The 115343-nt window shown below is 47.6% G+C and carries 94 protein-coding genes, 1 tRNA gene and 1 pseudogene (1 of these 96 running past the window's edge); 50 read left to right on the top strand and 46 right to left on the bottom strand.

The annotated features are described in order from the left end of the window. Positions 1-705, bottom strand: partial view of an NACHT domain-containing NTPase gene (locus FMR86_RS15865; protein ID WP_163352384.1) — the 5' end (the start) only. Its footprint begins 3810 nt before the window's first position; 705 of the gene's 4515 nt are visible here — the first part of the coding sequence; it begins with the start codon at positions 703-705; its stop codon lies beyond the left edge, outside the window. A 201-nt stretch (positions 706-906) separates the two neighbouring features. Here FMR86_RS15865 and FMR86_RS15860 point away from each other — a divergent pair, with 201 nt between their 5' ends. Both FMR86_RS15860 and FMR86_RS15855 read left to right on the top strand, forming a co-directional pair. Further along, positions 907-1416: a hypothetical protein gene (locus FMR86_RS15860; RefSeq protein ID WP_163352383.1), complete on the top strand. Its 510-nt coding sequence runs from the start codon at positions 907-909 to the stop codon at positions 1414-1416. A 67-nt stretch (positions 1417-1483) separates the two neighbouring features. Beyond that, positions 1484-2062, top strand: coding sequence for a hypothetical protein (locus FMR86_RS15855; protein WP_163352382.1), 579 nt, complete (start codon positions 1484-1486; stop codon positions 2060-2062). 62 nt (positions 2063-2124) lie between these two features. Here FMR86_RS15855 and FMR86_RS15850 read toward each other — a convergent pair whose 3' ends face one another. The 4 genes from FMR86_RS15850 to FMR86_RS15835 form a co-directional block, all read right to left on the bottom strand. Further along, a complete protein-coding gene (locus tag FMR86_RS15850; RefSeq protein ID WP_163352381.1) occupies positions 2125-3069 on the bottom strand; it encodes a nucleotidyl transferase AbiEii/AbiGii toxin family protein in 945 nt (314 codons plus the stop codon). Continuing rightward, on the bottom strand, positions 3066-3797 hold the full coding sequence (locus tag FMR86_RS15845) for a DUF6088 family protein (RefSeq protein ID WP_163352380.1): 732 nt from the start codon (positions 3795-3797) through the stop codon (positions 3066-3068). The genes FMR86_RS15850 and FMR86_RS15845 overlap by 4 nt, the downstream gene beginning before the upstream one ends. A 101-nt stretch (positions 3798-3898) precedes the next feature. Beyond that, the gene (locus tag FMR86_RS15840; protein ID WP_163352379.1) at positions 3899-5038 is read right to left on the bottom strand and encodes a site-specific integrase; all 1140 of its coding nucleotides are present in this window, start codon (positions 5036-5038) and stop codon (positions 3899-3901) included. Positions 5039-5429: 391 nt separating this feature from the next. Beyond that, a complete protein-coding gene (locus FMR86_RS15835; RefSeq protein WP_163352378.1) occupies positions 5430-6095 on the bottom strand; it encodes a DUF3431 domain-containing protein in 666 nt (221 codons plus the stop codon). Positions 6096-6299: 204 nt separating this feature from the next. Between FMR86_RS15835 and FMR86_RS15830 the strand changes: the two genes are divergently transcribed. After that, positions 6300-6626 (top strand): helix-turn-helix domain-containing protein, encoded by a 327-nt coding sequence (locus FMR86_RS15830; protein WP_163352377.1) that lies wholly within the window; start codon positions 6300-6302, stop codon positions 6624-6626. 121 nt (positions 6627-6747) lie between these two features. Here FMR86_RS15830 and FMR86_RS15825 read toward each other — a convergent pair whose 3' ends face one another. From FMR86_RS15825 to FMR86_RS15810, 4 genes are all read right to left on the bottom strand, one after another. Continuing rightward, positions 6748-7533: a DUF169 domain-containing protein gene (locus tag FMR86_RS15825; protein WP_163352376.1), complete on the bottom strand. Its 786-nt coding sequence runs from the start codon at positions 7531-7533 to the stop codon at positions 6748-6750. Positions 7534-7654: 121 nt separating this feature from the next. Further along, positions 7655-8224, bottom strand: a complete 570-nt coding sequence (locus tag FMR86_RS15820; RefSeq protein ID WP_163352375.1) for a peroxidase-related enzyme — start codon at positions 8222-8224, stop codon at positions 7655-7657. 88 nt (positions 8225-8312) lie between these two features. Next, positions 8313-9185: a radical SAM protein gene (locus tag FMR86_RS15815; protein ID WP_163352374.1), complete on the bottom strand. Its 873-nt coding sequence runs from the start codon at positions 9183-9185 to the stop codon at positions 8313-8315. A 17-nt stretch (positions 9186-9202) separates the two neighbouring features. Beyond that, positions 9203-10036 (bottom strand): SDR family NAD(P)-dependent oxidoreductase, encoded by an 834-nt coding sequence (locus tag FMR86_RS15810; protein WP_203544933.1) that lies wholly within the window; start codon positions 10034-10036, stop codon positions 9203-9205. Between the two features lie 393 nt (positions 10037-10429). On the opposite strand from FMR86_RS15810, the gene FMR86_RS15805 reads away from it, so the two are divergent. From FMR86_RS15805 to FMR86_RS15750, 12 genes are all read left to right on the top strand, one after another. Further along, positions 10430-11257 (top strand): nitroreductase family protein, encoded by an 828-nt coding sequence (locus tag FMR86_RS15805; protein ID WP_163352373.1) that lies wholly within the window; start codon positions 10430-10432, stop codon positions 11255-11257. A gap of 141 nt (positions 11258-11398) precedes the next feature. After that, positions 11399-12301 carry a phosphatidylserine decarboxylase gene (locus FMR86_RS15800; protein ID WP_163352372.1) on the top strand — a complete coding sequence of 301 codons (903 nt, stop codon included), beginning with the start codon at positions 11399-11401 and terminating at the stop codon, positions 12299-12301. Between the two features lie 742 nt (positions 12302-13043). Beyond that, on the top strand, positions 13044-14129 hold the full coding sequence (locus tag FMR86_RS15795; protein WP_163352371.1) for a hypothetical protein: 1086 nt from the start codon (positions 13044-13046) through the stop codon (positions 14127-14129). Between the two features lie 73 nt (positions 14130-14202). Beyond that, on the top strand, positions 14203-15705 hold the full coding sequence (locus tag FMR86_RS15790; protein ID WP_373682491.1) for a TolC family protein: 1503 nt from the start codon (positions 14203-14205) through the stop codon (positions 15703-15705). A 2-nt stretch (positions 15706-15707) separates the two neighbouring features. After that, the gene (locus FMR86_RS15785; protein ID WP_163352369.1) at positions 15708-23837 is read left to right on the top strand and encodes an Ig-like domain-containing protein; all 8130 of its coding nucleotides are present in this window, start codon (positions 15708-15710) and stop codon (positions 23835-23837) included. A 32-nt stretch (positions 23838-23869) separates the two neighbouring features. Continuing rightward, complete coding sequence (locus FMR86_RS15780) at positions 23870-24817, top strand: hypothetical protein (protein WP_163352368.1); 948 nt, start codon at positions 23870-23872, stop codon at positions 24815-24817. Between the two features lie 10 nt (positions 24818-24827). Next, positions 24828-27062: an ATP-binding cassette domain-containing protein gene (locus FMR86_RS15775; protein WP_239057262.1), complete on the top strand. Its 2235-nt coding sequence runs from the start codon at positions 24828-24830 to the stop codon at positions 27060-27062. A 2-nt stretch (positions 27063-27064) separates the two neighbouring features. Next, the gene (locus FMR86_RS15770; protein ID WP_163352366.1) at positions 27065-28357 is read left to right on the top strand and encodes an HlyD family type I secretion periplasmic adaptor subunit; all 1293 of its coding nucleotides are present in this window, start codon (positions 27065-27067) and stop codon (positions 28355-28357) included. A 9-nt stretch (positions 28358-28366) separates the two neighbouring features. Further along, the gene (locus tag FMR86_RS15765) at positions 28367-30367 is read left to right on the top strand and encodes an HD domain-containing phosphohydrolase (protein ID WP_163352365.1); all 2001 of its coding nucleotides are present in this window, start codon (positions 28367-28369) and stop codon (positions 30365-30367) included. Between the two features lie 175 nt (positions 30368-30542). Further along, on the top strand, positions 30543-32243 hold the full coding sequence (locus tag FMR86_RS15760; RefSeq protein ID WP_239057261.1) for a hypothetical protein: 1701 nt from the start codon (positions 30543-30545) through the stop codon (positions 32241-32243). A gap of 75 nt (positions 32244-32318) precedes the next feature. Further along, on the top strand, positions 32319-33110 hold the full coding sequence (locus FMR86_RS15755) for a LytTR family DNA-binding domain-containing protein (RefSeq protein ID WP_163352364.1): 792 nt from the start codon (positions 32319-32321) through the stop codon (positions 33108-33110). Position 33111: 1 nt separating this feature from the next. Beyond that, on the top strand, positions 33112-34848 hold the full coding sequence (locus FMR86_RS15750; RefSeq protein WP_163352363.1) for a LytS/YhcK type 5TM receptor domain-containing protein: 1737 nt from the start codon (positions 33112-33114) through the stop codon (positions 34846-34848). 65 nt (positions 34849-34913) lie between these two features. On the opposite strand, the gene FMR86_RS15745 is transcribed toward FMR86_RS15750, so the two are convergent. The 3 genes from FMR86_RS15745 to FMR86_RS15735 form a co-directional block, all read right to left on the bottom strand. Then, entirely contained in the window at positions 34914-39122 is a 4209-nt protein-coding gene (locus FMR86_RS15745; protein WP_163352362.1) for a hypothetical protein, read from the bottom strand. A 620-nt stretch (positions 39123-39742) separates the two neighbouring features. After that, positions 39743-40276 carry a hypothetical protein gene (locus tag FMR86_RS15740; protein WP_163352361.1) on the bottom strand — a complete coding sequence of 178 codons (534 nt, stop codon included), beginning with the start codon at positions 40274-40276 and terminating at the stop codon, positions 39743-39745. Between the two features lie 666 nt (positions 40277-40942). Beyond that, positions 40943-41266 (bottom strand): DUF805 domain-containing protein, encoded by a 324-nt coding sequence (locus tag FMR86_RS15735; protein WP_163352360.1) that lies wholly within the window; start codon positions 41264-41266, stop codon positions 40943-40945. A 449-nt stretch (positions 41267-41715) separates the two neighbouring features. Between FMR86_RS15735 and hmcA the strand changes: the two genes are divergently transcribed. From hmcA to FMR86_RS15655, 16 genes are all read left to right on the top strand, one after another. Then, on the top strand, positions 41716-43353 hold the full coding sequence (gene hmcA, locus FMR86_RS15730; protein ID WP_163352359.1) for a sulfate respiration complex hexadecaheme cytochrome HmcA: 1638 nt from the start codon (positions 41716-41718) through the stop codon (positions 43351-43353). A gap of 29 nt (positions 43354-43382) precedes the next feature. Next, entirely contained in the window at positions 43383-44459 is a 1077-nt protein-coding gene (hmcB, locus tag FMR86_RS15725; protein WP_163352358.1) for a sulfate respiration complex iron-sulfur protein HmcB, read from the top strand. Continuing rightward, complete coding sequence (hmcC, locus tag FMR86_RS15720; RefSeq protein WP_163352357.1) at positions 44460-45632, top strand: sulfate respiration complex protein HmcC; 1173 nt, start codon at positions 44460-44462, stop codon at positions 45630-45632. Between the two features lie 93 nt (positions 45633-45725). Then, entirely contained in the window at positions 45726-45887 is a 162-nt protein-coding gene (gene hmcD, locus FMR86_RS15715; RefSeq protein WP_163352356.1) for a sulfate respiration complex protein HmcD, read from the top strand. Between the two features lie 23 nt (positions 45888-45910). Then, on the top strand, positions 45911-46588 hold the full coding sequence (gene hmcE, locus FMR86_RS15710) for a sulfate respiration complex protein HmcE (protein ID WP_163352355.1): 678 nt from the start codon (positions 45911-45913) through the stop codon (positions 46586-46588). Between the two features lie 33 nt (positions 46589-46621). Beyond that, positions 46622-48010: a sulfate respiration complex iron-sulfur protein HmcF gene (hmcF, locus tag FMR86_RS15705; protein WP_163352354.1), complete on the top strand. Its 1389-nt coding sequence runs from the start codon at positions 46622-46624 to the stop codon at positions 48008-48010. Between the two features lie 57 nt (positions 48011-48067). Beyond that, positions 48068-48961: a universal stress protein gene (locus FMR86_RS15700; protein ID WP_163352353.1), complete on the top strand. Its 894-nt coding sequence runs from the start codon at positions 48068-48070 to the stop codon at positions 48959-48961. A gap of 21 nt (positions 48962-48982) precedes the next feature. Beyond that, the gene (gene divK, locus FMR86_RS15695) at positions 48983-49336 is read left to right on the top strand and encodes a DVU0259 family response regulator domain-containing protein (protein ID WP_163352352.1); all 354 of its coding nucleotides are present in this window, start codon (positions 48983-48985) and stop codon (positions 49334-49336) included. 141 nt (positions 49337-49477) lie between these two features. Then, positions 49478-49849, top strand: a complete 372-nt coding sequence (divK, locus tag FMR86_RS15690; RefSeq protein WP_163352351.1) for a DVU0259 family response regulator domain-containing protein — start codon at positions 49478-49480, stop codon at positions 49847-49849. A 51-nt stretch (positions 49850-49900) separates the two neighbouring features. Next, entirely contained in the window at positions 49901-51850 is a 1950-nt protein-coding gene (locus FMR86_RS15685) for a response regulator (RefSeq protein WP_163352350.1), read from the top strand. A 100-nt stretch (positions 51851-51950) separates the two neighbouring features. Then, positions 51951-52382: an Rrf2 family transcriptional regulator gene (locus tag FMR86_RS15680; RefSeq protein WP_163352349.1), complete on the top strand. Its 432-nt coding sequence runs from the start codon at positions 51951-51953 to the stop codon at positions 52380-52382. Between the two features lie 24 nt (positions 52383-52406). Next, positions 52407-54674 carry a PAS domain S-box protein gene (locus FMR86_RS15675; RefSeq protein WP_163352348.1) on the top strand — a complete coding sequence of 756 codons (2268 nt, stop codon included), beginning with the start codon at positions 52407-52409 and terminating at the stop codon, positions 54672-54674. A gap of 123 nt (positions 54675-54797) precedes the next feature. Beyond that, positions 54798-56012 (top strand): response regulator, encoded by a 1215-nt coding sequence (locus tag FMR86_RS15670; protein WP_163352347.1) that lies wholly within the window; start codon positions 54798-54800, stop codon positions 56010-56012. Further along, a complete protein-coding gene (locus FMR86_RS15665; RefSeq protein ID WP_163352346.1) occupies positions 55999-57126 on the top strand; it encodes an HD domain-containing phosphohydrolase in 1128 nt (375 codons plus the stop codon). The genes FMR86_RS15670 and FMR86_RS15665 overlap by 14 nt, the downstream gene beginning before the upstream one ends. Before the next feature lie 45 nt (positions 57127-57171). Then, a complete protein-coding gene (locus tag FMR86_RS15660; protein WP_163352345.1) occupies positions 57172-58059 on the top strand; it encodes a transporter substrate-binding domain-containing protein in 888 nt (295 codons plus the stop codon). Between the two features lie 25 nt (positions 58060-58084). Next, positions 58085-60817 carry an ATP-binding protein gene (locus FMR86_RS15655; RefSeq protein WP_163352344.1) on the top strand — a complete coding sequence of 911 codons (2733 nt, stop codon included), beginning with the start codon at positions 58085-58087 and terminating at the stop codon, positions 60815-60817. Positions 60818-60829: 12 nt separating this feature from the next. On the opposite strand, the gene FMR86_RS15650 is transcribed toward FMR86_RS15655, so the two are convergent. From FMR86_RS15650 to FMR86_RS15590, 13 genes are all read right to left on the bottom strand, one after another. Beyond that, on the bottom strand, positions 60830-61102 hold the full coding sequence (locus FMR86_RS15650; protein ID WP_163352343.1) for a Nif11-like leader peptide family natural product precursor: 273 nt from the start codon (positions 61100-61102) through the stop codon (positions 60830-60832). Positions 61103-61268: 166 nt separating this feature from the next. Beyond that, positions 61269-61601, bottom strand: a complete 333-nt coding sequence (locus FMR86_RS15645) for a ferredoxin-thioredoxin reductase catalytic domain-containing protein (protein ID WP_163352342.1) — start codon at positions 61599-61601, stop codon at positions 61269-61271. Further along, the gene (locus FMR86_RS15640) at positions 61601-61990 is read right to left on the bottom strand and encodes a glutaredoxin family protein (protein ID WP_163352341.1); all 390 of its coding nucleotides are present in this window, start codon (positions 61988-61990) and stop codon (positions 61601-61603) included. Before FMR86_RS15640 ends, FMR86_RS15645 begins: the two co-directional genes overlap by 1 nt. A 175-nt stretch (positions 61991-62165) precedes the next feature. Continuing rightward, positions 62166-62990: a hypothetical protein gene (locus FMR86_RS15635; protein WP_163352340.1), complete on the bottom strand. Its 825-nt coding sequence runs from the start codon at positions 62988-62990 to the stop codon at positions 62166-62168. After that, the gene (locus FMR86_RS15630; protein WP_163352339.1) at positions 62987-65245 is read right to left on the bottom strand and encodes a tubulin-like doman-containing protein; all 2259 of its coding nucleotides are present in this window, start codon (positions 65243-65245) and stop codon (positions 62987-62989) included. Before FMR86_RS15630 ends, FMR86_RS15635 begins: the two co-directional genes overlap by 4 nt. Continuing rightward, on the bottom strand, positions 65232-67037 hold the full coding sequence (locus FMR86_RS15625; protein WP_163352338.1) for a hypothetical protein: 1806 nt from the start codon (positions 67035-67037) through the stop codon (positions 65232-65234). The genes FMR86_RS15630 and FMR86_RS15625 overlap by 14 nt, the downstream gene beginning before the upstream one ends. Beyond that, positions 67037-71674, bottom strand: coding sequence for a tubulin-like doman-containing protein (locus tag FMR86_RS15620; protein WP_163352337.1), 4638 nt, complete (start codon positions 71672-71674; stop codon positions 67037-67039). The genes FMR86_RS15625 and FMR86_RS15620 overlap by 1 nt, the downstream gene beginning before the upstream one ends. A gap of 17 nt (positions 71675-71691) precedes the next feature. Further along, entirely contained in the window at positions 71692-73515 is a 1824-nt protein-coding gene (locus FMR86_RS15615; RefSeq protein WP_163352336.1) for a hypothetical protein, read from the bottom strand. A 130-nt stretch (positions 73516-73645) separates the two neighbouring features. Next, complete coding sequence (locus tag FMR86_RS15610) at positions 73646-74635, bottom strand: sigma 54-interacting transcriptional regulator (protein ID WP_163352390.1); 990 nt, start codon at positions 74633-74635, stop codon at positions 73646-73648. A gap of 103 nt (positions 74636-74738) precedes the next feature. Continuing rightward, positions 74739-76319: a hypothetical protein gene (locus FMR86_RS15605; RefSeq protein ID WP_163352335.1), complete on the bottom strand. Its 1581-nt coding sequence runs from the start codon at positions 76317-76319 to the stop codon at positions 74739-74741. Positions 76320-76334: 15 nt separating this feature from the next. Next, positions 76335-78248: a hypothetical protein gene (locus FMR86_RS15600; protein ID WP_163352334.1), complete on the bottom strand. Its 1914-nt coding sequence runs from the start codon at positions 78246-78248 to the stop codon at positions 76335-76337. 38 nt (positions 78249-78286) lie between these two features. Next, on the bottom strand, positions 78287-78850 hold the full coding sequence (locus tag FMR86_RS15595; RefSeq protein WP_163352333.1) for a hypothetical protein: 564 nt from the start codon (positions 78848-78850) through the stop codon (positions 78287-78289). Between the two features lie 268 nt (positions 78851-79118). Continuing rightward, positions 79119-79436 (bottom strand): DUF6573 family protein, encoded by a 318-nt coding sequence (locus FMR86_RS15590; RefSeq protein ID WP_163352332.1) that lies wholly within the window; start codon positions 79434-79436, stop codon positions 79119-79121. 317 nt (positions 79437-79753) lie between these two features. Here FMR86_RS15590 and FMR86_RS20445 point away from each other — a divergent pair, with 317 nt between their 5' ends. Then, entirely contained in the window at positions 79754-80440 is a 687-nt protein-coding gene (locus FMR86_RS20445; protein ID WP_203544931.1) for a hypothetical protein, read from the top strand. Positions 80441-80531: 91 nt separating this feature from the next. Continuing rightward, a pseudogene (locus FMR86_RS15580) lies at positions 80532-80798 on the top strand (integrase core domain-containing protein); the annotation flags it as partial. Between the two features lie 282 nt (positions 80799-81080). Here the strand turns inward: FMR86_RS15580 and FMR86_RS15575 are convergent. The 3 genes from FMR86_RS15575 to FMR86_RS15565 form a co-directional block, all read right to left on the bottom strand. Then, a complete protein-coding gene (locus tag FMR86_RS15575) occupies positions 81081-81803 on the bottom strand; it encodes a hypothetical protein (RefSeq protein WP_163352331.1) in 723 nt (240 codons plus the stop codon). 28 nt (positions 81804-81831) lie between these two features. Next, complete coding sequence (locus tag FMR86_RS15570) at positions 81832-84126, bottom strand: type IV secretory system conjugative DNA transfer family protein (protein WP_163352330.1); 2295 nt, start codon at positions 84124-84126, stop codon at positions 81832-81834. A gap of 349 nt (positions 84127-84475) precedes the next feature. After that, positions 84476-84552 (bottom strand) — tRNA-Arg (locus FMR86_RS15565). 268 nt (positions 84553-84820) lie between these two features. Between FMR86_RS15565 and FMR86_RS15560 the strand changes: the two genes are divergently transcribed. From FMR86_RS15560 to pheT, 13 genes are all read left to right on the top strand, one after another. Further along, a complete protein-coding gene (locus FMR86_RS15560; RefSeq protein WP_163352329.1) occupies positions 84821-85429 on the top strand; it encodes a TetR/AcrR family transcriptional regulator in 609 nt (202 codons plus the stop codon). Positions 85430-85500: 71 nt separating this feature from the next. Next, entirely contained in the window at positions 85501-87618 is a 2118-nt protein-coding gene (shc, locus tag FMR86_RS15555) for a squalene--hopene cyclase (RefSeq protein WP_163352328.1), read from the top strand. Between the two features lies 1 nt (position 87619). Beyond that, positions 87620-88345, top strand: coding sequence for an acyl-ACP thioesterase domain-containing protein (locus tag FMR86_RS15550; RefSeq protein ID WP_163352327.1), 726 nt, complete (start codon positions 87620-87622; stop codon positions 88343-88345). Between the two features lie 187 nt (positions 88346-88532). Then, complete coding sequence (locus tag FMR86_RS15545) at positions 88533-89060, top strand: DUF2059 domain-containing protein (protein WP_163352326.1); 528 nt, start codon at positions 88533-88535, stop codon at positions 89058-89060. Positions 89061-89131: 71 nt separating this feature from the next. Continuing rightward, positions 89132-89680, top strand: a complete 549-nt coding sequence (locus FMR86_RS15540) for a hypothetical protein (RefSeq protein ID WP_163352325.1) — start codon at positions 89132-89134, stop codon at positions 89678-89680. A 92-nt stretch (positions 89681-89772) separates the two neighbouring features. Beyond that, positions 89773-90987 (top strand): anaerobic sulfatase maturase, encoded by a 1215-nt coding sequence (locus tag FMR86_RS15535; protein ID WP_163352324.1) that lies wholly within the window; start codon positions 89773-89775, stop codon positions 90985-90987. Between the two features lie 68 nt (positions 90988-91055). Continuing rightward, complete coding sequence (locus tag FMR86_RS15530; RefSeq protein ID WP_163352323.1) at positions 91056-92774, top strand: sulfatase-like hydrolase/transferase; 1719 nt, start codon at positions 91056-91058, stop codon at positions 92772-92774. A gap of 370 nt (positions 92775-93144) precedes the next feature. Next, positions 93145-95073 carry a threonine--tRNA ligase gene (gene thrS, locus FMR86_RS15525; protein ID WP_163352322.1) on the top strand — a complete coding sequence of 643 codons (1929 nt, stop codon included), beginning with the start codon at positions 93145-93147 and terminating at the stop codon, positions 95071-95073. Further along, positions 95060-95605 (top strand): translation initiation factor IF-3, encoded by a 546-nt coding sequence (infC, locus tag FMR86_RS15520; RefSeq protein WP_163352389.1) that lies wholly within the window; start codon positions 95060-95062, stop codon positions 95603-95605. The genes thrS and infC overlap by 14 nt, the downstream gene beginning before the upstream one ends. Positions 95606-95648: 43 nt before the next feature. Continuing rightward, positions 95649-95846, top strand: a complete 198-nt coding sequence (rpmI, locus tag FMR86_RS15515) for a 50S ribosomal protein L35 (RefSeq protein WP_163352321.1) — start codon at positions 95649-95651, stop codon at positions 95844-95846. Between the two features lie 106 nt (positions 95847-95952). Continuing rightward, positions 95953-96306, top strand: coding sequence for a 50S ribosomal protein L20 (gene rplT, locus FMR86_RS15510; RefSeq protein WP_163352320.1), 354 nt, complete (start codon positions 95953-95955; stop codon positions 96304-96306). Position 96307: 1 nt separating this feature from the next. Further along, positions 96308-97357: a phenylalanine--tRNA ligase subunit alpha gene (gene pheS, locus FMR86_RS15505; protein ID WP_163352319.1), complete on the top strand. Its 1050-nt coding sequence runs from the start codon at positions 96308-96310 to the stop codon at positions 97355-97357. 32 nt (positions 97358-97389) lie between these two features. After that, positions 97390-99789, top strand: a complete 2400-nt coding sequence (gene pheT / locus FMR86_RS15500) for a phenylalanine--tRNA ligase subunit beta (protein ID WP_163352318.1) — start codon at positions 97390-97392, stop codon at positions 99787-99789. Between the two features lie 73 nt (positions 99790-99862). Here the strand turns inward: pheT and FMR86_RS15495 are convergent, their stop codons facing one another. The 3 genes from FMR86_RS15495 to FMR86_RS15485 are packed head-to-tail and all read right to left on the bottom strand — an operon-like array spanning position 99863 to position 102878. Next, complete coding sequence (locus FMR86_RS15495) at positions 99863-101545, bottom strand: pentapeptide repeat-containing protein (RefSeq protein ID WP_163352317.1); 1683 nt, start codon at positions 101543-101545, stop codon at positions 99863-99865. 20 nt (positions 101546-101565) lie between these two features. Beyond that, on the bottom strand, positions 101566-102090 hold the full coding sequence (locus FMR86_RS15490) for a hypothetical protein (protein WP_163352316.1): 525 nt from the start codon (positions 102088-102090) through the stop codon (positions 101566-101568). Beyond that, a complete protein-coding gene (locus tag FMR86_RS15485) occupies positions 102090-102878 on the bottom strand; it encodes a NifB/NifX family molybdenum-iron cluster-binding protein (RefSeq protein ID WP_163352315.1) in 789 nt (262 codons plus the stop codon). Before FMR86_RS15485 ends, FMR86_RS15490 begins: the two co-directional genes overlap by 1 nt. Positions 102879-103040: 162 nt before the next feature. Between FMR86_RS15485 and FMR86_RS15480 the strand changes: the two genes are divergently transcribed. The 4 genes from FMR86_RS15480 (at position 103041) to FMR86_RS15465 (ending at position 105918) form a co-directional block, all read left to right on the top strand. Then, positions 103041-103658 carry a TetR family transcriptional regulator gene (locus FMR86_RS15480; RefSeq protein ID WP_163352314.1) on the top strand — a complete coding sequence of 206 codons (618 nt, stop codon included), beginning with the start codon at positions 103041-103043 and terminating at the stop codon, positions 103656-103658. Next, positions 103640-104440, top strand: a complete 801-nt coding sequence (locus FMR86_RS15475) for a hypothetical protein (RefSeq protein ID WP_163352313.1) — start codon at positions 103640-103642, stop codon at positions 104438-104440. Before FMR86_RS15480 ends, FMR86_RS15475 begins: the two co-directional genes overlap by 19 nt. Before the next feature lie 221 nt (positions 104441-104661). Continuing rightward, positions 104662-105441: a DUF4198 domain-containing protein gene (locus tag FMR86_RS15470; RefSeq protein ID WP_163352312.1), complete on the top strand. Its 780-nt coding sequence runs from the start codon at positions 104662-104664 to the stop codon at positions 105439-105441. Continuing rightward, the gene (locus FMR86_RS15465; RefSeq protein WP_163352311.1) at positions 105442-105918 is read left to right on the top strand and encodes a DUF4198 domain-containing protein; all 477 of its coding nucleotides are present in this window, start codon (positions 105442-105444) and stop codon (positions 105916-105918) included. It abuts the gene before it with no gap. Positions 105919-105928: 10 nt separating this feature from the next. Here the strand turns inward: FMR86_RS15465 and FMR86_RS15460 are convergent, their stop codons facing one another. The 15 genes from FMR86_RS15460 to FMR86_RS15390 form a co-directional block, all read right to left on the bottom strand. Further along, positions 105929-106615: a hypothetical protein gene (locus tag FMR86_RS15460; RefSeq protein WP_163352310.1), complete on the bottom strand. Its 687-nt coding sequence runs from the start codon at positions 106613-106615 to the stop codon at positions 105929-105931. A gap of 179 nt (positions 106616-106794) precedes the next feature. Further along, positions 106795-108462 (bottom strand): portal protein, encoded by a 1668-nt coding sequence (locus FMR86_RS15455; protein ID WP_163352309.1) that lies wholly within the window; start codon positions 108460-108462, stop codon positions 106795-106797. A gap of 86 nt (positions 108463-108548) precedes the next feature. Continuing rightward, on the bottom strand, positions 108549-108662 hold the full coding sequence (locus FMR86_RS20875; RefSeq protein ID WP_163352308.1) for a Com family DNA-binding transcriptional regulator: 114 nt from the start codon (positions 108660-108662) through the stop codon (positions 108549-108551). Continuing rightward, a complete protein-coding gene (locus FMR86_RS15445) occupies positions 108659-109138 on the bottom strand; it encodes an aminobutyrate aminotransferase (protein ID WP_163352307.1) in 480 nt (159 codons plus the stop codon). Before FMR86_RS15445 ends, FMR86_RS20875 begins: the two co-directional genes overlap by 4 nt. Positions 109139-109146: 8 nt before the next feature. Beyond that, positions 109147-109320 (bottom strand): hypothetical protein, encoded by a 174-nt coding sequence (locus FMR86_RS15440; RefSeq protein ID WP_239057259.1) that lies wholly within the window; start codon positions 109318-109320, stop codon positions 109147-109149. Between the two features lie 92 nt (positions 109321-109412). Beyond that, positions 109413-110003 carry a GNAT family N-acetyltransferase gene (locus FMR86_RS15435; protein WP_163352305.1) on the bottom strand — a complete coding sequence of 197 codons (591 nt, stop codon included), beginning with the start codon at positions 110001-110003 and terminating at the stop codon, positions 109413-109415. Further along, a complete protein-coding gene (locus FMR86_RS15430; protein ID WP_163352304.1) occupies positions 110003-111544 on the bottom strand; it encodes a hypothetical protein in 1542 nt (513 codons plus the stop codon). The genes FMR86_RS15435 and FMR86_RS15430 overlap by 1 nt, the downstream gene beginning before the upstream one ends. Beyond that, positions 111513-111947 (bottom strand): hypothetical protein, encoded by a 435-nt coding sequence (locus FMR86_RS20605; protein ID WP_239057258.1) that lies wholly within the window; start codon positions 111945-111947, stop codon positions 111513-111515. Before FMR86_RS20605 ends, FMR86_RS15430 begins: the two co-directional genes overlap by 32 nt. A 2-nt stretch (positions 111948-111949) precedes the next feature. Next, positions 111950-112189, bottom strand: a complete 240-nt coding sequence (locus tag FMR86_RS15420; RefSeq protein ID WP_163352303.1) for a hypothetical protein — start codon at positions 112187-112189, stop codon at positions 111950-111952. Continuing rightward, a complete protein-coding gene (locus tag FMR86_RS15415) occupies positions 112186-112395 on the bottom strand; it encodes a hypothetical protein (protein ID WP_163352302.1) in 210 nt (69 codons plus the stop codon). Before FMR86_RS15415 ends, FMR86_RS15420 begins: the two co-directional genes overlap by 4 nt. After that, positions 112388-112777, bottom strand: a complete 390-nt coding sequence (locus FMR86_RS15410) for a holin family protein (protein WP_163352301.1) — start codon at positions 112775-112777, stop codon at positions 112388-112390. Before FMR86_RS15410 ends, FMR86_RS15415 begins: the two co-directional genes overlap by 8 nt. Further along, a complete protein-coding gene (locus FMR86_RS15405; protein WP_163352300.1) occupies positions 112774-112977 on the bottom strand; it encodes a hypothetical protein in 204 nt (67 codons plus the stop codon). The genes FMR86_RS15410 and FMR86_RS15405 overlap by 4 nt, the downstream gene beginning before the upstream one ends. Positions 112978-113140: 163 nt before the next feature. Continuing rightward, positions 113141-113896 carry a sulfite exporter TauE/SafE family protein gene (locus tag FMR86_RS15400; RefSeq protein ID WP_163352299.1) on the bottom strand — a complete coding sequence of 252 codons (756 nt, stop codon included), beginning with the start codon at positions 113894-113896 and terminating at the stop codon, positions 113141-113143. Positions 113897-113898: 2 nt separating this feature from the next. Beyond that, positions 113899-114279 (bottom strand): rhodanese-like domain-containing protein, encoded by a 381-nt coding sequence (locus FMR86_RS15395; protein ID WP_163352298.1) that lies wholly within the window; start codon positions 114277-114279, stop codon positions 113899-113901. 161 nt (positions 114280-114440) lie between these two features. Then, entirely contained in the window at positions 114441-115019 is a 579-nt protein-coding gene (locus FMR86_RS15390; protein WP_163352297.1) for a pentapeptide repeat-containing protein, read from the bottom strand. Positions 115020-115343 lie beyond the last annotated feature (324 nt).

Genomic DNA, 115343 nt, shown 5'->3' with positions numbered 1-115343 from the left:
TCGTTTGGGGGTAGGCTCAATCCCTCTCTCAGCCAATTTCTGTAATATATCTTTACGGTTGATAGCAACTTTTGAATTTCTAAGCCCAGCTTCATGGTTACCGATCATCCTCTCCAAAGCATCTCTGGCAACCAACTTATTAGGAACAACATTATCAATATCTTGAAGGTTAAGGCGATCCCATTCCGTAAAAGTATGACAAGGTCCGAACTCCAATTTACTGACAATTTCAAAAGCCTCACTAGCTGAAACACCTAGAATCTTAGCAAGGTTAGCTAAGGGATTTTTAAGAGTGCCGGGAGCTGAGTCATCGAAAGATTTATATGAAAGATACTGAGGTCTTTTTTCAGACAACTTAGCGAGATCGCCAAAAGGGGTTTGAGAATAAAAACAAACCTTCGATTCAGGCTCACTTTCAAGCTGGCTTTTAGCTTTTATTAGCTCCGGCACAAGCTTTGGGTCATTTATCTTCCATTTCGCATGGTCAGTTTGATTCTTTTTAGCTTGGATAAACAGCTTCTTGCCATCATTATAGCTCACTACGACATCATCAACATCAACCGGATTATCTGAGCCTGGAATACCTGTTGATTCTGCCTGAATGTAATCAATAGTATCATCACTTATCATCTTGATAAGCCAATGAAGAGCAACCCGAAGCTGATACTCATCCCCCTGAAAAGAGGGAACTGCGTTGTGACTCATTATAAACCTGCCTAACCATGACTGATATTTTAAAAACAAATTTATATTTCTTTTCGCGAGAAAGAGTCAAGAATGGCGAATAAGCCACTATTTATTTTAAACCTCTTTAGTAGGCTTTTAATATTTATGAATGCATTAAGTAGCTAGCTATTGACCAACAAGAACGTGCATATTATCCGAAACATCAGAAGGAGCATAATTATGAAAAAATTAACGTTGTTGCTGATCTTTTTAACTTTAACCATCATAAGTGGTTGCGTAAAATCAAAAAGCATTAATTACTATAGCAATCAAAAAATTCAGGCTCCCAAAATCATAGCACTTGAAAACCCAAGAACTCCTTGGGTTGCCCCAATCATTCATGAATTGCGAAAACGGGGATTCAAAGTCCTTCGCTGGGGCAGTCAGCACCAAGCAGTACAACGCACCAAAATGGATAAGGTTAATATTTATAACGAAGCTTCGACTAGATATATTCTTTATATTGATGGCGATGCGTACTTAGACCAGATGAATCGCTGCTTTGGGGGTGGGTTTAAATTCATCTACATCAACGCAGATCTAGTTGATGTTGAAACAAACGAAACCATCGCAAACTTTTCCGATGGTGGATACTCAGAAAATTGTCCCCCGTTATCAGGAACAATATTCAATGACCTTGCTGATACTGTTGCAGGGGCTTGGGCTACCGCTACAGACATAAAGAAATAGATCAAATCATCAAACAACAAAAAATTAAATAATGACGACCATATTAGCAATCATCAGTTGTTTTGCAGTGATCATAACCACAATCATCGCTTGTCTGAAATACTCTACAGACTATGGTAGGAATAAGAAATTTCAAGATGAGTACACCCTGTCTAAGGAAATACTAAAAGACGACAGATGGAGGAATTGCGGCAATGCAGAGCTTAATATGTGGTATAGAGCCATAACAAGAGTAATGCTTGATTCCAGAATAATCAAACACATGTTCAAAAGCGACAACCCACTATTAATACTAACAAGCTATGCTGAAGGCATACAATATATTCAAGAAAAAACAACTGAAGACAATCAAATAGAAATATCATTCAATAAAAAGTGGATGATTTTTTGGCAAAAGGATTGGGAATGGCACATGCGATATAACACTCTTTTGTACTGCACCTTTACAATACTAGGCTTATCAATGTTCATTTTGATGAACTATGGTGCGTCGTCTCTATTAGAAGCTGCTTTATATTTCATCGCTGCAATATTTCCATTCTCAATAGCCTTCATATACCCATTAAATGAAATCTGGAAATTAAGGGCTGCCAAAAGAGCACTCGACTTTTTTAAAGAAAACCCCATTAAAAACAACGAAACCTAAACGAGGCTTGTAACTATCCGTATGTACAAAATCAAAACATATTGAGAACGAGAAAAATTTAGCTATAAGACTTTACCCAGCTCCACCAGACTCTGCAAAACATCATCCGCAGCAGGCAGTTCACCATAGACAATAGCCCCCAGACCATCACGATATGCAGGCAACAGAGATTTCCATACAGCCTCCGTATCAGAAAAAATGGGACACTCGGCAATATTCATATCTACCCACTTTGCATCACCGACTGGAGCTTCCTGATCAAATTTGCGAACAACCTCAAGAAGTTGTTGGAAATCATCAGAGTTGACAAACTTCTGAATCTCTCCCCGCTGCATGAGCTGATGGATGTCGTAAATATGCCTGATCTTCTGGCGCAAGAATTCCGTTGGATTATCGCTGCAAGATGCTTTTACGATTGCCATCACTTTTTCTGTAAATGTCCGCTCAAGACACAGAACCTGAAATGGAAATGGTTCAAGGCCGAACTCTTTGATAAGCGCATCCTCTCCCCTGCTTTTCAGGAAGTCATAAATATACGTAGAGATCGGCAGTGGCTGGTATGGCGAAGGGTGGGCAAAAGCATTCACTTCCAGCAGAATCTTGTTGGAGATAGGCCCGAAAGCACCTTCAAAAGTTTGCGGGTAGGAATAATAAATCTTGCGGATCATGGAGCCTTTGCTGCTTCCCGCTAACTCTTCGGTCAAATCCGTGCTGGCTACCGCAGTTATCTGCTTGAGCAATTTCTTAATTTGGTTGGATGCTATGTCCTGCTCAGTGATGACTGCAAGGTCTACGTCTTCTGAAAAGCGTTCAATGCAACCGTATGCCTTAGACAAAGAAGTGCCACCCTTAAAAACCGTAACGTCTGCAAGCTCAGTCTGGTAAATCCGGTATAGTGCGAGGGTCAGCCAGTAGTCCTTTTCAATGAAGATGCTCTGTAACCGCAGATGTTCCGCAGTTGCTTGAATGGCATCCCGGAAAAGCTCTTTTGATTCATGAAGTCTCACATTATCCCCCATGCTTTCTTATTCTTCAAAACCGTATCCGAAACCATAACCTTGTACTTAGTGTAAGGATTCAGACTACCCTTTAAGGAGCCAATATCTGGGGTTTTAACCATCCCTTCGCAAAGGCATCCGCAAATAGCGCGAACCATTGGAGGATAGGATTCAGTCAACTCCACAAGCCTTTCCAGATCAGACTGCGGTAGTACCGTCATCCTTGTCTTGATCGCTTCAACCACATCATCAGGGGTGCAGTCCTGCGCCTTCTTGATGAAGCGTAAAGCCTCAAGCAATTGCAGCAGCGAAATATCTGCCTCTTGAATTTCTGACACGTAGCTACGCACGTACTGGACTTGAATCTTACCGATAGTCTGCTTTCTACGAGGGGCTACACTGGCAATAGTCAGTACCCCCGGAACCTGAGTAGCAATCTGAAGCTGTAAGTATACAGACTGCCCGGTCAGAATTCCGGTTATATCATCCCCTTTGCGGGTCAGATAAGAAATCAACTCTTCATCTGTAGGGCTGACCGACCCGAAAAGAGTTGTCTTTGGACGATAGAAAGTCCCCTTAGCTTGCCGAACAAGGACCTGCTTCTTCACCAGACGTTCTAAAGCCTTTGCCAGAGCCTGTGGCTTGGTTTCCTGTAAATCCTTAAAGTCACCATAGGTAATGATCTTTCCCGGCGGGACGGATTCAATATAGTTGTTAATCTGTGCTGCTACCTGCATGGATGTATCCTCTTCTTAATCAAGAGATATTCCTTTATGGCAAAATGTCAAGTTTTTGCATGTAAAAACTTGACAATAAAATTTAAAGTAAGCCTTAAAATCTACTCCCCACCACTAAGCACATCGTCAGCAACAGAAGCAGCCCTAAGCAATGCCTCATCTGCTAAGCGAGCATAACGCTGGGTCATTTGGGGACTTCCATGAGTGAGAAGCTTCTGAAGTGTATAAAGATCTACCTTTCCACTTGAAGCCAAACGAGAAGCGAAGGTATGGCGCAGTCCGTGAAGAGGCCTGAAGTCTTTAGCAAGGCCAGCCTTATCCCGAACTCTGCGAGCAATTCTGACAAACTCCTTGCGCATCCCGCCATCCTGACCGGGAAATACAAATTCACTGTCCTGACGCTCAATTCGCTGTAAAATCTCAACAGCGACTGAAGACATGGGAATACTTTCGGTTTGTCCATTCTTAGCTGCTTCTCCTCTAAGAGTGATGAACCGCTCTCCAAAGTCGACATCACTCCACTTCAAGGCAAACAAAGCCCCCCGCCTCATACCAGTGGTCAATGCCAGCCTTAGAAATGAAGCAGCATTTTGATCTTCCTCTTCATCAAGAGCCTGCCAGTATGCCTTAAGCTGGTCAGCATTCATGCACTCATGTTGCTTGCGATCAACGCGCGGCATCTCAAAATAAAGCTGACGAGGGTCAGGAGAGGCACACAAACCTTTCTTAACGCTAAAATTAACAATACGCTTAAGGAGCGCAAGGACATGCTTGGTCGATTGCGGGGACAGCTTTTCCAACAGCTCAGTACGAAGATCATCAACTTCTGTGGTCCGCAGCTCTATGGTCTCTTTCTTACCGAACTGATCTTTCAGGTACTTATTATAGCGGTTGATGTCGCTTCTCAGACTGGTAGTCACTTCACCGCGTTGCCTGACATACTCATTCCAGAGTCTATCAATAGTCCACTTGGTCTTTTCAGCTTCTTTGGCTTTCCTGTCAGCAGTCCGGGACTCATCATTAGTAGGTGCTTCCCCTTCAATTTTATGAGCCCGTATCTTTGAGGCTGTACGTGCGTCCATGTTGTCGAGGTGTTGCCGTCCAACCTTTTCCTCAATCAACTTTCCATGCTTGCGATAGCGTATATAGTAGACCTTCTCGGTCTTCTTGGTGACTTTATGTAAGCTTTTGATGTAAAATACGCCGGGATATTTCGTCTTAAACCTTGTAACTACTGCCATAATTCCTCCAATTCTTCCCCACACTATTCCCCACAAACGGGCAGAAAACAGGTGCTAAAGTATGCAAAAGGAGGTATAACAAATTTACGCTAATCATGCAAAAAATAAGGGCTAAGCAACTATATGCAAATCAGTGCAAATCTATCATCACGGCCTTCTAAGCCGTTGGCCGAGGGTTCGAATCCTTCCTGCCCCGCCATGATATTTCAAGGACTTACAGCTAATATGTTGTGAGTCCTTTTCTTTTATCTTCATTCTTCCCCACAACTGGGCAAAAAACCGACTCATCGAAAAATCTCCTGCTTGAATTCGAAGAGCTGGGAATACACCGCAAGTGCGACGAGTTCAAGAAGCAAATCCCACGACTATAACTCCATTAGGAAGATTTAAACTATTCAGGCGGATTAATATGAGTTGAACCGTTAAAAATGACCTGCCAGAGACGCTCAAAGGCATGCCCGGTGTTGTTCTCGTCATCAGGGTCGGCCAGAATCAGTTCCAGCGCATTTTCATAGAAGGATTTAGGGCGGGTCAGAATCCGCTCCCGTGCGACTAGGAAATTACCAGTAGGAGCACTGGCGATAAATTGTTCCGGCGATGGACGTTTGAACAGCTTTTCAAAGACTTCACCCACAGGGATATCCTTGCCCCACCCTTTCCATTTACCCTTTGATTTCGGGTCATCCATATCATGGGGACGACCAAGGCGGTCGCAGCGCAATTTGAACCACGCGAACCCGAAAAACTTTGCATTCTTGGCAATCTTCTGCGCAGCCTGTTCAAACACCTCGTGAGCGGTTATCTTTTCCGTATGAAAAAAAGGATCACCCTGCAAAAAAATAGTGTAGTCTGGAAAGACTGGGTAATTTTCGATGATATGCGTGAAATATGTATGACCTTCGCGTCCGATATTAGGCAATGATTTTAAGCACTTACCTCCGACAGCAACAAGGTCTCCGCCCTTATCATAAATGATTGCGGGATAATCGGTCTCTGCAAGCCAGGAAACATCTTCCTTATACCTTGCCACCACTATTTCCACACTTGCTCTGTTCATGAAATTTCCTTTTAAAATTTTCTACACTAAAGCTGCTATCCACTAGCCGATTAGCTGTCAAGTTTTCGCATTATAATCCCCGAAAACAGCCGCTTAAGTATTGACCTGCACACCTGCAAGGAGATACTATAGAGTACATACACTCAATAGGTATTAACAACCTATTTAGAGTAGTATCAAAAAACATACTATTGAAGGAAATCAATGCGTCACGACAGATATAATTGCAATCAAGGCTGCCCGGTAGAAGCCACATTGGAAGTAATCGGCGGAAAATGGAAAGGAGCCATCCTCTATCACCTGCTGGAAAAATCTTACCGGTTCGGTGAACTGAAGAGAACCATGCCTTCCATCACCCAGCACATGCTCACCAAGCAGCTGCGGGAACTGGAAAAAGAAGGAATTGTAAACCGCAAGGTATACGCACAGGTTCCCCCGAAAGTGGAGTATTCCGTTACCGAATACGGCGAGACCCTGCGTCCGCTGATCATGATGATGCGCGACTGGGGAAAAAAACACTTCGGGCTTTAGGATTTGATTCAACCGGATGAAACCGAGATTTCCACCCGGTTTTATAGAAAAAAAATACGCCTGTTGCCGAACAGCAACAGGCGTATTTTAATTCAATCAATCAAACTTATCCGGACGATAACTAGTCCTGAATCGGATACCAGGCGGTAAACAGAGGAGTAACGTCCATTCCGGCTTCAAGCTGGGCCGGAGGATAGGCAAGTCCGGTCTTTTTCAGGGCCTTGAGGCCGTCCACGGTACGCTGCAATCTGTCTGCGGGCAGAGCGATAACCATTTCATCGTTATTCACCAGACCGAATCCGCGCTCACCCACGCAAGGCAGGCAAAGGGAAGGCTTTCCGGTTTCAACACAACGGGGCAGCGCATCCGCACAGGAACCTTCACCTGTGAAGTAGGACTGGATCTGTTCGTATTCAAAATACTGCAGACCGTTCATAAGCAGGGTCATCTGAGCTCCGTTACCGTAAACCAACAGGTATTCAGGTTCGTACTTTTCATCTTCCAGCGGGCTGAGTGCCAGACCTTCAATAGGGGAAGGCTTGGGATAAGCCTTCATGGATTCACGGGCGGTTTCAATGTCATTGAACCAGAATCCGGCAAAACCTTTTGCTTCGTGCTCAAGCTGCTTATCATCAGCCGGGGCAAGACCCTGCACTCTGAGGCAGCGATAACGGAGTTGCATCTTTTCTGCCAGAGGGGTTGCATCATCTTTGGTAATGCCGATGGTCTTGCCCTGCTTGCGCACAAGATAAGGCAGCTGGCAGTAAGTAAAAGGACCGGCAGGCTTTTCAATACCCGCGATATTCTTGAGACCTTCCTTATCTTCCAGACGTTTTACAGATACGATGCTGGAATCAAGATCCAAAAGTTCCTTCATTTCCTTTGCGAGTCCATTCCAAGTTCCCATTGTGTAACTCCTCTAAATTTAAAATTAATTATATCAATCAAAACTATTAAAAGTTTTTGGGATTCTTAAACCCTTTTTACAAAAAGGGTTTAAGGCCCCCGGCAGGGTCCCCGAAAGGAAACTATCTGCCCATTGCGTAAAACTGGCTGTCAGGGTGCACAGCCAGAAAACTCATCATGCGGTTGGAAAGGTTGAAAAAGGATACTATTCCCGCGATATCCCAGATATCGTCATCAGACAGACCGTGGCCGCGCAGCACTTCAAAATCAGCTTCGTTTACAGCTTTGGAATCAGTGGTCAGCTTCATGGCGAAATCACACATGGCAACCTGACGATCAGTAAGCCCCGCTTCACGGTAGTTGATGGCAACCTTTTCTGAAATGGTTGGATCTCCGGTTTCAAGACGCATGACCGCACCGTGGGAAGCCACGCAGTAGACGCAGCCGTTGTGAGCGGAATGGGCGATGATCAGCATTTCTTTTTCAGCTGCGCTCAATCCGCTTTCCTTACCCATGACCGCATTGTTGTAAGCGATGAATGCCCGGAACTCTTCAGGACGATGCGCCAGAGCGGTGAGCACGTTGGGGATGAAGCCCAGTTTCTCCTGAAAAGCGAGGATGGTTTCTTTTACATCTTCGGGCATTTCACTCAGTTCGGGCACGGGATAACGGCTGATTTTTACTTCACTCATGATATTTTCCTTTTTAATGATAGTTATTTTTACTGGTCAAATGTTTCTAAATACCTATATGAAAAACAGGACTGAATTTTCCTGATTGTTACCAGGCGTAGTTGTGGAGCACGTCCATTTTACAAACCGGGTTGCTGAGCATGGCACTCTCTACTTTTCTGAGAGATTCTTCTTTGATGTCCGGAAACATTCCCTTGGACGAAACAATGTTGTTTCCGTGGTCGCCCCAATAGAAAGTAGGAAAGTTCATATTTTCCAGCAGGTATTTTTCCTCTTCCAGCATCTGAAGCGGTGTGGCCTGAATGAATCGGCCGGACCGGATCTCTTCCTCCAGTTCGGTACCGGGCTGTACAGTCAAAGCCATGGGGGCAATTTCTTCAGGCTTGAGAATGTTGAGCAGTTCAACTGTTTTCTCGATATGCTCCTGAGAGCGGTCTTTTCCACCCATGCCGAAGATAAATGATGCCAATACCTCGATGCCCGCTTCCTTGGCTTTAGTCATGCCTTCGATGGCCTGCTCCGGGGTCAGCCCTTTTTTGACCCGCTCAAGGATGACCGGATCGCCTGATTCCAAACCTGTGTAGGCCTTGGTCAGACCTGCGGCCTTCAACGCCTTGAGATCTTCAATGGACTTGCGTCTGAAATCATTCAGCCCGGCATACAGGGAGACCTTCTCACATTCAGGAAAAGTCTCCTTAACCTTGGTGATGATCTTGAGCAGCAAGTCGGTTTTCAAGGCCAGCACATTGCCGTCAACGAGAAAAACAGACTTAACATTGCGGTAGAAACGTCTTGATTCTTCAATATCCTGAAAAATGTCCTCAATAGACCTGATGCTGAACCGTTTATCGCGGAACATGTTGCAGAAGGTGCATTTATTATGGGTACATCCGAGGGTGGTCTGAATCAGCAGACTGTCCCACTCTATCCACGGACGGTATACTTTTCCTTCAAAACGCATTTTACTAACCTCTATTTTTAGTTGGAAAACCGGGCCAGCAGGTCTTCAATCACATCCACCACTTCAGCACATTTCCGGGCATTCATGGCATCGGGATGGGGCGAAGAAAATCGGCCTGAATCATTATCAAAGTATTTACCGGAAGCATCTGCAAACTCATCAGAGAGCGCGGCCCGGCAGAGAATATCCGCACCGATACGCAGATCACCGCCGTTTACTCCGTAAGCTTCCTTGACCATCTTGCTGCCCAGCATGGAAGCAGGATTCACCGCCACAACCACCGGGCCTTCAGAGCCGAGGGTTTCGGCGGCCATGGCTGCGGACCACATGGTGATTGCGAGCTTGGACTGGGCATAAACAATACCATCGGGCTGGCTGCTGACGGAGGCCAGATCATGTGCAACCAGCGGAGCCTGTGCCGCAGAAGAAAGGTTGACCACCCGGCCGGAAGTTCTGAGCAGCGGCAGCAGCTTTTTAGTCAGCAGGTAAGGGGCGATGGTATTAACCACGAAACGTACATCAAGGCTGTCCGGGGAAGCTGTTGCGGAAACACGATAAACCCCGGCATTGTTGATCAGCGCGTCCAGCTTGTCGTGTTTGGCAGCAACTTCATCAGCCAGCCTTCCCGCTTCTGCGATAATTGAGAGATCAGCAACATAGCTTTCGATATTCCCGCTTCCGGCAATGGAAGAAAGATCGCTGACGACCTTTGCCAGTTTTGTCTTATTGCGCCCATGCAGCAGAACCTTATGCCCCTGCTCAAGAAGCATCCTTGCTGTTACGAGGCCGATGCCGTCAGTTGAACCTGTTATGAGGATAGTTTTCTGCATGGTTTCATTTTCATACTTCACTACAAAATCTCCCTTAAAACTTTGCTTAGTTGCAAGACACGGGCGGTGAAATAATGTTAGCCTGTGTACCCGCCATGCCTGATAGTTCGTTCTTTGTTGGTAAGTGCTTCAAGCACTGTATGGAGAAGATATGGCGTACCCACAAAACACACAAGTAGGCAAAAAATAATTACGTAGTATGAAAAAGTAGACAATTGTGGCAGATTAGGGAGTTATAAGCTAATATTTTTTTTTACAGCTAAAAGACAGACACCAAAAACAGATTTATCCAGACAATCTAAAACATTTGTCTGATGCGGCCCGGACCGGAATTCTCTATTTTAATTAATCTTATTTTTAATTCCACATGGGGCGTGTCCGCTTCAGCAAAATATAACCAACGAGGTAAAAAACATGCTTAATTTCAAAGTAAACGAAGAACTCTGCATCCGCTGCGGCAAATGCATCACCGATTGTCCGCCCATGTGCATTTCCATGCAGGAAGGCGACTTTCCGGTAATTCAGGACGAAGGGAAATGTATGCGCTGCCAGCACTGTCTGGCTATCTGTCCCACCGGGGCCATTTCCATTATGGGTGCGGCCCCGTCAGACTCCATTGAACTGCAGTACGAGCTGCCCACCGCCCATTCCATGGAAGCACTTATCAAAGGCCGCCGCTCCATCCGCAAGTACAAAAAGAAAGCCCTTGACGACAAAACCATCACCAAACTGCTGGAAACAGCATTTCATGCTCCCACCGGGGTTAATGCACAAGGCGTGTTCTTCACCGCCACAGCTACCGCCGAAGCAACCGAAGAGCTGCGCAAGGAAATTTACACCAAACTCGATGCAATGCTTGCCAAGGGCGGATATGATGAAAAAGACCTGCGCTATATTTATATGAACATGGCCAACAAAGCCTTCAAAGAACATGATATGGACATCATCCTGCGCGGTGCCCCGCATATCCTCATTGCCAGTGCGCCCAAAACCGTTCCCCTGCCCAAAGAAGATTGCATTATCGCCCTGACCACCTTCGACCTGCTGGCCCAGACCATGGGCGTCGGCACCCTCTGGGACGGCATGCTCAAATGGTGCGTGAATGACTTCTTCCCGGAACTGGCCGCAAAGCTCGGCGTACCCGAAGATCACGAAATCGGCTACACCATGGTATTCGGCCGTCCTGCAGTACAATACCATCGTACTGTTCAGCGCACCCCGAAAATTAATCTTGTCAAATAACCTGATTTCAAAGCCAATTAATCAGAAAAGCGAAGGATTCCCCGTAATCCTTCGCTTTTTTATTAATGAAAGCCCTCTTGCAGCACCACCGTTCCAGTGCTATCAAACGCACCAAGCGAGCACCCAAAACAAGAGGCAAATATGGATTATATAGAATATATTGACCGCAAAACCGGAAACCTTCTTCGAGAGACCGTGCCGGGAGAACAATGGCTCAAATGGCTTTATCACAACCCATTGGGCAAACTGGCCCTGCACTCCGTTGTTAAGAAGAAACTTATCTCCGAATGGTACGGCCGAAAAATGGACAGCCCGGAATCATGCGCAAAAATCACCGGATTCGTTAAAGATCTGGGGATCGATATGAGTGAAGCCATCCGCCCGATGGAAGACTATGCTTCATTCAACGATTTTTTCATCCGTGAACTGAAAGCGGAAGCAAGACCGATTGACAACACTCCCGGCTCCGTAGTTTCCCCTGCGGACGGTAAAGTACTGGCCTTCAAAAATATGGAGAGACTGGACTCGTTCTTTGTAAAAGGACAATCCTTCTCCCTTGATGATTTTTTACAAAACCGACACCTCAGCGAAAAATACAATGGCGGTTCACTGCTTATTTTCCGTCTGGCCCCGGTGGATTACCATCGATTTCATTTCCCTGCGGACGGACAGATCTCCGCCTCCACTCAGATCAACGGTGAATACTACTCTGTTTCCCCTTATGCGGTCAGAAATATGCTCCGCGTGTACTGGGAGAACAAACGGGAATACAGCACTCTGAAAACAGACACAGCCGGCGACATCCTGCTTTGCGAAGTGGGCGCAACCATGGTCGGTTCCATTATCCAGAGCTACACACCAGACAGCATGATCCATAAAGGTCAGGAAAAAGGTTTGTTCAAATTCGGCGGATCAACAGTTATCATGCTGCTTGAAAAGGGAAAAACGAAGATTGACGAAGACATCCTGCAGAACACTGCGAACGGATTTGAGACCAGTATAAAAATGGGGCAACCAATAGCTGCATCCTGCATCGAGCTCTGATAACCAAAAGTGAAGAATTGTTTTACAGAGAACATTTCTTCACTTTTTTGAAACGTTAAAACATACATACATTCATGTTTTATAAGTTTATTACAATCAGCAGTAGAATTTAATAAATACTTCACTTTCAGTTTGATATATTATAACTATATACACATCAAACAGGGTGTTTACACCCAACCGACTGTAATACTATAAAAAAACAACATATAGCTTTTAATTTTATTTCACTGATCCGGGGAGGGAGTCTGTGAAACGTATCTTTGCCAAAATCTACGGGGTGTTATGCTCCCTATTCTTTTTCTTCTCATATAAAATGAGACCCGCTGCCGTCCCGCATCCCATCTGCAATTGCCGGGAGAATATCGCCTGTCCTACCCCGCTTAAGGGCGAAAACAGTTTTACGGTGCGCGACATGTCCTTTTCCCTCCACCAATGCCGCATGTGCGGGGGGATTTCCGGGTGCCCGCAAAATGAATTCAGAAAATTCCTTTCCACAGCCTCGCAAGAGGAAATGGAAATGATTCTGGGGTCATTTTATAGCCGAATGCAAAGCCCCGTTTAGGTCTATGAAAATTCAACTATCGAGTGTTACGCAATTCCCCAAAAAACAAGACCGAAACTAAAAAAATCGTTTTATAAACTTTTTTTAGAACTTTTCTTTTAATTATATTTCTTTTATGTATGTAGTGCCGATCCGGCATTATTTCGCAGATAAAAGAACTGAAGGACATCGACAAACATGGCTTACAACAGCAATAAATATAAACTTTACTTAACCTTATCCATACTCGTACTTCTCGCGGTCATTACCAGCGTGGTGATCAGTTTTGCTTTTCTGAAGACCCTTTTTGCCACTTCGGAAATAATCAACTCAATCATCCTTGCCGTATTTATCGGCAGCATGATCACGGCTTTCCGCTACATTCTTTCAGTGCGCAAAGACATGCAGCTTTTCGCCGAATTCACCGACTGGTGCGAACACCCGGAAGAAAGCTCCTTTGAACTGGAAGACCTGAACAAAGGCCTGCTCGGAAACGTGCTTGTTTCCATCGGCTGTTCCATCAAGGAAAACGGCATCCTGATCGTTAAATCGTCCAGTGACAGCCGTTCCATTATAGAAAGCCTTGAACAAAATTTTTCTTCCCGCTCATCGCTGATCTCATTTCTGGGTGGATTCCTTGTATTACTGGGACTTATGGGAACCTTCCTCGGTCTTACCCTGACCCTGCAATCCATGGGTGAAATCCTTTCCACCCTTGCCGGAGGGCTGACAGATTCCAGCGACACCTCCATCATGCAGGTCATGATTCAGCTTATTGTCGAGCTTAAAAACCCCATGGCCGGAATGGGTACCGCATTCTCCACATCATTGTTCGGTCTTGCAGGCAGTGCGGTTGTCGGAGTCCTGTCCATTTTATTGAGCCGCATGCATGACCAGCTCAAGCAAAGAGTTGAGAACTGGCTCAATGAAAAGACCGAATACTCCGCAGGCAAATCCGGTACCTCCGGAGCTGCTGTTTCCGCTGACCAAGATCTGGGCAGCCAGATGGCTGCAATTTCCGCACAGCTGGAGAAGAACAACGAAGCTTTGCTTGAGTCCCTTGAAAACACGAACAAATTCCTACTGAAACTGACCCTGCTCCAGCAACGTTCAGCAGAGGCGATTAATACTGTTCAGGACCAGTCCCTTGAAACCACCAAGGAAATCGGCCTTGGTAACGAATTGACAGGAAGACTGATCAAAGAATCGCGCCAGATGGTCACTGCTTTGGAAAAAAGCATTGAAACCATGAATTCCGTGAATGGAAAACAGCTTAAGAATTAATTCAGGCTGTTATTATTATAGGTTGGGTGAAAATATGTCAGGGCAGATGATTAAAAGATTCGGAAAAGTTTGCGTGCTATGTGCACTGCTGACATTTCAAGGTAATGTATGTTTCGCGGAACCCTCCACAGAAGGCACTCCTCCCCAGCCTAACGTGGAAAAATCCGCAGAGACAGTCAATCTTTCCGGTCTGGAAAATGAAGAGCAAAAGTATAAGAGTGCGGAAGATATTGAAAACTTCAAACCCAGAGTCATTGAGATCGACGATCCGGGCGAGAAAGGTTCTTCACTGCAGAAAAGCACTCCAGGTGAGAGCAACAGCACAGCCCTGACTCTTTACCATGCCTGTGAGCTGGCCATCAGCGGACATCCGCTGGTTGCGTCTTCGCGCTACTCCATGCTTGAGAAAAACGCTGAATACGGTATGTCCCGCAGTGTATATATGCCACGCATAGACTTCACCGCGCAGGCCGGACCCTCGCATAACTTGGATACCGACACCACAAGCTACGGCCAGTCCGCAGTTGAAATGACCCAGACCCTGTACAACTTCGGCGGGCTGGATGCCAGTGTGGACAGCGCCAAGCTTAAAGCTGAAGGCGCAAAATACCGTCTGGCCAGAACTCAGGAAGACATCGCCGCCCTGACCATCAACTCCTACCTGAGTGTCATGCAGGCTCAGGAAACCCTTGAGGTCTACAACAACACTCTGGATTTTTACCAGAAACTACTGACAACTTTCTGGGAACGCTACAACGCGGGAATCTCCTCCAAGGCCGATGCCCGCAAGGTGGAAGTTTCCCTGCGCTCAACAGAATCGCAGGTAACGGTTCAGCAGCAGCAGCTGAAAACCGCACGACTGATGCTTGAAAACATCATCAAGCAGCCGGTCAATAGAGTGGATACGGATATTCCCATGAATAAGATGACAATATCCGATACGCTTGAAGGTGCCTACGAAATCGCCAAGGTCAACAACGTCAATCTCAAAGCCTACGATGCTGAAATTCAATCCCAGCAACAGGCTGTTGCAACTGTTGAGTCAGACTACTACCCCTCTTTCGGGTACCGGTTGCAGGCCAAAAGCGAATTTAAAGAATATGACGGCTACGAGAATGCCCTCGACGGCCAGTTGACCGTCAACTGGAACCTCTTCAACGGTTACGCCACTGATGAAAGCGTAAAGAAGGAAGAAGCGGTTCTCAAACGGCTGATCGCCACCAAGGAAGCAACGGAACTGGAAGTACAGAACATCCTTTCCGACGCTTTCAATGCCTATAAATCCTCAGAAAAAGAGTTTGAACTTGCCCGGGACGCTTATGACGCCAGTATCAATCTCATGAGCCTCTACCTGAGTGAATTCGATCTTGGTATCCGCACCCTGCTGGACCTGATTACCGCAAGGGAAGGCCAGACCAGTGCGGCTGTGCGTGAAGTAAACGCCCGCTATTCCAGAATACGGGCATCTCTTAATATTTTTCTCGAACAGGGACGACTGCCCGAAGTACTGGGTCTGCCCCTTGACGAAACTCCTTTTGAAACCAGCAATCCCCTCTACTCCGCTAAAGGTAACTAATTATGGCTGACGCAACAAAAGTTTCCCCATCGACAGTATATAGCGTTCAGGGCTCCCCGGACGATTACCGTTATGTTCTCAAAGGCGCAGACCTTGTTCTGGTCCACAAAGAGACCAATGAAGAACAGACCTTCCTCTTTGTGGGTAACATCATGAGCCTTGACGGAAAGGTCAACATGGAGTTCTCCGATGGAAACGCCCTTGAATCACAGGACATCTTCAATCGCTCCGAAATGCTGGACATGGACAAGCAGGATGAAGAAGCCCCCGAATGGGAAGCCGTTACCGATGAGGGCACCCCTTCCGAAACGGAAGGCAACTCTGAAGAAGGAAACCTCGTAGAAGGACAGCTTGAGCCTATCCAGACCGCTCAGGCCGCGCTCATGACTGACCCCACTGATGATATTCTCAAAAGCCAGCAGCGCATGTTCGATGATATTGAAAAATTCGCCGAACAGAACAGCCTTTCCAGTACTCCTGATCAGACTGAACCAATCGCAACGAAAGAGATTGATCAGCCAGAACCAGATGATCCGGAGCCGGATCCAGATCCAGTTGAACCAGAACCGGAACCGGAACCGACCGACCCAGCCAACACCGCCAATGCCAACAACGAAAATAGCGGCAAGGTGACGATTGCCCTTTCACAGGAATCTGAATCCGGCATTGAAACAGCTGAAAGCACTGCTGCCGACCCTGTATATGAAGATGACGGCATCACCAATAAAACCGACCTCAAAATCGTCGGTACTGCTGATCCCGGAACTGTGCTAAACATTTATACAGTCGGTTCCGACTCTCCTATCGGACAGGCCACCGCTGATGCTGACGGCAATTATGAAATAACCGTTACTGGAGCTGCCGAAGGCGAACACGAATATTTTGCCCAGATAGCTGAGGGCAATGCAGATACTGCTCCCAAATCAAGCACTTTAAAAGTTGAAGTAGATACTACTAATCCGACACTTAACGGTGATGCAACAGTAGACTCAACTTCTAAAACCCTTTTTGCGCAGGACGCAGGAAAAATTTATACCAATGATGACCGCCCCCTGCTGGAAGGTTCCGGTGAAAAAGACACCATTCTGACCATCACCTATACGGGAACGGACAGTGCCGGTAATGCTGTAAGCGGCACCCTTGATCCAGTTACAGTAAACAGCTCCGGCAACTGGAGTGTACGTTTTCCTGAAGACAATGAAGGCAACGGCCTAAATGACGGGACCTACAACTTCACCATTACCGGGGAAGATGACGCAGGTAACGATCTCGCTACTAGTGAAACTATTCAGAATGTAGTGGTCAAAACCGGCTTTTCAACAGGTGCGACCATTACCATGAATGATGAGTCCAACAGCAGAGGTATCGGTGTAGACCCGCTGAACGAAGACCACATCACTAATGCAGAAGAACTGAACCTGACTATCGACAATATCAGTGGTGAAGCCCGGGAAGTCGTCGTCATGCTGGCAACAGCCAACGGCGGGACTGTTGACCTTGGCCCGGCTACATATGATGCAGCCAACGATGTCTGGACCTACACCGTAGCCAACTCAGACATTCCGAATAATATCGATTACAAATTCATGGTCAAAGCCACTGACATGGCTGGCAATGAGACATCAACCAGTGCCAGCCTGACCGTATCCATCGACCGCGAAGCCCCCACAAACGGGCTGACCATTGATCTTGATGCGGACAGCGATTCCACAGCCGACGGCGCACGTCTCGGAACCACCGAAGACAACTACACCCACGGCGCCGAAGCCGGCAACGCATCCGGTATTGATGAAGGTAATTTAAAGATTACAGGGACAAACGCAGGCAATCAGGGACTTGTTAACCTCTACCTTGTCAATGCGGACGGGAAATATATTGATGAGAACGGAGTTGTTACGGACAATCCCGTTCCCATCAACGCCACCCCTATTGCTGCCGAAACCGACGGCAGCTGGTCCTATGATGAGTTCGATGCCAGCAGCTACGGTACCAACGGTGCGGAAAAAGTTTATTTTCGTGCGGAAATCACTGATACAGCAGGCAACATCGAACACGCCAACCTGACTGTCACAGTAGACAACGAAGACCCGGACAAATCCACTATTACTGCCGAAAACGCTTATGTAGGCAGCCATGAAACAGTGGTCGCGGGTGAAAGTGTCACCCTCACAGGTGTCATCAAGGAAGGTGGCGATGATGTAATCGTAACTCTTTACCAGTGCGATGAACTGGGCAATATTCTAAAAGATGCCCAAGGCAATGAGATTGGTGAAATAAGCCACAGCAAACTGGGCAGCAGCGGTGTTCAGATAGTGGACAACCATGACGGCACATACACATGGACTTATGCTGTGTCCGGCCTGACCCACGAAGAGGTGCGCTCTTACTACGTTAAAGTGGAGGACGCCGCAGGCAACACCTCAGAGTCAAAGGTATTCACTTTTGAATCAGATTTGCAGACAGCCAAGCCAGTCATCACTCTGGACAGCACTACAGATACCGGAACCGACGGTGATTACATCACTGATTTCGAGGATACCGAAGGACAGGTGGTAAACCTGAAAATCAGCGGTGATGTCGATGCAACTTTCAAGGTTTACATGGTCTCAAACGACGGGACTATCTTAAAGGAAATCGTTCTTGCCAATGGTGATGCGATAAAAGACGGAAGCGTTGTTCCTGTTGCCGCCAGTGATTACTTCAATGATGGCACAGAAAACGCGATCCAGTTCATTGCCGTAGCCACAGATAATGCAGGGAACACTGCAACCTCCGATATTTACACAGTGCTTCTTGATGACGAAGCTCCGGAAATGCCTACAGACGGTGCCATTGAACTCATTACCGATACCAATGACACAATAATTTCAACTACAGCGACCACGGATTATCGCGACAAAACATTTACCAATGCCAAAACCCTGACCCTGAGCGGTTCTTTTGATGACGGCATTGACCTTAGCGGCTTCACCAATGCACCTACTGTCAGTGCTCCCGTGGTGCGTATCTATGACAGTGCTTCCGGAACCAAGACTCTGGTGGACACCGTTACCGCAACCAAGACAGCCAATGGGTTCGACTGGGAATACACCATCGGTAACACTGCAAACGCTAACAACTACATTTCAGACGGCGACCACAAATTCAGCATTGAAGTTGAAGATGCCGCTGGAAACATCACTGTTTTTCCTGCAAATGATGACACTGTGGATATTCATGTCGACCGTACCGCGCCGGAAATCACAGCCGTCCTTGCCGATGACGCAGGTGGTGACAGCATGGACACCGGCCTCTCCGGTGATGACTGGATTACCAATGTTGATAACGGTCTCAAAATTGATGTCACAATCACTGAAGATGACCCTAAAAGCATCAGCATTGTCTTGAATGGACAGACATACACTCGCCCCCTCACCACGCAGGAAATCAATGACGGGAAGGCTACCATTGATCTTGCCAATCCCGACGGAAACAGCTCTACGACCCTAAATATCGGAGCCGATACTTCCAACACAATCAAAATAACTGTGGAAGATGAAGCGGGCAACGTAAGTAACACAATATCCGAGTCACTCGTCATCGACACCACGGATCCCACCGGGGACATTAAACTCAATGACGATGATAATGCCGGTGATAAAAACGATACCATCACCACTATCCTCAACCCCACTCTGGAGGGTAAAACCGAATCCGGAGCGAAAGTGGAACTCAAGATTCTCGAATATGATGCCAACGACAACCTGATATCTACCATTAATGCAGATGGGACGATAACTGAGAATGGCGGTGTAACATATTCGGCAACAGTTTACGCTGATGCAAATACCGGCGACTGGGAGGTAACCCCGCCCAACCTTTCCCCCGGAAACTACAAAGTAGTGGCCATAGTCACTGACGTAGCAGGAAATACGCAACTGATTGAAATGAGCCCGAATACGGATCTGGTCATTGCGCCCAGACCGGACGCGCCAACCGTTTCACTGGTCAATGACAGTACCCCTCTGTTCTTCGATGCAGCGGACACAACAGACGATGGCACCACAAAATTTGATGACGCCAGTTTCACGGTCCATAAAAGTACCGGAACATACATTACCATGACCTACTGGAAGCTTGACAGTAACGGTCAGAAAGAAGGTAGCGGAACCACCCTTGTTTTCAACGATCAGGCAGATATTAACGCAACACAATTCAATACCGACTCACTGATTGCAAATGGCAACGGCCTTCCCGACGGAACCTATACTTTTGAGTTTACTGCTACAGATGAAGCTTCCGATATATCCAGTACGACGACTATATCGCAGCCCATTACCATCGATCAAACCGATCCTGATGTTACAATAAGCAAGATTCAAAACGGCGAAACAGACATCACTGCAGACAACGGCGTCTACCTGACAAATACTGACGACCCGAAAATCACCATCACGACTGAAGCCGACAGCAAAGTCCAGATGATCGTCTTCAAGGAAGGGGATGCCGGATACAACGTTGCTGACCTCAGCGATTCGAACAATCTGGAAAGTTTCGTCACGGCCAATCTTGCAACCCTCAAGGCCAACTCTGCGAGCTTCAACGATGGGACATGGACAGCCTATCCGTCCTTTGACTCAAATCCGGAAGAGACCAACTATAAGGTAGTCATTGTTGCTGAAGATAAAGCCGGAAACCTTTCCGCGCAGGTTGTTGAATTTCATCATGACAATCAACCGCCGGCAACTCCGGAAATCGAAATATACAAAGACAATGGGTCAAGATTGACTGACGGACATACTTATGAAGATGGTACAACCTTACAAAGTACAAACGACCTGACTCCGCTGCTGAAAGGTAAGCTGGATGATGCCGCAGGTGTAACCACCAGAATCACCATCGTTGATACCGATGGGAATTCCAAAGTGCTGGAAGCCTCGGATTTAGCTATCGATAGTCAGGGTTACTGGTCATACGATATCGGTTCTGATCCGGAATACTCGCACATTCGCGGCGGAACCTACACCGCCACTATCACCAGCACGGATGAAGCGGGCAACAGCGTCAGCGACTCAACCAAGTTTTACATTGAGCAGGACCTGGTTTCAAAGCCCACTCTCGGACTGGACACCGACCAGTATACCGGGGAAACAGACGAAGCCACCAACACAACCTACGTCAGTGTCCCGGTTCTCGCTGCCAGAGATGATACTCCGGACAATCCCATGCTGACTCTGGAAGGAACCGCCATTGCCTACAGCACTGTCGATCTCTACGATATTGACGGTACCAAGATTAATGTGAACCCTATCGCCGTTCTCGCAGACGGCAGCTGGAGCTATACATTTACCACCAACCCGGATGATACTGAACCGCACCAGTATTATGTAAAGTGCGAGGAAAAACAGTCCACAACCTTCACTCTGGTAGTTGATAACGGCATAGAAGACCCCAAAATCAATCTTGGCAACGATACCAGTGAAAATGAAAATGTAACCAATAATGACTGGGTTACTTCAGATCCGACACTGACCGGAGATGTTGAAAAAGGTTCCGAAGTCAGCATTGAGGCTACCCGTGTTTACGAACTGACAGCCGATGGAGACGACTATACTTATGTAAAAGACGGTGCCACCGTTCGAATTGCGAAAACCAGCGTCACTGACGACAACAGCACAACCAAGGACAGCAAAACCTATCTTGTATCCGATGATCCCGCTGATGTTGAGACCTACACAGTCTCGGGCGATAACACCTCGGACGGCAGTTACAGTACCAACATCATCAACCTCAGTGATAACAGCAAGCTTGAAGACGGCCAGTACCTGATTAACGTAACCACGAAAGATAAGGCCGGAAACGTAAGTTCCGCTGAAGCTGACCATGTTCTTGAGCTGGATACTTCAACCGATGTCCCCACTCTGGAACTGGATTCGGGCAGTGACTCATTCTTTGCCCAGACCACACAGCTTGATGGAATAAATGTATATGCAGACCTGCCGTCTGACTATCAGGCTAAACTGGCAACTTTCCAGACAGACGCACTGACCAGCGACTCCACCCCGACCTTGAAAGGTACAGCAGAACCCGGAGCGTCCATAAAAATAACCATTATTTCCGGTGGCAGTCCCAATACATTCACCACCACGGCGGATGAGACTACCGGAGAGTGGGACTATACCTTAAAGAGCGGCGAAGCTCTGGATGACGGCACGCACACCATAACAGTTACCGCCACAGACGCAGCAGGAAACGACGCAAGTAATATCGCCAATGAAACAATAGAGCTGAAGGTAGACAGCAGCCTTACCACAAACGCGGACATTGCCGTTGCCAACGGAACTGTCGGCCACGACGGAGGAGACAGCCAGCCGGACACTTTCTATACTAATGAAACAGACGCAACACTTGTCCTGCGAGGAGAAAGCGGCGCAGCTTACGTTCTCTACTGCTACGACGAGGATGAGGACAAGTACGTCAAGGTTGACTCGGGTACAATGGCTTCCAACACCACGTATACCGTTCAGTCAACAGACTACCCCGACAATACCCTTGTCACTGAAAACGGTACGGTTCGCATTAATGACGGAGCTCATCAGCTTGAATACAAGCTGGTAACAGTTGACGAAGCAGGCAATGCCCAGACTTCCGACTACACTGTCGACGTTGATACTGCCGACCCATTGCCGGGCACACAACTCACTTATCATACCGATGGAGAGTATAAAACTGTCAATATCGACTACGATCCTAACGACTCGGACTCCCGGACACTCGATATTTCAACCAACGACAATAAAACAGGTTTCACAATTCAGACAGCGGCCGACACTTCAAGGGTACAGCTGATTCGTCCTGACGGAAGCAGCAGATTCTTCGATGTAAACAGTGCCGGACTTGCAACTATTGTTCTCATTGATTCACTGGATAAAGGACTGGATGACGGAGACTTGAGCTACACCCTTAAGTTCTACGATGATGTAAATAACCAGTCTGACGAACACAATGTAACAGTTAACCTGAATGTTGACACCGACCCCGCAACTGTTGACATCGACCTCGACGGTGATTCTGACCGCGGTTTTAATGCAAGTGATGATCTCACCAGCGGAGAAGTGTTCAGGTTCACGGGTGAATTTGCAGGCGAATTCAACGAAGATGGAGACCCTGATTTTAGCAACATCGGCTACAAAATCACTATTTCGGGTCCGGACGGGACATATGAGTACACTCATACTGCCGGTGCAGATGGGGCAGATGATCCATCCAACACTTCCTACATTAAAAACATAAGCGTCATTGGAACCGATGATGACAGCGGGAACAAGGCTGGAGAGTACTCTTTTGAAATCCATGACCCTGAGCACAATCTGGCCAACGGGAACTATACTGTATCCATAGAAGCCACTGACGAAGCAGGAAACACCTCTCTTGCTTCATCAACTGAATTTGAGCTTTACAATGACGACAATATGAAAGCCCCGAGCATCACAGCCAGCTACATAGGTAACAACCTCACTGAATACAAAATGCAAAACTTCGGTGATTATGATGATGGCGACAAATATGAAATAATAGTTCACCATACTGACGGAGGCAGCAGTGATCCTAAGAGTTCTCCTCTGGACTCGACCAGACCGGAGTTTTATCACAAAGCTGCAACTGATGATGAATATATTGAAGTAAAGGTTGTTGATGAGGCAGGAAACGAATCAAAATCCTACTTCCATGACCTTGATGACACAGATCTGGACTACACTGCTGATTTTGATGACAAGCTGGATATTGATTCGTACACAGTTGAACTGACTAATACTACCGATAACAGCTCATACACACTCAATACTGATAGCTGGCAGTCCAGCTTTGCCCAATCTTTGACAGACGGCAATTACACCTTAAAAATCACTGGTCAAAATGATGTAACCGGTGCTGTTGCCGAAGCTGAAAAAACTTTCAATTTCACATTAGGTGATATCACAACAACGACTAACCAGACTGAAATCTTCACTGCTGCAAGTGATAGTGATCAGGATTTCAATGGGATAAAAGAAGGCTCCGGTGGAGACTCCACCGAAAACTCCACAGGAGAAGGTATCAGCGTTCACATTGAACAGAACGAAATTACCTTTGAAGTTTTTGACCCTGCATAAACAGATCCAAGTTTTACGAGGAAAGAATATAAATGTCTGCTGATAGCGGCCCTCCGTGGCCGGGTTTTGTTGATGCGCTTTCTACCGTGCTAATGATGATGGTGTTCTTCACCCTGCTCATGGTGCTGGTAACAGGTACGCTCTCATACATTGTCGCGCTTAAGGAAGTTACTCCCGGTGCCGCCACATCCACCGAACAGGTGGAGACCAAGGTGGCTGCGGCGCAGGACCTTTCTTTTATGGAAAAACCTTCTTCCATGGACCAGCTGGCAGCAGCCATGTCCCAGAGCGCAGCACTGGAAAAAGAAGACCTTGTATCATCTCCTCCTCCGCAGCGTTTTGACATCAAAGAATTTGAGCGTGAAAAAGAGATGCTTCAAAAGCGGGTCGCCCTTGCGGAAAGTGCTGCATGGACCGCTCATTTGGAACTCCAGAAATTAAAGGAAGAACAGCAGAAAATTCAATCTGAACAGGACCCCAAACTGGCTGAAAAGCTTAAGGATGCCCTTGAAAAAATCAAGCGTCTTGAAGCTTCCGGTGCGGAGGAAAAGAAAGTTCAGACAGAAGATGAGTACGTTCCGCCGCCGTTCATTACCAAACTGGTGAAAGGCATGAACAACAGGCACCGGGTAATCATTCTCTACAACAAGCTTACCAGCACCCTTGAAGAAAAAACCCAGTCCGAACTGCTGGCATGGATCAAACAAAATGAATCCGTCGTCATGCAGAAAGGTCTGCTGCTTACTGCTACTCTCAACCACGAGAGCGTTTCATCCAGCATGGCCAACTCCGTATCCTTTAAAAGACTTTACGGGTTGATCAAGTTTGTGAACGAACAGGCCAACATTCCCAAGAGCAAAATTAAGTTCCGGGCCTTGAATGAAGGCGTGCCCGGTACAAACCAGGTTGTGGTCAGCATCGGAAGCAGCTTCACAAAATCGGCTAAAAGTACGGATTTGAATATTTCCGTTAAGAAATAAGGGGTTGGATTTGGATACTAATAAAAAAGCCCCTGCCGCCCCGGCCGAAAATCAGGATTCGGCCAAAACAGATACCATTGACACCAGAGGTGCACGCAATTCAAAGAAGAACGGTTCCGAAAAAGAAAACTTCGAACCGCAGGATAATATCGGCCTTTTCACTCCTGATGAGGGAGAAAAAGGAGCTTCCATAACCTCCTGCCTAAAAAAAATAGCCGATAAGTACGGAATCGTTGTAACCGGAAGCTCGCTGCAACTGGGTAGTTCATCCCCCATTAATGAATACCTGCGTCTGCAGGCGGATAACATGGGTATGGAGCTGGCACTTAAACCGCTTCCGCTCCGCATTGAAGATGATATGCTTCCGCTCGTAGTACAATACACTGACGGAAGTTTCGCCATTCTGGAAGAAAAAGTCGGCAGACGGCTGACCCTCTGGAACGGGAATCAGGAAATCATCCGCAACAAAAAGTCCGATTTTTCCGAATTCAAAGACTGGTCCTGCTCTCTTAAACCTATCTTTGAAACCGACAGGGTTCCTTTCTTAAGCTCCATGTGGTTTATGGGCCAGATCGGCAAGATGTGGCCCATGTATTCACAGGTTATTCTGGCCACAGTGCTCATTCACTGCTTTACTCTGGTCATTCCCCTGCTGATGGGTATTTTTTATGACCGCATCCTGCCCAACCTTGCGGAAAACTCGCTGCGGGTGCTGGTCACCGGGGCTATCATAGTACTGGCCTTTGACTACATCCTAAAAAACGTACGCACCTCCCTTGTGGAAAAAGCCGCCCTGCGTGTGGAACAGGACGCTGAACCGCAACTGCTTTCGCTGTTTCTGGATACAACCTACGCCAAGCTGCCTATTTCTGCCGGACATCTGGCCCATGCTGTACAGGAATTCTCGCGTATCAAATCCCTGTTCACCACCCAACTGGTGGTCGGTTCCATTGACTTTTTCTTTTTATTTTTCTTCCTGTTCATCATCTATCTGAACAGCGGGATGCTCTTTATGGTCCCGGCGGTCACATCATTTCTTGTACTCATTGTGGCCATTGTCTACGGATTTTTCATTGATACCAACGTATCAGCCCAAAGTAAGCTGCAATCACGTAAGACTTCGTTTTTAAATGAAATTTTTAACGGCGTTGAATCCATAAAAATCACCAATGCCGCAAGACTGTTTGTTTCCCGCTGGGCATCAGAGATTGAAAAATCCGGTGAAATGGCCTCAAAATACCGCATTGCCCAGTCCCGCTGCTCCATGACCACGGGTTTTCTGGGGCAGCTCAATTCAGCCGGGCTGCTTATCGTAGCGTTTTTCCTGATTAAAAACGGTGACATGAGCAGCGGCGGACTGTTGGCGACCATGGTCCTTTCCGGACGCTGTATTGCTGTTTCAGCCAGCATGTCCAACCTGATCACCTCCTATCTTTTCGCACGCCGCTCCTACAAGGACCTGTGCAAAATCCTGATGCTGGAAAAAGAAAGTAACGAAACCCGCCAGTTCAAAATACAGCAACTGGGCGGCGGGGTCCGCTTCGATAGTGTTTCCTTCCGCTACCAGCCGGAATCACCATACGCCCTTGAAAACGTATCTTTCGAAACCAGAGCAGGCGAAAAAGTCGGCATCATCGGTCCCATGGGCAGCGGTAAATCCACCCTGCTCAAACTGCTGGCCGGACTGGCCGAACCCGGTGAAGGCCTGATCATGCTGGACGGCCACAACATGGCTCATCTGAATATCGAAAAAGTCCGCGAATTTGTGGGCGTGGTTCCGCAATCCCCGGTTCTTTTCCACGGGACCCTTGAGCTTAACCTGCTCATGGGTTCACGTACTGCCACCCAGAAATCACTGCAGCAGGCCCTGACGATTTCAGGCATCAATAAATTCGTTTCCAAACACCCGCTGGGACTGAAAATGCCCATCCTCGAAGGCGGCAAAAACCTCTCCAGAGGACAACGGCAGGCAATTGCCGTGGCCCGTGCTTTGATAAGCAACCCTCCTCTGCTGCTATTGGATGAACCGACCAGCTCCATGGACTCCACTCAGGAAAGAATGCTCATCAACCAGATCAAGAGCACCATGGCCGATAAATCCATTTTCGTGGTCACCCACCGCCCGCAGATACTTGAGGTGGTGGACCGCATTTTAGTTGTAGATCAGGGACGCATAGTCGCAGACGGACCGCGTGACGAGATCATCCGCAAACTTTCCGGCCCGGCTCCGGCAAAACAGGGGTAGTCATGGGCAAAAACTGGAAAAGCAACCTGCTCTGGTCCTTGGAAAAAAGTCTCGGCAACTTCATTGTGCTGCTGCTCATTCTTGCTTTCATGGCAGTATTTTTAATCTGGGCCCACTCCAGCAAGATAGAAAAGACCGTTCGCGCACAGGGGGTTGTTGAAACAAACCTCACTGATAAAATCGTCGGCCACTTTGAAGGCGGGGTTGTTGAGAAAGTTTTCGTTGAGGAAGGCGATACCGTCCGCAAGGGACAGGAAATTGTAGCCATCGCCAACACCAACATCACTGAAAAGCGCAACAAATCGCTGATCAAAATGAAAAGGCTGCAGGCCAAGCTGAACCGCCTGATTGCAGAAAGCAATGATGATACTGATGAATTTTCTGAGAAAACGACCAGCCCGGAAGAAATGAGCGAAATCCAGTTCGCCCGCATCCGCCGTGACGCCCTTGATGAGAAAATAAACATCCTCAAAACCCAGATTCAGCAATCCAAGGCAGCCCTTTCCGCCAGTGAAAAGCATGTAAAAAACCTGCTTGATGAACAAAAAGTGCTCAAAGAACAGCACGACATGCTGGAACCCATGGTCAAAAAAGGGATCGGCTCGCGGCAGCTGCTGCTGCAGCGCAAGACTGAGCTGGCGAAGATCACTACTGCCATTGCTGAAATTTATAACAAACGGGATGAGTATTCCCTTGAAATCAGGGAACTTGAGCAGCGCATCAATCAGGAAGAGCTTGATTTTTATCGTGACATCCGTGAGGAAATTAACCTTGCCAGCTCCGAACTGAAGGCTGTCCGTGAAGAGCTGAACGCCGCCAATGAGCAGATTGTGCGCAGTGTGATCCGCTCCCCCATTGACGGTACTATCTACAAGCTCAGCGCAAACACAGTGGGCGGTATTGTCCGCTCCGGTGAAGCATTGGCCGAAATCGTGCCTCTTGATGCCACCATCCGCATCGAAGGCAAGGTCCAGCCCAGCGACCGGACCAAAATCTGGAACGGAATGATGGCCAAAATCCGGCCTTCATCATACGAATTTTCCGACCAGACCATGCTCAAAGCCAAGATCGTCAACATCTCGGCCAAGACCTATTTCGATGACCTGACCCGCACCTGGTACTACCGGGTAATTTTCAATACGGTCAAAGAAGACGCGGAAAAAGTTAAAGAATTTCTGCCGGGTATGATCGTTGAAGTAAACATCCTCTCCGGCGAGGAAAGCGTACTCGAATACCTGCTCTCACCGATTACAAGGGGCATGCGCGGAGCCCTCTCTGAACATAACACCCGTTAGGAAACACCAATGCCGAATAAAACAACTAAAACATTGAAACACATATTCTCCATAAAAAATCTGCTGCTTGCCCTGCTGGTAATCGCGCTGGTCGGCGGTGCCTACGAAACGCTGACCTATCTCTGGAAAACCAAAAAAGAAAACATCCATACAGACCTTAAGCAATACCAGCAGGCGGTTGTGGAGAATGAATCCGAACTGCTTTCTTCCCAGCTGGTAAATTACGTTATGCGCGGAAAAGAAATGGCCCGCTCAAGGATTTTCAGAATCGCCATAGACGGCCTTAACGCACCGGACAAAGAAGAGGTTGCCAAGGCACAGGAAGACCTGAAAAACTTTATAAAGGTCTGCGGTTTCTCGGCCGGGCTCCTTTTTGATCCGGACGGAAAAATATTTGCATCCACCGAAGGACCTGAAGAAATTCTTGTTCTTGATTATAAAGAAGCTGTCCAAAGCACCCTGCACAGCCGCACACCTATGTTTTCACCGCTGCGCGGCAAAAACAACGGACTGGTGACCGACCTGTTCATTCCGGTTTATGATGCCTACGCCACCAGCACATCCGAACCTCCGTCCCGCATACTGATGCTTGAAGTGCCCATGACTTCCATTCTGAAAGCATTTTTAGGATCGGAAAGGACTTTCAAATACAAAAGCACCATCCACCTGATCCAGCAGAACGGAAAGACCACTGAAGAAACCGTACTCAGCTACCCGGACAACCTGAAACTTCAGGCCATGAAGGTATCATTCGACGGGGTCAGCGAAGTCCTTTTCGGTGAAAGAACCGCCCTTTCCACGGCCGGAACGGTATACTCTTCAGCCCAGTTCATCCCCGTGGTTAACTGGTGGGTTATGATTGAAACCGACACCGCTGTCACCAACAGGCTTTTCACGGTCTACCAGCAGGAATCCATTATTTACGCAACTTTGACCCTTGCGGCCATGGTCTTCTTCATCCTGACCATCCGCTTTATTGCTTCCACCCGGAAATACCACCGCAAAAGTTCAAGGCTGGAAGAAAAAATCCCTGTTCTGCAAAATGAACTTTCCCTGCTGCGCATTGTAAACAATGCCCTGCCGGAACCGGTCAGCCTGAAAAAAAGTGACAACGGTGCTTTCCTGCACGTCAACAAATCCTTTACGGACTTTACCGGACTGAAAAAGACCGAGGCCCTGAATCTCACCGACAATCAGGTTTTCGACCACAATGAAGCCGAAGCCCTTTCACACGGCGATGAAATGGTCAGCATGTCCAACTCTGCCTACAGCGAAGAGCTTACCCTGTCCCGCGGCGCATCAACCTCCACCCTGCAGGTTACTTTTGTTCCCTGTTCCGTTGAAGAGGACGGTGACTCGATCCTCACCGTCTACCGCGATGTAACATCAGAAAAAAACATCGCAGAACGGGGCATTGAAGTCCGTCAGCAGATCATCAACGCACTTATCAGGGCTGTGGAAAGCGTACCGTTTCTGGACGGGCACACTTCACTCATGCGTAAGCTGGCCCTTGAAATAGCTGAAACCCTGCTGCTCAGTGATGCCGACTGCGCCACAGTGGAAGCGGCAGCCATTCTTTCACAGGTGGGCAAGACCTTTGTTCCCCGCGAAATCATGGAAAAAGAAGGCAAGCTGACCCCGGAAGAAATCAAGGAAACCCAACGATACATCGAACACACCTGCAAAATCATGGAAGGCGTGGAATTCGACCTGCCCATCATCCAGACCATCTGGCAAATGCAGGAAACCCTAGACGGCACGGGCTATCCCAACGGCCTTAAAGGAAAGAGCATTTCCACGCTGGCAAGAATTCTCGGCGTAACCAACACATTCAGCGCGCTGGTCCAGAAACGTTCCTACAGAAAGGCTAAAACCGCCCGTCAGGCTGTGGATATCCTGCAAAGCATGGCTGATAAAAAATACGACAGCACTGTAATTGAAGCTCTCGGTGCGGTTATTGATACGCAGGCCGGTAAAGCTATTCTGCAGGAAAGCCAGGTTGAATTTTAATCCGCAATTTTGATACAGGACCCTATAAGGCATGGAGAAATTCTTCATGCCTTTTTTTATCCAGCCTACAGTTTGTACACACTCATCAATTAATACTTGATCGGTACGTACAATTTTCGCTAAAATAAACGGTCTATCATTGAATTATAATTCTATAACCAGTCAGGATATTTTTATGACCTCAATGCACCTTCGCGCCACTGCCATCATAATTGCGCTGTTTACTTTTTTTCTTGTCTCTCCGGTCATAAGCTCTGCCCAGACCGATTCCAATCCAGCCCCCTCAGCTGAAGCAGCACAGGAAACCACTGAACAGGACAGCACACAGGCTGACACTCTCATCAACCTGCTGCAATACAAAACCGAGCTGGAAAAACAAATAGCGGAAACTAAAAAGCAGATCAAAAAGACCTCCCATCAGGTGGACAAGGATACTCTTTCCGCAAAACTGACCGACCTGAAACTGCAACTCCAGAAGGTTCGCCAGAATTTCGTTAAAGTAGCCACCGGGCTTGATCTGGCCCTGTTCAACGAAGATGCGCAGCAGGATTTTGTCTGGCAGGAAGAAGTGGAAACACTGGTCCGCCCCCTGCTTCAGGAACTGAAGGAAATGACCAAGCGTCCGCGCCAGATCGAACGTCTGAAAAGCCGGGTCGCATACTTTGAAAGCAGACTTCCAAGATCGGAAGAAGCTGTTAAAAATATTGACACCCTGATTGAGGCATCCAAGTCCCAAGTCCTTAAATGGGAACTTGGATTACTGAAAACGGACTTTGAAAAGAGGCGCACCAACATTGAAAACCAGCTTGATGTTGCCCGTTTTGAACTGGGAGAATTGACCAAGGACAAACAGTCCTTTTACGAATCCACCAAAAAAGTCATGGCCGTATTCTTCAAGAGCCGTGGAAAAAATATTCTTTTCGCCATACTGGCCTTTGCCGGGGTGTTCTTCTTTTTCCGCCTTGTGGACCGGATATTCAAGAAAAGCTATCCGGCTTTCAAAAGCAAGGAGCGGCCTTTTTACGTCCGCTTGATCGAAGTAATGCTGCTGATCTTCACGGTCATTGCCGCCACATCAGCCTCACTTTTCACCCTGTACATCTCCGGCGACTGGTTCCTGCTCAGCATTGCCATCATCTTTATTCTCGGTGCGCTCTGGACCGCCCGTGAAGGTTTCACCCGTTACTACGAGCAGGTCAAGCTCATTCTCAACCTCGGTTCAGTGCGAGAAAATGAACGGATTATCTACAACGGTGTGCCATGGAAGGTGGACAGGCTGGCTCTTTTCGCCAAGCTGCAAAACCCGGCCCTGAGCCCCAGCCGGATCAGGCTGCCCATCGGCGAGCTGGAAAATGTTATTTCCCGTCCGGTAGGGAGGAACGAACCGTGGTTCCCCTGCATGATTGATGACTGGGTAATCCTCTCCGACGGAACTCGCGGCAAGGTCATCAGCCAGTCCCCGGATATGGTCGAGCTGGTCCAGCGCGGCGGGGCCTATGTGACCTACCAGACCTCGGATTTTCTGGGCCTCAATCCCAAGAACCTGTCCCGCAATTTCCGCCTGAAATCCGTATTCGGCATCGACTACGCCCATCAGGCCGACTGCACTTCCACCATCCTCGCGCAGGCCAAGGAATTCATTGCCGCCAGACTGGAAGAAGACGGCTACACCAAACACGTTCTCAACCTGAACGTGGAATTCGAATCCGCCGCAGCGTCATCGCTTAATCTGGTCATCATTGCCGATTTCCACAGCGATATCGCCGCACTCTACGGAAGACTGAACCGCGCCCTGCAACGCTACAGCGTGGATGCCTGCACCCATTTCGGATGGAATATTCCTTTTGACCAATTGGTTATCCACAAAGCTGAATAATAAACAAGGGGTGTCGTTTGCAACGGCACCCCTTTCCATTTGCCTTTCTCAAATTTTATCTTTAAGGACCACCTCATGTCCAGCCCGCAAAACATTCGCTGCATACTCATAGACGATGAGAGTCCGGCCCTTGATGAGCTGAATTTTCTGCTTTCCGATTTCAATGATATTGATATTATCGGAACGGCAACCTCAGCCAGCAAAGGCATTAAACTTATTGCGGAAAAAAAACCGGATCTTGTTTTCCTCGACATCCAGATGCCCGGCAAAAACGGGTTCCACGTGCTGCATGAACTGATGCAGTTCCCTGATCCGCCATTGGTGGTCTTTGCGACCGCCTATGATGAATACGCTTTGCAGGCATTTGAAGAAAATGCCGTGGATTACATCCTCAAACCCCTTTCCAGTGAAAGACTGGCAAAAAGCATCGAGCGGATTCGCTGTCTGGTCCATGCCAATTGCGAGGAGAAGATGGAGCAGCCGGATATGAACGGCCTGCTCGGCTCCATGGGTATAGGCAGCAGTGTGCTGCGGATTTCAGTGGAAGCAAACGGGCGTATCCTGCTTCTTGAGCCGTCAGATGTGATCCTCTGCCGGGTGGAGGATCGCAAGATCATGATTTACACCCCGAAAGGCATTTTCCCCTGCTATGGAGATAAAACCCTCGATAAACTTGAGGAACGTTTGCAGGGACAACCCTTTTTCCGCACCAACCGGGGCGAAATGGTCAACCTGACCCATGTACGTGATTTTGCGCCGTGGTTTAACGGCAAATATGTGGTAACAATGAAGCATATTGATGAGCAGGAAATAATTATAAGCAAAGGGCGGGTCAAAGATTTCCGCCAGCGTTTAGGATTGGCATGATATGAACCCAGAGACCTTAATTATTACTTTGGCAGAACGTTTCGGCCTTATTGTGGCCGGGGCATTTCTGCTTTTGACCATTACCCCGATCCATAAAATCGGGTTCCGGCAGAGTTCCCCCAAAACCAATATTGCCCTGCAGATTCTTATCTTCGGAATTTGCGGAATACTGGGCACCTACGGCGGCAACTTCGTCTTTCAATCCGTAGCCAACCTGCGCGCCATGGCCGTCATTACCGGGGGGCTGTTCGGCGGACCGCTGGTCGGTCTCGGAGCGGGACTTATCGCCGGAGGACACCGCATCCTTATCGACCTTGGCGGCTTCAGTGCCATTCCCTGCGGCACGGCGACCATGATCGAAGGTTTGGCTGCCGGGATTGTCTCCCTGTATCTGGCAAAAAAAATGGACTGGCGGGCCGCTGCCGGACTGGCATTCGTGGGTGAGATAGTCCATATGATCATGGTCCTCTATCTTTCACATCCTTACGATGAAGCTTTGCAGCTGGTAAAAATAATCGCCATGCCCATGATCGTGCTGAACACCTTCGGCGCGGCACTCTTTGCACAGGTCATCAATATTGTTTTCCGCCACGGAACCAAGCAGGATTCAGTAAAGGCCCAGCACATTCTGGACATTGCCAACCTTACGGTCAGCCATTTGCGCTCAGGACTCACTCTGGAATCGGCTCAGGAAACCGCAAAGATCATCCACGCCCATCTCAGCGCGGCAGCAGTTGCCATTACCGACAACGTCAATGTGCTGGCCCACGTGGGGGCCGGGGCGGATCATCATCTTCCGGGTAAGAAAATACGCACCGAGTCAACGCTGGAAGTACTTGCCGAAGGGGAACCCCTTTTTCTGGAAAGCAGCAGCAAAATCGGTTGTACCCACAAAGGCTGCCCCTTTACCTCAGCTGCGATAATTCCGTTGCACAAAAACGGCGAAGTAGTCGGCACACTCAAACTTTACGGAACCCGCAATAACCAGCTGGACCAGCTCTCATTCGAAATGGCCAAAGGTCTGGCCAACCTCTGCTCCACCCAGTTGGAACTGGAGGAAATCCAGATCAAAGAACAAATGCTGGCCCATGCGGAAATCCGCCGTTTACAGGCCCAGATCAATCCCCATTTCCTGTTCAATTCACTGAATACGGTAACATCATTCTGCCGCACCAATCCGGACCGCGCCCGTGACTTGCTTCTGGAGCTTTCCAAATACCTGCGCAAAAACCTCGACAGCAGCCGCGGCTACGTCCCCCTGCGCGAAGAACTGGCCCAGTTAAACAGTTATCTGGCCATTGAACAGGCCCGCTTCGGAGAACGGGTCAAGCTGGACCTCAATGTGGAAGATGCATGTCAGGAATGGCCCATCCCGCCGCTGATTATCCAGCCGCTGGTGGAAAACAGCGTAAAACATGGACTCATGGGCCGCGAGGAAGGCGGAACCATTACCATCGACATTTATTGCGACAACGAAGAGATGCACGTTTCAATTGACGATGACGGCATAGGCATGAGTCAGGATCAAATTGAAGCTATCTATGCCAAAAAGAAAATCGATTCCCGTGAAGAAGGGATAGGAGTCCGCAACTGTATCCAGCGTATGGAACAGATTTACGGCCCGCAGTACAAGATGGTCATCATCAGTGTGGAAGGCAAAGGAACAACCATAAGTTTCCGGGTTCCCAAGCTGAAAACAGCTGTACAGATGCGTGAGTTTGCCGGGAATGCGGGGTAAAAAATAAAACGGGGCGGTATGGAAAAACATACCGCCCCGCTTTCATAACAAATTAAAAACTGAACCTATACCTGCTTAACAGGTCCATCAAATAACAGATAAGTATTGCTTGATTCAATCCAGTCCAGATGGTTCAACTCAGATTCTCCAGCCCTCTTCGGCACTTCTTTAAGACCAACCAGCTTACAATATTCATCATAAGCCCCTTCTTTTGCCGGATCAATTCTTACTGCCATATCCTCACGACCGGGGATACTGAAGATTTCAGAATCAGGTGCGATCTCTTTAATCCTACCGAAAATTCTATCATAAGAGACTGACATCAATCTATTGGGCTTGAGTCTGATATAGACATGAGCCCCATCAACACAAGTCTTATCCTTAAAAAAATGTTCCAAAACTTTATCTGAGTTAGCTATAGTCAGTTCTGCACGTTCAGTTAAAATATCATCATAAAAACACTTTGCTATCTGGAGAATACTATCTAGTCTGTCAGCCCCTCCATTAAAAACAATAAGCATGTCGTGTTTACCATCACTTAAATAGAATTCATCTTCTTTCGTAAAAAGATTTACACAATCTTCGATAAATTCCTGCTTTCCTTCTTTCAGCCTGGCAATAGTTACATTGCAATCAGAAATACGCTCAGAATCACTTAATTTTATATCGTGGTGTTCTTTAAAGACCATTTTCAAACGGTGAAGCATATCAAGTCTAGTACCGATTCTATTAAGGGAGACATACAAAAATGCAATGGCCTTAGATTTGGGAGCATCTAAAGACTGACTACAATTTCCTCTAGTAGGAACATGATTATTATCAAACAATCCTTTGAGTTTGAAACCCAATTCCCATCTCGGATGGTAGGCCATCATGCGTTTAGCATCTGAATTCGAAGAAATAATCTTGATGCGTTCAAGCGGAACACCTTCATTACTTACAATACAATCATACCTTCCTAAGGTAGTAACACAATGATCCATAGGTAATTTTGGTTCTGCTTCGCGAAATGGAGTTCTATTCCACAAAAAGCACTTACTATCTATTTGCCCTCTATGCATAGCCTTACCGCCAATTTTCAAACGACCAATAACATAGTTTTGCAATTCACTTGCACACCCACAATCTTTAGAAGCTCCGTACGCCTCAACGATATTATCATAGAAATCATTCATCTCCATATATTCACTATCTGCAGGAGAGTCTTTGTATTTAGACTTTAAAATACTATAAATTGGCAAGAAATCATTTTGCAGCCTATTACCGTTAACATCTTTTACTTTTGAAAAAATTTTATACAACTCATAAAGTTTAAAAAGAATAATTCTATCTAAATAACGCCTAACACATTCACTGGAAGACATAATAAACAACTGACACAACAACACAGCAGGAAAATGTCGAATAAAAGACTTTTTAGGATCTACAGGATACTGAAAATACAGCTTAATTTTATCTAATACTTCCTTTGGATAAAAAGATGAATTCACCGACTGTGAGTAATTGAAATAATCTGTAAGATTATCAGCTTGAGGATTGTACTCATCTTTATTAATCATATTTGCAAAAATCTTATTTGGAGGCATCTTCAAAAAATTATCAGCACAAGAAATATATAATTCATTAAGACACTTATCTGCTACATCGTTGTCCACATATTCTTTTAGCGATGGAAACAAAACCTTTTTCCATTTAGAGTCAACTGAATCTTTTGCTGGATCGCCACCCTTATCAAACCCCATAAATTCAGCAACATAATTAGGATCAACATAATGCTTAACATCATCCATACTACGGAGTCCGCTATCTAAAGACCTCCAATACTTTGTTTCTTGTTTTGAGCCAACAAAAGCCCCCAACAACCAAGTACGTAAATCTGCATAAAGAGGGTCTTTCACAAGTTCTTCTTTGTCAATACAATTGCGCAGCAGTGCGCCACAAATAATACCGAGATGATGACTTTTACTCTCGGTCTGGTTTACATGAAAATCAACAGCAATCTGATGTAACGTCCGACCAAGAGCCCATTTTTTATGAATTACTTTATATCTATATTCTAATAACAAATTATTGTTATCATCTTTTGCTTCTCTACCAATTAAACTTACGGACTTAGACAATTTAGAATCTCGATCAACACGCAAGGGACTATTGGGAGCGACTAAATCAAGTGCCCTAAAAACTGAACACGTCCAAGGAATATCTTCTAAGTATGAGAATAAAACTGGGTTACAACAAAGGTAACAATACTTACCAGCTTCAACGCTTTCAGAAGACTCTGCACTAGAGGAGCCCTTATCATACACTTCTGTATCAAGCCCCACTTTTTTATTACTGCAACGACAAGTTCTATACTTTACATCAGAAATACCATAAACATCTTTCAACTCATCAATTTCATATTTCGTAAAAACAACTTCATCAGCAGAATTGATATTCGTTTTATTCTTTGTATGAATCTTTTTTAAATGTGAAATTTTTTCTTTAAAAAATGAAGCTTGCAAAAAATCTCTAACAGACCCATGCAATCCTCTAGTGTGACGCGGAAGCTCCATATCACCGTGCTTCCACCCAGAACCAGAACCGTCTTTATGCGTGTAATTTGATTCAAGGTCACAACTCCAATAATCACTGTAATGCAATTCCCGCCAACGCTTGAAATCTTCTGCTAGTTTTTTTTCTACTTTAAAAATCTTTAAATCATCCTGAAAAGCTTTCCAAAAAATATCTACACTTTCAAATGTAGACAGTTCGTCTTTTTTTCTAGCAGAACTCATATCTTCTTCAGGAACTTCATTACGGATGGACTGACAAATATCCCTTATTCCAGCGACAAGTTGCTTCTCCAAGGGGAATTTTGCATCATTCTCTTCACCTTCCCCAAAAAAAACATCGCTTAACTCACACAACGACATTAAACGGAAAAACCAATTCCAATCATGGAGTTGAAAAAATTGAAGATTATTTTTAATGTCTAACCTATGAATTTTATCCAATTTTACAGGCGTATGCCCATCACGCAAAAGCGTTTCTGCGCCATAGCAGATATACTCCAGAAAAAAAGCAAAGAGATACGCCCCGGATTTAGAAACCAATGCAAGTAAATCTACAGGGATTTCAAGAAAACCTTTAGTTACATGGGGATTTGACGGATTTATCCGCTTTGCTGTTCCATAAATATAGCTGATAAACTCATCAAAAACATTCATATCAGCAGAATGATCAATCTTCTCACCATACCCTCCCCATACCTCAAGTGCTACAGCATGAGAGACCTCGTGAGCAATAATACTCTGTAAATCCGGACGGTTAGGGGTCCAATAAGAGCTACTTACCGCATATGTCGGCTTACTGTTCCCAGTGGGACTGTTACTGTCATTGATGACTCGAAAACTAGATATGTTTTTATGCGCCCACTCATGATGAACAATATTCGAACCGGGCTTCAATTTGTCTTTATTCTTTGCATCAAGAGCATATTTACTCGTAATATCTAAAAAGGTATGAATTTCTTTATAAGCATCCTTACAGCTATCAACAAGAAACTGGCTGAAAAAATTGTGCTCCCGGTACCACGATGTAAGGTACGGGGGGTCTTCATTCATGGTTCTTTCAGAATTGCGCCCAAAATTATTCTTGATTGCGCCGACTCTTTCTACAATATCACCAAGAGTATGCATTACTCCGCGACGCAATATCAAAAACTGTATTATCGCAGGCCAATCACATTCATAAGGAGTACCATTTTGCTGATCAGCACCAAAATTATAGGGGAAAGCCTCTTCAGCATAATGATTAAAAAGCAATTTACATTCTAAAACACTGCGTTTGATCAACTGTAGAGATCTAAAGGTGTAGTAGTGCCGTCTCCTATCCATGCTCTGGTTATAACTCCACCATGTAGCATGCAGATCTTCAGCTATTGTCTTTAATAAACGCTCAAGTTCTGGTGATCTAACCCACTTGCCAGAAGCATCGTCCTCATCCCCGTCAGAAACGCTATTCTCAGTATCCAAACTCGTCATAGCCGGACAGGAAGGAATCCACTTACGAATTTCATCAGAAATATCTGTAATATCTTTTATCTGCTGACGTTCCCACAGATAACGTTCTTCATATTCAAGAAGCGAATTAAGTGACGCAATACCAAGTGTATGTGACACACAAGTCTGCAAGTGCCTGATATCCATAAACAACGTGTCTATGCGGTCAATTACATCTGTGTATGTAGTAAAAAGCAGAGCGTTGGTGTATGAGGTGTTTTTTGTAGGCATGTGGATTCCTTAAATGAGCATAACTTAAATTTTTTACTTTAAATACCTAAACATTGATTTATCTTGAGAAAAAATCGGATTTTTCCTATAATCTACACCTTTATCTATATGCAGAAAGCTGGCGTCAGTATATTTTTCCATACGATCATAACATTGAACACAGCTCCCAGAGCTACCACCCCAAGTATTATGCTTTGGGCTTAAATTGCATGAAAAAATACCTTTGCCTGGAATAAACTTTGGATTAATTTTATGAGGCCAATATTCTTCGCCAAACCTAATTCCAACCCACCTATTAAACGGTCCCGGATCTACATCTTTTATAGAAAAAAAATATGTTCGTAATGGGTTGAAAAAACTACCGGGCGAGCTACTAGGACAACAGTGCGACCTAAATGAGGAAAATTGAATATCAACTATCTTCTGACAAAAAGGACATTTAATTTCCGTGTCAGTATATTCACAACAATGTTTGGCTTGCCCCCTCTCCTCATACCATCCTTGAACAGAGGGGCCCTTCGGCTTTAGTTGTTTACTGCCAAAATAAACATAGCTAGTGGACCAATCGTCATTACTATATAATTCCGAATGAAAAATACGAATTGAATAAGGCATTACAACTAAAAATCGTAAAGAAATTTTAAATCAGCATAGGCTTCATCGCTAAGATCTGTGTCTATGGAACCAACTCCAATATAAGATCGTAGTTGTTCCAATTCACCCACATCAGTAGAGTATATATCAGGAAACAACTCGCTTTCTTCATACATACTACTACTCGAATTTGTAACATCAGGTCCTGATTTAAGTACAAATCCTGATTTCAAATGTTCATATACACTAGATTTAAAATCTAACCTACCCGCTGCAACTTCAAGATCATCATTTTTTTTATAAGGTTCAGTCTCTGTAAGAACTTCTGGTTTCACATCATCAAAGACAGATACTGGCTCACAAAGACAGCTGGCAGATAAGACTATATCTTCTCCAGCACCAAGATTATTGTCAGTATCTTCATCTAATAGCAAATCATACACAGCATATTCACCTGTACCAAACGGAAGAGTATATGTATCTTTATGATTATAATAAAATTCTTTCAATGTAGGATTAGACGTATCACTTGGTTTATTATCTTCTGTAGTATTAGTCATCTCACTCACCCTATGGCAGCTTAATTTCTATACCTGCCATACCCCGTTAAAAATAAATAGAATAAAAAAATACCGCATCATGAAGCACAGACTGCATCATAATACGGCTTGTAACGGCCAGGGCGTGAGACCCTTAATAAAAAATGAAATAACTGCTTCGCAAATATTAAGACATGTGCACCAAAAGAAATTTCCGAGTGCCGATCAGGCCACTCTATTGACTCACAAATACAAAAGACCCTCTTAAGGGTATACGGACACATATATTCTATCCAAGAACCACTCATTCCAGCTCGACTTTATTATATTGTTTCAACTCAACCATAGAGCAAGCTATAGCTTTTATGCGCTTTGTTTTATAGACTCTACATGTTTTTTCAAAAATAAGTCAAACGAAATTTATACATTATTTTCAAAAGTCAACCCCAGACTCGCAAAATGTTTTAAAATTAAGCAGAACCACCCGACTCAACCACACCCTGCTTTTCTTAAACACACTGACACTTCAATAAATAAACAACATTAACTCAAACCTGAATATCAATAATTGAATGTTACAACTTTAGCTCGAACCAAATACGAGCGTTAATATTATTCAAAAAAACGAAAGGACTTAAAACACCCAATACTTCAAGTCCTTTCTCACAAAACAATATTTACAGCTTCTCAATCCTGCTTCAAACAAACAAAAACCAGATAAGCCAGTCCGACAACCGGAATTAATGCTGCCAGCACCAGCTTGGGATCACGCCCCAGTGCATTCAGCCTGCGTACAAAGAGAGCAATACAGGGAAGCAAAGTTCCGAGCATAAAAAGTCCGCTCAGGGTATTAATCACCTTGTGTGCAAAGGCATGGTCAATTGCGTAACCCAAAAACAGCAGCATGCAGATAATACCACCGTGCCAGAGCAGGAAGCGACCGAATTCACCTCGGTCCGCCTTTCCGCTAAAATCATTAAATTTCTTCAATATTTCAATATAATAGTTCATTTTACTTTCTCCTGATCCACCGACATTTAAGCCGTTTTCTTCGGCACTTATTCGTTTCTAATCCATTTTCTGTCAAGATTTTTCAAACCGACTTAAATTAAATTCACATTCATTTCCTGCGCATACCTAGAGCCACACTTAATTCAGATCAAACCAGTATGAATAAACAGGTTTCAGCAGCTTAGATTTTTTAAAAACACCCCTTGACGGAATGTAGACGAATAACATACCTATCGGGCAGGTATAAAAACCTATCGACTCAGGAGGTATTAATACCAACCCAGTCGATGGGGAATGAGGCGCACCGGAACGGTCTTAAGCGTATTTCCATTACACGGCTTTCCATGGGGGAAGTAACAGCCGGGAATAACGATAAAAAACCGACCGGAGCAACAAAGGCCCGGAGTATGAAACTTTGTGGCCAATTGCATTGAGAGGGGATCCATATCATGGCAAACGGAAAGAAACTATTGCGATTGTCCGGTATCCTGATTGTCCTGGCCGGGGTGCTCGGCTTCCATATGGAAGCGATGAGCATGGTCGGAACCCCGCAGGAAAACGGCAACAAGCGTCCTGATCTGATTATGATCGACACTATTGCCGCTCAGGAAGAACTGGAACTGCCTGCTGTTGTGTTTCTCCACGATACACACACCAAGGCTGTGGCTGAGCAGGGCAAGGACTGTACTGCCTGTCACCAGAAAAACGAAGGGACCGTGTCCTACAAGTTCATGAGACTTGAAGACGGCAGCCCTGAAAAACTCAAAGAAATTTACCACAACGGTTGTATCAGCTGTCATGCTGCCGACGCCAAGGCCGGAAAGAAAACCGGACCTCAGGTCGGAGAATGCCGCAGCTGTCACATGGCCGACCCTGAAATCAAAGCAGAGCGCGCTCCCGCCGGCATGGAGAACATCCTCCACTACCGCCACTGGGATTCCAAGCTCATCGCTAAAGATGAAGGCCAGGACACCAATTGTGGAGCCTGTCACCACGTATACAACAATCTTGATAAGAAGCTTGAATACGTAAAAGGACAGGAAGAAAACTGCAGCGTATGTCACACCTCTGAGCCCAAGGGCGCAGTAAAGCTGACCACCTCCGAAGCCTACCACGGTCAGTGTGTAAGCTGTCACCTTGAAATGCAGACTGCAAAAGCGGATAAAACCGGTCCTGTCGACTGTGCCGGTTGCCACGGCGAAATGCAGGCTGCAGACATCAAGAAAGACAACGCTGCTGTTCTGAAAAAGCTGGGCAACACTCTGCCCCGCCTCCCCAGACAACAGCCCGATGCTGTTCTGATCACCGCCCCGGTACAGGAAAAAGTTGCTGTTAAAGCAACCATGGCTGCCGTAGCTTTCAACCATAAGGCCCACGAAGGCTACACCGACTCCTGCAGCTCCTGCCACCACGATACCATGAATAAGTCATGCTCCTCATGTCACACCGTTCGTGGTTCCAAAGACGGCGGATTTGTCACTCTCGACAAGGCTATGCATAAGGCAGACAGCACCAGATCCTGTGTGGGCTGTCATGCTGTAAAGCAGAAAGATCCTAAATGTGCAGGCTGTCATGAACTGATGCCTAAAAACGTAATCCAGTCCGAAGAGACCTGCGCGGTCTGCCACAACGGACCTGCTTCTACTTCCAGCGAACCTGTCACCATGGATGCCTCCGCCAAGGCCGCCATTGCGTCAAAGCTGATCATGAAGCGTCCCGAGTCTCCGGCACTGATTGCGGAAAAGGACATCCCTGAATTCGTGACCATCAACGTCCTCGAAAATGAATACGAAGCCAGCAAACTGCCCCACCGCAAGATCATCATGAGCATGGTCGACGGCATGAAGGGTGATGCAATGGCTAACGCCTTCCACAGCACACCCCTTACCGTGTGCGGAAGCTGCCACCACAACAGCCCCGCAAGCGCGACTCCTCCGAGCTGCGCCAGCTGCCACGGCGGTAAAGTTCAGGACGGACGTCCGGCCCTCAAGGCTGCTTACCATGGTCAGTGCATGACTTGTCATGACTCCATGAACATCAAGAAGCCTGCTTCAACTGACTGCACCGCATGTCACGCGAAGAAATAAAAACGGATAGCCTGAAGGAGAACAGATAAATGTTACGCAGAACATTCCTCGGAATGCTGGGCGCAGCCTGCGTGGGAGCAAGCCTCCCCGCAGGAGCTGAGGCCGCAGGCAAGGAGTTCAAAGGTTATCCCGGAAGCAAGGGTGTACTCTTTGACGCAACCCGCTGCATCGGCTGCCGCAAATGCGAAGCAGCCTGCAACAAGGTCAACAAACTTCCCAAACCTGAGAAGAGCTTTGACGACCTTGCCGTGCTGGACGAAAGACGCAGAACAGACGCAAAGACCCACACCGTGGTCAACAAGTACGGTACTCCGGAACATCCCGTATTCCGCAAGTCGCAGTGTAACCACTGCCTTGAACCTGCCTGTGCGTCCGCCTGCTTTGTAAAAGCATTCAAGAAACTGCCCAACGGCGCAGTTGTTTACGATGAGTCGGTTTGTGTCGGCTGCCGCTACTGCATGGTGGCCTGCCCCTTTGAAATCCCGACTTACGAATATGATGAGCCCCTGACCCCGCGGGTTATGAAGTGCGACATGTGCGCCGCCCGTCAGGACAAGGGCCAGCTCCCCGGCTGCGTTGCCGAGTGCCCCAAAGAAGCACTCGTTTTCGGCGAAAGGGAAGAACTGATCCTCATCGCCCGCGAGCGCATCCGCCGCAATCCCGACCGTTACGTCCGCCACATTTACGGTGAAGACGAAATGGGCGGTACCAGCTGGATGTACCTCTCCGGTGTACCCTTCAAAGAAATCGGCATGCGCGAAGACCTCGGCACCAAGTCCGCACCTGAACTCACTGCCGGTGCTCTGGCAGCGGTTCCCATGGTTGCAGGCCTCTGGCCCGTACTCCTCGGCGGCATCTACGCGGTAAGCAAACGCAACGCGAAGGTAGCCGACGAAGAGCGCAAGGAAGCGGTGGAAAACGCAATTGCCAAGGCAAGTGCTGAAGCTGAAAAGACTCTTTCCGATGCTCTTGAAAAGGCAGATGTTGCCAACAAGCGGCAGATCGAAGTCGAGGTCAAGAAAGCCGTGGAAGAAGCTCTGAAGCCTGTTGAAGAAGAGCCTGAAGGTTCGGACGAGGCTGGAAACAGCGAGAAGGAGGAATCATAAATGTCCACTCCCGCAAGCAACGGCCCTAAATCGGCCTTCAATACCTTCAATCTGGTGGCCGGAGCCATCCTCGTAGTGGGTCTGATCCTTACTGTGCTCAGATTCACTCAGGGAATCGGTCCCGTGACCAACCTTGATGACAACAACCCGTGGGGAATCTGGATCGGATTCGACCTGCTCTGCGGTGTTGCCCTTGCAGCCGGCGGATACACCACTTCCGCAGCCTGCTATATCTTCGGACTCAAGCGTTTTCACTCCGCTGTGCGTCCGGCAATCCTGACCGCCTTCCTCGGCTACGCCCTTGTTGTATTCGCTCTGCAGTACGACCTCGGACGTCCCTGGAGGCTGCCGTACCCCATCTTCGTTTCCCAGGGAACAACCTCCCTGCTCTTCGAAGTTGGTCTGTGCGTTATGCTCTACCTGACTGTGCTCTTCGTTGAGTTCACTCCGGCCATGTTCGAATGGCTGGGCTGGAAGAAAATCCGCAAAGTGGTCGTTAAACTGACCCTCGTGCTGACCATCTTCGGCGTAGTGCTCTCCACCCTGCACCAGTCATCACTTGGCGCGCTGTACACAATCGCACCGTCCAAGCTGCATCCGCTCTGGTATTCACCCTACATGCCGCTCTACTTCTTTGTTTCAAGTATTGCAGCAGGTATGTCCATGGTCATCTTCGAGGGCTCCATGTCCCACAAGAAGCTGCACCGCATGATGGACGAAGAATACCTCAAGCATCACGACGGCGTAGTCTTCGGATTCGGTAAGGCTGCCGCACTTGTTCTCTTCGGCTACTTCTTCATTAAGACAATGGGCGTAGCTTACGACAACAACTGGCACTACCTTGTATCCGGTTACGGACTGCTGTTCCTGACTGAAATGCTCGGCTTCGTGGCCCTGCCCTGCTTCCTCTATGCAGTGGGTGTCCGCGACAGAAACCTCAGCCTGATCAAGAAGGCATCGATCATCACCGTGCTCGGTATTGTCTTCAACAGGTTCAACGTTTCCATGATCGCGTTCAACTACCATCTGCCCGCTGCTGACAGGTACTTCCCCAGCATGACTGAAATCGGAATCTCCGTATTCATCGTTACTCTCGGTGTCGTGATCTTCCGTTTCATCACCACCCGGATGCCCATTTTCTTCGAGCATCCTGACTACAAGGGCGATCACTAGAAGCATGTCCATCGAATCCACTCCTGTGGATTCGATGAAAAAACAAACAATTCAGACATGAAACTAGATCGACTTTATTAAGGAGAAAGTAAAATGGAAGCACATAACCTTCAGGAATACTACACATTCACCAAAGGCATCATTTACCTTCTGATGGGTGGAGCACTGGTCGGCGTGACCCTGTTCTGGCAGTTCCTCATGGGCGGGAAAGCCTACCGTGACGAAAACAAAAAGAACTACGGCGACCACCACTAAGCCGGATGTGAGGAGATAATATTATGTATGAACTTCTGACAGGGCCATTCATGTGGCTGGTTTTCGCAATCAGCTTCGGCGGCCTGCTGGTACGCGTAGTGCTCTACTTCAAGGGCCTGAGCCAGCAGCTGGACCGCGTGGCATATAAAGCCCACCTGTCCTACGGACTTAAGGGCGCGTTTAATTCAATATTCAGCTGGCTGAACCCTGTGGGCGCACGCGCATGGAGAAAAAAGCCCGGCTTTACCCTTGTATTCTTTGCATTCCACATCGGACTGCTTGCTACTCCCATTTTCCTTGCAGCACATAACATCATGCTGCAGGAAAACGTGGGATTCGGCCTGCCGCAGATGCCCGCTTTCCTCGCGGACCTGCTCTCATGGACCGTTATTGTAGCCTGTGTCGCAATCGTACTGCGCCGCATCGCACTCCCGGAAGTAAGAATCCTGACCACAGCATATGACTATCTGATGCTGCTCATAACCGTAGCTCCCTTTGTGACCGGCCTCATCGCCCGTTACCAGATGGGTGACTACCAGTTCTGGCTGCTGGCACACATTATCACCGGCCAGATCTGGCTGCTGTGCCTGCCTTTCACCAAACTCAGCCACTGCGTGCTCTTCTTCTGTTCCCGTGCCCAGCTCGGAATGGACTACGGCATCAAGCGCGGCGGCCTGAAAGGCTCCACCTTCTCCTGGTAACAGGAAAAAACACAGCCAAACAGGAGTAAGAAAATGCCTCAAGGTAAGCTTTGTAACAGACAGCCGATCAACACTGACGAGCAGCTCAAGCTGACTCTCTCAGACAAGAGCGGCAAGCAATACTACGCTGAAATGCAAGAGCTGGATGTGGATACCAACGCTCTGTGGGCCACCATCCAGAAAACCATGAAATCCAGAATTAAAACCTGGCTCGAAATATGTGCCCACTGCGGCATGTGTGCGGACAGCTGTTTCCTCTATCAGGTAAACGACTGCGTACCCGAGCAGGTTCCTTCTTATAAGATTCAGTCCACCCTCGGACACATCGTCAAGAAGAAAGGACAGGTGGACAACGAATTCATGCGCAAATGCATGAAGATCGCATGGTCCCAGTGCACCTGCTGTAACCGCTGCGGCATGTACTGCCCCCACGGTATCGACATGGGTGTGATGTTCTCCTATCTGCGCGGACTCCTCTACTCTCAGGGATTCGTTCCGTGGGAACTGAAGATCGGTTCCGGCATGCACCGCGTATACCGCGCACAGATGGACGTAACCACCGAGGACTGGGTTGAAACATGTGAATGGATGGCCGAAGAGACCGAGGAAGAATGGCCCGGCCTGACCATCCCGGTTGACAAGCAGGACGCCGAGATCATGTACACCTGTAACGCCCGTGAGCCCAAGCACTACCCGGAAGATCTCGCAGAAGCTGCGGTACTCTTCCACGTGGCGGGAACCAACTGGACCGTGCCTTCCGAAGGCTGGGAACAGACCTCGCTCTCCATGTTTGCAGGTGACTGGGAATGCTGCAAGGACAACGTCAACCACGTATACGACGCCATTGAGCGGCTCAACCCGGCCCGGGTAACCGGAACCGAGTGCGGCCACGCCCACCGTGCCACCGTCATCGAAGGCCCCTACTGGGCCGGACGTAAAGACGGTCTTCCGCCCAAGCCCTACATTCACTATGTTGAATGGCTGGCTGAAGCACTGCGTGAAGGCAAGCTCAAGATCGACCCCGCAAAACGCATCAAAGAGCCTGTAACTTTGCAGGATTCCTGTAACTACGTGCGTAACCAGGGTCTCAAGGATGTAACCCGCGAAATCCTCAGCTATATTGTTGAGCCGGGCTACTTCGTTGAAATGGCTCCCAATAAGGAACACAACTACTGCTGCGGCGGCGGTGGCGGATTCAACGGAATCGGCCTCTACCGTGAACAGCGTAACGTGGCCCTGCGCAAAAAGATGGACCAGATCCTCGATACCGGGTGTAAGCTGGTCATCGCGCCCTGCCACAACTGCTGGGACGCCATCCGTGACCTTGAAGAGGAATATGAAATCGGCATCCGCTGGTCCTTCCTCAAGCCTCTGATTATCGGTATGCTCGATATTCCTGAAGGCATGCGTGTCGAATGGTAGTAACACCCGTCTCTTTGACAGGTGATCTGATATTGTCCGCAACGAACGAGGTGTCACATGTTTAAAAAAATCCTTTTGGCGACCACCGGCTCCCCCGCGAGCTTCGGTGCCGCCCGCGTAGCATTCGACATGGCGAAACGCTACGATTCTGAAGTAACCATCTTCCATGTTGTGGGTGTGCCCACCAAGGCATTCTCCCACGTTGTCAACGATGTGCGTACCGGTGAAGAGGTTGAGATTGACGAAGAATATCTCAGCTGGGTCGAAGAAGAACTCAAGACCACCTTTGCCAAGCAGTTCGAAGGAGCTGACAACGCCAAGATCGTTCTGACAACCGGTGTACCCGCCCGTGAAATCCTGCGTGAAGCCCGCAAGGCAGACAGCGACCTCGTGGTCATGGCTGCCAGCTCCGGGGAAAACGCTTCCTTTCACAAGGGCTATCCCGGAAGCACCCTGCAGAAGGTGGCCAAAGCCGCCCGCTGCCCGGTCCTTTCCATACACCGCGAATCCGCATCCTACTGGGGCGGGTTCTCAAATATCCTTTTTGGTACCGACTTCTCCAAGCAGGCTGAGAGCGCATTCAAATTCGCACTCTCCACTGCCCGCGAACTCGACTGCGACCTGACTATCTTCCATGCCCTGGACATCAGCGGCAAGGTTCTGGACCAGAATGAAATCGAGGAAAACCTGATTGCAGCCCGCAAGCGCATCAGAGCTACCTATGTCCCGCTCATGGGCGATTTCAAGAACTATGACATCGAAGTATGGGAAGGAACTCCCTACGTCGAAATCGTCAAGCTCGCCCGTGAAAAGAGCGTGGACCTTATCTGCCTCGCCCATCACACCAATGAGCTTGATCCGGAAAGAGCACGTATCGGCTCCACCGTGGAGCAGGTAATCCTCCGGGCCAACTGCCCGGTGGTCAGCGTCAGCAAGCCCGATAAAGTTTAGGGGAAAAAGGAGGAGTTAATTATGTCTAAGAAGATCTTAATTATAGATGACGATCAGGATATCCGTTCATACCTTGGCGATCTCTTCGGTGACAACGGTTATGAAACCGTTATGGCTGAAGACGGGGCAGTTGCAATGGAGGTTGTAACCGCAGAAAAACCCGATCTGATCACCCTTGACCTTGAGATGCCGGGCGAGTGGGGTCCGCGCTTTTACCGCAAGCTCAGCCAGAGCGATGAGTTCAAAAGAACTCCGGTAATCGTAATCAGCGGACTTCAGGCTAACAAGTACGCAATTCCCAAGGCAATAGCCACTCTGACCAAGCCCTTCGATGCCGAAGAGCTGCTCAGAATTGTGAAAGACACAATCGGCTAACGGGAATCCATATCGAGGCCGGTCAGCGCGTGTGTGCTGACCGGCCGTTTTTTTAACTTGAAAGAGTGCGGAACTAAGGTGTAGGCTTCTCCTCCACAGGAGGTTTTGCAACCCCCTGCAATACCTAAAAAGGTGACAAGCATGCCCAAAAAAATAATGGTAGTGGACGATGATCCGTACATTGTAGACTACCTTGTGAACGTATTTGAGGACCACGGATACCTCACCTGCCGCGCTTTTGACGGGACTTCAGCCTATGACGTTGCCATAGCTGAAAACCCGGACCTGATCACGCTTGATCTGGAAATGCCCAATGAATGGGGACCGAGGTTCTACCGCAGACTGACACTGGAAGAACGCTTTGCCGAGATTCCGGTAATCGTCATCAGCGGACTGCCCGGCATTCATATGGCCATCAAGCGCGCGGTCGCCACGATCAAAAAGCCTTTTGACCCTACCGAGGTCATTGAAATTGTGCGGAAAGCATTGGGAGAAGACGGGGATCAGGATTAAGCTGCCCGTCTTTCGTTATTTACGGTTTTCATGCTTTCGTGAGGTGCGCCGATGAGTAATAAAAAGCTGCTGCTGGTTGATGATGAAGAAGGCATTCGCCGTTTTCTGGGACTGACCCTGATGGATCTGGGGTATGAGGTGGAAACCGCTGAAAACGGTGAAGCCGCGCTTAAGGTTGTTGAAAAAGTCGCTCCGGCAATAATCCTTACCGATATAAAAATGCCGCGCATGGACGGCATTGAACTGCTCAAGGCTGTCAAAACAGACTACCCGCACATCGAAGTGATCATGCTCACCGGACACGGTGATCTTGACCTTGCCATTGAATCCCTCAAATCAGAAGCAGCTGATTTCATTACTAAACCCATTGATGATCAGGTTCTTGAAATATCCCTTAACCGGGTTATGGAAAAGATTGAGCTTAAGGAAAAACTCCGCGAGCACACCGAAAACCTTGAACGTCTCGTGGAAGAAAAAACCCAGCGCATTATCGAACTGGAACGCCAGAACGCTGCTTGTCAGGTGGTGGAAGGTTTAAGTGAAGCCCTCTCCAGCGCGGCCCACGAAGTTGAAACCGGGAGCGGACTTTTCAACGAACTGCCCTGTCTTGTTTCAATCCACAACCGCTACCTTGAAATTGTCGCCGCCAACGAACTTCTGAAAGAGCGTCTCGGTGAAGTGGTGGGCAAAAACAGTTTCGATATTTATTCCGACCGCGAATCAGCAGGTAACGCCTGCCCGGTTCAACTTACCTTCCAGACCGGAAAAGGCCAGCGCAGTAAAGAAACTTTCATCGGAAGGGATGGTGGAGAAATACCGGTCACAGTCTACACCGCCCCCATCCCCAATAAAGACGGCGACATTGAACTGGTCCTCGACATTTCCGTGGACATGACCGAACTCAAACGCCTTAACGATGAGCTGCTGGAAACGCAGTACAAATTTCAGCGTCTTTTTGACGAAGCCCCCTGCTACATTTCAGTCCAGAACCCGGACTACACCATTGCCGAGGTCAACCGACGTTTCAAGGAAGATTTCAATGAACCTCTCGGCGCGCCCTGCTACGCATCATACAAACACCGCGAACATCCCTGCGAAGAATGTCCGGTACAACGCACCTTCAAAGATGGAAAAACCCATCAGACTGAAACCGTGGTCACCACCAAGAACGGTGAACAGAAAAATATGCTGGTCTGGTCCGCGCCTATCCGTAATGCCTACGGTGAGATCAAACAGGTTATGGAGATGTCCACCGACATCACCGAAATCCGCCGTTTGCAGGACCACCTGACCTCACTGGGATTCATGCTCGGCTCCATGTCCCATGGCGTAAAAGGCATGCTCACCGCACTTGATGGCGGCATCTACCGCCTTGAATCCGGCCTGCGTAAGAATGATCAGGAACGTGTCGGAGAAGCTGCTGTTGTGCTCAAAAATATTGTGGGCCGGGTCAAAAAAATGGTGCTGGATATCCTCTACTACGCCAAGTCCCGTGAGATTGAGGTTGAGACTGTTCCCGCTGGCCATTTCCTGCGCGATACCGCCGCCCTGATCGTACCCAAAGCCGCAGCCGCTGACGTAAAATTCAATATGGATATTCCCGAAGAAATGGGCAGTATTGAAGTGGACAGCAGTTCCATGTCCGCAGCAATTGTCAACTTCCTTGAAAACGGTGTGGATGCCTGCGAGTATAAAAAGCCGGACCATGAATACTTCATCAATGTTTCCGCCCGCGACCTCGGCGAGAAAATTGAACTGACCATAAGTGATAACGGTGCCGGAATGGACCGCGAAACCCGGGATAAAATATTCACCCTATTCTTTTCATCAAAAGGCAAACGGGGAACCGGGATCGGGTTGTTCATTTCAAACCAGACCATTGAACAGCACGGCGGCAGTATCACCGTGGAATCAGAGCCGGGCAAGGGCACAACCTTCACCATCACCCTGCCCCGCAAAGTTGAGCTCAAGAAACAGACTCCGCTCAGCCAGTGCTCATAGCACCGGTTACCCATTGCACCTTTCAATCCAACCTGTATCCTGTTATAAGAGCAAGACAGGACACAAGATAATCTAATAATATTAAGCCAGTAGATTTAAAATGAAACTTACCACCCGCTCAAGATACGGCGCAAGACTGCTGCTAGACATTGCCCTGCACTCCGAACACGGCCCGGTGCCCAGCAAGGATTCCGCACGCCGGGAAAATATTTCACTCAAGTACCTTGAAAAAATACTTAAACTTCTCAAAGAAGGCGGATACATCATCGGCAAACGCGGCCCTAACGGCGGCAACGTGCTGACCATGCCCCCGGAAAAAATCACCCTCGGCAAGCTTACGGAAGCACTTGAAGGCGAAGATATCATTCTCGATTGCGACGGTGACGTGACCACCTGTCCGCGTGCTGCGGTCTGTCTGCGCCGTTCCATCTGGGATGACGCCAATCAGGCCATGTACAAAATGCTCGATTCCTACACCCTCGCCGACCTGATAAAGGACGCGAACCTCTGCCCCATGGACAGGCCGGATTAATTTTTAAAGATCAGGGGATGTAATTTGTTCAAAAAGTACCGTCACACCCTGATCATGAAAATGATCCTTTCCGGGGGAATCACCCTGCTCCTGAGCGTGATTCTCTGGACCAGTTTCAATGTGGTCTTTTTCAAAAAGAACGTCACCGGCAATATCCAGTCCGATATAGCCATGCTTTCCGATACCGTGCTGCTCAGTCTGCATCACGCCATGCTGCTCGACTCCAAAGAGTTCATTCAGAACGACATCAACAACATCAGCAGGCAGGGCGAAATCAAGTCCATCCGGGTTATCAATAAAAAAGGAGAGATCATCTACTCCAACGACCCGGATGAAATCCACAATGTCATCGACATCAAAAGCCCGCCCTGTTGGAACTGCCACCAACACGATGATCCTCCGGCCACCATGGACCTTGAACAGCGCACCAGACTGAAAACCGTAAACGGCAGACAGTTCATGGGCATCATGACCCCGATCCCCAACTCGGAAGGGTGTGCTCCGGGTCCCTGTCATGTTCACGCTGTTGATGAGAAACTGCTCGGTCTGCTTGACCTTGAAATATCCACGGAAAAGAAAAACTCCATGTTGGCTACTTTTGAACGGGCCAACTTCGGAATTGCACTGGTCGTATTTATTGCAACATTCGGTGCTCTTTTCGTATTTGCCTACAATTTCATATTCAAACCTATCAGCCAGTTAATCACGGCCACCCGTGAATTCGGATCGGAACAGGATTTTGTTGAAATACAGCTGGCCCAGACCGATGAAATCGGCACCCTTGCCGATGCATTCAACATGATGGGCAGGCAGGTACAGGAAAAACACCGCGCCCTGCTGGAGCAGAAAGAAGAATACCGCGACCTCTTTGACAATGTACCCTGTCTTGTTTCCGTGGTTGATCTCAACTTCAAAGTCATCCGCCACAACAAGGCTTACGAAAAGCATTTCGGCAAACCGCGCGGCAGGCAGTGTTACCAGATCAACAAGGACCGCGACAGCAAATGCGAAGAATGTCCGGTGGAAAGAACTTTTTTTGACCTGACCCCGCACATGAGCGAGGAATCAGGTCGATCCAAGGACGGCAACCCCATCCACTGGATCGTTTACACTTCCCCCATCAAAGACCGTGATGGAAAAATCGTCGCCGCCATGGAAATGATGCTCGACATTACCCGCCGCAAGGAACTCGAAGTAAGCCTTGCCGCATCCGAGCAGCGTTACCACGCAATTTTTGATTCCATCCCCGAAGCGGTGTTTGTGCTTGATGCCGAAGATCTGTCCATCCTCAACTGCAATGACCCGGTGGAAGAAATTTACGGCTATTCGCGAAAAATGATTCTGGGCAGTTCTTTCCTGCATCTTTTCCGCGAAGAAGAACGGCCGGACTACGAACACCTGCTTAAGGTAAAACAGGAAATCGGCCCCTGCTCTCAGGTCACAAAGTCCGGAACCGCCATCTATGCCATACTGCGTATTTCCCCGGCCGAATTTGACGGCAATAAAACCCTGATCATCACCTGTAGTGATGTGACCCAGAAGCTGGAAGCCGAACAACAGCTGATTCAGGCAAGCAAGATGAGTACACTGGGTGAGATGGCATCCGGGGTGGCCCATGAACTGAACCAGCCCCTTGCAATCCTCAAGACCATCAGCAACCTGCTTATGCGCAAGGCTTCGCGGGATCAGGAAATAGAACCGAAGATTCTGCGTGAAATGGCGGAAGGTGTGGACACCCACGTCAACAGGGCCAGCAAGATCATCGACCACATGCGCGAGTTCGGCCGTAAATCAGATATGAAAACCATGCCCGTGCAGGTCAACGATGTGCTGCGCCGGGGATTTGAATTTTTCAGCAGGCAGCTGACCCTGCGCAATATCAGCGTTGAATGGAACCTGAACAGCCATCTGCCCATAATTATGGCCGATGCCAACAGACTTGAACAGGTGGTCATCAACCTGCTCATCAATGCCCGAGATGCAATTGAAGAACGCTGGAAAGACGCAGTTCCTCTGGCTGATGACAAGAAAATATACATTTCCACAGACTTCAGCGAAGATGAAATAACAATTGAAATCTGCGATACCGGACCGGGCATTCCCGGACATATTCAGGCCCGCCTCTTTGAGCCGTTCTTCACCACCAAAGACGTGGGCAAAGGAACCGGGCTGGGCCTTTCCATATCCTACGGAATCATCAAGGACTACAACGGAACCATAACCGCATCCACAAAGCCGGATCAGGGAGCCTGTTTCACCATCACATTTCCGCGTGGGGATGGGGCGGAATAATATTGTATTATAAATATTCATTTACCCAAGATAAGCATTGTTATTTCCTTTACAAAAAAAACAAAAAGGCGATATTAATAAAGCAAAGATCACAATTCTAATAAATCTTACATAAGGTGCAATATGAGCCCGAAAATTCTCTTTGTCGACGATGATAAGAATATTCTGGACAGCTTCAGGGCCATGATGCACGGCCTGCGCAAGGAATGGAAAAGCAGATTTGCTTCCACCGGGCGGGACGCGCTGGAAAAGGTCAACAAAACTGAATTTGACGTTGTTATTTCTGACATGAAAATGCCGGATATGGACGGCTGTGAACTGATGCGCAATGTAGCCGACATGCAGCCGGACACAGTCCGCATCATGCTATCCGGACATTCGGACATGCAGTCACTGCTGAAATCAGCAAAGCACACCCACCAGTTTCTGAGCAAACCCTGCAATACAGAAGTCCTCATCGAAACAATCCGCAGGATGCTGGAACTACGCCCTATTCTTGCAGACCAGAAAGTCAGGACAATAGTAACCGGGCTGGACACCCTGCCGGCGCTGCCGGATTTATACATTAAAATAACCCGGGAACTGAACAAGCCTGAACCAAACCTGCAGAGGATCGGAGAACTTGCCAGAATGGATCCGGGAATATCCACAACTCTGCTTAAAGTAGTCAATTCATCTTTCTTCGGTTTCTACGGCTCTGTTTCCTGCCCTTCCAGAGCAGCTGTGCTTCTGGGCACTAACGTGCTTAAGGGATTGATTCTCGGGGTACATTTCCTCCAGGAGCTGGATACAGACATCCTCGGCCATTATTCCATAGAGAAACTCTGGGGACACTGCCTGCAGACAGGATATCTTGCCAAAGAAATATGCGCCTTAATGGATATGGACGAAAAGACCGCAACAGACTGCTTTGTGGGCGGTCTGCTCCATGACATAGGCAAATTCGTATTCATCACCGAGATGAACACAAAATACAAAGAAGTTCTTAAACACGTCCGGGAATTCGGCGGCCCGGTTATTGATGTGGAAAAAGAGATTCTCGGAGTAAGCCACGCGGAAGTGGGAGCTTACCTGCTGGGTTTATGGGGATTCAGCAATGATATCGTCAAAATGGTCTACTACCATCACTCCCTTGAAAATTGCGCAGATACGTTTACTCCCACCCATGCAATCCATACAGCGGATGTGTTGCAACATGAACTTATTCCTCACAGTAGCGGCTATATATTTTCGGAATTCAATGCAGACAAGCTGGCAGAGGCAGGTCTTTTAAAGTATATTAATGACTGGCGTGCTGCATGTAACAACCTGTTGGAGAATGCACATGAAGAAAAATAAGATTCTTTTTGTAGATGATGAACAGAATATACTGGATACCTACAGAGCCCTGCTGCGCAAAAGATTCAAAGTGCAAACAGCTCTCGGACCGGAAGAAGGATTGGAAAAAGTCAGGACTTCAGGACCGTATGCAATTGTTGTTTCAGACCTGAAAATGCCGAAAATGGACGGGATCACCTTTCTCACCAAAGTGAAGCAGCTTTCGCCGGATACAATCCGGGTCATGCTGACCGGCCACGCCGACCTTGAAGCTGCAATTTCCGCGGTTAATGAAGGATCTGTATTCCGTTTCCTGACCAAACCCAGCTCCATTGATGAAATGATCCGCACCCTTGAAGCGGCCATGAAGCAATATTCGCTGGTCATGGCCGAACGGGAACTGCTGCGCGGCACATTACGGGGAAGCGTGAAGGTACTCACCGACATTCTGGCACTGGTCAACCCGGAAGCCTTCGGGCGCAGCGAAAGAGTCCGCCGGCTGGCCGGATATGTAGGCCAACACCTGAACCTGAAGCAGACCCTCTACCTTGATCTGGCCGCCATGCTGGGCCAGCTGGGCTGCGTAACCTTGCCGGATACAGTTCTCCAGAAAGTCTTTACCGGGGAGGATATGACTGACGAGGAACGCCAGGGCTACGACATGCACCCTTCAGTAACTGCGGGCATGCTTGCCCAGATTCCACGCATGGAAACAGTTTCAGAAATCATCCAGCACCAGAATGACAGGCTGGATGAAAACCCGACCATGCCTGTTGAGTCAAGAGTGCTGAAGGCATGCCTTGATTATGATTCCCTTATCCAACAAAAGATTGATAAGATGGATGCAATAGGCATCCTGCGCGGCATGGAAGGTATTTACGACTCCAAAATTCTGGACGTCCTTGAAAAAGGAACAGCTGGAGAGGATGGATACGTGCGCCGCGAAATTGATCTTGAGGAACTCAAGGCGGGCATGATTCTGGATGAGGGACTCTGGAGTGAAGACGAAGTGCATCTGATTGCTGAAGGTACTGAAATGACTGAAACGGCAATCATAAGAATAAACAATTTCAGCAGGGCCAAGAAGCTGCCTCCCAGGATCCGCGTTCTTGTCCCGCTCAAATATATTGACTGACAGAGGTAAGCCCCCCCGGAACATTCTAAAAAGCGGAGAAAAAATATGAGCCTTAAGAAAAACACATCCTTTTTCGCTGCAGCCATGTCCCTGCTTATAATAATATTTGCCGGAACGGTTTTCGCTTCCGATCTTGACCAGATCAAAAAAAGAGGAACCCTGCGGCATCTGGGAATTCCCTACGCAAACTTTGTAACCGGTCAGGAAACCGGATTAAGCGTGGAAGTGATTAAACTTTTCGCGGCACATCTCGGAGTCAAATATGAATTTGTGCGCTCCAACTGGTCCACTATTTTCGGTGACCTGACCGGAACAATGGTCAAACCCGATGGGGACGGTGTTGAGTTTCTGGAAAAAACCCCCATCAAAGGGGATATCATTTCCAACGGTTTGACCAAGCTGAAATGGCGGCAGGAAGTCATCAACTACTCCGAATCGACTTTTCCCACGCAGGTCTGGTGTGTTGCCCGTGGAGACTCCCCGTTAAAGCCCATCAAGCCCAGCGGAGACATTGATGATGATATCAAAGCGGTCAAGAACATGCTCAAAGGCAAAAAAGTCATGGGCAAACAGGGGACCTGCCTAGCTCCGGGGCTTTACGGCATTGACTCCAGCGTTGCCACCATCATCAATTTTCCAGGCAGCCTCAACGACATAGCACCGGCGATTATCAAAGGAGAAGCCGACGTGGCCCTGCTTGATGTTCCGGATTCGCTGGTTGCGCTGAACAAATGGCCCGGAAAAATCAAGGTAATCGGTCCTATTTCCCATCGGCAGACCATGGGTGCCGGATTTCGCAAAAATTCACCGGAACTACTCAAAGAATTCAATGAATTCTACGCCGAACTCAGGAAAAGCGGCGAATACAACAGGCTGATAAGGAAATATTATCCTGCAGTATTCAGCTATTACAGAGAATTTTTTCAAAATTAATCCCTTTCGCTAAGAGGAGATTCTATTGTTCAAAAGCAATAAAGCTATCCCGGCGGCACTCGCTTTAATAGCTATCTTCGTCATATCCATCATCTGGACAAACTACCGCTCACAGGTGGATTTACGGAAAGCATCATTAGTACAGTTCAGCGAGTATTCACAGCGGGAGGCCGATTCATTAAGCCATTTCTTTTCCGAAAGGCGGAATGACCTTATCGACCTCTCCGCCAGCAGGGAGCTTTTGAGCTACTTTGACAACAAGGCATTGGGGATGGCCCCTGAATACGGCCTTCATGCCAGCCTTATACAAATATCCGAACTGTTTAGCCGGATAATCAAAATAAAACAGATCAATGATGTTCCCATATACTCACGACTCGTCTTTGTAGACCAGTCCAAAAAAATTCTTGCCGACAATGAACATGGCCGAACAAGGAATACGCTATGCAAGGCCCCTATACCCCCGGACCTGATTCACCAAGAAGTCCGGATTGTATTTAAGAAAAGCAAAGACAAGACCTGTTTTATACTCATGCTTCCGTACATGTTCAGGGGAGAAAAAGTCGGAACCATTCTGGCATGGCTCAATGCAAAAGAAATCCTGCCCTTTCAGGAAGGCTCTAGCCCTGACTCCGGACTGAAAAGTTTTAACTACCTGATATACGACAAAGACGTATACTGCCCCTTCAATGAAATCCCTTTGCAATTGGCAGAAAAGATATCCAGCAACCGGAATATTCCCGCAGGCAGAGTGAGTGAGCTTCTCATAGACCTTGAGCAGCAGGGAAAACCACTGCAAACATTTATTGTGCGGTCCGTGGTGGAAGGGACTCCCTTTTCACTGCTGAGCATCACCCCCGAAGCGGAAGTAGTAGGAACAATCTCCCCGCGCAACCTTCTCATCTATACGATATTGCTGGCTTTACTCCTTTTGGGTGGCGGAATTTTCATTATCAAAATCAACGCCCGTAACCTTGTCCTCAATATCCGTGTAGAGGAAGCGGCAAAGCAGGCTGAAAAAATCGAACAGAAAAACAAACAGCTGATAAATGAAGTCGAGGCCCGCAGCCATGCAGAAAAAGCCCTTATGCAGATCAACGATGAACTGGAGACAAGGGTGCAGAAACGCACAGCGGCCCTGAAAAAACAGGCAGATGCATTGACCAGAGAAGTGCAGGAACGACGGGAAGCCGAGACAGCCATGCGCTTGATCTTCGACAACACCCACGACTCCATCTTCATCCACGATGTTGAAGGCGACATTATAACTGTCAATGACACCATGCTTGAAGTGTATAAAGTAAACAAAGAAGAAGCCGTTCAATATAATATTAAGGATGATTACTCCGCCCCGGATTTAGATCTGGAAATTCTGGATGAAAAATGGAAGCAGGCCCTAAACGGGGAGAAAGTGCTTTTTGAGTGGACAGCCAGACGCCCTGAAGACGGCCATCTTTTTGAGGTAGAGGTAGCTTTGAACCGCATTGAACTGGGCGGGGAAATAGTTATTCTGGCAAATGTCCATGACATATCGGAGCAGAAAAAAGTACTCATCCAGCAGGCGGAACATCAGGAATTTCTGGGCACTATATTCGAAGGTCTCGGCGCGGCTGTATTCGTTTTTGACCCCACCATTGGCATGATGGTCGACTGCAACAGTGTAGGAGAAAAACTGCTCAACATGAGTCGCAATGCAATTCTTAATGCCGCCTGCCAGACAGAGTTCAGCTTCACTTCCGACACCAAAAAAGACCTGCTCTGCCCCAATTGGCATGAGCAGGGTTCATACGAAGAAGGAATCCTAACCCTGAAGGATTCAGCCCCGCTGCCTGTCTCACGCCATCTTTTTGAAATCCACATCAGCGGAACGACCCACCTTGTGCAGGTAGTATTTGACATTACGGATCGCAAGCATCTTGAAAGAAAGCTGAACATAGCGCAAAAGCTGGAATCCATAGGACTGCTGGCATCAGGCATTGCGCACGAGATCAACACGCCCATCCAATATGTTGGCGACAGCATCCGTTTTGTTAAGGAAGCCTACGGCGACACCACCGAACTGCTGGAAATGTATGAAAGATACATAAAAGCAAAATCTTCTGACACACAAAGTGAAATTCTTGAAGAGATCGAAGAACACAAAGATGATATCGATCTGGAATTCATTGAAACCGAATCCATTAAAGCCTGTGACCGGGCACTGGAAGGAGTTGAACGGGTAGCCAAAATTGTTTTGGCCATGAAGAATTTTTCCCACTCAGGAGAAGAAAAACCAAAGGCAGTTGATATTAACAAAGCCATCCGGAACACCATTGAAGTATCCCGTAATGAATGGAAATATGCGGCAGAGCTTGAAACCGCCCTTGAGCCGGACCTGCCTCCGGTACAATGCCTGCCCGGAGCAATCAATCAGGTTCTGCTCAATGTAATTGTAAATGCAGCACACGCCATAGCGGATAATAAAGATGGGGAGCAGAAAGGAATAATATCTGTGACCACAAAATTTGAACCTCCTTTTGCCACCATCATCATCAAAGATACCGGCTGCGGAATTTCAAAAGAAAACATGCATAAGATATTCGACCCGTTCTTCACCACAAAAGAAGTAGGCAAAGGAACAGGACAGGGTCTAGCCATAGTCCATGACATCATCGTCGAAAAACATGGCGGCACCATCGACATAGAATCCGAAGAAGGTGTAGGCACGGCGTTTATAATCAGACTGCCCATTGAAGGAATTGGGGAGTCTGAGGCTTAAGCGAACACAATACTACTTAAGATCAATACGCCAGGGATTGAATTCACCGGCCAGCCAGCTTGTCTCGTATGAATCGTACGCCCGCCGGGCAGCAAGCCAGTCATCCATGGTCCAAGCGGGAAGCTGCGAAGTTACCTCCAAATATTCCTGCTCAGTAAATTCCAAGCCTGCCTCTCTGGCAATCTGCACACGCGCCTCTTTGGACTCTGCATTGTTGATTTGTGCGCTGAACGAACCGTCCGACTTAACCTTTTCAATAAAAGCTCTGGCGTTTTCCACTGACATACCTGCCCTCCAAAGTTTGCTAGGGTTATACAGTCATGCCAGATTTTAACCCGCTGCAGGGGTTCGTGCAAGGTAAAGGGAGTAAAACATCGGATCAATGCCTATTTCTATGAAAATTGAAGGTTATCCTGATTGGTTTGATCTGGTCACTGGAGGCTGGTGATTATCAAAAGAAAATCTTTTCCGGGGGCCGACGTTCAGGAACGGCCTGTTTTTCGATCTTGCCTTCATTGTATTCTTTACTGACGTAAAGAGTACAGTAACAGGAACCGTACTCTTCAACATCGTCCTCGCGGTAGCTGCATGGGCAGACAATGTCCTTGTCATTTTTTTGCTCTCCACTTGCAAGGCGACAAGGGCATGCCATATAACCGTAGCGATCCTTATTCTTGAGGAGCGATTCCAGAAGCGTCATGGTAATATCCATATCGGAGTTAAAACAGTAACCCTTGGGCTCTTGGATTTTTTTCAAAATTTCGAAAAGTTGTTTGGCATCCATTATTCTTTCCATTCCTTTTCAAGGACTGCGGCGAGTTCATCCTTGTTATAGCCAACAAGCACAGTCTCTTTGATCATAATTACAGGGAAGGACAGTGAAGGATTGTGCTCTTTGATTTCCTGTACAATTTCCTTGCGATCCCCACCAGTAAGCTCATCTACATAAACACAATTATATTTCACACCGCACTTATCGAGGTATCGCTTAGCATTCTTACAGTGAATGCAGGTTGAAAGGGCATAGACTCTAACATCTTCCGAATCAAAAGACTCTTTATCGAATGTAACTTGCTCTTCTTGTGCAGTGTCTTTTCCTATCGATGCAGCAGGATCTTCCGATTTTTTAACATCAAAGAAAGACTGAAAAAGATCCTTAATATATTTGTACATCTACCAGCTCCTTTATAATTCAACACCCGATATTCTGACGAATTTATCTTAGGCAAAAAAACAGTTAGCTGGTGGGAGAATAAACCATCCAAACAGCACTGGCAATTCAATCTGAACAACACAGGACTTACATTGTAACCTTGAATCCGGTTTTCTTAGCCAGTGCGGTAACAATCTAATCTTCATCACTCTCTTCGTGATTCTGAGACACAAAAACTTCTGGAAACACAAAATAGTATTTTTTTTCATCATCAGGCATGGATTCAAAACGGCCCCTACCTCCAACACCATCGCTGCAAACAGCATCAAGGGAAAAACTAATGTCCTCAAAATAAAGCTGGGGAACGGCAGAGGGTCCGAGTCGCTTTTCCACATCAGCATGAAACACTTCCAATCCGCACTTGAACAACGAATCCCCCATACTCCCGTCTTTCAAGGTATCCCCGGCCGGCCCACTGTAGACGACCACCCTTGTCCTCTCGGGAACAGGCAGGTTCTCAGGCAGCAGGGTCTGCCCGTCCCGCAACCATTGCCTGATATCCTTTTCCAAAAGAGACTCCTTGACACTTGCGGTAAAAACATCCAACACCGCGCCCAACAGCATTCCCACACTTTTGGAATCACCATTCTGCAAAGCATCACCTTTCTTTTCCGTAAGCCCATGCACCCCCTGAATCAGGGCCGTATAGAATCCGATCCGGTCAGCTGATTCCACTGCTTGAACTATTTTTAAAGCTTCCGAGACAACGTCATTGCCTATGTACGAACCATCCTTATGTGCTCCTAATTTTGCGGCAATCTGACGGGCCAGATCCTCAATGAGTTCACTTTTCGCAACAGCTGCTCCATCCGCTTCAAAAGCAACCTCGGCAAAGCCGGAAATCCTGTCCCAGAACTCGTCAAGGGCAGGCGAATGGATCAAACCACTCCACTTTTCAAAATTGTCTTCAACAAAATCAAACGAAAAGGTTTTAGTCTCAAACCTGTTGTTACTGCTCACCTACCTGCCCCTCCATCTTCTCCTGCGGGATCTGAAGGCACTTTGCCCTCGCTAACTTTCTCAAACAAGTCCCGAAATTCTTCCCATTTTCCTGACAAACACGCTTTTACAAAACCCCCGAGTGCCGAATCAGGAAACCTGTTCTCGTGCAGGCCCAGATTCAACTTTTCCAGTATACTACGCACTGCACCCAGACCTTTACGGGCATCACTGGCCTGTGCAGCCCCCCGTCTAAGCCACTCATCCTGCCGGCAAAAAATATCCTTAATTTTTACCATTAATGAATTGAACATATCCGGCTCGCTGATTACGTCCAGCAACCCCGCATACCTACGCTCCTGAAGCAGAGTTACTTCCCCGGAGTAGGGTCCATATTCCCAATCTTTCGCTAAATGGGCCGAGTTTCGCAACAGCCCGTAGAGATCATGCTCATATTCACTGCATGATATATCAGTCCCCACCTTATGAGTCCCGGCTCTTTGCAGCAGACCTTGTCGAACAATTTCCAGTGCCAAATCCACCACAGCCTTGTCCTGTGAGGCAAAAGAAACAGGTAACGATTCATCCGCCAGAGGCTTCTTGATTTTTTCTCGATGCACGAGGCCCTCGGCATCCAGTTCCTTAACAATGTCCCTTAAAGGACGTCCGGTTATGTCTTCCGCAGGATGATACGGCATTGCCATCTTTTTCAGAGATTCGTACTTATCCTGCACGGCGTACAGGTTCTTCTGGATTACCGTGAACTTGTTGAGCACACCGGGAATATTACCGGCTGAAGCCTTTTCCACAAGCAAGCATAAAGGACCACAATACCGGTTGTCGGCGGAAGCGATTATTCTTTTGGAGGAAACCATATCAAGCCCCAGATCAAACTCGCCCATGACCTTGCGGAAAGCTGCTTCATCTGGACATTCTTTTTCCAGCAAAATGCGCAACACGCATCTGACCAGCACATCAATCAACAGATCTCGAACTTTATCGTCTTCCGTATAAGTCCGACCTGACAAATCCGTATCTGTACCGGACGCGGGTGCTGTAATCTTATTTCTGCCGGATTCATCACCCTCTGATTTAGCCCGGACACTTTCCTTCCAAGCATCCGGTCCATCTTCCGGCACAGGATCTACGGTCCGGGTCAGTTTCAGAGCCTCATTCAGGACCCCGGCGGCCTCATTCAGATCATACATTTCAAAAGGAAAACTTGCCGAGACCGCCAGCCGAGGCTTTCCACTGCCAGCGCGGTCTGCAGACGAAAGTGCTGCATGTACTGAGCAGACATATTCGCTGATCGAAGGGGTGACAAAGGCCGCCATATTCTTGGCCATTTTCAGACAATCCGAATGGCCCGGCAGAATCTCGCTCCTGCCTGCTTCAAGACTTCGTTTCGGTTTATACAGATAAATACGATCAAATACCGGACTGGCCGAAGGATATCCGGAGAGATTTTCCCCTCTCGGCGCACCGGGGGTATAAGTTTGCAGGGGAGTTCCGGCAGGCCGCTTCAGGTACGCATCCATTTCGGTCAGAGCCGCATCGACGTTATTGCGGCGGTGGACTTCCGGAAAAGAGTCCGACTCCGTGGCATGGAGCATGAAATAACCCAGCATCTCGAAATCCACTTCGCTTTCCATACGGCGCAGCATCAAAGCTGCGTCCCAGAATGTCCCGCCGCAAACCCCGCCGCCAAGATATCCGGCAACCACTGCCCGCACATAATGGGAACGTCCCTGACTAAGTTCAGAATAAGCTCTTGAAAGAGTTGAATAAATAGACCGGTAATTAAAAGCCCACGCCAGACGACCGATCGGGCGCCATAAAAGCCCGGTTGCGGTCTTGCTCAGATGATAGGGGGCGGTCTCGGTCAGCCCTTCTGGTACGGGAAACCAATCGCGGAGCGTAGGATATGATTCGCCGAACCCGGCACCGGATTTCATTCTGGTCACCGCGGTGACTGTGGCATCAAGGTCAAGGGCAACCCGGTAATCGAGACATGAGTCACGGCCCCCGGGATCAATATCATTTAGGATACGCAAGGGCCCCAAAGCCGAATATTCAGTCCCGTTTCCGCCTTCTTCATGGGGAAGCTGGTATGCAGATTCAATGTCTATGCCGACAAACCGGCACAGAGATTTATTCATGTCGGGATGCACAGTACGCAAATAAGAACGCAAAGTGCTGACCACCCGGATTCCGGCTCCGCCGAGCCCGATGTAAAGGGTCGGTCTGGAATTAAAAAAAGAGTTATTTTGTCGCACTGTAAGGCACCTCCACATCGTAGCAGTCGTTTACATATACTTTGGAGAATACGCCGTAGGCGCGATAGCCGTACCAGAAAAGCAGCCCCACAAACAAGACCGAAAAAAGAACAGGGTGCCACCACCTGTCAGTATGAACCTGACCGTGGGCCACCCGGACTTTTTGCGACCACCTTATGATCGAAACTCTGTAAAACAGAGCCACACAAAGAATGAACAGAAGAACAATCTCCGTCCACCAGAAATACTTGTAGGAAAACGGTCCGCTCGTATTGAAAATAACTTCAAGCAACACGAATAGAATGGGAACTGTCGAGCAGATCAAAGCAATGCTGTTGGCAGGACTGACTCTGGCAATAAACAGCAGAACAAGTAAAACCCATACGGCAATAAATCCGTAGGTATACAGGTCGATTTCAATCAGCAAATCGTCAATGCCATCCAGATCGTTGAATTTTATCCTGTCCCATTCGACATTGGACCTGACCAGTGTCATATCGGCGTTTTGCAATGACTTGTAAGCTTCGTGGGTTGGAATGAGAAGCCGCATATACTCAGGTATCCCATTCTGTTTCTTGTCCCTCTGGAGGATAAACATATGATTAATATCAGCATCTGATATAAATATCTTAAAAGGATCATCCTCAACAGTTGCGCATGCTATATAGTTATCAGAATGAATAGGAAGGACTGCTGCCGCATAGTTGTGCTTCCAGCGAAATCTAGTAATGAATCCGTTCTCAAAAAAAAGATCAAATTTAGCACTAGGAAATTTGAATTTAATAATATTCGAACTTAATTTATTTTTCTGATATCTATGCAGCACGGTACTGTTTGTGACTATATCCGCATAGACACCAAACTCTTTCACTCTGTCTACATTGCCATCCTTATTTACTTTAATATTTATATCACGATAATCCTTCCCATTTACAGTCACAGAAGACTTATACTCTATCAATCCTTTATAGTTATTACCTTCTCCATAGTACAACTTGTCACATACATTTATTTTCGCATTTATCGGCCAATTATTATCATTCAAAATACGTATTTTTACTATATCCTTTTTTGAAATTGATGGTATCAGCTTTAACCTTTCTAGTAGTACAAATCTGCGCACCTCCTGAACTATCTTTTTAACCTGTTTGATATTCTTATATTCTTTCTGATGGCCACTGTACTCGCTTTTAAACTTATCTTGCAAATATTTAACACATGGCTGGATCGCTGCTCCGGAGAATGATTTAGGAGCCAGCACACTAATAATTAAAGTTAATTTCGATTTATTCCTGCCATTAAATTTCTTGACAAGATCTCTAAAAACATCTGTTGATCTATTAAATGAATCAAAATCACATTGAACAATATACCCATCATCACCGGAATCAACAAAATCACTGACAATAAAAAAAACATGTTGTTTATCATCATCATCTGATATTGCATCTATCTTTTTAGCGATATCTTCATACACGCAGCCAAGACGGGTAATATTTTCATTCAATTGGCCGTTTCCTGTCCCTGCCTCAACAACAATATCTGCAAACTCATACATTTCCCTATTGCAACGAGCGATAAGGTCTTTATCCTCCTTAATGGCAGCCTCAAGCTTTTCCGCATTGCCAAAAGCATAAGATTCCCCCTCAGAGGAGACCTGACTATTTGATTTATCCACATAAAAATACAGCTGATAACTATCATCCGAATGCTCCGCCCGGGCAGCATGCCCGGACAGAACAACCGCAGATATCACGACCAGGGCCAACCCGATCCACCTCCCCATGTGCATCAGAAACCTCCACTGCCTTTGCCTTCACCGTAACTGACGCTCTGTTTTTCACGACGGGTGCGCTCAAGGAAACGGTCCTCAAGACAATTGAGACGCTGCATGAGACCTAGCCCGGTAACGGAACTGGTATCAAACACACTGATCAGCTCCTTCTTGGTAGACTTGAAATCGAAAACCATGCTGTAATACCGCTCAAGCCCCTTAATGGCTTCATAAGCCGCATTATCATCAAGATTGCGGTGCACGATACTCAGGATGCTGAAGCCGATATTGAAATCAAACTCCGGCTTGTGGGTTACTCCGTTATTGTTGCACCAGCTCATGATGGAATCCATGTAAACCCCGGACGGCAGGTCATCGGCAACGGAACCGTTACCGGTAAACTCTCTGTGCAAATGCAGCCTGCTCAAAGGCTGGTTGTCCATAAAAAAACCGTCCAGGGCCATCCAGTTCATAATCTCGAACGGCTTGGTGCTGCAGATGGGACAACGCCCCTGTAAACGCCTGGAATCATTTCCATTATCCTTCTTATATATCTCGTGAAAATGTTCAAGAATCTTCACGCCGCTGAGTTCATTAAGATAGCCCTTGTCATCATATTTTCCGAGCAGAGCCATGCACATGGGGCAGAAATCCACGTAAAAATGCAGATCCTGACGAGCCAGCAGTGCCGAGGGCTCAAGACGTCCGTAGTTGCGACTGCATTCGCCCAGCTTTTCCGGGCAGACACGGCAGTTTTTGAGATCATACTCCGTCGCGGTCTGCCATGGGCGTGAACCGGCCTCGCAGGTAAACAGGTTCCGGCAAAAGGCAGGTTCCCTGTATTTCTTTTCGATAGAGATCTTCTCGATGTTGTCACCGACGCTCATCAGGTTTCCACAATTGGGGCATTTGTTGTTGTCGCTGCGGTAGAGTTTCTTTTCCTTGTCACTGCAAAAGGCACAGCGCCTGAGCTCGGTAAAACACCTCGGACAGGTGGTTTGACCCTTATTTTTAAGCTCCTCATCATTTTCATCAATTGGATACTGGCAGCTGTGGCATTCAAGGAAATGGATGTCAGGATGCTTCAAACAATAAAAACGGCCCTCATTGCGAAAGACATGGTGAACCCTGCCCTTGTCCCGCTGGTCTTCGGAGCAGGTGGGGAACAGGTAATGGATCTTATCCTGATTAGGGCAGATATGCGGATTGAGCTTGTACTTTTTGACCAGAGAATCAAACGGCAGTGTATCATGCCCGTTGACCCCGTTGCGAAACATCGCTTCCAGTTCACGGGGCACCTTGACACTTTTCTTCTCGTCGCCACCAGTAAGCTTCAGGCAACCGGGACAATAAGTGACCTGATGCCCAGCCCTTTTTCCGGTTTTGTCATAGGGACGGGTTCCCTGCTGATACTCCATAAGGCAATCCGGACAGATAGACTTGTCCGCCGGAACCTTTTTCAGGTGTTCCGGGCATTCCCACCAGTAGTTTTTGAGATCCCCTTTGCAAGCAGGGCAGGAATAAGGGATGGAACCTCCGCCCTCTTCCTGATGGCTGCGCACCAGATCAAGTACGTTATCCGAAGCACAATTCTCATTTCCGCAACGGTTCCAAATAGGCTGCCCGCAGCCGGGGCAGACACTTTCCGAGCGAGAATAACGCCGGATGTTGACCGAACAGCCCGGGTTGCCGCAAAAAACCGGTTCATGGTCCACAGCCTCGCCCACCACTTCCTCAAAATCGGCCCAGTCGGCACAGGCGTGAAAAAAACGACGTGAATTAGATGAATAATGAGAATAGGATTCGTAATATTCCCTGATTCGATTAACCTCTTCCGGAGAACGGAACAGATCATCATAATAAATAATTGGAGCATCGGAGCCGGTATTGGCCACTGAGGGAGTAGTCTGGACCACTTCCTGACTCACGTTATGAAACATCTGCTGGATTTCACGGCGCTCACTCTGGAAATTGCGCTTTCCTTCCCTGCTGGAAGGCGGAATAATGACCAGATGGCGGTTGCGCAGCGTGTTCTCAATAACTCCGTTCCTGAACACCGAGGACCGGCAGGCCACAAGCCGTCTCCTGAGTCCGTCCTCGCCTCCGGCCCGCTGGATGAGCAGGTTATTCTGGTTGGTCCAATACAACAGGGTGGTACGGATGATCCCTTCACAGATTTCAACATTCCTGTTCACCTGAGAGCCGCTGGGAAAAAGCGATTCATTGGCCGGAAACAACTTCTCAAAATAATCGACCAGCGCGGTTGAACTTTTCTTGAGTCTGCCATCTTCATCGGCGGTGGTATCTGTTTCAATTTCTTTGAGTGTGCGCACAAGTACAGTCAGGGCACTGTGAACCTGATCATGGTCCTGACAAGGAAAAAGAGTGTTGTTGCGACCCTTGCCGAAAGATTTGTTATCCAGACGGCCTTCAAGATATTCTTCATACTCGCGGTTAAGAGCCAATGAATGTTTCTGGAACCATGCTTCGCTGCCGTCAAGAGTGCTGCCTTCGGGAACCATGGCCCGAAACAATGATTCCAGCTGACTCTTTTCAGCCTCAACCTTGGGCTGCTTATCCATTTCGTCTTCAAGCTCATTTATAACCTTGTAGATATATCCCTGCTTGCCTTGACGAGTTTCATCTTCTTCAACGATCCTGCGCAGAAGTTTCTGAAACTGCTTGCGCTGCCTGTTCCATATCTCCCTGAAATAATTTTCAAGGGCATCGCTGTCGAAACTGCTCTTATTGGAAATCTGGGCCAGCAGGTCGTCAAAAACAGCCAGAACCGCACGGCGGGCCTTGTCCGGAAAACGCCCCAACCCAAGGGGCATATAGAACCTCTTGCCGCCGTCCAGATAAATGCTGGCCTGACTGTAGGCAATTGGGCAGAATAATTTAAGATCATTATCCCGGGATGCCACCTTCATATTCTCATCAAGCTCATTCATAAGCCGCAACAGGATGGCCCGCCCCCGCTTGTCCAGAATGGAACTGCCCTCAAGGAACGACTCCACCCCGGACTCCATTGTTTTAAGCAATTCATCCAGACGGCACTTAACCTCGGTATCAAACATGCGTTCCACAGAGGTGAAACTTTCGGTGAAGTCACCCCTGTTTTTCTGGCATAGGCGCAAGGTCTTCTTGAGATCATCGTCCACATAATCATTATAAACCTGACGCGGATCAGAGGCACAGTTTTTGTAGCCGTCAGTATTATCATTACCCCGGTCACTGCTGCCGCCAAGGGGAACACCGCTGAGCTTTTCACGCCCTTTTTCAAGTCGCCCGGACACTTCCCGCAATTCGGGTGAGCCCTCTACCATCATCTGCTCAACCTGACGTTTCATCCAGAGATCGAAAAAACTTTCGCGTCCATCCACATCCAGTTCACCGAGGCCGATGGAATCGAGAAAATCCTCCTGCGGCACCGGGTTGTACTGGATCTTGTAAAACTCCTCCTGCTGGGTGCGGGTCCACTGGCTGGTGAAGTGAGTATAAAGAGGCGCGGCCACACTGAGATGGAACTGGGTAGCTCCGGAAGTGGAAAAGCAATAAGAAGCTTCCCTTGACGAAGACATGGCCGTGACATCACTGCTCATGTTGTTGGCCCCCACATCAAGCACCGCGTGCAGATCAGTCCTCAGCTGGGCCAGTATATTCTGGCTGACCCTAAAGCAGGTGGCGTCGATGGTGGCCTTACTGTAATCGGCAACACCGAACCCCGGAGCAAAGGACTGGTACAGGTAGACCATATCGAAAACAAGCGTGGAATGGGGCTTGCCGGTAAACACCTTCTTGGTGGAACCGATGGGATACTCCACCTTGATGGTTTCGCTGCGCCGCCAGTTCTTAAGCCAGGCCATCTCCTTGAGAGCCGCATAAACATTAGGCTGCAAACGCCCTCCTTCATCTACAGCGAGAAAAGGCTCGGCAAGGATGAAGGTGCCTATTGTCCGGGTCTGGCGCTGGATCATCTGTAAAAAAAAGGCCACATCCCAGAACATGCCGCTTCCGGTTCCTCCGGCCAGCGACGAAACAATGTAGGCCCGGACCGGACCGTTAGAATTGGTCTGGTCCTTGATACGCGTGTAGGCCTGCTGCATCTCCTCGTAAATTCTCTTGGATTCCAGAAAAAATGCCAGACGTCCCAGCGGACGCCACTGGGCGGCACCGCCCATCTTGGAATGGCCCATGGTGATCTGGTCACCGGTTTCAGGGTCGGCACGGGGAAACCAGCGAGCGATGCTCTTGTGCGGAATATCCAACCCGGAAGCGTTCACGATATGGGCACTGCGTTCGTTGTCATCATCCTGCCGGGGCATGAAAGATTCATGCACCTTGGGCAGGGCGTCATTGATGGATTCAGTGGGGATGGTGATCCACTTCTTGAGCCGGGGCAGGATGCGCGGGGCTTCTTCACGCTGTCCTTCGGGCACGCCCTCGGCATTGACCAGATTAGGGTCGACCACTTCGTCAACAGCATTACTTTTAGCGTCGGTATCAATCCCCAAAAGCTGAATGGTGCCGTTATCAAGCATTCTTGCCAGTTCCGGATCCTTGCCTTCTGAGGCCTGGGCTTGAATAAAACGCAGGGTCCTGATGCCGGAACCTCCGACTCCTATAATAAGTGCGGGAAAATACTTATCAGCCATGGTTATCTCCTTACGGGCTATCCGGCAAAAATGTTCAGGGTAAAATAAGCGGCCACACCGACTACGGAAGCGACAGCGAAAGCCACGCCGTAAAGCTTGACGGCATATGCTTCAAAGGGAATCCGGTTGGTGCTTTTCAGGAAATTATCCATGTACGGATAAAGGACCAGAGAAATGAGTTGATAGACCCAGAGGGCCGTGAAGATCGCTCCCGGCAGGATAGCCCAGAGCGGTTTAAAGGCGATCATGCCCATGAGCCATGACATCGCAAGGGACAGGTTGGCCACATAAATGACAAAGGCAAGTACACTGCTCCATCCGAGGGCTTCCAGCCTCCTGAGCCTTATAATATAATAGGCTATGTACGCAGTCCCCAGAAGAACGGGCAGTAGCACGCACAGAATCCATACCCTGAAGTATTCCCAGGTGGTGATATCCACGGTTTTCTCAGCGGAAAGGGTGCCCATGCGGACCTGCAGGCTCAGTTCATCAAGATCGTTGATTTTGTTACGGGGCACGTCAATATGAATCCAGCGCCTAAGCTCCTCATCCTGCTGAACCTTTTTGTCGTCATGCTCCATAAGGATTTTAGCGTTCTCGCGGGCATAAGCACTGAAAATAACCGCTCCACCTTCCTCGGTGCGTGATTCCACAAATCCTTTCAAACGAACAAGTGCATCCTTGCCCGGAATCAGGGAGGCTGAAACATTCAGGATACGGATATTACCGGACGGAATATCAACGGAAAACATGTGCGGAGCCCCTTTGAGAGGTTCAGGCTCCTGATAAGTACTAAGCATGATGGTACGCAAATCCCGGTAATCGTTCTTCATGTCCGGGTTGTGAATAAAGGAAACCTTCCTGCTGCCATTAGGCTGGACATTCACGGATTTTATCCGCCATGGAGCAGTTTCCTCAGGAAGGGGGATGGCACTCTTATCCCTGCTGACAAGGATATCCTTGAGCCTGACTCCCACGATACCTGCGTTTTTTACGGTGAGCAGCATGTCCGGGTAATGAGCTTTGGAGTTGACCACAAACTCGCAATCTTCGATTTCAAGCCAGCGTGTAGAGCTGTCGAGCAGATTGTCGAGCAGCACGCCGGAGGGATCGTCATTGCCATAATTGATACGCAGGGCATTGAGCCTGCCGACCATGAGGTCCATGTTTATGGCATGCTGCATGTAACACTGTGCATGCTTGGAGGATTCCGGCGGAGGAAAAACAAACATGACGATCTTGTTGCGGGGATCGTCACCGGAAAATACGGCTGAGGATTCGTCGGCCAGATTTTCAATATTGGCCTTCAGGCTCTCGGCCCTTATGGCTGTGCAGTATGATCGGCTGGGAACAGGATCATTTACAAAGTCGCTGGCGATGATGAAAAAATTGTAGACCTGCTCATTCTCGGTGCTGCTGACCACCTTTGAAATATCCGCCATCACCGCATCAAGGTTGGAGGCAAAAGAAATTTCGTGATTGTCATATTGCTCAAGCCGCTTATCAAGAGCGACGGTATCGCGACCGTCGATGGAATTGCTGCCACCGGACTCCAGCTTGTCGGAGAAGAATTTTATGAATACACGGTCGTCAGGCTGTACAAATCCGGCTGCGGGATTCAGGGCCTTCTCAATCATCTGGATGAGCAGTGAATGCGGACTCTGTCCCTTGGCCTTCCCCCCCCTTTGGATGATAGAACCGGAACAGTCCAGATAGACGTAAATATTTTTACGCACCGAAAAAGCATCGTCCGGTTGCGAAGCCGAAAAGCCGCGCTCAACCGAAACAATCCCGGCCGCCAACACCACACAAACTATAAGCAAAAATCTATTTACTTTCATGACATCACTCCTTACCAGCTTAAGAGCAAGCAGTATGCCACAAAAAACTATCTAATATACCAAAGGTTACTTAAATCATCGGACAAAAAAAGTGTTCATCGAACAGCACACAACTGTTCAATGAACACCGCTATTCCTTTTTCCACCCGTTTTTATCAATGTGTTTATAAAGGGTGCCGCGAGCCATTCCCGCAATCTTGGCGGCCCGGCTGATATTCCAGCCTGAATCGGTCAATATCTGCAGAATTTCATTGGGCTGAAGATTGCCGCAATCTTTCCCGCAGCCACCAGAATTGAAATAATTCATAGCCTGAATTCGGGTAATAGGCCTGTTTCCACCGTGATCCGCAAGGGCTATATTTTGCACAGCGGCTTTCAAAGTACGGGCATTGCCGGGCCAGTCCATGCGGCACATCATATCAAGCACATCGTCCTCAAACCACCAATCCGTATCCCTGTCGTCAGGATGTTCCTGCTGGAATTGCCGCAGGAAGAAGATTGCCAGTTCGCGTATATCTGCCGGACGTTCCCTAAGCGGAGGAATATGCACCCTCCATCGGATCAGCCTATAAAAAAGATCTTCAAGAAAATGCCCTTCCCTGGCGTATGATTCGAGATTCTTATTGGTGGTGGCCACAAAGCGGCAATCCACAACCACAGGTCGCCCGGTTTCCCCAAGACGACAAAAAGCTCCGTCATCCAAAAAACGCATCAGTCTCGGCTGGTATTTCTTGGGAAGATAATCAATATCATCCAGAACCAGAGTTCCTTTATCAGCCTGATGGAATATTCCTTCCTGAGCAGTTCGGGCTCCGGTGTAGGCATCATCGGTATGGCCGAAAAGCAAGGATTCGGCGGTAGGGCCGGAAAGCTCTCCGCATCCGCGACGCAAGAAACGCCCCTTTCGTTTTGAAGCCTTATGAATAAGGCCGGCCACCAACGATTTGCCTGTACCCGATTCTCCGGTAATAAGCACCGGACCATGCACCCCGCCATAAGAATGGCAACGCTCCATCACCTGCTTCATCGCATGGGACTCAGCTACAATATCAACCGAAAAAGGCGAGCGGGCAACATATCCAGCTTCCCGAGCACCATTATTTCCTGCCGGTTCCTCCATGACTCCTCCCCGATAAGACAATATGATCCATGACAACTTATCCACATAAAGCCTATTGCATATTTATCTGCAAAAGTAAATTTTACTATAAATAAGCTTATTTTCATAGAAACCATCTGGTTAAACTTATTATTTTCGCTTTCACTTTTTTGGATTCAGGGAATAAGATTCTATATGTTTTAAATAAATCAGGATTATTTACAGCCTCTCTACAGGCATCCTTCATCAGCGCATAAATTGTCAGCCGATCATGAACCGCCCCTACCTTCTTGCTGCTAGTGCAATTTTGCGCCTTTTCCCACGCCTTTTTAAACGCCTGGCGCTCATTTTTGGGTATTTTTTCCAGAGGGGTTGGAACTACACGGTAACTCTTCATACAGCGATTAAAAATTGTGCCGTTCTTCGCCCAAGGGTTGTTGTTCATTATCTCAAGGCCTAGAACGATATCTCTAATAACGTTTATTTTTTTACCATTCACAACCTCATACCAGACTTCTTTGACCATAAACTCCCGATTCTTTTGATTGCTCAGGAGATAATTCACAACCTGACCGTTTTTCTCAAAAAATCGATCCACATTACTGGTATCGGAACTAAACAGCTTATTAGTCAAATAGCTTCTTTTGTTGCCTGACATATCCTGATACCCCAGCGCATGTCCCAACAGCTCCAACCTCTTACTGTCTTTTTCCTTGGCCATACGCTCCTTCAGCTTTCTGGATATCTCCTGCACCGACTGTGTACACACATAGGGGTCAGACAAATAGGAGGCTCTTGAGGAAACCTGAAGAAAGGGAAGATACGGATAATTAGTCCTGCAAATAGGAAAGGCCTGACTGTCCCGCACATGAGTCGCGATATATTCCTGCAGGGGAATAAATGAATTTTTAACAGGCCGAAATTCAAGCCCGCCCAGTGCAGCGGCTACAATTCTATGAGCCTTGTCGACATCAAGTGCGCACTCTGGATAGGCACTTCTGTACGTTATAAGGCGGTAAAAAGGCTTTTCTTCGTCAAATCCAATTTTGCTGTCCATAGCAAAATATGCATATGAGATCTGCTCCTTCTCAATTTTCAAGAGCAGACTGTCCTTGTCGCGCGTAAAACCCGGATCAGACCAGATCAACAGGAAGGCACAGCTTCCATTAGCTTTGGGAGTAGAATAGTCATTGGTATAAAGCCAGCGATAATGTTTCTTCCTGAACTCGGCCAGATTTTGCGGTCCCGCATAGTCCTTACCTAATTTTGTTTTGAGAACTTCCAGATACTTATAGATCACCAATTCGTTAAAAGTTGCTCGTTCCATCATTCCCAGCACCAACGCACTGGTAGCCCGGTCCAGACTCAATCTGCTGTTTCGGACGCTGCCGGGGAATTCAAGAGAATCCGAATTGGCAATCAGGCGGTAATATCTTCTAGGTCTGTCCACTCCCAGATCACGCCAGTCGCTCTTAATGGAATAAACAATATTATAAAAGGCCTGCCTTATTGCCGGGGCGGCTTCAATTGCAATATTGTCACTGTTATAAGCGAAAGTCCCCCCCCTTTTCATTTCCAGAAAGCTAAACGAGCCTCCCTGACCGCGACCATCCGCAGCCAGGTAGAGCACCAAAAACAACAAGGCCAGCATCATGAAAAGATCCACAAGAGGGGAAAGCAGACTCCTTCTGCGTTTGAAACTCATTTATACCACCACCCTCTAACGCCGAAGCTCTTCATTTTTAGCCAGCATAGTTTGGATATTGATAAGCAATTCGGTCAACCGTGAATAGTATTCGCGGACATACTGGACTTCCTGCCGTACAGGAAACTGTTGTTCATCCATCCTCTCAAGGGTTTTTTCAGAAATTATGTCAGGTATGCGGCCAAGCTCCCCGGTCAGGCTGTCAATGGCCTCACGCAGGGGACCGGTCACTGTTAAAGCTCCGGCCCCGGCTGTAAGGGCATCTGCATACTCCTCAATCTCAGTGGCAATACGACGAATTCTGTCGGGCATCTGCTGGATGTCGCCATAGGGAATATCGGCAAATGCGCCTGCGGTACGACGCAACTCGGTGAGAACAGTTGCAAGATCAAGGTCGGCTATAGCCCTGATTTGCCCGGCGATACTCACGAAGTCGTCAACAATTTCCTTTGAAGGCACAAGACTGCCGATACGCTCCCGAATATCTTTCAACACCTGCGCCAAACCAGAAGAGTCCAGTTCACCAAATCCCTCTAAAGCACGTGTCGCCTCTCCTACTGCATGATTCAAGTCCTGAATTCTCACAGGATCAATCATGGTGTCATTTATTACGGCAAGGCTGCGATGCGTTCTATCCAGCAATGCGCTTTCATTGAAATGACGTATATCAGCTTCAAGCTGATTAACTGCTGCAGCAAGGTCGGCACCGGGCTCAAGCCCTGCAAGACTGTCATTTATGCGCGCAAAGGCATCCTGAATTTGATTCCTTAGATCAAGAAGCTGCTCCCCGTCCAAATACCCGAAAGTCAGTGTGGCGGCTCTCACGGCTGCGGCCAAAGCCTGCACCTCTGCAGGGCTGATCAAATTCTTGTTGATCTCGGCAAGCCTCTGCTGCAACTCCTGAAGCACCGTACTTTCGTTGAAGGCGTGTATATTCCGCTCAAGATTGTGAATTGCCTCACCGAGATCGGCAGTTGGTCCCAAATAGTCCAAACCGTCCCTCAAGTTGTTAAATGCTGTTGTAATCTGAGTTGAAATATTGACAATCACATTTATATCCACCGCACCCAAAGCGGCGGTAGTTTTTCGCAGGGCTTCAGACAAGGCGTTAATATCTTCAACCGTAATCAGATTTTCGTTGATAGAAGCCAGCTTGTCTGCAAGCTCACCCAGCGCAGCATCTTTACTCAACAACTTAATATTTTGGGCAATGTCCGCAATATTCTCCACCATATCCTTTGAAGGAGTTGCGGAGCGGACCCGCTCGTTAAAGAGCCCCAGATTAGTGATCGAAGTATTAAGAGGTGCTACAATATCATTATTTTGCAAACCTCTATCTATCAATTTAATATTGACAGCCAAAAGATGCATTCTTTTTCTCAGGATACGCATAGACGCATTAAAGCCACGGCTTCTTAAAATGCGGTCATAGATATCAGATTCAGTAAAATTGCAGACCCGTTCAAACAGGAAATCGTATCCGATAGCCAGTGCCACACCGGTAAGGCTGGTGCCGATGGCCAGGGTAATACTTTCGAGATTGCCGTCACTCAGACTGAAACCTTTTCCCGACTCCAAGCCTTCGAACAACAGGAAAAAGCCAAGAAATGTACCGAAAATACCGCTGGCAATGCACACTTCTCTCACATTCTGGCTTGCCGCACAGGGAAGCCTGCCTTTCTTCAATAGGAGCAGCTTGCCAGCATAAAAGAGAACATAAACAATCTGCCAGCTAATAATTAAACAAGAAGCATAAAGCGAAAAAAGTCCTACACTATCAGCCATATCATTCCCGCTAAACTTGGCCCGGTCCACCCAGAAGGCCCAGTCCACAAATCCCGCTATAAACACGGCGATAAGAATCGGAATATATTTTAAAAACATTGCCGCAAATTGCAGCCCACCCCAAATACGCTTCAAAATATCCACAAGCCCCCCCCACTAAAAAACTAGAAAACAACCTCAATTTAAATATTTTGCATAGCAAAATCGATACACTTCAGCGCACCGGATTTATCACCAGCCAGATACATGCGTATCGCACCGTCAAGAATTCCATAAGCGACCTTTTCATCCGGCAGATCCTTTTTAAAAACCATCATGATTTTAATAGCGTCAACCTCTTTACTGGAACGATCACCGGTTTTTTCATCAAAGAGAATTCTTGCTTCATTATAAAGATCAACTACTTCAATTTTATTGGACAGTATCTTTAGCACAGACTTTTCAACTACAACCGGGACTGGTTCCACCGGCCCGGATACAGACCCCAGAGGAGACACACCTGCGACCACCTTCTTTGGGAAAGTATTGTCAATTGTCCCGCCTATAGACAAAGCGACAACGAGTCCCAAAAGCGACGCAACATTGGCCATGTGTGAGCGCAAGGTAAACTCACGGTCAGGTTTTTTCCTGATTTGTTCCACCACAGCAAAAAACACATAATAAGCAAGAGCCGCCAGCGCACACAGAAAGAGAAAAGGAGTTGTAGTTTTAATGATACCTGAAAAGAATCCGGCCACATTCTGCATAGACACTTCCACCCAACCTCCAAACTCAAAAAAATTTTCGCTCGTATTTTTAAACTCCAATGCCTATATAAGCAAAAATCTATATTGAAATAAAGACATAAGTCAACAATTAAACAGATCCCTCTATAAATGCAACAAAATCCTGACGAACATACTCATAGCCGGGCAGACCCAAGGCGTGGTAGATGAAACTCGTGGACATGGCGATTAATCCTTTTCGATGATTGGTGGTACTTTCATCGATTGGACGCCATTTTCCTTTATTTTGTCAAAAGTAAGCTTGAGCCGGATGAACCAAAAACAACAACTGAAAGCTTATCCTGCTCTGGTCTAGTTTATCCTGCATAGCCAGCAAGCACATGGTGAAAAGATCGTGGAGTCGTCCTTCTACGCTCTGCCCTTCGCCTTCAAGCCCTTTCGGTGGGGTGATGTAATTCGCATACAGGTTCAATGAAACAGCTACTGGAACCTTAAATCCGGTCTCCTTGGCCTGTTCGGTCACATCGATCAGATTTCCATCTTCGATTGCCTGTTTACGGGTATAGGAATAGATCATCCGAAACAGTGGATCGCAGTTAATTGCCATCAGTAAATCTCCTTCAATTTCATATTGTTAAATAATTCTGAAAATTGAAGGTTATCCTGATTGGTTTGATTTGGTCACTGGGGGCTGGTGATTTTTTGGGTGATTCTGGGGGTCAGATGATGGGGATGTGGTCTGGTGAATTGGGGCGGTTGTTTTGTGATCGTTGCTCGTGCTACTGATTCTTCGGTTGACTGAAGGTGACGGTGGCTTTTTTAATAGGTTAATTTTTAAACCTAATTACTATTAACAATTCAACTTTACATTACTTAGCAACAGGGATTACAAACAATATCTATATTTTTAACAGGAGACCCCACATGAATATATCTCTTCCCCCTGAACTAGAACGAATTGTAAAGACTAAAGTTGAATCAGGACTTTACACCAACGAAACTGAAGTTATCAGTGAAGCTTTAAGATATATGTTCTGTCAGGAAAACCAACCACAAGCTGAAGCCCAAATTTCATACAATGGAGTCAATTTCGAAAATACATTAGCTGCATACTGGGCAGCCTTTTTCGATGCACTTGGTTTGTCATGGAAATATTATGAAATTAAACACAATATTCTTGGCCAAAACATTACTCAACAATTCCAGATAGAAGGACATAGATGTTATTTCTTAACCCTACCTTCCAACACACCACTTTTAAACGCTGAAATATACCAAGAATTATCACGGAGAACAGGCAAAGAGATTCTAGTCATAGATGGTCCGCCCCAAAAATTTGCATACAAAGTATATTACTACTACCATCTAAAAGACGAGGCAAATCGGGCCTACTACGAAAACGAGATTGGATGCAAATCCTTTCATTTTGGAATAGCAAGAAGGTCAACAAAAAAAGAATTGTGTATTTGTCCAGACAATATTGAATACTGTGAAAACCATATTAACTTAGCACAAAATATTACTGATGATGGTGAACGTGCTGCTCTTGACGGATTAGCATCGGGACTTGAAGAAGCATATGCAGAAGCATTAAAAATTCAACTTGACTAGCACAACCATCGGAAAAATAATGATAAAAAAAGACTCTTACGATGTAATCTATAATGACTTTTCAGCAGTAAAAATATTTCTGGACGAAATTGAATATATCAGCAACAGGCTACTGCTATGGGCTGAGAAAGAAGATATACGACTCGAATATATCCAACCGGGCAAACCGCAACAGAATGCGTACGTTGAACGCTTCAACCGGACCGTGCGGTATGACTGGCTGAGTCATTACATGTTTGAAAGCATCCAAGAAGTGCAGGATTACGCGACCAAATGGCTCTGGACATATAACAACGAACGTCCCAATATGGGCATTGGCGGTATCACCCCGATGCAAAAACTGAGAATGGCTGCATAGCCTCTACTTTTCAGGCCCCCTAAGAATGGGGGGACTACCGTTAAATAATTCTGAAAATTGAAGGTTATCTTGATTGGTTTGATTTGGTCACTGAGGGCTGGTGATTTTTTTGGGTGATTCTGGGGATCAGGTGGGGATGTGTGTTTGGTGGGGATTGGGTTGTTTCGATTCTTCGGTTGACCGAAGGTGACGGCGACGTGTTGGATTTCATATAAAATAATACCCTTGGACCTCGGTTCAAAGGTATTATTCTGTTAAAAAACACAGTTAACTTGTGCTATATTATAATAACGATTTCTTCTTTTCTTTCTTTTTGGATTTATCCTTACGTTTTGCTTCTAAAGCTTCAAACTCAGCAACCTTGTCTTTTTTAGCCTTCCCCTTACTCTTTACTTCTTCAGGTTCAACCTCAGTAGGTTTTCCTTTCTTCTTAGATTTATCCTTACGCTTTACTTCATTAACTTCGAACTCAGCAACTTTAGTTTTTTGGTTCTTATCCTTAGTTTTTGCTATTTCTGATTCAACCTCAATAGCTTTTCCTTTCCTTTTGGATTTATCCTTACGCTTTACTTCGCTAATCGCAAATTCGGCAATATTATCTTTCTTTTTGGACTTGTCCTTACGTTTTTCTTTGTTAAATTTAAGAGCTAAATCTTTAATTCTCTTACGCTGCTTTTGGGCCAGCTTGACGGCCTCATGAGTAAGATAAGCGCCACTTAAAAACAAAGCACCAACATAATCACCTTCAGATTGAGTGGATAGAGGCTCTTTACAGTAGTCCAAAGGTGGAACTTCGCTGATTTGTTTTACATCATAAGCTGGTCCAGTAAAAACAGCACTCGCATCTTCCTTTTTTTCGCAAACAGCCTTATAGATAACAACATCAACAGTATTAACAGCCGCCTCAGCAATATCATTTATTTCATAAGAACTCAGGGAACTCCTGCGACATTTGTCCTCCTTTCCATCTTTCTTACTTTTTTGGTGCATATACTTGTCATTCATGGTTCACCTCTCGTCAACACTCAAACCTCTAATAAAACTGATAAGCCATTACCTTCTCGAGTTTCATTGGTTTGCACCCTTTAGTTAGCACGAGAGCTTTATCTGAAAATTCTTCTCCCGTTAATTCTTGAGGTGTAACCAAGGGTTTCTGTTGTCCGTCAGCAATGCTTTCAACCACCCCCAACTGGCGAGATAAACGTTCAGCAGTATTTGGTGCGGGGGTCATATATATATGAACATCACAATTATCAGCTATTAACCCTGGAGTCTTCGATGCATCGTGTATTGAACCTTCTGTTTGAGAAAAAAACCATAATTTGATCTTATACTCTCTACCTAACGACAAAGCATCATCAATAGGGTCCATTTGACCTAAAAGTGGGAACTCATCTAAAAAGAGAATCAAATCGTTAACATCGTCTGACGGAATTTCTTTCATCAATGGATTTATGAGACTGGCAAGAATAACTCTAATAACAGAAGCATACATTTTGAGTTCGTCTTTGGTAAGCGTAATATACAGAGTAGCATTCTTACCATTCCTAAAAGAAGAAGGGTCGAAATTCGTTTTTTCTGTCGCATTCGCAATACTATTTACATCCCAAGATGCCACCTGCTCTCTAGCTGTGTCTATAATTGTTGCAAACTGATCATCAGGAATATTCCCAAAAATTTTTGCATCGCGCTCAAGAGTCTTAGGAACTTCAAAGTCACCAGCACCATACATTTTTCTCCTAAAATCAACCCATTCATCTCCATTGAAAGCTAAAACATCTTGAACATCTTGCATTGTTGGGTTTTCAATTTCTGGGTCCAAAACTAAACAAGCAATAGAGCTTGCAACTACCTGCCTAGCCCTAATATCCCATGTAGGATTATTACTATTTTGTATAACAATTAACATTGAAGCTAGAGACATTGAATCTTCTACTACATAATTAATATCTCTGCGAATTCTATCCAAGGGATTGATTTTACAACTTGATTCTTTGTCAAAGGGACTAAACCGATATGTCTTTCCAACATTAACTTCACGCCATTCAGCGGAAGAGGCATAACATGTCCCCTTAATGTCTAACACTATTGACGGTCCATTGTATCTCATAAGATTTAGTATTGCATTACTTTGAGTTTTCCCTGCCCCTGAGTGTGCAATGGTTAGAAGCGATCCTTCTCCGCAATAATGAGCATACGATCCATCACTATTTTTTCCTAGCAACAAACTATTAGATATTTTTTTAGACTCACTTTTGCTATCCACAAATGAAATCTTTGAATTTTTATTTTCTCGGGAGTTTAACCAACTATTAGCAGATCCTAGTATTTCATTAATGTATACAGTACAGCTATCATTAGGTAATTTTTCTTGAATTCGTAAAGCAGCGGATAAAACAAGTGAACATGCTGTTTTTGAAGGAATAACAGCCTCACCAAGGGCTGCCTTAACATCAGCAACCTTCATATGCTTGCTAGATATTTTTGTAATATTGGTTGCAATTTGTTTAGTTTGTCCAGACATCTGACTACTCTGGACAACATGATTTAACGCCCCAACTATTCGATCGGACGCATCAATACTCTCATCAAATGATTGTATACAATTTCCACGATTATAAACAATAGCCAGCTTTGCTTCTGAAACAAAACTTTGACTGATTTCTTCATTAGGAAGACCAAATCTGGAAAAAACTTCTAACAATTTCAATGAAGCTATTTCTTTTTGATTAAAATCAGAAAGAGTACGATAAAATTCAAAATAATTTTTCCCACGAAGTTGTCTATAGTTTGCATCAAAATGCATGCAGTCTCCAGAAACAATACTTACGGCATTGGCTTTACCATCGTATTGTTCAATTTTTTGCCTAAACTGCTGTTCTTTAAACTTTCTTTTTAGTTTTGGTAGTTCTCTTAAGATATTTTTATAATCTAATTCCTCGATAAAATAGGTGCTTGCTTCAAAAGTAGGTCTATTAATAAAAGCATTAATCTTCATAGACAATGAGCTATCCAAAAAATCGGCAGAGTCTTTCAGTTGATTAACAATTCGCATTGCCTTGTTAACAATCACCTCTTCTTCTTTTTTCTTTTTAATTGTATCTCGGATAGCATCAATATCAATATCTTCAATAAAGTAATTGCACTGCCATTCTTTAGCAGTATATTCAGGAAAATACCCAACCTGCTTTCTAACGTCTTCATCTAAATATTTTTCATTTTCTTTCAACTCTTCAACAATAGGACGAACTCGCTCATTTAGTTCTAACAATTTTTTCCTGTTGTTTGCCATAGAACTGAATTTATTCTTAATCGAATCCCAAACCATCTCATCCTCCCCAAAACAGGTAAATTTAATTTCAACAATATATCAATGTAATACACTTTGAAAGCGAACTCAGTATCGCCAAAATAAGTATATTTCTTATTAATAAAAATCAACTGGGTAGCGAGGGTTTAATTCAATCCTTTCATCCTACACATGAACAACTTCGGCCAACCGAATTCACAAACATAATAGATATTAATTATCATAATCAATTTCATCTAATACCACTCACCCACCCCGGTTGGCACCAAAGGTTGGCAGCACCCAAAAAAAACCGCAAATAAACGCAGAAAAGGGTTAACTCTGAAAATGAGTTAACCCTTTAATATTACACTAGTTTTGCACTAGATGGTGACCCCGGCAGGAATCGAACCTGCGGCACCAGGATTAGGAATCCTGTGCTCTATCCTACTGAGCTACGGGGCCACTTTATGTGAAAACAGATGGAGAACTTTAGCGCATTTCTCCGTCCGAGGCGAGAATTAATATCCAAACCGTTTTTCGATTGCAAGCAATTTTTTGATTATTTCCTTTATTTTCCATGCAGTCCGGCACTACGTATATAACGGGATCTTCTGCACCTAGATATTTACCGGAGAAACAATACTTATCGTTACATTTGGTTGACAGACGCATACATTCATGCAAGAACGCTTTTCAGCTTAACACCGTTAAGCGCAGGAGAATCAAGACGATGAATGTCAATTCAAAAACAATTGATGCACCGCAGCAGCCGTTGCGTATGCTGATTCTGGATGCCGCCCGCAAGCTCTTTGCCGAGCACGGGTACGCGCAGGTTTCCATGCGCAAACTGGCTACCACCATCGGCTACTCACCGACCACCATCTATCATCACTTTAAGGATAAGAAGGAACTCTTCCTCTGCCTTACTGAAGAGACCTACCGGGATTTCCTGCAGCGCATCAATGGAATCATTGCCACTGCTCCTCCCCCGCGTGAAGCCTTGAAAAACATTCTCTACACCCTTGTGGACATGGGGCTGGAAAACCCCAGTGCCTACCGGGTGGGCTTCATGATGGAAAGCGATCTCTGGAAGGATCACGATTCCCACTTTCAGGATAATCCGCTGGGCAAAACCATGTACAACCGCATCAATAAATGCGTTAAAGACTGCCTGCCCAAAAACGCTTCAGACGAGGACGTGCTGGTCACCGCAAACTCTGTAGTTGCCGCAACCCATGGACTTACCTCACTTTTGATCACCTACCCCTCTTTTGAATGGGGTCCGCTGGACAGATTGAAAGCGCAGGTAATTGACTCCGCTGTTGACGCCATCGGCTGATTACTATAATCGAACTAATCTTTTTCGCACGGGTCGGATTAAATTCCGTTATTTATATAAGGACTTCCAACATGAACAAGAAAAGTGCCATGAAAACGAACAAAAAGCCCAAGAACCACGTTGTATCACTGCTGCAACCCAAGGATGCCCTGAACCGGGTAATGAAACGGTTCCGCTCCCTGCAATCCCCGGACGGCTACTGGGTCTTCGCACTGGAAGCTGATGTTACCATCCCTTCCGAATACATCATGTTCAACAGATTTCTGGGCCGCAAAATGGACAAAGGTGTTGCCGAGCGACTGGGCAACTACATCCGCGCCAAGCAGATGCCGGACGGCGGCTGGCCCCTGCACGATGAAGACGGCCCCATCAACATAAGTGCATCCGTAAAGGCATACATGGCCCTGAAGATGCTCGGTGATGATAAAAACGATCCGCACATGGTCCGCGCCCGCAGAACCATTCTTGCAAAAGGCGGTGCTGAAACATGTAACGTGTTCACCCGTATCTGCCTTGCCACCTTCGGTCAGATTCCGTGGCACTGCCCTCCGGCCATGCCAGTGGAAATCGTGCTGCTGCCCAAATGGTTCTTCTTTCATCTGGATAAAGTCTCATACTGGTCCCGCTCGGTTATCTACCCGCTGCTTTTGATCTACGCCAAGCAGCCGGTCTGCCGGCTGCGTCCGGAAGAAGCTGTGCCTGAACTTTTCTGCAAACCTGCAGAAGAGCACATTCATATTGATAAGTGGCGCAACAAAAGCTGGCGCAAAAATTTCTTCATCTTCACCGACCGTTTCCTGAAACGGACCATGCACCTGATCCCCAAGAAGATTAACGACAAGGCCATTAAATACGCCACAGAATGGACCCGCGAACACATGGCCGGACGCGGCGGCATCGGGGCGATCTTTCCGGCAATGGCCAACGCGGTCATGGCCCTGCACCTGATGGGTTTTGATGAATCCGACCCGGATTACGCCCGCGGCCTGCAGGCTGTGGACGACCTCATGGTTGATAAATTCCACGTGCCTGAAAAGTCGCCATGGGAACACACTGTCATTACCGGCGGTGCGGAACTTTCAGCGGCACCGGAGCTGGATATTTCCCCCAACCACGGTACTGCTGAGAACCTCGAACAGGCCATGTGCCAACCCTGCAACTCCCCCATCTGGGATACCTGCCTGACCCTTTCGGCAATGATGGAAGCAGGTGAGGACCAGAACAGCAGATGTACCCAGCAGTCCCTGAACTGGCTCTGGGACCAGCAGATTTTCTTCCGTGGGGACTGGATTTCCAAAGCCCCCAAGCTCGAAGGCGGCGGCTGGGCTTTCCAGTTTGAAAACACCTTCTACCCCGACCTTGATGACACCGCCATGGTGCTTATGGCCATGTGTCGCGCCGGGGTTCTGGATCAGCCCGAACATCACGAAAATTTTGTTAAAGGCGTAAACTGGCTCATCGGCATGCAGTCCACCAACGGCGGCTGGGCGGCATTCGATATCGACAACTGCGCCGAATACCTGAACGACATCCCCTTTGCGGACCACGGTGCCCTGCTAGACCCGCCCACATCCGACCTGACCGCCCGTGTGGTCGAGCTACTGGGTGTTATCGGTTACGACAAGAGCTTTAAGCCCATCAAACGCGGTATTGAATTCCTGAAAAAAGAACAGGAAGACGACGGTTCATGGTTCGGCCGCTGGGGTGTGAACTATATTTACGGCACATGGTCCGTGCTTTGCGGGTTGCGTCAGGCCGGGGAAGACATGAATTCTTCCTATGTCTGCAAGGCCGTGGAATGGTTTGAAAACCATCAGAACAAAGACGGCGGCTGGGGCGAAACCTGCCTGAGCTACAACAGCAAGCATTTTGCGGGTCTGGGCGATTCCACTGCCTCACAGACTTCATGGGCCCTGCTGGGACTCATGGCTGCCGGGCGGGTTCACTCCAAAGCTGTCAGCCGCGGTATCCGCTACCTGCTGGACACTCAGAAAGATGACGGCAGCTGGGATGAAACCCTTTTCACCGGAACCGGATTCCCCAAGGTTTTCTACCTGCGTTACCACGGCTACTCCCAATACTTCCCCATGTGGGCACTGGGCGTGTACAAACGTTTTGTGGCCGATGAAGACACCAAGCAGATCATGATGCGCCGCGACACCCCGCTCGACCTCGGCAGGAAATGGTAGCGTGGACAACGATTCACTCCTGATCAGCAACACGGTCCCGGCTTACGAGACGGGACCGGATGACCGCATGCACTGCCACTGGCTTATGCATCACCTGCAGGAAGCTGCTACCGCGCATGCGGATTCCTTTGGCTTCGGCATTGAAGGCATGGCCAAACTAGGCTGCTTCTGGGTGCTGACTTCCATGCGCATTGAAATTGCCGAACTGCCTGTACGCGAAAAGGAATTTACACTGACAACATGGTCACGCGGAGCTAAGAAGTTGCGTGCTTTCCGCGACTTCTCCGGCTGCGATGAAACAGGACGCGAGATCGTCCGGGCCACTTCTGAATGGATGGTGCTGGACTCTGAAACACGCCGTCCCATTGCAGTTGATCAAAAACTGAATCTGCACGCTCTGGACCGCTGCGCTTTCCCGGACAGCATGAAACGACTGCGTCCCGGCACACCGGAAAAAGAAATCCGCTCCCTGAAAGTTGGGTACAGCTCCCTCGATGCCAACGGACACGTAAACAACACCGAATACCTGCGCTGGTCATTCGATGGTCTACGTCCGCTGGGCCTGGATCAGAACAAGGTCAAATCTATCCGCATTGCATTTCTTTCCGAAGTTTTCGAAGGAAATGAAATCAAGTTGATGAATTGTGATTGCGGCGAAAATGGTTTTGAATTGATCGGCATGAATGAGAGTGAGGGGAAGGCTGCATTTGCTTTGAGAGTTGAATAGAAATATTTTGGAGATCAAAGATCAAAAGCTCAGTATATGATTTCATATGCTGAGCTTTTTTCATATCTGCCCGCAAATTCTGTAGAACGCCTCAGAATTATGAAACTAATCTTTGACAATATTACACATGCTATATAAAAACAGAAAAACAATAACTGAAATATTCAAAAAAAGTTAAGGACTAGCTATGAAATCAATAAAAACAGGCATTATATGCATAATGGCACTCCTCTGCTTGATTGCCGCCCCCGCACAGGCGGAAGAAAACAAAAAAATGGAAGTTGCTCTAGAATTAGCCCACGCAATGCTCGACACAGAAGCCCTGTACACAGCATTTCACTACATGACCATAATGGCGGTCGAAGCCGGGGTTTATAATGATCCGGAAACAGAAGGCTACAGAGAACCGCTAATCAACGCATACAAGGAAGCATTTAAAGAAACATTCTACGACCCGGAGATTCTTGACTCCATGTACCTTCTACATGCAGAAGTCTACACTGAGGAATTCAACAAAAAAGAACTTGAGGGACTGCTGCACTTCTACAAAACACCTCTGGGAAAAAAATTCGCGAAAAAACAACAAATAATCATGCAAAAAGGTGAGAAAAAAGCTGAAGATTTACTCAGCTCTGTTTTTGCAAATAGATTTGATGAAAAACTGGCTCCTAAAATCGAAAAGCTGCAAAATGATGGAATTATGCCCACTGAATAATACCCCCAAACGGGTTGCCATGCATCAAGACATCAAAAAAACACAAACACTTAGAACAACAAGACTTCATTATGAGATATTTTCAAATTCTACTTTCATGCACGCTATTGGCAATAATCTTATCTTGCGCAGCTAAAAAGCCACAGCCACAAGCAGACAGCCATCTTGAAGCTGCATATGACTTTGTAGAAATAACTTTCAATATAGAAGCAGCCTATCAGGCATTCTACGAAACGACCCTCACGGAAGCAGAAATCAATTTCAAAGAAAGCAAAAAATTAGCAAAATATAGCGATATAATACTAAAAACACTGAAAGACAGCCTACAGGAAGATTTATATGAGCTCAGAGCAAAGAAAGGAATTAGAACTGTGATGGCAAACACTTATGTCAATGAGTTCACTGAAAAAGAACTAACCGAGCTTGTAAAAGCACACGAAACCAACACAAGATGGAATCGCAGGACGATACTCCTCCCTAAACTCGTCAAAGCCAAAAAAGATGCAAAAACATCTGTACTAACATTACTGGATTCAAAGTTCGGAACCGAATCAGAATTTTTCAAAAAATTTATGACCAAAGTAAAACAACTCCAAGAACAGGGACAGTTACCCGAATAACTTAAACCGCTGCAATCCCCCCCCGAAACATACCTAAACACCCTGACCTTTTTTAATACAGACATCCCCATCCCCGCATGCTATGCAAAACTATGCCTAAACCACTGCAAACAATCCTTATCAAACCCGCAGGCCCGGACTGCAACATGGGCTGCACCTACTGCTTCTACTTGGAAAAAAACTCGCTGTTTAATGAAAACCCGATTCATCGCATGTCTGAAGACATACTTGAAGAGCTTATAAGGCAGACCATGGAACAATCCGGGGATCAGGTCAGCTTTATCTGGCAGGGCGGCGAGCCGACGCTCATGGGACTTAATTTCTTCCGCAAAGCAGTTGATTTGCAGCAACTCTATGGGCGCGGACAGATGGTCGGAAACGGTTTGCAGACCAACGGACTGCTCATAGATGACGACTGGATTCAGTTCCTTAAATCATACAACTGGCTGGTCGGCCTGTCTCTGGACGGACCTGAGCATGTGCACGACCACTACCGCCGGACTCGTAGCGGAAACGGCACATGGAAAACAATTTCAGCCAATGCCGAAAAAATGATCGCCGCCGGACTGGCTGTAAACGCGCTTATTGTCGTTAACGACCACTCGGTTCATTTCCCGGATGAAATATATGAATTTCACAAGAATATGGGTCTATCCCATATGCAGTTCATCCCCTGTGTGGAAGCAGACAGAGTCAATCCATCACTTCTCTCCCCTTTTTCCGTTCCTGCTGACAAATACGGGCATTTCCTCTGCCGTATATTCGACCTTTGGATGGCTGATTTCCCGGCCCTGAACCCGCGCACGTCCCTACGCATGTTCGATTCTTTACTTCATCGCTACATAGGCCACCCTGCGCCGGAATGTACCATGCTTAAAGAATGCGGAAACTATGTGGCTGTGGAGCATAACGGAGATGTCTTTTCCTGCGATTTCTTTGTCCAGCCGGAATGGAAACTCGGCAACATACAGGATTCGAGCCTCATCAAAATGCTGAACTCCGGCAGACAACACGATTTCGGATACAGAAAGGCAAATCTGCCTGCCGAGTGTATAAACTGCCGCTGGCTATCTCTATGTCGCGGAGGTTGTCCCAAAGACCGAATTCCTCAAAACAATAAAAGTGGGCTGAATTACCTATGTCCGGCCTACAAACTGTTCTTTGAGTACTCGGATAAAAGATTCCGCCAGCTCGCCCATGCCTTGCAAAAACCACGCATCACCCCGGCTGCGAAACAAAAGACAGGCAGAAATCAGCCCTGCCCCTGCGGAAGTGGTAAGAAATTCAAAAAATGTTGCGCTGAGTAAGCAAAAAACTTTTACCCACTCCCCATTCTCACGTATAGTTATGCTGATTCTCTAATTCGGCGTTACACATGAACCTCTTTGTTGAGTCGTGCTATCTGCGCCGGACTGAACTGGAGCAGGCCATGAAAGACAAGACACGGCGAGAATTCCTCAGAGACGGGCTGGCACTTACAGCCGGAGCAATGGCTTCCGGTGTGCTGGGCGATACACAAACAGCCGAAGCAAAACCCACAGGTAAAAAATCATCCCCAAAAACAGGCAAAAGACGGCCCAACATCATGCTGATCATTACCGACCAGCAGCGGCAGGAACAGCACTGGCCTGCAGGGTGGCTCGATAAGAACATGCCCAGCATGGCACGCCTGCAAAACAAGGGCGTTACTTTCACCAACAATTTCACAGCCGCTGCCGCCTGCTCCCCAAGCCGGGCAAGCTTCCTGACCGGGGTTTATCCCAGCGTACACGGCGTAACGCAGGTTCCGCCCAATCCTCCCTTGGGAGGAGACATAACCAACATCTTCAAGTTGGTTGAAAAAGCCGGATACGATATCGCCTACAAAGGCAAAATGCATCTCTTTACCCCGCAATCCAATCCGTCCATGGACAACTTTACCAGCTACGATATTAAATGGGCCGCAGATAATTACCGCGCCAACCGCTGGAATCCGCCGGACTGCGCCGTGGATATCGGCGGCAACCCGTGGATCGGAGGTGGGTATCCGAGCAACGACCAGCGTTTTGTGGACGGAGTACCGGAAACCTACAACCGCATGACTCCAGCCATAACTAACGGCGAGACCATTTTCGAATATCTGGACAACCATGATCCGGACACAGACAATCCATTTCTCATGGTCTGCTCCTTCGGTAACCCGCACGACATCAGTGCCTGGCCGGATCAGGACAAATGGGGTTACGACAAGGCGGACTATGACGACCTTGATGAAATCAACCTGCCGCCGAACTACAATGACAGCCTTGATGAAAAACCATCCGCCCAGAAGGAATACCAGAAGCTCTGCGACAAGGTTTCCAGCTGCCCCACTAAAAAGGACCGGGTGGATTTCTGCCGTTTCTATGCCCACCTGCACAGAGTGGTCGACAAACAGATTTCAGCTGTTCTTGATAAGCTTGAAGAAAAGGGACTCACCGAAGATACTGTTATTTTCCGTATTGCAGACCACGGAGAACAGGGCTGGTCGCACCAGATGATCCAGAAAGGGGTAAACAGCTATCAGGAAACCATCAACGTTCCGCTGATCATCTCCAATCCGAAGCTCTTTCCCAAAGGGACCAAAACCGAATCCTTTTCCAGCCTGATCGATCTTGTACCCACCGTGGCGGAACTGACCGGAGCCGCTGCACCTGAAGAATTAAAAAAGGCGGGTATCCACGGCAAGTCCCTTGTCCCGGTCATGAACGATCCCAACGCAAGTGTCCGTGACCGGGCCATGTTCTTTACCGAAGATTGTGAATCACTCTTCGAAGGTCTGCTGGGAATGAAAAACGTATATGATACTGTAGCGGGCAAAATCCGCAGTATCCGCTACAAAGACTGGATGTATGCTGTCTACTTCACCAACAAAGGCACCAAGCTGGAATACGAAATGTATAATCTGGCCGATGATCCGGGACAGATGGTCAATCTGGCTTGGGGAGCACGGGCAAAAGCCAACCGGGCCATGATGCAAAAACTACATGACATGCTGACGGATGAGCTGGTAAAATACAAAGCGTTGCCTGATGGGTTTAAATGGCCAAAAAAGGCGGGGGTAAAATCCGTTTAATTATTCCCGCAACTGAAAATCATACTCCCCCGGCCCTACCGGGGGAGGTTTTATTTGCCCAAATTCTGTGCTAAGAAAAACAGACTTGGAAGCAATCTTCCGGGATGCGTTTCAATATAACTTTAATTTGCAATAATTCTGCCCCTAAGCCCCCGTTCCGCTTGACTTCCCACCATTTCTCAGCTAAATATACCGCCTTCGTGCAGCAACATTATTGCGCACGTTGTGCAGTGTATCACGTCTTCGACCCTTATGAATTCAAGGATAACGAAAGGTTGCGAAAGCAATATTTTCCTAAAAAAGAAGACATTTTCATTTGTCCGAAAAGAACGGACATTAAAACAATTTTTCCGCAAAGAGAGAAAGGATTATGCAAGTTGCAGGTAAAGAACTTGAGGTTCAGCAGGGTGCGCTTTGCGGCGAGGTTCTCAAAGAGGCCTTGTCCAAAAAGCAGTTCAAGAACGTTGTAGTAGCCAAATGCGGCGATACCTTTCTTGATCTCACCACCACCGTGCCTGCCGACTGTACCGACCTTGAGCCGGTAATGGCTGACTCCGAAGAAGGTCTGGAAGTAATCCGCCACTCCACTGCACACCTTATGGCTGAAGCGGTGAAGAAGCTCTTCCCCACTGCCAAGGTGACCATCGGCCCCGCAATCGCCAGCGGCTTCTACTACGACTTCGACTATGAACGCCCCTTCACTCCTGAAGATCTGGAGGCCATCGAAGCCGAAATGCTGCGCCGTGTGGGTGCCAACGAAGAATTTACCCGCGAAGAGCTTTCCAGCGCGGACGCGATCAAAAAATTCGAGGGCATGAACGAGTCCTACAAAATCGAACTGATCAACGATCTGGGTGAAGACACTGTTTCCGTATACTCCAACGGTGAGTTTGCAGACCTCTGCCGTGGCCCCCACGTGGCCCGCACCGGCATGCTCAAGGCCTTCAAGCTGCTCTCCGTTGCAGGTGCCTACTGGCGTGGAGATGAAAACCGCGAACAGCTGCAGCGCATCTACGGAACAGCTTTTCCCGATCCCAAGTCCCTGAAAAAGCACCTTGCCCAACTTGAGGAAGCTAAAAAACGCGACCACCGCAAACTGGGAACCCAGCTTGACCTTTTCTCCGTGAACCCCGAAGTGGGCGCAGGCATGACCATCTGGCACCCCAAAGGTGCGCTGATCAGAGCCATCCTTGAAGACTTCGAACGCAAGGAACACCTCAAGCGCGGCTACCAGTTCGTACAGGGTCCGCTCATTCTCAAGCGTGAGCTTTGGGAAAAGTCCGGTCACTACGACAACTACCGCGAAAACATGTATTTCACTGAGATTGATGAGCAGTCATACGGCATTAAACCCATGAACTGCCTCTCTCATATGCTGGTATTCAAATCCAGACTGCGCAGCTATCGTGACATGCCCCAACGTTACTTTGAACACGGGGTTGTCCACCGCCATGAGAAATCCGGCGTACTGCACGGCCTGCTCCGTGTGCGTACCTTCACTCAGGATGATGCGCACCTCATCTGCCGCCCGGATCAGCTTCGCGATGAAATCATCGGGGTAGCCAAGTTTGTCGGCGACGTGATGGATCTGTTCGGATTTGAATACGAAGCGGAAGTCAGCACCAAACCTGAAAAGGCCATCGGTTCTGATGAAGATTGGGACAGAGCAACAGAAGCTCTCGAAGGCGCACTCAATGAAATGGGTATGGAATACACCATAAATGAGGGCGACGGCGCGTTCTACGGTCCCAAAATCGACATTATTATTAAAGATGCACTTGAACGCCGCTGGCAATGTGCTACAATCCAGTGTGATTTTACCTTGCCAGAGCGGTTCGACTTAAGCTATGTGGGCGAAGATGGTGGTCGTCACAGACCAGTAATGCTACACCGGGTAATCCTCGGTTCCATCGAGCGCTTCATCGGTGTTCTCCTTGAACACACCGGTGGCGCACTGCCTGCCTGGCTGTCCCCTGTTCAGGCAAAAATTCTCACTGTCACCGACTCTCAGAACGAATTTGCACAAAAAGTCTTGCAGTTTCTGCAAGAAAAGGGCATTCGTGCCGAGGTTGATTATCGCAATGAGAAACTGGGCTACAAAGTTCGGGAGGCCCAGCTTGAAAAAATCCCGTTCATGTTAGTAGTAGGCGACAAAGAAGTCGCTGCGGAATCGGTCAATGTAAGGGCCCGCGACGGGGAAGACCCCGGACTCAAATCTATTGAAGATGCGGCAGAGCTTATTTCGACCGCCATTAATGAACCATTCAAACGCGGAGGCATGAGCTATAGCTTTTCATAGAGACAGGCGTCCCTATCGCAGGGATGACGGTGCCCGCCGAAACGAGCGCATTAGAGTTCCCAGAGTCATGGTTATTGACGATGAGGGTAATCAGTTGGGTGAACTTCCCACACGTGAAGCCCTTGAAATAGCACAGGACCGGGGTCTTGATCTGGTTGAAGTTGCAGAAAAGGCAGATCCGCCTGTTTGCAAGATTATGGACTATGGTAAGTTCAAATATCAGCAGCAGAAGCGTAAGCAGGAAGCCAAAAAGAAGCAGACGATAGTCCAGATCAAGGAAGTCAAGTTTCGCCCCAAGACAGACGAGCACGATTACCAGACAAAGCTCAAGCACATCCGTCGGTTTCTTGAAGGCGGCGACAGGTGCAAAGTCACTATATTTTTCAGGGGCCGAGAAATTGTCCATAAGGACAGAGGGTTGGCTGTTCTGGAGCGAGTCAAAGAAGAGACCATGGATATTTCCAAAATGGAACAGGCTCCAAGGTCCGAAGGCCGCACCATGAACATGATGTTGGCTCCTATTAAAAAATAAGGTCTTTTCCGGCTTAACAGCCGGTATTCCCTAGGAGGATAAAATGCCTAAAATGAAGACTAGAAGAGGCGCTGCAAAGCGTTTCGCAAAAACCGGTAGTGGTAAATTCAAGCGTCGTCGTCAGGGTCTGCGTCATATCCTGACCAAGAAAAACGCTAAACGTAAAAGCAGACTCGGCCAGAGCACCACTGTTGACAGTGCGAACATCGGTCAGGTCAAGCGCATGCTCCCCTACGCTTAATTGCGTGAGCATAATACTGAATTAATTAGATTATACACTCCTGTCCGCGGTAATAACACACGTTCGCGGCGGGTTTTAAGAGAAGAAATTCCCCAGGAGGAATACAATGAGAGTAAAACGTGGTGTAGCCGCCAAGAGGCGTCACAAAAAATATTTAAAGATGGCCAAGGGTTTCCGTGGTTCCGGATCAACCCTTTACCGCACCGCCAGAGAGCGCGTTGAGCGTTCACTCTGCATGGCTTACGTTGGTCGTAAGCTGCGCAAACGCGACATGCGTAAACTCTGGATTCAGCGTATTAACGCAGCAGCACGCCTGAACGGTCTGTCCTACAGCCGTCTTATTCACGGCCTCTCCCTCGCCGGTGTTGCTCTGAACCGTAAAGTTCTCGCCGATATCGCAGTTAACGATGCTCCTGCATTCGCTAAAATCGTCGAGACCGCTAAAGCTCAGGTTAGCTAAAGTGTCGGACGTAAAGTCCCTGTTACAGGAACTTGAAGGCCTGGTCCCGGAGTGCGAAGCACGCCTGGATCAGGCTTCTTCTTTGTCTCAGATGGAAGACATCAAGATCGATCTTCTCGGCCGCAAAGGACGCGTTGCCAAGATTATGTCCGGTCTGCCCTCACTTCCCAACGAAGACAAGCCTGTCGCAGGTAAAAAAGCCAATGAAGTAAAGGCCGCTCTCACCGAACTTATTGAGGGAAGCAAAGGCCAGCTTGAAAAAGCAGCCATCGCTGAGAGCCTCTCCCGTTTTGACCCCACCATGCCCGGACGCAAACCTGCTGAAGGTTCGCTGCACCCGGTCACTCTCGTCATGGACGAAATCTGTGACGTATTCATCGGGCTGGGATTCGAGGTCGTAACCGGTCCCGAAGTTGAAAACGACTGGTACAACTTCGAAGCACTGAACATTCCGCCGGAGCACCCCGCGCGCGACATGCAGGACACCCTGTACATTTCAGATTCCATCCTGCTGCGCACCCACACCTCCCCCCTGCAGATCCGCACCATGAAGGACAGAACTCCTCCGCTGGCAGCGATTGCACCGGGTAAGGTATACCGCAGGGACTCCGACCTGACCCACACCCCCATGTTCCACCAGATCGAAGGCTTTCTCGTCGATCAGAATGTGAGCATGGCGGACCTGCGCGGAACACTGACCGCATTCGTCCATCAGCTTTTCGGACCCAAGACTGACGTTCGTTTCCGCCCCAGCTTCTTCCCCTTTACCGAGCCCAGCGCGGAAGTAGATATTTCCTGCGTTATGTGCGGCGGCAAAGGAACCATCGACGGCAAACCCTGCCGCGTATGCAAGCAGACCGGCTGGGTGGAAATCCTCGGCTGCGGCATGATGGACCCCAACGTAATGAAAGCAGTTGATTACGATACCGAAAAATACTCCGGTTTCGCATTCGGACTCGGCATTGAACGCGTAGCCATGCTCAAATACGGCATCGGCGACCTGCGCATGTTCTTTGAAAACGATATCCGGTTCCTCGAACAGTTTTCCTAATATATACGCAGTAGATACTGCTGGAGGCTCAAATGCTTTTAAGCATGCAATGGCTGCGGGATTTCGTTCCTTATGAGGGCGAAATTCAGGAGCTTGGCGACAGGCTGACCATGCTCGGCCTTGAGCTTGAAGAAATTTTCAATCCATTTGAAGCGATCAAAGACATCGTTGTCGGTCATGTTGTGGAGTGCGGTAAGCACCCCGAAGCTGACAAGCTGTCTGTTTGTAAAGTAGACGTCGGTGACGACGAGCTTCTTGATATCGTTTGCGGCGCACCCAACGTGAAGCAGGGCATCAACGTGCCCGTTGCCAAAGTGGGCACCACCATGCCCGGCGATTTCAAGATCAAAAAAGCCAAACTCCGCGGCGTAAAATCCCACGGTATGATCTGCTCCGAGCGCGAACTGGAACTTTCCGACGCGCACGAAGGCATCATGATCCTGCCCGAAGGACTGAAGCCCGGTGCTAAGTTCACTGAAGCAATGAACATGGAAGACACCGTCATGGATCTGGGTATCACTCCCAACCGTGCCGACTGCCTCTCCATGCTCGGAATTGCCCGTGAAGCTGCGCTGGCATTTGATCTGCCCATCACCATGCCGAAACTCAACCTCGTTGAGAACGGCGGTAATGCAGCAGATATGCTCAAGATCGAAATCGACGATCCTGAACTCTGCCCGCTCTATCAGGCCAGAATCCTGCAGGGCGCAAAAATCGCACCTTCCCCGGACTGGATGCGTTACCGTCTCCTTTCCGTGGGTGTACGTCCCATCAGCAATATTGTTGATGTGACCAACTACGTTCTTTTCGAAATGGGCCAGCCCCTGCACTCCTTTGACGCAGACCTGCTCAAAGGCGACAAGATTCGCGTAGGCCTTGCTCCTGAAGGAATGAAATTCACCACCCTTGATGAACAGGAACGCAAACTTATCGATTCCGACCTGCTCATCTGGGATGCCGAGCGTCCGGTTGCTCTGGCCGGTGTTATGGGTGGCATGAACTCCGAGATTCACGACGGTTCCACCAACGTGGTCCTTGAATCCGCTGTGTTCCGTCCCGGCCTCATCCGCAAAACCGCACGCCGTCTGGCCCTGCCCTCCGAAGCATCCTACCGCTTCGAGCGCGGCGTGGACCAGCAGCTGAACACCTTTGCCATGGACCGTGCAGCCCAGCTCATGAGCGAACTGTCCGGCGCAAAAGTTGTTTCCGGCGTGGCCAAGAACGAACCCAAGCCATGGCAGGACCGTACCCACGATTACCGCCACAAACGCTGCAACAGCTGGCTTGGTCTCGATCTCGAACCTGAGTTCAGTAAAAAAGCTTTCTCCCTCATGGGACTGGAAGTTAATGATAGCGATGCAGACTGCTGGAAGGTATCCACTCCCTCCTACAGACTGGACCTCGAACGCGAGGCCGACCTGTACGAAGAAGTAGCCCGCTACTTCGGCATGGATAAAATTCCTTCCGTACTGCCCCGCATCTCCAAGACCTTCGACGCTTCCGTTATTGCGGAAACCCCTTACGGCTTTTACCGCCGCATCAAGAACTGGGGCCGCGGCGTTGGTCTGCATGAAGCAATCAACTACAGCTTCGTGGGTGATGATGATCTCGACCTGCTGGGCCTGCCCGAAGAAGGCCGCGTGAACATCGCCAACCCCTTGAGCGAAGACCAGAACGTAATGCGTACCGAGCTGGCTCCCGGCCTGCTTAACACCGTGCGTCACAACCTCGCACAGGGCAACACCCATATCCGGGTCTTCGAAATCGCCAAGAAATTCATCAAGGATGAAACTTCCGACACTGAAACCCGCGAGCAGTCCCGTCTGGGCATCATGCTCAACGGTCCCCGTTCCGGAGCCGAATGGCCTAATGAACAGGGCGATGCCGACTACATGGACGTGAAAGGGCTCGTAGAACATCTGCTGGCTGACCTCAAACTGGGCCAAGCTTCCTTCTCCCTCGTTGAAGATCACAGCTACCTTGAGCCCTGCGTGAACATCACCCTCGGTGATCAGGAAATCGGTTTCATGGGCATGGTCAAGCCGGATATTGCCGACAAGTACCACGCCAAAAAAGAAGTCTGGATGGCCGACCTCAACGCAGACCTGCTGCGCGAGATCGTCATGGGTCACACGATCAAATTCCAGACTCTGCCGGTATTCCCGCCCTCCAGACGTGACGTGACCGTAATCGGTCCCGTCTCCCTGCACGCGGAAACCATCAAGGACGCGATCCTTGGCCTCAAGCTGCCGCTGATCGAATCCGTGGAACTGGTTAACGTGTTTGTACCTGAAGGCCAGGAAGACGAGCGCAACCTCTCCTTCCGCATCACCTACCGCCACGGCCAGAAAACCCTGACCGACAAGGCAGTAGACAAAGAACACAAGAAGGTTCTCGCAGGACTTGAGAAGGCCCTGCCTGTACGTTTCTAAGTTTTGTACTGACGAGATTTAAAGTCCCGGCTGAACTATGTTCAGCCGGGATTTTTTTGATGCCTTAATATCGTTATCTACGCAATTTATTACGCAATGCAAAAGCAAAAAGAGCTGCCTGAATAGGCAGCAAAACGTTGAGTATAGCTTTCCAGAGATAATTCCAATCCGAGATTACGGCCCCCGCCACATTAGTCTTGATAAGCGGTAGGTACCAAAGCCAACGACGAATGATGTGATCAGCAGTCGGAAAAATTTCGTCACATAATTTAAAGGTGAAATGCGGGCCGCAATAGCCTATTGCCAGCAGTGCAAGGGGAGCCGTAAACAATGAACACAGAATTAGAAATGCCCGTAGTGGTTTTTCGCCAAAGCCACTGGAAAGGAAATATAGGTTTAGGTAAGCGGCTTTGAACCAATTTGATGGTGTTGTTAAAAGATTTTCATTACGTATTTTTTGCTGACATCTCTTTTCGCGGTAATGCCAAGCAGAAGTCTGTACTTGATCTGAGCAATTTATAGATATTTTTTTAAGACGACGATATATCTCTTCAACTTCTGAAGTAGGAACACTGTGCCGTTCGTCGTATATTGGAGCGTATTTTTCCTTTATTGCATTATCCCAATTGCAATTGATAAATTTAAATGATTCTATATTTGTTTCAGTAAGGGAGAGATTTGTTATATCCGATGCTTCAAAAAGTATTGTTTCTTTCGATATAGCACCGGCAAACGTAGTTGGTTCCTTAAAGGTTGACTTTTGAAAATATGCCCATTCTCTGAAAAGAACATGGTTAAAAAAAGTTTCACCTTGAAATTCTACTTGGTGAAAGATGGCAAGATGATTAAAAATATTAGATGAAAAGTCAGCTTCCTTACAAAAATACATATTATAAAAATATGACGCACTTCTAAAATGAGACAATATTAGATTTAGGCTTCCTATAAATTTTGCCTTTTCAAAGTTAACAATATCTCTAAATTTTACTTTATTAAAAGATACGTCATTATTAAATAATGTATCTATAAAACTTACCTGATTGTAAAAATCAACTTCTGCAAATTTTATATCTCCATTAAAACATACTGAAGACATTTTTATTTCATCATGAAACTCAGTGCTTTGAAAATGAACTTCATTATTAAATACCGTAGAGAAGAACAGCACTGGTGCAAGAAATTCTGTTCGACGGAAAAAAACTTCACTATAAAATTTTGATCCTGTAAAATCTATATGTTTCGAGACCCTTGCATCATCAAAGTAAGTCATCCCTAGAAATGTAGTACGATTGAAAGAGGTATATCCACCAAAACAAGCTTCATTGAAGAAAACATAGCCTTTAAATATGCATTTATTAAAATTAATAGAAGGTAAAAATTTATACTTCTCAGTACTCTTGAACTCTGTAAATGAAATGTGCGCTAAAAAAATTGTTCCAGCAAAATTACATCGTGGAGTCCAATTTTCAGGAATTGACATGTCATAGAGTTCAGGTTCAACTTCTTCCCCTGCATCAACTACGTCCTTTATTCTTTTGAAGACTAATTGATTGAAATCATCCTCAGCCATTAATGCTGGCCTTTCCTTTTTTTTACTCGACCTAGGGACTCCCTCACGCCATTCCGCAAAACATGAAACATATTTATGTTCAGCTGGAGCATGAAAAATACAATATTCATTTCCTTCATTATCTACATATGTTATCTCATAATACTTACACCAATGATTGTGCTTAGCTCCAACGCAACAAGCCATATCTCAACTCCATAATTAATTTAATCGACCTTCGTATTAGGACAAACCACCCCCACCAAATATGCCGTCCCCATGGCCCCGAACAAATTAATCAGCACAAACACCGTAGAAAACTGCCAGCCGAAGTAAGCCAGCAGCACGGGCAGAAGTACAGGCTTTACAGATCGGCAGCCGATAAAATTTGCGATAATAAATGTCGATGCCCCCTTCTCTTTAAGGCTTTTGAAAAGCGGGTACCAAGCATAGATCGGCCCCATAGAAATAATTCCGGCCAATCCGGATAAAAACACGCCCCGGATCCCGGTTTTGCTGCCCAGAAAACGGGCCACAGTTGCCGGATCGAGATAACGATTAATCAATGTCATCATCACCAGCACGATACAGATGGGAAGACCAAGCTGGGTAAACAGAGCTTTACAAACCTTGATGGACCGGGCTGTCGATTCGGGATCATACAACTGGCAAAGTCCGTAAATACAAGCAACTGCCAGAGGAAATAACCACGGTTTGCTGTACTTCCAGCCGATTTGTATAAAGTTCGACATCAGAGCAGCCCTCCCAAGTTGGAACCCAGTAAGGACATGACTACGGCCATCACGAACCCGCAAATATTACGCACCAGAGCAAAACGCGTCCCCAAGGCTGCTGCTTCTGCCGGAAGTTGAATAAGCCCCACCGTCACCCAGGCCATCATCAGGGCGATGACCCCGGCCTGCTTAACCCCGGCACTGAGCAGACTGTCCCCGATAACATAACTGTTCACCGGATTACCTACCAACACACTGCCGAGAGCCGCACCTAATATGGAATCCTGCACTATAGAACCGGAAAACAATTCGAACAAAGCTTTCTCTGAAACAAAACCACGAAACAACCCCAGCAGCATAATCACCCCGGCCAGCTTGGGCAGAATCTGGTAAAACTGGCGAAGCCCCTTCTGAAAGGCCGCACTCCAGAGTTCACCTTCACTTAAAGTCTCAGTCCGGTGTTCAGTTGCACCTGCTCCCGAACGAACTGAACTTTGCTTAAGGTAATCTTCAACGGCTTTACGGGCATTACCTTTTACTCCGGTTACAATCTCAATGGATTTGCCCTTCATGGCATTGACAATGTGCGGTGCCAGATAATCCACCAGCATAACATCCGCCCCCATGCTGACCGCCATTGAAATTATGGCTACCCCGGCTCCGGGACCGGACGTTTTTGGGGGACCTTCCAATATTTCAAACGACATGTCTGCGCTATTAACGACCAGAACGTGATCCGCAGTGCCAAGCTTGGGCGCAATGTTAGCATCCAAATGCTCTGCGGTGCAGGGAACGACAATTTTCATAATATCAACCGATCAATAAATTCGTTGGGTTTAAATTAAAATAACAATGTAACTGCGTTAACACTTTACATACACAGCTGGACTTTTCCACCCTCAAAATGTAGTAAAATTGGATTAAACGGCTATATTTTAACAAACAAAATACCACCTACAGGAACTGACATGGCCAGAAAGACCAAAGAAGAAGCAGAAAAAACACGGCAGGCCCTGCTTGCCTCCGCCTTCAAGGTGTTTAATGAAAAAGGATACGCTAAAACCACCCTGCAGGATATTGCCACAGATGCCGGGGTAACCCGCGGTGCAGTTTACTGGCATTTTAAAAATAAAACAGACCTCTTTGAAAAACTTTTTGATTACGCGTTCATGCCTGTGCGCGATCTTCTTTTCAGCAAATTTGAAGAAGACCTTGATCCCAAGGAAATGCTTTCCGGTCTGATGCGGGTCTGGATCAGCCATGCTGGAACAGAAGAAAATTTCCGTGCCGCCTTCGGTATCATGTTCAACAAAACTGAATGGTCAGAAGAGCTTATGCCTTTTAAGATGAAATTCAGGGAATATGAATACAAATTTATTAAAAGAACTGAAAATATCATTGAGCAGGGACAGCAGGACGGCATCTTCCGCGAAGAGCTAAAGCCGGCTGTTGCTGCAGCCCAGTACTTTTCATTATTTCTGGGTCTTGCCCAATATTCTCAATTCTTCCCGGATGAAGTAGATATTCACGGGGAAGTGGAATCCTTAATCGATATGTTCATGCATTCATGTTTAAAAGCAAATTAATAATATTCATTTTCGGCCTGCTGCTCCTCTCCACTTCCGCCTTTGCGGCAGAGAGAGAACTGTTTCCTGCAAGTGAATTTAAGCTCGGCTATGAAGGCATGTACATGTATTACGACGAACCGAACGTAATGCATGAGAAAGGCATTCTCAACGGCGGTTTTGCCGCATGGACCGGATACTTCTCCCAATATAACATCATGCTGAGTGCCGAACTGGAAGGACTCGCCGGATCGTTACGATACCATGGGAAATACAGTGACGGCACCCCGCTTGAATGTAACACCAATGACTATTTCGTCAGTGGACGAGCCACCATGGGGATGGGCTTTGAATATGACCGCATAGGAGTCACACCCTACCTCGGAATTGCTGCCCGTTACTGGAATGATGACATCAAAGCCACAGGTGGCTACGAACGCCAGATAAAACAGCTCTACCTGCCCATCGGAATAAATCTGGTCGCCAGACTTGATGACGGGTGGTCTATTGGCGGCACGCTGGAAGGAGACCTGCTGCTTGGCGGTAAAGTGAAAAGCAAGCTTTCAGATGCTGGCCCCAACTATGAAGATGTAAACAACAAACAGGAATTCGGTTCCGGTGGCGGAGGACGCATCTCTGCTTTTCTTGAATATGATTTCGATGATTATGCTTTGGGTATGGAACCGTATTTCCGCTACTGGCAGTTTGATGATTCCGAAAAAGACACCGTCAGTACCGGGACATACATTGAGCCAAAAAACAAATTCTATATGTCCGGACTGCGGCTTTACGTAAAATTCTAGTCTGATCCGTAATTTAAAAAATTTAAATCCCCTGCTGAAAAATCAGCAGGGGATTTTTTTTTCTGATTCTCTCTAATAAACTAACAGGCTTCCGGCATGCCGCCCCTTAGCCCTGAACGCAATCAACACCCACCCAAATTTAATTTTAATATTGACACACATTTTCAAAATACGTAGCACATAAACACAATCAATCCACAATATTTAAAACGGAGATTCTTATGAAACATGTCAAACTGACCACACTCGTACTGTCCTGCCTGCTCGCGGTTCTGTGCTGCTCAACCGCATTTGCTCATGAATTCATCATTAAGCCTGTGCAGTTAACAGCAGAGAAAGGCCACGTTGTACCCTTTAGCATCGTTTCCGCACATGTCTTCATGATCAGTGAAGAGATGGAACCCATCAATGAAGTCAGTGCCAAGCTGGTGCTGGGCGGCAAGTCCACTCCCGTAAAACTTGCGGAAAATGGAATGCTTATGACCCTCGACGGTCAGGTAAAACCTGAAACTGAAGGTACCGCCATCATTGCCGGGCACCGCAACGGCATGATCTGGACCCAGACCACTAAAGGCTGGAAGCAGCAGTCCAAAAAAGGATTAAAGGGAGTCATCAAAAGCGGAAAATACGAAAAATTCTGCAAGGCCCTGCTCACCATCGGCAAACCTGACGGCAGCTACAACAAAGTTCTGGGACAGCGTCTTGAAATCATCCCCATGAGCGACCCGACTCAGGCCAAAGTGGGTGATGAAATCGAATTCCAGACCCTGCTGGACGGCAAGCCTGTTTCCGTTGAAAGCATGACTGCAACTTATGACGGATTCAGCATGAACCCCAACACCTATGCTTACTTTACCGAACCCTACGGTAATGGGCTTACCAAGGTAAAAATCACTGCTCCCGGCACATGGATGGTTCGTGTTCAACATGTAAACGCCAAGCCCACAGCGGATTACGACAGCCACGTAATGCGTTCCGTGCTGGTCTTTGAAGTTAAGTAAATGATGTACAAAAAAATTATCCCGGCCATGTTCTTCATCATGGCCGGGATATTATGTTCAGGCAGCATCACGTGGGCGCACGGGGTGGCTTATGAAATGGTCGAAACCTCACCGGCTGTTACATTCAAATCCGGTTTCTCTACCGGAGACCCCATTGCCTACGGCGAGGTGCTCGTCTACGCACCCGACAATGCTGATGTAGAATTCCAGAACGGGCGCACGGACAGAAACGGAGTATTCTCCTTCCTGCCGGACAGTCCCGGCATATGGAAAGTGGAAGTTGACGGCGGCATGGGCCACAAACTTATCTTTGATGTGGAAGTTGCCGAATCTGCTGCAAGCGAACTTGCGGCCCATAAAAAAGAAAACCCGTTGCAGGCTTCTGTAAGTATCCGGGTTCTGCTTGGAATAAGCCTTATTTTCAACCTCTGTCTTGCCGCATCCTACCTCCGGGCAAGACGGAAACAACGGCGATGAAAATCAATGCTTATCCCGGATAATACCCCGGAAAAATATAAACACCGTTAGCTTGCATCCAGAAGCCCTGTTTGCCATTTTTGCTTGTGTACAGCCTGCTCAGTCCGGCACGAATGTATACTTCCTCCCCTCCGGCGAGCAGGGCTTCCAGTTCATCAAGACGCCCCTGCTGCACGTAATCCATAGCCATACGGTGAAAGCACAGGTCGGCAATCGGGGTGTGACGAAAACTTTCCCCGCCTTTATCCCTAAAACCGAGACGCAGCTTTAGCTCAGCACCGGACGGAACAACCGAAACAGTCACGGAATCGGGATCGACCCGTACGGTTCTGATGGAATGAGTACATGGAGACTCCACGGGTACACACCTGTTTTTAGCAGTGACAATTCCTTCAAAAGCTTCTTTTACGGAATCGACTGCACTGCGTTCAAGCAAATCTTTGAAAGTATCCTCGTCAACACAATCAAGCCAGACATCATTTTCAAAAGTGCAATCCTCAACATGAGGAGAGCCTGCATCTTCATGGGGGATAATGTCCGCGGAAACAACTATTCCCGGACGGATATTCCTGAACTCGACAAAATCCAGATTTTCATAGGGCAGCGGACGGTAACAGGTGCAGTCGTCCTCATCCAGCAGGGCCATGCAGACATTATCGCTATCGTTGAATCTCGTTAAATCAGTCAAAACCAGCATGAAAAAATCCTTTCCCTCAAAAAATAATAACAGACACCCTCGCTCAGCTTCAGAAAGCACAAATAATCAAAAAAAGTCAAGTAGATCAAGAGCTGGAGAGAATTTAAGAACTGCCTTTATAATGTCTCACGCATAAGCCGGTAAAAAAAGCGGAGCCGTAATGACTCCGCTTTTTAAATTTAGACCTGCACCATCTGCCCGGCCTGATTAACCACTCCCTGCATCTGGGCTGGATTCAAACCGGATTGTGATAAATCCTTGATTATCCCCGAGCCCATTGATGCTGTCTGCAAACTCTGCTGCAACTGCTGCTGTTTCATGGTCATTTCCCGGCGCATATTACGAAACTTATCCACCTCATCACCGGAACGGACAATTCCGTTAGGCACCCCGATCAATTCCGCATAATCATCAATAGCACGGTCCATGTCCACCTTATCCAGAACTTCAGGATTAGCCTGCGAAAGATTTCCCACAAATTGGGCCAACGACTGGATGGACTGGGTGCCGACCATTTTCTGAGCCTGTGCCAGCACGGAAATATAGTCGATTTTCAGATCAGCCCCCTCCAGAACCGAAGGCGGATCAGGCAACTGCCCGGCCCGGTGCAGGATACCGAAAACCCTGTCAATAAGCGGATCAAGCAACTCGGTATGCTGACGCTCGATAACCGGTCCGAGCTGGATCAGCTTTTCCTCGTGCCGCTCGGCAACTTCTGCGGCCGTGATGGTTCTACGGTTGGTTCCGGCCATCATCATAAATATGTCGTTGTAAAATCCCTCCCTGATGGCGGTACGCACATCCTGAATCTTATTGCTGACCCCGGCCAGATCGGGCCGAACCTGATAAAGCGGAGCCACCGAATCCTGCTGATTCTGCTCCACCGGGTTCTGGCCGCCGGGCAACAGATTCAAGCGTCTTGAATACATGGAAGGCACTTTCATGGGCGGCCGCAAGGTAAGATGTACGGCCTGAATCTGGCTCTTGCTCATCTCCATTAGCATCTTCACATCGGCCAGAACATCCATGGCCGGGGAACGGCCATACACATCCATGGCTGCAGTATCCCAGCGCGGAGCCATATACGGATTCTCCACAAATCCGCTTTCGGAAAGCACATGTCCCCCATGACCATTAAGCAGGAACACCGACTCAAACGGCATATTCATGGTATCCATGCGGTCCGCATCAAACTCATCACGCGGCTGGACCACATGCAGCACATCAAACCAGTGGTCACGATTCACGTTCAGACTGGTGAGCACAGTTCCCGGAAGATTCTCTTTGCCGAACCGCTTTTCCAACTGGCGGGCGGTCATTTTAAATTCACGGTAAACCGTATCCACCCTGCCCTGCGCATCCGTGGCAAGACAGTATTCCCCGGCAGTAAGCGTACGGAAACGGATGCCGCGCTCCTCGTCCGGTTCGCAATAAAGAATACCGGTGCCGAATCCGGCCAATTCCGTGTACAGCGAATGGATGCAAGAATAAAAATTACTGCGGGCCAAAGCACGATACATGGTGTTTTCCACTTTGGAGACCCACTCACGCACGGACTTGTGCCGGGCAAGGTCACGATCGGAAATCCCCAGCCTGAACCACGGCCTTGCCGGGGAGGTCAACCCACCTTGCAGGCCTGCCGCAAGAATACGCAAGGACCTTGTGGCTGTTGAATCGATAATCTTGCCGGACCTTGTGCGCCCGTCATTGGGGCGGTGTCCGGCATATACTCCCTTACGTGGCAGGATATAATCGCTGATCTCCTGCCAATGCGATTCCCAGCTGTTGCGTTCCTGACGCAACCCCTGCAATCGTCTAAGATATTTATTATTTTCAATATGTCTCATAATTTGAACTCTCCGAGGGCCAGAGAGGGAAACTTTTTAATTAGCTTCGCTCTTTTAACTTATTGTTTTGTCATATGCATAAATAGCTACTCGCCTATGAGTTTGACTATTTTCTTACACTTCGGACACTTCACCTGAACTTCGATAATCTTCCCTTTCAACAGAAGCCTGCGACAAACCGGGCAACGATGTTCACTCATTTCAATAATCCTTTGGAACGGTTTAAAATTTCCCTGCTGATCTTAGCCTTTGCCGCCACCCCGTCCGGTCCGGTGAGAATGGTTTTCTTGCGCCCGAGTGCATGCACCTTGCGCATACGCCCTTCGGTTTCCCGGCGTCGGGCCATTTGGGCGTCAAGCTCGGCATTCTGACGATCCACTTCCCGCTGACGGATATCATTGGGATGCAACCATTCGTTGTCGATTTTGCTAAACCCGGCATTCTTCATTTCTGAAGGAGTATACCAGTGCCCGGTTTTTTCTGAAAATGTCCAGTCTTCCGGCACCCGCCAATCCGCCGGGGCGTTCAACCCCTTATTGTTTGATCTAGGATTGGTTCCGTATGTACTGCGGTGCCATTTAAAATATCCGTTAAAGCCCGGCGAACCGTTATTAAACCAGACATTAGAATGGCCTTCCTTTGCTCCGGGCAGATCCGGTCTGTAATAATTAGGCATGTTTCCCCCTACTGTCCCAGTTTTGTTTTCTGGGCCTGCAGATTCTGGGTAGCTGTTGCCAGCTGTCCGGTATCGCCCTGTCCCCCGGTCAGCATAGTTGCGCTGCGCCCTTTTTTCATACGCTCCATCTCACGCATCTTCCTGGCCCGAAGTTCCTCCTCACTCTTGTTAACGGCATCCATTTTCGGTGGTTCCGGGACCGGTGCCACCGGCGGTGCCGGTGGCGGTGAAACTGGTGCTGAGGGTGCTTTTCCTCCTCCGCCTCCTCCCATGATCATTCTCCTTTGTTAGAAATTTCTGTTGCGGGCTTTTCACCCTTATTATTCCTGACCGCACAAAAGATTGCGGCATCCACGCTTTTATCCTCAGCCGCCAGATAAGCGGCCTGCGGAAGAATTCCCGCCCTGCTGAAACCTGACTTTTCCGCCATGCGGCAGGCCAGCGGATTAGTCACAGGTATCAAACCCTTTATACAGTTAAATATATATTCCCCTGCCACGTCAGATACTGACAGCAGGTGACGCAATCCTCCGCGCCCCATCTGCAAACTTCCTTGGCCATGAAATGCGGGCATGGAAGCAATGTGCACAAAACAGGACTTGGGGCTGAATCCATTCAACCAGAAAATTCCTGCGGGCTGCTGATCCTTGAAACCGAAAAAGAAATGCTGATCTTCCCGGCGCACCAACTGCTGGAAATCCGCAAATGTTTCCACGCTTCCGTCATAAAATATAACCGGAATCTGACCAGCCTTACGCATTATTTCCCAGAACCAGCGCAGATGACCGTCCGTAAGCGATTCACTGCCGTCAAAATCCCTGAATTTGTAGAAGGTAAAACCTCCATCAATTTCAAAACCGTACATCAACCCGCCCCCATGAAAATGTCATAATCCATAAGCCCCTGCATATCTTCCTGCTGCTCCAGCACATGCCTTTCCTTCGGAAAGACAGCACCCAGAACAGGGTCCAGTATACGGGCCATGCAATCCAGCATGTCGTCATGTGCAGCCACCGGAAAGGCGAGGTATTCATCCTCGACAAACTCACGCACAAGATCACGCTCCCGACCCTGATGATCCATGAACCGCGCCTGCCACGGCAGGTAGAACCGCGATTGTTCAAAGAGCGGCACCAGCTTGCGGATACGGTCCACCTTGGGAACATTCCCGCCCAGCGGATCAATGGCAAAACGGTAATTCTGCTCATCCATCACGTAACGCATGTGCTCCACATCGGCCTGCTGCCCGTACTTTTCGTAACCCACGGCCAACGGTGAATACGTGCGGTGTAAACGGAACAAAGCCCGAGCCCGCTCGGTAAGATTGAGTCGATCGCGTATGCCGTCTATGAGGTAATAATTGCGGTCCGGCCCCAGCCCGATAACCAGCATCACTGTGTAATCACTGCCGGCCTTTTTCTCACTGGCAGGGTCCACCAGCAGATAGCGGTTGAACTGCTGCCAGCGCGCTTTACCTTTGCTGTCGCGCGGATCCCAGCGACTAAGCCATTCTTCGCGGAAGCCCTGCACATCATCTGCGCGCGGGTCCTGCATCATCTGGCAGCCGAACACATAAGGTCCCATTTCCCGCCGCTTGGTCTGGAGCTGTTCCTTGGTCAGCAGCACGGGATTGCCATCCATGGTTCCGTCCGATGTTGCCGGATAAATACGCGGAACTGCTGCTTCACGTTTCATCATTTCCCGATAAGTATCGTTAAAATGATAACGGGTACCGATATAACGTTTGATGCCTTCACGGGTACCGAGATTGATGGACAAGGCCCATGCCTCGGTAGTCTTGAAAATCATATCCGGCGATGATACCGACTCGCGAGTGACCACATCATCATAGATGAGCCGGGAAAAATGCTTGCCCGTGGGCTGGCCGTCCACCAATCCCCACGCCTCTACCGTGGCTTCTTTGGGGTTGGATTTACGTTTAACGATAATTCCGTCCTCTTCCGACCACTTAGGCGAATCCTTTTTCGGATTGGCCCAGAGTACGTGCGGATAACACTGCTTGAGCAGCTCATTACGCTCAAATTCCTGCTTGATCTGACGCAGGAAACCTTTAGCTACAGGACGGGTATGACTGAAAATTCCCACGGTTACTTCCGGGTCACGCAGTATGTCCTGCACTGTCAGCGCAAAGGTGATGATGGTTGACTTGTAATGCTCGCGAGACCACAGATCGAGGCGGCCGTCAGGGCTGCCCTGCACTTCACGGCAACGCTCAAAAACCCATTCACGGTTGGCATCCCCGCGCCCAAGCAACCGGGTCAGCAAAAAAAACAAATCATTACGACCCAATTCGGCCATTACCTGCAAAGGCTGTTTTTTTTGTTCAGCCTCACGCAAAATTTCAGCGTACCATTTATTTGCGCTGTCCAGATCCGTAAACTTCATCGAGCTTCTCCCTCAGTTCCGGGCTGATGCTGCGGCTCTTCTTAGCACCTTTTGCTGTTGCGCCCTCCTTTTTTACATCTCCGATACCCCAGGCCTTGCGTTCCATGTCGTGCCGCTTGTGCATGATGTCCAGCTTGGCTTTCAAGTCCTTAACCATGTCAGAATCATCGCCCTCCACCGCCAGTGCGAATACCTCCCGGAACCGATCCAGCTCCTCTTTCTGTTTTTTTATGACTTCATTTTTCGTCACTTTAATTACTCCAAGTAATTCATTAAATTTGATGCGCTTCGCGCTTTTGTCAGGTGATTTCGCCTCCGGCGGCCAAAGGGGATAATCCCCTTTGGAATCCTTAATTGTTGGATTAGGATTCCTTTTAATTAGTCGTGCAAAGGCGATCATCATTACTAGTGAATCCATTTAGTTTCAGGCAGGCAGGAAATTTCCGCTCTAGCCCGCTTCATGCACTCGCGGCAAAGCCGGGCCTTGCGGGTTATCTTCTTTCCGCCGAAACTGACCTCCACCCGGAACAACTTCAGCGCATCCCTGCGCCCGCACTGTTCACATCTTTCGCCTTCAGACGGCTTTCCGGCAAACGGCCCACCTATCCATGCCGTGACTCCGGACAATATTGCGGAAACCATCATTTGAACGCCTCGTAAGCCACGCGCCCGGCCACTCCGGCCACAACAGCAGCAGTTCCCCATACAGCCCTTTCAAGATTGCGGAATTTCTCAGCGTGGGTATGGCAACGCCGCGCCCCGTTAATCTCCGAAATATCTTCCTGAATAGACTTGACCCGTTCATCAATACGGATGAGCAGGTCCTGCAATTCACTTCTTTCCTCAGCCATTTTTCTCCCTCCATGTTTTTGCAACCTTCTCGGCACTGCGCCCAACCACGTATCCCCCAAGTCCGAGTTCCATAAGCGACCAAAGCTGCATGGGCAGCTCCAGATGGGGAGCTTTGTCCCAGAACAAGGCAAGATACGGATACAGAAGATAATTGTTAGCCACGATGGCAATAATGGTCAGCATCAGAATCGGTCGCCATGAACGCTGCAGCCAGTTGCCGGACATCTCAGCCAGCATGATCTTGACCCGCGCCTCAAGATCAGCAAGCTCGCCGCGGTTCTGCATTTCCATGAGCCGAAGCTTGGCTTTCTCACGCTCTCCGGCATCGGGCCAGATTTTATCAATGATGGTTGATCCAAGATCCATAATTGAACCGATCATTCCGCCCCCCCAAGCTTACGTGCACGGCGAACAGAATAATTGTAGACCGGCCTGACCTTCTGCCTTTTGTAATCGAGCAGTGAATTTCCGAATTCAAGCCATTCGGGATGCTCTTCAATGAAAGATGCATAGTTTTTGATTGTCTGCCGCGTCTCCAGCGGATAGAGCGCGGCAAGGGTCTCTGCCTTAATTCTTTTCATTACTTCGTCCTCCTATACACATAAGATACTTGGCAGGGCGGACCTGAATCAGGTAATTCAGGTCCGCCCTGGAGAACTTTCTGAAAAAAAGGCAAAAAAAAATCCTCCCCAGCCGAAGCCGGAGAGGAAATTCACAAATCCTATGCAATTAATGTTTACATAGTTAATTCAAAACAAAAGACCAGAGCAGTTTTATACCCAGCAGAATAATTGTTCCGCCGAGAAATTTTTTAACAGTGGCAGGCTTCATCCGGGCATGCATGACTTTTGTTCCCAGATAACCGCCCCCCCAGGCGGCCAGTCCGGCAAAAATCAACAACCTGACAGAAACCGAGCCCATCATGGCATAAGCCGCAAAAGCGGTTATGGATGAAAAAGGAACTGCGAACGCTGTCACAGTGGCCACTTTTTTGGGATTAAATCCCTGCATGATCATCAGCGGTGAAATTACCCCTCCGCCGCCCACGCCAAGCAGACCGGAAATAAATCCTGCAAGCACACCAACCAGAAAGGGACCGGTAACAGGACGATCCTCACGGAACTGGTCCTTATACTTGGAAGCCTTGAAGAAAAGCATCATCGTTCCTGAAAAGCACAGGAAGCAAATAAAAATCAGCATTAAGGACTTCAAAGGCAAAAAATGACCAAGCCATGCCCCGACAGGGGCCATAACCACGGAGGCCACAACAATGGGAATGCCCAGCTTAAAATCAAGGCGTTTTTCCTTGATATTGGAATAAGTCGCCCCGAGCATACTGACAGCATTCACAAAAAGCCCGGTAGGCCGGGCCAGATTAAACGGCACTCCCATCCATGTCAGCGTTGGGATAAGCACCACTGCCGAGCCGACCCCGCCGAGCGCAAAAATAAAGCTCAGCACAAATGAGGCAAGTGTGATGCCGAGAGTCAACATATCCATGACTACATTTTACCCAAAGGACCGGGCTTGAAAGCACCGACCATATCTTCCATGGAAGCGGCCATGCCTTTAACTTGATCAAAGCCGTGCGCACGCAGCAGAGTGTAGGCTACTGCAGATCGAAAAATAGAGGTGCAATAAGCTACAATGAGTTTATCTTTAGGCAATTCATCCAGACGGGCAGGCAACTCATTCAACGGAATATGTTTGGCAAACGGGAGTACAAGATATTTCATTTCCTTATCCGAACGAACATCAAGAAAAACAACTTCAGAATTCTCACTACCGAGAACCTTGCGCATACCTTCAATACTCATGGTGTGCTCACCGGAACTCAGGAAATCAAAATCCATTTCAGCAACAGCATCATTAAGAGCTTTCATTTCAGACTCCAATTGTATGAATATGGTTATTTGGCAAAATTGCCAAGTTAAAGACATGAGTTTGGTGATATTGCCAAATAAAAAACAAGTCAAGCTGTAAAATTGTACAAACGTCAGGCCAAAAGTAAGATCTTTACTCAGCTACAGCTAATTATTGATAACTACGTAAGTTCTATCTCCAGATTAGCCAGTAGCGACACGGCCTCAGGCAGTGAAAATTTAGCCTTTCTAAGATTATTCGTTTCAGCATTCATAAAATAATTACGTGAGGTGCTAAAATCAGCAGAAGTCAGATCTGACTGATGAAACTGACAACCGGCAAAATCACAATCATCAAATTTCACACGTGCCAGCTTGCAATCAGAAAAAGCAGCATCTTTTAATGAACAGAAGCTAAATTTTACTTTTACTAAATTCTGGCTGCTGAAAGCACACCGGTCCATTACGCAATTGGAATAGTTGGCCCTGATAACTGGACCAAGATTTCCCCAATTAATCCCAAGTAATTTTGAATCCCTGAACTCAATATCAATTAATTTGGAATTAGCAAAAACAGTCAGGGCCATATTACAACCGATAAAGGAGCATTCCTGAAAATCGCAATCAATAAATTCAGCATATTGTAATGAAGAAGACTCGAAAGAGCATCTATAAAAACTTACTTCCTGCAGGGTTTGATCATTAAAATCCAATCCTTCAAAAAGATCATTCTCATATGATTCGAAATCAACTATCTGCATCAAGCTCCTCCTGTAAGCAATCAATACTGCTGACTTGATACTCCTCAAATCATTAAGCATCAACACCCAATACACTTCCCCCAGAACGCAAAAAACCCAGCACACAAAAATGTACGGGGTCATAAAGGATCTAGATGATCAAAACGCAAGAAAGCCCACCTAAAATCTTAGATGGGCTTTTAAAATAAAAGCTTGCGACGACCTACTTTCCCACTGGCTACCGAGGCAGTATCATCGGCGATGGAGAGCTTAACTTCCGAGTTCGCAAGTGGAGTCGGGTGTGACCTGATTTCATTAACGGATAGATTTCACCCCGCCGTCCTA

Source organism: Desulfovibrio sp. JC010 (assembly GCF_010470675.1).
Classification (GTDB): domain Bacteria; phylum Desulfobacterota; class Desulfovibrionia; order Desulfovibrionales; family Desulfovibrionaceae; genus Maridesulfovibrio.
This window is presented reverse-complemented; position numbering and strand designations above follow the sequence as displayed.

Bases quoted from the DNA above. Each gene is read 5' to 3' on its own strand.
- divK (WP_163352351.1), top strand. From the start codon at position 49,478: ATGCCCAAAAAAATAATGGTAGTGGACGATGATCCGTACATTGTAGAC.
- FMR86_RS15615 (WP_163352336.1), bottom strand. From the start codon at position 73,515: ATGAAAGTAAATAGATTTTTGCTTATAGTTTGTGTGGTGTTGGCGGCC.
- FMR86_RS15740 (WP_163352361.1), bottom strand. From the start codon at position 40,276: ATGACTAATACTACAGAAGATAATAAACCAAGTGATACGTCTAATCCT.
- FMR86_RS15800 (WP_163352372.1), top strand. From the start codon at position 11,399: ATGGATTATATAGAATATATTGACCGCAAAACCGGAAACCTTCTTCGA.
- FMR86_RS15470 (WP_163352312.1), top strand. From the start codon at position 104,662: ATGAAACATGTCAAACTGACCACACTCGTACTGTCCTGCCTGCTCGCG.
- FMR86_RS15745 (WP_163352362.1), bottom strand. From the start codon at position 39,122: ATGCCTACAAAAAACACCTCATACACCAACGCTCTGCTTTTTACTACA.
- FMR86_RS15595 (WP_163352333.1), bottom strand. From the start codon at position 78,850: ATGCAGAATGTGGCCGGATTCTTTTCAGGTATCATTAAAACTACAACT.
- FMR86_RS15420 (WP_163352303.1), bottom strand. From the start codon at position 112,189: ATGATGGTTTCCGCAATATTGTCCGGAGTCACGGCATGGATAGGTGGG.
- FMR86_RS15625 (WP_163352338.1), bottom strand. From the start codon at position 67,037: ATGCACATGGGGAGGTGGATCGGGTTGGCCCTGGTCGTGATATCTGCG.
- FMR86_RS15770 (WP_163352366.1), top strand. From the start codon at position 27,065: ATGGGCAAAAACTGGAAAAGCAACCTGCTCTGGTCCTTGGAAAAAAGT.
- FMR86_RS15765 (WP_163352365.1), top strand. From the start codon at position 28,367: ATGCCGAATAAAACAACTAAAACATTGAAACACATATTCTCCATAAAA.
- hmcE (WP_163352355.1), top strand. From the start codon at position 45,911: ATGTATGAACTTCTGACAGGGCCATTCATGTGGCTGGTTTTCGCAATC.
- FMR86_RS20445 (WP_203544931.1), top strand. From the start codon at position 79,754: ATGAATATATCTCTTCCCCCTGAACTAGAACGAATTGTAAAGACTAAA.
- FMR86_RS15535 (WP_163352324.1), top strand. From the start codon at position 89,773: ATGCCTAAACCACTGCAAACAATCCTTATCAAACCCGCAGGCCCGGAC.
- FMR86_RS15495 (WP_163352317.1), bottom strand. From the start codon at position 101,545: ATGGCTTGTTGCGTTGGAGCTAAGCACAATCATTGGTGTAAGTATTAT.
- FMR86_RS15645 (WP_163352342.1), bottom strand. From the start codon at position 61,601: ATGGATGCCAAACAACTTTTCGAAATTTTGAAAAAAATCCAAGAGCCC.
- FMR86_RS15610 (WP_163352390.1), bottom strand. From the start codon at position 74,635: ATGGAGGAACCGGCAGGAAATAATGGTGCTCGGGAAGCTGGATATGTT.
- FMR86_RS15390 (WP_163352297.1), bottom strand. From the start codon at position 115,019: ATGCAGATAGTTGATTTCGAATCATATGAGAATGATCTTTTTGAAGGA.
- FMR86_RS15820 (WP_163352375.1), bottom strand. From the start codon at position 8,224: ATGAGTGAAGTAAAAATCAGCCGTTATCCCGTGCCCGAACTGAGTGAA.
- FMR86_RS15465 (WP_163352311.1), top strand. From the start codon at position 105,442: ATGATGTACAAAAAAATTATCCCGGCCATGTTCTTCATCATGGCCGGG.
- FMR86_RS15480 (WP_163352314.1), top strand. From the start codon at position 103,041: ATGGCCAGAAAGACCAAAGAAGAAGCAGAAAAAACACGGCAGGCCCTG.
- FMR86_RS15605 (WP_163352335.1), bottom strand. From the start codon at position 76,319: ATGAGTTTCAAACGCAGAAGGAGTCTGCTTTCCCCTCTTGTGGATCTT.
- FMR86_RS15860 (WP_163352383.1), top strand. From the start codon at position 907: ATGAAAAAATTAACGTTGTTGCTGATCTTTTTAACTTTAACCATCATA.
- FMR86_RS15395 (WP_163352298.1), bottom strand. From the start codon at position 114,279: ATGAAAGCTCTTAATGATGCTGTTGCTGAAATGGATTTTGATTTCCTG.
- FMR86_RS15845 (WP_163352380.1), bottom strand. From the start codon at position 3,797: ATGCAGGTAGCAGCACAGATTAACAACTATATTGAATCCGTCCCGCCG.
- FMR86_RS15445 (WP_163352307.1), bottom strand. From the start codon at position 109,138: ATGCCTAATTATTACAGACCGGATCTGCCCGGAGCAAAGGAAGGCCAT.
- FMR86_RS15575 (WP_163352331.1), bottom strand. From the start codon at position 81,803: ATGAATGACAAGTATATGCACCAAAAAAGTAAGAAAGATGGAAAGGAG.
- FMR86_RS15455 (WP_163352309.1), bottom strand. From the start codon at position 108,462: ATGAGACATATTGAAAATAATAAATATCTTAGACGATTGCAGGGGTTG.
- rpmI (WP_163352321.1), top strand. From the start codon at position 95,649: ATGCCTAAAATGAAGACTAGAAGAGGCGCTGCAAAGCGTTTCGCAAAA.
- hmcB (WP_163352358.1), top strand. From the start codon at position 43,383: ATGTTACGCAGAACATTCCTCGGAATGCTGGGCGCAGCCTGCGTGGGA.
- FMR86_RS15640 (WP_163352341.1), bottom strand. From the start codon at position 61,990: ATGTACAAATATATTAAGGATCTTTTTCAGTCTTTCTTTGATGTTAAA.
- FMR86_RS15490 (WP_163352316.1), bottom strand. From the start codon at position 102,090: ATGTCGAACTTTATACAAATCGGCTGGAAGTACAGCAAACCGTGGTTA.
- FMR86_RS15560 (WP_163352329.1), top strand. From the start codon at position 84,821: ATGAATGTCAATTCAAAAACAATTGATGCACCGCAGCAGCCGTTGCGT.
- FMR86_RS15430 (WP_163352304.1), bottom strand. From the start codon at position 111,544: ATGAAGTTTACGGATCTGGACAGCGCAAATAAATGGTACGCTGAAATT.
- thrS (WP_163352322.1), top strand. From the start codon at position 93,145: ATGCAAGTTGCAGGTAAAGAACTTGAGGTTCAGCAGGGTGCGCTTTGC.
- FMR86_RS15780 (WP_163352368.1), top strand. From the start codon at position 23,870: ATGTCTGCTGATAGCGGCCCTCCGTGGCCGGGTTTTGTTGATGCGCTT.
- FMR86_RS20875 (WP_163352308.1), bottom strand. From the start codon at position 108,662: ATGAGTGAACATCGTTGCCCGGTTTGTCGCAGGCTTCTGTTGAAAGGG.
- FMR86_RS15410 (WP_163352301.1), bottom strand. From the start codon at position 112,777: ATGATCGGTTCAATTATGGATCTTGGATCAACCATCATTGATAAAATC.
- FMR86_RS15405 (WP_163352300.1), bottom strand. From the start codon at position 112,977: ATGAAAAGAATTAAGGCAGAGACCCTTGCCGCGCTCTATCCGCTGGAG.
- FMR86_RS15785 (WP_163352369.1), top strand. From the start codon at position 15,708: ATGGCTGACGCAACAAAAGTTTCCCCATCGACAGTATATAGCGTTCAG.
- rplT (WP_163352320.1), top strand. From the start codon at position 95,953: ATGAGAGTAAAACGTGGTGTAGCCGCCAAGAGGCGTCACAAAAAATAT.
- FMR86_RS15475 (WP_163352313.1), top strand. From the start codon at position 103,640: ATGTTTAAAAGCAAATTAATAATATTCATTTTCGGCCTGCTGCTCCTC.
- FMR86_RS15665 (WP_163352346.1), top strand. From the start codon at position 55,999: ATGAAGAAAAATAAGATTCTTTTTGTAGATGATGAACAGAATATACTG.
- hmcF (WP_163352354.1), top strand. From the start codon at position 46,622: ATGCCTCAAGGTAAGCTTTGTAACAGACAGCCGATCAACACTGACGAG.
- hmcA (WP_163352359.1), top strand. From the start codon at position 41,716: ATGGCAAACGGAAAGAAACTATTGCGATTGTCCGGTATCCTGATTGTC.
- FMR86_RS15755 (WP_163352364.1), top strand. From the start codon at position 32,319: ATGTCCAGCCCGCAAAACATTCGCTGCATACTCATAGACGATGAGAGT.
- FMR86_RS15485 (WP_163352315.1), bottom strand. From the start codon at position 102,878: ATGAAAATTGTCGTTCCCTGCACCGCAGAGCATTTGGATGCTAACATT.
- FMR86_RS15735 (WP_163352360.1), bottom strand. From the start codon at position 41,266: ATGAACTATTATATTGAAATATTGAAGAAATTTAATGATTTTAGCGGA.
- FMR86_RS15750 (WP_163352363.1), top strand. From the start codon at position 33,112: ATGAACCCAGAGACCTTAATTATTACTTTGGCAGAACGTTTCGGCCTT.
- FMR86_RS15825 (WP_163352376.1), bottom strand. From the start codon at position 7,533: ATGGGAACTTGGAATGGACTCGCAAAGGAAATGAAGGAACTTTTGGAT.
- FMR86_RS15460 (WP_163352310.1), bottom strand. From the start codon at position 106,615: ATGCTGGTTTTGACTGATTTAACGAGATTCAACGATAGCGATAATGTC.
- FMR86_RS15590 (WP_163352332.1), bottom strand. From the start codon at position 79,436: ATGGCAATTAACTGCGATCCACTGTTTCGGATGATCTATTCCTATACC.
- pheT (WP_163352318.1), top strand. From the start codon at position 97,390: ATGCTTTTAAGCATGCAATGGCTGCGGGATTTCGTTCCTTATGAGGGC.
- shc (WP_163352328.1), top strand. From the start codon at position 85,501: ATGAACAAGAAAAGTGCCATGAAAACGAACAAAAAGCCCAAGAACCAC.
- hmcC (WP_163352357.1), top strand. From the start codon at position 44,460: ATGTCCACTCCCGCAAGCAACGGCCCTAAATCGGCCTTCAATACCTTC.
- FMR86_RS15545 (WP_163352326.1), top strand. From the start codon at position 88,533: ATGAAATCAATAAAAACAGGCATTATATGCATAATGGCACTCCTCTGC.
- FMR86_RS15415 (WP_163352302.1), bottom strand. From the start codon at position 112,395: ATGGCTGAGGAAAGAAGTGAATTGCAGGACCTGCTCATCCGTATTGAT.
- FMR86_RS15700 (WP_163352353.1), top strand. From the start codon at position 48,068: ATGTTTAAAAAAATCCTTTTGGCGACCACCGGCTCCCCCGCGAGCTTC.
- FMR86_RS15830 (WP_163352377.1), top strand. From the start codon at position 6,300: ATGCGTCACGACAGATATAATTGCAATCAAGGCTGCCCGGTAGAAGCC.
- FMR86_RS15440 (WP_239057259.1), bottom strand. From the start codon at position 109,320: ATGGATGCCGTTAACAAGAGTGAGGAGGAACTTCGGGCCAGGAAGATG.
- FMR86_RS15670 (WP_163352347.1), top strand. From the start codon at position 54,798: ATGAGCCCGAAAATTCTCTTTGTCGACGATGATAAGAATATTCTGGAC.
- FMR86_RS15795 (WP_163352371.1), top strand. From the start codon at position 13,044: ATGGCTTACAACAGCAATAAATATAAACTTTACTTAACCTTATCCATA.
- FMR86_RS15400 (WP_163352299.1), bottom strand. From the start codon at position 113,896: ATGGATATGTTGACTCTCGGCATCACACTTGCCTCATTTGTGCTGAGC.
- FMR86_RS15570 (WP_163352330.1), bottom strand. From the start codon at position 84,126: ATGGTTTGGGATTCGATTAAGAATAAATTCAGTTCTATGGCAAACAAC.
- FMR86_RS15540 (WP_163352325.1), top strand. From the start codon at position 89,132: ATGAGATATTTTCAAATTCTACTTTCATGCACGCTATTGGCAATAATC.
- FMR86_RS15435 (WP_163352305.1), bottom strand. From the start codon at position 110,003: ATGTACGGTTTTGAAATTGATGGAGGTTTTACCTTCTACAAATTCAGG.
- FMR86_RS15620 (WP_163352337.1), bottom strand. From the start codon at position 71,674: ATGGCTGATAAGTATTTTCCCGCACTTATTATAGGAGTCGGAGGTTCC.
- FMR86_RS15835 (WP_163352378.1), bottom strand. From the start codon at position 6,095: ATGAACAGAGCAAGTGTGGAAATAGTGGTGGCAAGGTATAAGGAAGAT.
- divK (WP_163352352.1), top strand. From the start codon at position 48,983: ATGTCTAAGAAGATCTTAATTATAGATGACGATCAGGATATCCGTTCA.
- FMR86_RS15760 (WP_239057261.1), top strand. From the start codon at position 30,543: ATGACCTCAATGCACCTTCGCGCCACTGCCATCATAATTGCGCTGTTT.
- FMR86_RS20605 (WP_239057258.1), bottom strand. From the start codon at position 111,947: ATGATGATCGCCTTTGCACGACTAATTAAAAGGAATCCTAATCCAACA.
- FMR86_RS15805 (WP_163352373.1), top strand. From the start codon at position 10,430: ATGCTTAATTTCAAAGTAAACGAAGAACTCTGCATCCGCTGCGGCAAA.
- FMR86_RS15660 (WP_163352345.1), top strand. From the start codon at position 57,172: ATGAGCCTTAAGAAAAACACATCCTTTTTCGCTGCAGCCATGTCCCTG.
- FMR86_RS15815 (WP_163352374.1), bottom strand. From the start codon at position 9,185: ATGCGTTTTGAAGGAAAAGTATACCGTCCGTGGATAGAGTGGGACAGT.
- FMR86_RS15530 (WP_163352323.1), top strand. From the start codon at position 91,056: ATGAACCTCTTTGTTGAGTCGTGCTATCTGCGCCGGACTGAACTGGAG.
- hmcD (WP_163352356.1), top strand. From the start codon at position 45,726: ATGGAAGCACATAACCTTCAGGAATACTACACATTCACCAAAGGCATC.
- FMR86_RS15685 (WP_163352350.1), top strand. From the start codon at position 49,901: ATGAGTAATAAAAAGCTGCTGCTGGTTGATGATGAAGAAGGCATTCGC.
- FMR86_RS15650 (WP_163352343.1), bottom strand. From the start codon at position 61,102: ATGTCAGTGGAAAACGCCAGAGCTTTTATTGAAAAGGTTAAGTCGGAC.
- FMR86_RS15680 (WP_163352349.1), top strand. From the start codon at position 51,951: ATGAAACTTACCACCCGCTCAAGATACGGCGCAAGACTGCTGCTAGAC.
- FMR86_RS15840 (WP_163352379.1), bottom strand. From the start codon at position 5,038: ATGGCAGTAGTTACAAGGTTTAAGACGAAATATCCCGGCGTATTTTAC.